This window comes from Streptomyces sp. NPDC087420 (genome assembly GCF_044744165.1).
Taxonomy (GTDB): domain Bacteria; phylum Actinomycetota; class Actinomycetes; order Streptomycetales; family Streptomycetaceae; genus Streptomyces.
Window position 1 is genome coordinate 113,282 of record NZ_JBIUXU010000008.1, and the last position, 113,783, is coordinate 227,064.

Consider the following 113,783-nt stretch of genomic DNA (forward strand, 5'->3'; position numbering starts at 1 on the left):
GGAATCTGTGAATCCGCTTTCGAACGGCCTTTATTGACGCCGTAACGGGCAAACCGGGCACACGTGATCATGGCTGTGATCACATGCTTTTCGTCAAACGCCCGAATTGCCCCTGACTTACCATCCCTTCACACCCTTGGCCAAGCCCGCCTTTTCGGGCAGTCGGCCGGAGTGGTACAGGTCACAGGATGGTCACCGCATTGCGACCGGATGGTTACGGCGCCACCGCGGCGCCCGCCGAAGGGGATCGGTGTCCGGATCGCGACCCGGGCCGCGACCCGGCCGCGGGCGAACTCGCTCGTCGTCCGCTCCTCTTCCTTGGACGCCGACCGACCCGTCCCAGTTGCTCGTGAATGCATGCACGTGTCCACCTCGCTCCCGCCCACCCCCTCGCCCGGGTGACGGCGGATGCCTTATCACCCGAAAGCGGTCCGTCGCCAATTTGCTTGTATATGCCATCGCTTGATAATGCGAACCCCCTCCCACCAGCGACGACCCGTGCGGATGTCACATCTCGTGACCGCCGGGACGCTTCGTGTGTGAAGATCACCGCTCATCCGACTTCATGATCCTTCGTCAGGTGGTGGAGATCACAAAGTCGGTGGCGTACCCCGTGTCGCAGATCACAGACCACCAGGCATAGGATGCGGGGCAGTCGGGCTTGTGAACTGCCTCACATGTACACGATCTTCGGTGATCCGGTGCCGGGAATCCGTGGTGGGGCGGCGACATGAAATCGCCCGGTGCGGTCCAACGGTCAAGGACGACTGGAAGGAGCTGAGGGGCGTTGAATGCCTACGCACCCATCCTCGTGCTCGGCGCGCTCGGTGCTGGGTTTGCGATCTTCTCCGTGGTCATGGCCACGCTTATCGGCCCAAGACGGTACAACCGGGCCAAACTTGAAGCGTACGAGTGTGGCATCGAGCCCACGCCGACGCCGGCCGGAGGCGGCCGCTTTCCCATCAAGTACTACCTGACGGCGATGCTCTTCATCGTCTTCGACATCGAGATCGTCTTCCTTTACCCCTGGGCCGTCACCTTCGACTCCCTGGGGATCTTCGGGCTCGTGGAGATGCTGCTCTTCGTGCTCACCGTCTTCGTCGCCTACGCGTATGTGTGGCGGCGGGGCGGTCTGGAATGGGACTAAAGGGGCTGAGGGGCCACCAATGGGACTCGAAGAGAAGCTGCCTAGCGGTTTCCTGCTGACCACGGTCGAACAGGCCTCGGGGTGGGTGCGGAAGTCCTCCGTATTCCCCGCCACCTTCGGCCTCGCCTGCTGCGCCATCGAGATGATGACGACCGGCGCCGGGCGGTACGACCTGGCACGGTTCGGCATGGAGGTCTTCCGCGGTTCGCCGCGCCAGGCCGACCTGATGATCGTGGCCGGGCGGGTGAGCCAGAAGATGGCGCCCGTCCTGCGGCAGGTCTACGACCAGATGCCGAACCCCAAGTGGGTGATCTCCATGGGGGTGTGCGCCTCGTCGGGCGGCATGTTCAACAACTACGCGATCGTGCAGGGCGTCGACCACATCGTGCCGGTCGACATCTACCTGCCCGGCTGCCCGCCGCGTCCCGAGATGCTGTTGGACGCCATTCTCAAGCTCCACGAGAAGATCCAGAACTCCAAGCTCGGGGTCAACGCCGAGGAGGCGGCCCGCGAGGCGGAGGAAGCGGCCCTCAAGGCGCTCCCGCTGATCGAGATGAAGGGGCTGCTGCGGTGAGCGGCGAGCAGCGTCCCGGCACGTCCGGGCAGAACAACGGGTCCGGAGCGGACGACCAGGACGGAAAGAACGTTCCCTCCGCGCGCGACGACCACGGTGAGGTCATCGGCGTACGGAAGGGCATGTTCGGCGCCAACAACGGCGGGGACACCTCCGGTTACGGCGGTCTGCGCAGGACGGTCAGCCTGCCGGGCTCGACCTCCCGCCCCTACGGCGGCCCCAACGGGGTCTTCGACCAGATCGCCGACGAGCTCGAAGGCGCGCTGGAGGAGCAGGGACTCGTCCCCGGCAACGCCATCGAGAAGACGGTCGTGGACCGCGGCGAGGTCACCTTCCACATCGCACGCGAGCACCTCGTCCAGGTCGCGCGCACCCTGCGCGACGACCCGGCGCTGCGCTTCGAGCTGTGTACGGGGGTGTCGGGCGTCCACTACCTCGGGGACAAGGGCCGTGAGCTGCACGCGGTCTACCACCTGCGCTCGCTCACCCACGGCCGGCTGATCCGCCTGGAGGTCTCGGCGCCCGACGCCGACCCGCACGTGCCGTCCCTGGTCTCGCTCTACCCGACCAACGACTGGCACGAGCGCGAGACGTACGACTTCTTCGGCCTGATCTTCGACGGCCACCCCGCCCTGACCCGGATCATGATGCCGGACGACTGGCAGGGCTTCCCGCAGCGCAAGGACTATCCGCTCGGCGGGATCGCCGTCGAGTACAAGGGCGCCCAGATCCCGGCTCCGGACCAGCGGAGGTCGTACTCCTGATGAGCACTTCACATGCGTCGGCCCGCGAGACCACCGAGGGCACCGTATATACGGTCACCGGTGGGGACTGGGACGAGGTCGTCCAGTCCGCCGCGAAGTCCGACGACGAGCGGATCATCGTCAACATGGGTCCCCAGCACCCGTCCACCCACGGGGTGCTGCGGCTGATCCTGGAGATCGAGGGCGAGACCGTCACCGAGGCCCGCTGCGGCATCGGCTATCTGCACACGGGCATCGAGAAGAACCTCGAATTCCGCAACTGGACGCAGGGCACCACCTTCGTCACGCGCATGGACTACCTGACGTCGTTCTTCAACGAGACGGCGTACTGCCTGGGCGTGGAGAAGCTGCTCGGCATCGAGGACGACATCCCGGACCGGGCCACCGCCATCCGCGTGCTGCTGATGGAGCTCAACCGGCTCTCCTCGCACCTGGTGTGCATCGCCACCGGCGGCATGGAGCTGGGCGCGACGACGATCATGATCTACGGATTCCGTGATCGTGAACTCATTCTCGATGCCTACGAGCTGATCACCGGCCTGCGCATGAACCACGCGTTCATCCGGCCCGGCGGACTCGCCCAGGACCTGCCCCCCGGCGCCGTCGACCAGCTGCGCGAGCTGCTGCGGACCCTGCGGAAGAACCTGCCCGAGTACGACAAGCTCGCCACCGGCAACCCCATCTTCAAGGCCCGGATGGAGGATGTCGGCTATCTCGACCTGACCGGCTGCATGGCGCTGGGCGCCACAGGCCCGATCCTGCGCGCCGCCGGACTCCCGCACGACCTGCGCAGGTCGGATCCGTACTGCGGTTACGAGACGTACGAGTTCGACGTCCCGACCGCCGACACCTGTGACGCGTACGGCCGCTTCCTCATCCGCCTGGAGGAGATGCGGCAGTCGCTGCGCATCGTCGAGCAGTGCCTGGACCGGCTGGCGCCGGGCCCGGTGATGGTCGCCGACAAGAAGATCGCCTGGCCCGCGCAGCTCGCGCTCGGACCCGACGGGCTCGGCAACTCGCTCGACCACATCAAGAACATCATGGGCACGTCCATGGAGGCTCTGATCCATCACTTCAAGCTGGTGACGGAGGGCTTCCGCGTGCCGGCCGGGCAGGCGTACGCCGCCGTGGAGTCGCCCAAGGGCGAACTGGGCGCGCACGTCGTCTCCGACGGGGGCACCCGCCCCTACCGGGTCCACTTCCGCGACCCGTCCTTCACCAATCTCCAGGCCATGGCGGCGATGTGCGAGGGCGGCCAGGTCGCCGACGTCATCGTCGCCGTCGCGTCCATCGACCCCGTGATGGGAGGCGTCGACCGGTGACCGTCCAGCCGACCAATTCCGAGGTCAGCCTGGGGATGCCCCAGCTGCCGGCCCCCGACTTCCCCGCCGACGTGCGCGCGCGGCTGGAGGCGGACGCCAGGGAGATCATCTCCCGTTACCCCGGCGCGCGTTCCGCGCTGCTGCCGCTCCTGCACCTCGTACAGGCGGAGGAGGGGTACGTCTCCCGTACGGGCATGGCCTTCTGCGCGGAGCTGCTCGACCTGACCACCGCCGAGGTCACCGCCGTCGCGACCTTCTACACCATGTACCGGCGCAAGCCGGGCGGTGACTACCAGGTCGGGGTCTGTACGAACACGCTCTGCGCGGTGATGGGCGGCGACGCCATCTTCGACGAGCTGAAGGAACACCTCGGCGTCGGCAACGATGAGACCACCGAGGACGGCAAGGTCACCCTCGAACACATCGAGTGCAACGCGGCCTGCGACTTCGCGCCCGTCGTGATGGTCAACTGGGAGTTCTTCGACAACCAGACCCCGCAGAGCGCCAAGCAGCTCGTCGACGACCTGCGCGCGGGCCTTCCCGTCGAGCCGACCAGGGGCGCGCCGCTCTGCACGTACAAGGACACCGAGCGGATCCTCGCCGGCTTCCCCGACGAGCGCCCCGGCGCCGTCGGGGCCACCGGCGGCGCGGGCCCCGCCTCGCTGATCGGCCTGCGGCTCGCCAAGGGCGAGGCCCCGCAGCGGGTGGTCAGGCCGCGCGACGGCGGGCACTCCCCGGACGCGCACCCGCAGGACGCGCCTCCTAAGGACGCGCACCCGAAGGACGCCCCGCCGCAGCCCGGGTCCCAGCACCTCAGCTCGCACGACGCACCGCAGCGGACCTCGGACTCCGATCCGGACCACCCGGCCGGGCCCACCGCCGAGGAGGGGGAGTGATGACGATGGCACCCGAGATCGACGAGAACGGCACCAGCCCCGAGAAGCTCCTCGCCCCCGTGCTGTCCGCGTTCTGGGACCAGCCGGAATCGTGGACGCTGGAGACGTACGAACGGCACGACGGGTACGAGGGCCTCAAGAAGGCCCTCGCCATGACGCCCGACGACCTCATCGCGTACGTGAAGGACGCGGGTCTGCGCGGCCGCGGCGGCGCCGGCTTCCCCACCGGGATGAAGTGGCAGTTCATCCCCCAGGGCGACGGCAAGCCGCACTACCTCGTCGTCAACGCGGACGAGTCGGAGCCCGGCACCTGCAAGGACATGCCGCTGCTCTTCGCCAACCCGCACTCCCTGATCGAGGGCATGGTGATCGCCTGTTACGCGATCCGCTCCTCGCACGCCTTCATCTACCTGCGCGGCGAGGTCGTCCCCGTCCTGCGCCGGCTGCACGAGGCCGTACGGGAGGCCTACGCGGCCGGCTATCTCGGCAAGAACATCCTGGGCAGCGGGATCGACCTCGACGTCGTCGTGCACGCGGGAGCGGGCGCGTACATCTGCGGGGAGGAGACCGCGCTGCTCGACTCGCTGGAGGGCCGCCGCGGACAGCCCCGGCTGCGTCCTCCCTTCCCCGCCGTGGCGGGTCTCTACGCGAGCCCCACCGTGGTGAACAACGTCGAGTCGATCGCGTCCGTTCCCGCGATCCTGCACCGCGGCAAGGAGTGGTTCCGCTCGATGGGCAGCGAGAAGTCCCCGGGCTTCACGCTCTACTCGCTCAGCGGCCACGTCACCAGCCCCGGCCAGTACGAGGGCCCCATGGGCCTCACCCTGCGGCAGCTGCTCGACATGGGCGGCGGCATCAGGGCGGGCCACCGGCTCAAGTTCTGGACGCCGGGCGGCTCCTCGACCCCGATGTTCACCGAAGAACACCTCGACGTCCCGCTGGACTACGAGGGCGTCGGCGCGGCCGGCTCGATGCTCGGCACGAAGGCGCTCCAGTGCTTCGACGAGACGACCTGTGTCGTACGGGCCGTCACGCGCTGGACCGAGTTCTACGCCCACGAGTCCTGCGGCAAGTGCACCCCCTGCCGCGAAGGCACGTACTGGCTCGTGCAGTTGCTCCGGGACATCGAGGCCGGCAAGGGCGAGATGTCCGACCTCGACAAGCTCAACGACATCGCCGACACGATCAACGGCAAGTCGTTCTGCGCGCTCGGCGACGGCGCCGCCGCCCCGATCTTCTCCTCGCTCAAGTACTTCCGCGACGAGTACGAGCAGCACATCACGGGCAAGGGCTGCCCCTTCGACCCCGCGAAGTCCACCGCGTGGGCAGACCGGAACCCGCACCAGGAGGTGAACGCATGACAGTCACCACGTCGGCCCCCTCCGGAGGCGGCGAGGCGGCGCTCCCGCCGGAAGACCTCGTCTCGCTGACGATCGACGGCATCGAGATCTCCGTCCCCAAGGGGACGCTGGTCATCCGCGCCGCCGAGCTGCTCGGCATCGAGATCCCGCGTTTCTGCGACCATCCGCTGCTCGACCCGGTCGGCGCCTGCCGCCAGTGCATCGTGGAGGTGGAGGGCCAGCGCAAGCCGATGGCCTCCTGCACCATCACCTGCACCGACGGCATGGTCGTCAAGTCGCAGCTCAGCTCGCCCGTCGCCGAGAAGGCGCAGCGCGGCGTGATGGAGCTGCTGCTCATCAACCACCCGCTGGACTGCCCGGTCTGCGACAAGGGCGGCGAGTGTCCGCTCCAGAACCAGGCCATGCAGGTCGGCGAGCCGGACACCCGCTTCGAGGGCAAGAAGCGTACGTACGAGAAGCCCGTCCCGATCTCCACCCAGGTGCTGCTGGACCGCGAGCGGTGTGTGCTCTGCGCGCGCTGCACCCGCTTCTCCGAGCAGATCGCGGGCGACCCGATGATCGAGCTGCTGGAGCGCGGGGCGCTCGAACAGGTCGGCACCGGCGAGGGCGACCCCTTCGTGTCGTACTTCTCCGGCAACACCATCCAGATCTGCCCGGTCGGCGCGCTGACCTCGGCGGCGTACCGCTTCCGGTCGCGCCCGTTCGACCTGGTCTCCTCGCCGAGCGTGTGCGAGCACTGCGCGGGCGGCTGCGCGACCCGTACCGACCACCGGCGCGGCAAGGTCATGCGGCGGATGGCGGCGGACGACCCCGAGGTGAACGAGGAATGGGTCTGCGACAAGGGGCGGTTCGGCTTCCGCTACGCGCAGAAGCCCGACCGGCTCACCACCCCGCTGGTCAGGAACGCGGACGGTGACCTGGAGCCGGCGAGCTGGCCCGAGGCGCTGGAGGCCGCGGCCCTGGGGCTGGCCGCCGCGCGCGGCCGGGCGGGGGTGCTGGCCGGTGGCCGGCTGACCGTCGAGGACGCGTACGCGTACGCCAAGTTCGCCCGGGTCGCGCTCGACACGAACGACGTCGACTTCCGCGCGCGGGTGCACAGCAGCGAGGAGGCCGACTTCCTGGCCGCCCATGTGGCGGGCCGGGGACGGGACCTGGACGGTACGGGGATCACGTACACCACGCTGGAGAAGGCACCGGCCGTCCTGCTCGCGGGCTTCGAGTCCGAGGAGGAGGCGCCCGGCGTCTTCCTGCGGCTGCGCAAGGCCGCGCGCAAGCACGGACAGCGGACGTTCTCGCTGGCCACGCACGCCACACCGGGCCTGGAGAAGGCCGGGGGCACGCTGCTCCCCGCCGCCCCCGGCACGGAGACCGACTGGCTGGACGCCCTCGCGGGCAACACCGCCCTGGACGGGGACGGCGCGAAGGCCGCCGAGGCGCTCCGCGCGCCCGGCGCCGTGATCGTCGTCGGCGAACGGCTCGCCGCCGTGCCCGGCGGCCTCACCGCCGCCGCCCGCGCCTCGGTCGCCACCGGCGCCCAGCTGGTGTGGATCCCGCGGCGGGCCGGCGAGCGCGGCGCGGTGGAGGCGGGCGCGCTGCCGTCGCTGCTGCCCGGCGGACGCCCGGCCACGGACCCGCGGGCCCGTGAGGAGACCGCCGCGGTCTGGGGCGTACGCGAACTGCCGCACGCCTACGGCCGCGACACCGGCCAGATCGTCGAGGCCGCCGCGACCGGCGAGCTGGGCGCGCTGGTCGTCGCGGGGGTCGAGCTCGCGGACCTGCCGGACCCGGCGGGCGCGCGGGCCGCGCTGGACGCGGTCGGCTTCCTGGTCTCGCTGGAGCTGCGGCCGAGCGAGGTCACCGACCGGGCGGACGTTGTCTTCCCGGTGGCGGCCGTCGCCGAGAAGCCCGGCACGTTCCTCAACTGGGAAGGCAGGGCGCGGCTGTTCGAGGCGGCGCTCAAGCCCGAGCAGATGACGCGGCGCCTGGCCCCGTCCGACGCGCGTGTCCTCCACATGCTGGCCGACGCCCTGGACGTACATTTCGCGCTGCCGGACCTCAGGGCCGTACGTGCCGAACTGGACCGGCTCGGCGGCTGGGACGGCTCCCGGGCCACCGCGCCGCGCGAGTCGGCGCGTCCGGTGCCGCGCCCCGGCGACGGCGAGGCGGTCCTCGCGGGCCACCGGCTGCTGCTCGACCAGGGCCTGCTCCAGCAGGGCGACGAGGCGCTGGCCGGCACCCGGCACGCCGCGGTCGCCCGGCTCTCCGCCACGACGGCCGCCGAGACCGGGGTCAAGGACGGCGACGCGCTGGCCGTCACGGGCCCGGCGGGCACGGTCACCCTCCCGCTGCGGGTCACGGTGATGCCCGACCGCGTGGTCTGGGTGCCGCTGAACTCCACGGGCCGCGGCATCCCGGCGGACACCGGCTCCCAGCCGGGAACGCTGGTCCGTATCGCCCCGGCCGGCGCGCCGGTCGCGGACGCAGAAGCGCCGGAGGTGCGCGCATGACCGCCTTCGCCCCACTCGCGGCGGCTCCTCACACCGTCCACACCGTCCTCGCCGCCGAGGACCTGTCGCTGTTCGGCCGCGACCCGTGGTGGCTCGTGGTCGTCAAGGCCGTGTTCTGCTTCGCCTTCCTGATGATCACCGTGCTGTTCTCCATCGTGTGGGAGCGCAAGGTCGTGGCCTGGATGCAGCTGCGGATCGGCCCCAACCGGCACGGTCCCTGGGGCATGCTCCAGTCGCTCGCCGACGGCATCAAGCTGATGCTCAAGGAAGACCTGATCGTCAAGCGCGCGGACAAGGTCGTCTACGTCCTCGCGCCGATCGTCGCCGCGGTCCCGGCGTTCATGGCGATCGCGGTGATCCCGTTCGGCCCGTCGGGCAACGAGGTCTCCATCTTCGGCCAGCGCACCACGATGCAGCTGACCGACCTGCCGATCGCGATGCTCTACGTCCTCGCGATCGCCTCGGTCGGCATCTACGGCATCGTCCTGGCGGGCTGGTCCTCCGGGTCGACGTACCCGCTGCTCGGCGGGCTGCGCTCGGCCGCGCAGATGATCTCGTACGAGATCGCCATGGGCGCCGCGTTCGCCTCCGTCTTCCTCTACTCGGGGTCGATGTCGACCTCGGCGATCGTGGAGGCGCAGGCGGACCGCTGGTACATCGTGCTGCTGCCGGTCTCCTTCATCATCTACATCATCACGATGGTCGGCGAGACCAACCGCGCCCCCTTCGACATGCCGGAGTCCGAGGGCGACCTCGTCGGCGGCTTCAACACCGAGTACTCGTCCATCAAGTTCGCGATGTTCATGCTCGCCGAGTACGTCAACATGGTCACCGTCTCGGCCGTCGCGACCACGCTCTTCCTCGGCGGCTGGCGCGCTCCGTGGCCCATCTCCACCTTCTGGGAGAACGCGAACCACGGCTGGTGGCCGATGCTCTGGTTCATCGTCAAGGTCCAGCTGCTGCTCTTCTTCTTCATCTGGCTGCGCGGCACGCTGCCGCGCGTGCGCTACGACCAGTTGATGAAGCTGGGCTGGAAGGTCCTGATCCCGGTCTCGGTGGTCTGGCTGATGCTGGTCGCGACCGTACGGGCCCTGCGCAACGAGAACTACGACTTCCAGTCGATCGTGCTGTACGTCGGCGGGGCGGTCATCGCGATCCTGCTGCTCTCCTTCGTCGCCGACATCTTCCGCGACAAGAAGGAGCGGGCCGACGCCGAACGGGAGCCGGAGCCACCGGCCTTCGACCCGATGGCGGGCGGATTCCCCGTACCACCGCTGCCGGGGCAGACGCTGCCACCGGTGCCCCGCAGGCGGCCGCGCACGGAGCGCGAGCTCGTTGTCAGTGGTGGGGTCGACACTGTGAGTGACGGTACCGAGAGTGACGGAAAGGAGGCTGACAGTGTCTGACTCTTCGCAGGACTCCACGCGGGGCTCTTCGCACGACTCTTCGCACGACGCTTCGCAGGCGGAGAACCCCCGCGCCCCGAAGAACCCGGTCGCGGGCTTCGGCGTGACCTTCAAGGCCATGTTCAAGAAGCGGCTGACCGAGCAGTACCCGGAGCAGCAGAAGGTGACGGCGCCGCGCTTCCACGGCCGTCACCAGCTGAACCGGCATCCGGACGGCCTGGAGAAGTGCATCGGCTGCGAGCTGTGCGCCTGGGCGTGTCCGGCGGACGCGATCTATGTGGAGGGCGCGGACAACACCGAGGAGGAGCGCTACTCCCCGGGGGAGCGCTACGGCCGCGTCTACCAGATCAACTACGCGCGCTGCATCCTGTGCGGCCTGTGCATCGAGGCCTGCCCGACCCGGGCGCTCACGATGACCAACGAGTTCGAGCTGGCCGACAGCTCGCGCGAGAGCCTCATCTACACGAAGGAGCAGCTCCTCGCGGGCCTGGAGGAGGGCATGGTCGAGTCGCCGCACTCGATCTTCCCGGGCACGGACGAGCAGGACTACTACCGGGGTCTGGTCACCGAGGCCGCGCCCGGCACGGTCCGTCAGGTGGCGCTGACCAAGGGCGAACGGCCGCAGGAGGCCGCGTCCACCTTCGGTGAGGACGAGCCGGCGTCGAAGAAGGTGATCGGGTCGTGAACGCACTCGCAGCCTCCACCACCCTCGCCGCCTCCGCCACGTCGACGGGCGAGGCCGTCCAGTTCTGGATCCTCGGTACGGTCGCGGTGATCGGCGCCTTCGCCACGATCCTCATGAAGAGGGCCGTGCACAGCGCGCTGAGCCTGGCCGCCACGATGATCATCCTGGCCGTCTTCTACCTGGCCAACGGCGCGTACTTCCTGGGCGTCGTCCAGATCATCGTCTACACCGGCGCGATCATGATGCTGTTCCTCTTCGTGGTCATGCTGGTCGGTGTCACCGCGGCGGACTCCCTCAAGGAGACGCTCAAGGGCCAGCGCTGGCTGGCCCTGGTCTGCGGACTCGGCTTCGGCGCCCTGCTCATCGGGGGCATCGGCAACGCGTCGCTGAACTCGTTCGCCGGGCTCGGCCAGGCCAACGCCGGCGGCAACGTCGAGGGACTGGCCGCGCTGATCTTCACCCGGTACGTGTTCGCCTTCGAGATCACCGGCGCGCTGCTGATCACCGCGGCCGTCGGCGCCATGGTCCTCACCCACCGCGAGCGCACCGAACGGGCGCTGACCCAGCGGGAGATGGCCGAGGACCGCGTCCGCAAGGGCATCCAGCTGCCACCGCTGCCCGCGCCGGGCGTCTACGCCCGGCACAACGCGGTGGACATCCCGGGCCTGCTGCCGGACGGCACGATCTCCGAGCTGACCGTCAACAAGACCCTCAAGGACCGCGGCCAGATCCGTGACGTGTCGAGCGAGGCCATCGCGGACCTCAAGGCGCTGGAGCAGCGGTCCACCGACCGGCTCGGCCGCGAGGAGGAGATCAAGCGATGAACCCGGTCCACTACCTCTACCTCGCGTCGCTGCTCTTCACCATCGGTGCCACCGGTGTGCTGATCCGGCGCAACGCGATCGTGGTGTTCATGTGCATCGAGCTGATGCTCAACGCCTGCAATCTCGCGTTTGTCGCCTTCGCCCGGCTGCACGGCAACCTCGACGGGCAGGTCATCGCCTTCTTCGTGATGGTCGTCGCCGCCGCGGAGGTCGTGGTCGGGCTCGCGATCATCGTGTCGCTCTTCCGCTCCCGCCACTCGGCCTCGGTCGACGACGCCAGCCTGATGAAGCTCTGAGGGGTCGCTGAATCGTGGAGAACTTGATTGCGCTGCTCATCGCGGCGCCTCTGCTCGGAGCGGCGGTCCTGCTGTGCGGCGGGCGCCGGCTCGACCGCCTGGGCCACTGGCTCGGTACGGCGCTGGCCGGCGCGGCGTTCGTGATCGGCGTGGTGCTGTTCAGCGACATGCTCGGCAGGAGCGGTGAGGACCGCGCCCTGCACCAGCACCTGTTCAGCTGGATCCCCGTCGAGGGCTTCCAGGCGGACGTCGCCTTCCAGCTCGACCAGCTGTCGATGACGTTCGTCCTGCTGATCACCGGTGTGGGCACGCTGATCCACATCTACTCGATCGGGTACATGGAGCACGACGAGCGGCGCCGCCGCTTCTTCGGCTACCTGAACCTGTTCCTGGCGGCGATGCTGCTGCTGGTCCTCGCCGACAACTACCTGCTGCTGTACATGGGCTGGGAGGGCGTGGGCCTCGCCTCGTACCTGCTGATCGGGTTCTGGCAGCACAAGCCCAGCGCCGCCACCGCCGCGAAGAAGGCCTTCCTGGTCAACCGCGTCGGTGACGTGGGCCTGTCGATCGCGATCATGCTGATGTTCACGACCTTCGGGACCTTCGCCTTCGGCCCGGTGCTGGAGAACGCGACCGACGCCTCCGAGGGCAAGCTGACGGCCATCGGTCTGATGCTGCTGCTCGCCGCGTGCGGCAAGTCGGCCCAGGTGCCGCTCCAGTCCTGGCTCGGTGACGCGATGGAGGGCCCGACCCCGGTCTCGGCCCTGATCCACGCGGCGACGATGGTGACCGCGGGCGTCTACCTGATCACCCGCTCCGGCGCGATCTTCAACGGGGCGCCCGACGCCCAGCTGGCGGTCGTGGTGGTCGGCGCGGTGACGCTCCTCTTCGGTGCGATCGTCGGTTGCGCGAAGGACGACATCAAGAAGGCCCTGGCCGGATCGACGATGTCGCAGATCGGATACATGATCCTGGCGGCGGGCCTCGGCCCGATCGGGTATGTCTTCGCGATCATGCACCTGGTGACACACGGCTTCTTCAAGGCCGGGCTCTTCCTCGGCGCCGGTTCGGTCATGCACGGCATGAACGACGAGGTGGACATGAGGAAGTACGGCGGCCTGCGGAAGTACATGCCGGTCACGTTCGTCACCTTCGGCCTCGGCTATCTGGCGATCATCGGCTTCCCCGGCCTCTCCGGCTTCTGGTCCAAGGACAAGATCATCGAAGCGGCCTTCGCCAAGGGCGGCACGGAGGGCTGGATCCTCGGCGCCGTCACCCTGCTGGGCGCCGCGATCACCGCGTACTACATGACCCGCGTGATGCTGATGACCTTCTTCGGCGAGAAGCGCTGGGAGCCGGACGCCGAAGGCCACGAGCCGCACCCGCACGAGTCGCCCAAGTCGATGACGATCCCGATGATCGTGCTCGCCTTCGGCTCGGTCTTCGCGGGTGGCCTGTTCTCCCTGAACAGCGCGTTCGTGAACTGGCTGGAGCCCGTCACCGGACACGACCACGGCCACTCGCCGGTCAGCGCCGCGACGGTCACCGCCTCCACGGTCGTGGTGCTCCTCATCGGCGTCGGCATCGCCTGGGCGCAGTACGGCAGGCGCCCGGTGCCCAAGCTCGCCCCGCGCGGCTCGCTGCTCACCCGCGCCGCCCGCCGCGACCTCCTCCAGGACGACTTCAACCACGTCGTCCTGGTCCGCGGCGGCGAACACCTCACCCGCTCCCTGGTGTACGTCGACCACACCCTGGTCGACGGCGTGGTCAACGGCACCGCGGCGTCCTTCGGCGGGCTCTCGGGCCGGCTGCGCAAGCTCCAGAACGGTTACGCCCGCTCCTATGCGGTCTCGATGCTCGGAGGTACGGCAGTGCTCATCGCCGCGACCCTGCTGATGAGGGCGGTGTAAACGGACATGTCGTTCCCCTATCTGACGGTGGCGGCGGCGCTGCCGGCGGTCGGCGCGATCGCCACGGCGGCCGTGCCCGCCGCCCGGCGTACCTTCGCCAAATGGCTGGCGCTCCTGTTCTCCCTCGCCACGCTCGCGGTGGCCGCCGTCGTCCTGGCCCTCTTCGAGCCCGGCGGCGACCGCTACCAACTCACCGAGTCGCACGCCTGGATCAAGGAATTCGGGGTCAGGTACGAACTGGGCGTGGATGGCATCGGCGTCGTGCTGATGGCGCTGACCGCCCTGCTGATCCCGTTTGTCATCCTGGCCGGCTGGCACGACGCCGACCCGTTGGAGGACGCGGCGCCGAACCGGCGCTGGCGGCCGACCCAGGGCTTCTTCGCGCTCATCCTGATGGTCGAGGCGATGGTGATCCTCTCCTTCGAGGCCACCGATGTCTTCCTCTTCTACATCCTCTTCGAAGCCATGCTCATCCCGATGTACTTCCTCATCGGCGGCTTCGGGGACCGGGCAGCCCCTGCTCAATTTGCAGCTACCGCGGCGGGCGGCGGTGACGAGGCGGCGGCGACGCAGCGCTCGTACGCGGCCGTGAAGTTCCTGCTGTACAACCTGGTCGGCGGGCTGATCATGCTGGCCGCAGTCATCGGCCTGTTTGTCGTCGCCGGGACGTTCTCGCTCTCCGAGATCGCCGAGGCGCGGGCCAACGGCTCGCTGTCCATGGCGACCAGCACCGAGCGGTGGCTGTTCCTCGGCTTCTTCTTCGCGTTCGCCGTGAAGGCCCCGCTGTGGCCGCTGCACACCTGGCTGCCGAACGCGATGGGTGAGGCCACCGCGCCCGTGGCCGTCCTGATCACGGCCGTGGTCGACAAGGTCGGCACGTTCGCGATGCTGCGCTTCTGCCTCCAGCTCTTCCCGGAGGCCTCCAAGTGGGCCACCCCGGTGATCCTGGTGCTGGCGCTGATCAGCATCGTCTACGGCGCGCTGCTCGCCGTCGGCCAGCGGGACATCAAGCGCCTGATCGCCTACGCGTCGATCTCGCACTTCGGCTTCATCATCATGGGCATCTTCGCGATGACCAGCCAGGGCCAGTCGGGCGCCACGCTCTACATGGTCAACCACGGCATCTCGACGGCCGCGCTGATGCTGGTCGCCGGCTTCCTGATCACCCGGCGCGGCTCGCGGCTCATCGCGGACTACGGCGGAGTGCAGAAGGTCGCACCGGTCCTGGCCGGTACGTTCCTGATCGGCGGCCTGGCCACGCTCTCGCTGCCGGGGCTCTCCCCGTTCGTCAGCGAATTCCTGGTCCTGGTCGGCACGTTCAGCAGATATCCGGTGGTCGGCATCATCGCCACCTCCGGCATCGTGCTCGCCGCGCTCTACGTCCTGGTGCTCTACCAGCGCACGATGACCGGTCCTGTGAAGGCGGCGGTCCAGGGCATGTCGGACCTCCGGGTCCGTGAGCTGGTGGTCGTCACCCCGCTGATCGCGCTGCTCCTCTTCCTGGGTGTCTACCCGAAGCCGCTGACCGACATCGTGAACCCGGCCGTGAAACACACGATGTCGGACGTCAAGAAGACAGATCCCAAGCCCGAGGTGGAGGCCGCTCCGTGAGTGCGACAGTCGTCCACAGCCTGTGGACAACTTCGGCGGCCGGGGGGATCGACAAGATCCCGGCCCCCCATATCGAATACGCGCAGTTGTCGCCCACGCTGATCGTGCTGGGCGCCGCCATCCTGGGGATCCTGGTCGAGGCGTTTGTCCCCCGGGGGAAGCGCTACCACACGCAGGTGTGGCTCTCCGTGGTCGCCCTGGCCGCCGGTTTCGCGGCGGTGATCGCCCTCGCCAACACCGGTTACGGCACGACCAAGGCGCACATCGCGGCCATGGGCGCCATCGCCGTCGACGGCCCGGCGCTGTTCCTCCAGGGGACGATCCTGCTGGCGTCGATCGCCGCCGTGTTCACCTTCGCCGAGCGCAAGCTCGACCCGGAGGCGCACGGCAAGCGCGTCGACTCGTTCGCCGCGCAGGGCGCGTCCGTCCCGGGCAGCGACAGCGAACAGGCCGCCGTCAAGGCCGGGTTCACCACCACCGAGGTGTTCCCGCTGGCCCTGTTCGCGATCGCGGGCATGCTGGTCTTCCCTTCGGCCAACGACCTGCTGACGCTGTTCGTGGCGCTGGAAGTGTTCTCCCTCCCGCTCTACCTCCTCTGCGCGCTGGCCCGCCGCAAGCGGCTGCTGTCGCAGGAGGCCGCGGTGAAGTACTTCCTGCTGGGCTCCTTCTCCTCGGCGTTCCTGCTCTTCGGGATCGCGTTGCTGTACGGGTACGCGGGCTCGGTGTCGTACGCGCGCATCGCGGAGGTGGTCGACGGCACGGTCCAGACCGTGAACCCGGCCCTCGCCGACACGATGGGCAACGACGCGCTGCTGCTCATCGGTGGCGCGATGATCCTGATGGGGCTGCTGTTCAAGGTCGGCGCGGTGCCGTTCCACATGTGGACGCCGGACGTCTACCAGGGCGCGCCCACCCCGGTCACCGGCTTCATGGCGGCGGCGACGAAGGTCGCGGCCTTCGGCGCGCTCCTGCGCCTGCTGTACGTGGTGCTGCCGGGCCTGCGCTGGGACTGGCGTCCCGTGATGTGGGCCATCGCGATCATCACCATGCTGGGCGGGGCGATCGTGGCCATCACCCAGACCGACATCAAGCGCCTCCTGGCGTACTCCTCCATCGCCCACGCCGGCTTCATCCTGGCCGGTGTGATCGCGACCACGCCCGACGGCATCTCGTCCGTCCTCTTCTATCTGCTGGCGTACTCGTTCGTGACGATCGGCGCGTTCGCGGTGGTCACGCTGGTGCGCGACGCGGGCGGCGAGGCGACGCACCTGTCCAAGTGGGCGGGGTTGGGGCGGCGTTCGCCGCTGGTGGCCGCGTTCTTCGCGCTGTTCCTGCTGGCCTTCGCCGGTATCCCGCTGACCTCCGGCTTCTCGGGGAAGTTCGCGGTCTTCAAGGCGGCGGCCGACGGCGGCGCGGGAGCGCTGGTCGTGGTCGGTGTGATCTCGTCGGCGATCGCCGCGTTCTTCTACATCCGGGTCATCGTGCTGATGTTCTTCAGCGAGCCCAAGGCCGACGGGCCGACGGTCGCCGTGCCGTCGCTGCTGACCAAGACGACGATCGGCATCGGCGGAGTGGTCACGGTCGTGCTCGGTGTGGCGCCGCAGTACTTCCTCGATCTGGCCAACCAGGCCGGGATCTTCGTGCGGTAGGGAGCACAGGCCGCCACGTCGCGGACGAAGCCCAAGGGTCCGGCACCTCGCAGAGGTGCCGGACCCTGGCTTATTTTCGCCCTGCCGTTCGATCGACGGGTCCGGCCCGATACGGTGGGGGCGCGTCCGGAACAGCCGTAACAGGGCCATGCCGAAGGGTATTTGAGACCTTGATCAGCATCGAAGCGGTGACGAAGCGCTACGCCGACGGGACGATCGCCGTCGATCGGCTCACCCTGGACATTCCGGACGGTTCGATCACCGTGCTGGTGGGGCCCTCCGGGTGCGGGAAGACCACCACGCTGCGGATGATCAACCGGATGATCGAGCCCACCGAGGGCAGGATCCTGCTCGACGGGGACGACCTCAGGCAGCGGCCGGTCAACGCGCTGCGCCGGTCGATGGGGTACGTCATCCAGAACGCCGGGCTCTTCCAGCACCGTTCGGTGGTCGACAACATCGCGACGGTCCCGCGCATGCTCGGCTGGGACCGCAAGCGGGCCCGCGAGCGGGCGGTGGAGCTGATGGAGCGCGTCGGGCTGGACCCGGCCCTCGCCAAGCGCTATCCGTACCAGCTCTCCGGCGGCCAGCAGCAGCGGGTCGGGGTGGCCAGGGCGCTGGCGGCGGATCCGCCGGTGCTGCTGATGGACGAGCCGTTCTCGGCCGTCGACCCGGTGGTCCGCAAGGGACTCCAGGACGAGCTGCTGCGTATCCAGGCCGAATTGGGCAAGACCATCGTGTTCGTGACCCATGACATCGACGAGGCGATCAAGCTCGGTGACCGGATCGCGGTGATGCGGACGGGCGGCAGGCTCGCCCAGTTCGCGCCGCCCGGGGAGCTGCTGTCGGCGCCCGCGGACGCGTTTGTCGAGGACTTCCTGGGCAACGACCGCGGAGTCCGGCGGCTGTCGTTCTTCACGTGCGAGGCGCTCACCCTGGAACCGGCGCCGGTGGTCGACGCCGGTGGAAAGGTGTCCGTCGAGAAGACCGCCGGGGCGACCCCGCCCGTACCGTACCTGCTGGTCACCGACGCGGCGGGGAAGCCGCTCGGCTGGCGGGACCCGGCGGCCGGGGAGGGCGCCGGCACGGCGCTGATCTCCTGCGGGCGGCCGTTCCACGCCCGACGGGACTCCCTGCGGGCGGCGCTGGACGGGGCGGTGCTGTCCCCGACGGGCTGGGCGGTCGCCGTGGACGACACCGGGCGGGTCGCGGGTGTCGCCTCCCAGGAGATGATCGCCGCGGCGATCCGTACGGCCCACGCGGAACACGAGCTTTCAGGTGCGCCCTCCGCCGAGACCGCCGAGCCCAACGCGCCCGCGGTGGCCGGGACATGAGCGGCGACGGCTTCTTCGACGTCCCCAGCGACCTCCAGCACAGCTACCTCGGCCTGGTGGCCCTGCACCTGGAGGAGGCGCTGATCCCGGTGGCCGGCGGGCTCGTACTGGCCCTGCTGCTCGCCCAACTCTGTGTGCGGTACGGGTGGCTGTACCCGCCGGTGCTCTGGGGCACCACGGTCATCTACGCGATCCCCTCGCTGGCGATCTTCGTGGTCCTGATCGACTACACCGGACAGAGCCGGACCACGGTGATGATCCCGCTGACCCTCTACACCCTGGTGGTGCTCGTCCCCGCCATCGTGGACGGGATCAGATCCGTACCGGAGGAGACCCAGGCCGCCGCCACCGCCATGGGCTTCGGCCCCTGGCGCCGCTATCTGCGCGTCGAACTGCCCATCGCCGTCCCGGCGATCTTCGCCGGTCTGCGGGGCGCCACCGCCGCCAGCATCAGCCTGGTGAGCGTGGGCGCGCTGATCGGCAACCAGGGGGCGCTGGGGAACATGCTCACCGACGCGATGTTCTACCACCGGCCCATGCTGGCGGTGAGTTCCGTCGTCACGACGGCCGTCCTGGCGGTCCTCGCGGACGCGCTCCTCGTCCTCGGCCGCAATCTGCTGACCCCGTGGCTGCCGCGCGGCGGCAAGGCCGAAACCCCGGCCGTCACGCTGCCGGGGCCCCTGCCCGCGCCCCGCCAGAAGCTGGAGAGCAGCCGGTGAACGTCCTCCACTTCATCAACGCGTTCTTCAGCGAGGGCTCCCGCTGGCACGGTTACGACGGCATCCCGCAGCGCGTCTGGGAGCACATCCAGTACTCGCTGGGCGCGCTCGCCATCGCCGCCGGGATCGGGCTCCCGGTCGGACTGGTCACGGGCCACACGGGCCGGGGCGGCAACGTCCTGGGCATGATCGCGAACGCCGCCCGGTCGCTGCCCAGCTTCGGCCTGCTGGTGCTGATGTTCCTCGCGTTCGGCATCGGCCTCACGCCGGTGATGATCCCGCTGGTGGTGCTGGCGATCCCGCCGATCCTGGTGACCACGTACGAGGCCGTGCGGAGCGTGGACCCCTCGCCGGTCGACGCGGCCCGGGGCCTGGGCATGCACGAGGCGAAGATCCTGCTGCGGGTCGAGCTGCCCGTGGCGCTCCCGCTGATCCTCGGCGCCCTGCGCACGGCGGCGATCCAGATCATCTCCACCGCCACGATCGCCGCGTACGTGAGCCTCGGCGGCCTCGGCCGGTATGTCATCGACGGCCTCTACCAGCGCGACTACGAGAAGGTCGTGGGCGGCGCGACGCTGGTCGCCTCCCTCGCCCTGCTCACCCTCGGCGTGTTCTGGCTGGCGACCCGCCTGGTCGTGTCCCCGGGGGTCAGCCGCCGCTGACCCGCCGGTGGCCGTCGCTCATCCCTCGAACCGCAGGTTCTGGATGGGCGACGGCTACCGCCCAGTACATCAACGGGAGAAAACGTCCTCCAGTACCAATGCCAGTGACCTGACGACCGAGGATGGCCTTGAGCGATGGGATTTCCGCACGTCAGATCCTCGAACAGCTCGCAAAGGCGCTGGCATTTGCGTCTAGTACTTCATGTAGAGGTGCCACTTCATGACTCCGTCGGTGCCGGGGAACTGTCGGCAGATTGCCTGCCAAGAGGGGTGCAGGTTCATCCAGTAGACGCCCGCTTCACCGCAAGCCCTCTGGGTAAGGTGGCTGCTGTAGAAATGCTCGACCGCAGCCGCGCCTCGCGTGTCTACGGGACTGGTTGCAACGGAGGCAGCGGTGGAGGCTGCGGGAGCGGCCTGGGCCGGCGCCGCTATGGCACCCGATGCGAGTGCGGTTCCGAGAGCGAGCCCCACGAAGATCTTGCGGATGCGCATGATGCTGCCTTTCGTCGAGGTCAATGAGCGGATACTTCCGACTACCTGTGTCGTCACCTGGCAACGAACCGCCTGGCTTGGGACACGTCGGCAACTATGCTCGGCCGAGCTTGGCGAAACCCTGGGGAAGCCTTGATACGCAGGTCGCAGTCACACGCTCTGATACAGGCACCAACGCGGAGCGACCACACGGGCCTTCGCTACCTGAGCACCAGGCTGGACGTGCTCCTCGCGGACCAGGCCCATTCCTCGCGTGCGATCCGTGAATACCTGCGCAAGCGCGGTGTCCGGACCGTGACTCCAATCCCGGCGGATCGCAGGCATCTTCCTCTGGTCCGCCCGGTGATCCAAACGAAACCGCCTAGGCGGCCGTCGTCCTGGCGAGGGCGACCTTCAGTACGGTCAGCAGGGCGTCCCGTACCGATCCGCGCTCCCGGGCGTCGAAGGCGAACAGCGGGACCCGCGCGTCGACGTCCAGCGCCCACCGCACCTCGTCCAGCGTGTGGGTGACCGCGCCCTCGAAGGTGTTGATCCCGATCGCGAAGGGGATGCCCTTCGCCTCGAAGTAGTCGACGGCGACGTAGCAGTCGTCCAGGCGCCGCGTGTCCACGATCACCAGCGCGCCGAGCGCGCCCTGGACGAGGTCGTCCCACATGAACTTGAAGCGGTCCTGGCCCGGGGTGCCGAAGAGGTAGAGCTTCAGCGTCGGGTCGATGGTGATGCAGCCGAAGTCCATGGCGACCGTGGTGGTCGTCTTGCGCGGGGTGTGCGCGAGGTCGTCCACCCCGGCCGAGACCGACGTGATCGACGCCTCGGTGGTGAGCGGGGTGATCTCGGAGATCGAGCCCACCGTGGTGGTCTTGCCCACGCCGAAGCCGCCCGCGACGACCATCTTCACCGGCAGGGGCGGCTGGACGGCGCCCTGGGCGCCCGTGGCCGTGCCGGGCCGCGTAAGGCCGCGGTCAGGCGGGGGAGTCGGGGATGGCGAGTAGCCCATCGATAACCCTTTGCAGAATCGAGGGGTCCTGGGCGGTCCTGGTGTCCGGCTCGTACACGGCCAGATGTCCTTGGACCCGGAGGTCTTCGGCCAGAACGCGGACCACGTTGAGGTGCAGGCAGAGGTGTGCGGCGATCTCCGCGAGGGACTGCGGCTGACGGCATACGGAGACGATGGCCAGGGGTTCGAGGGTGAGGGTGTCGAGCACCGCGAGTGCCTCCGCGGTCGCCACGACCTGGGTCTCCACGGGCAGCGCGTTGCCGGCGTCGGCCACCCGGCCCGCGGTGAGCAGGAAGGGGCGGATCGCCGGGGCGCGGCCGGACTGTTCCGGTATGGTGCCGGCGCCCGCGCCCTCGTCGGCTCCCGGTCCACCGGCCGCCATGACGGTTCTTCCTCCCTCCTTCCAGGGCTTCTTCGGCTTCTTCCCGTGCTTCCGGGGCGGCTCAGCCGGCCGGGGCGGAAGTGACGCGCTTCTGGAGCTCGACGATCAGCTCGGGGCTGATGACGGCTCCGGCCCGCTCGGTGAAGAGGGTCATCTCGTAGGCGACGTCGGCCAGTTTGGCCTCCTTCGAGGCGACCACGCCGAGGACGGCGCCGCCGCCGAGCGCGGACACCAGCAGCCGGCCGCCCAGGTAGTCCATGATCACCCGGCTCAGGTCGCCCAGGCCGTAGTTGGCGGAGGCGCCGGCGGCGAGGCTCAGCATGCCGGAGATCACCGCGCCCAGGCGTTCGGAGTCGGCGTGGCCGTCCCGCCGGGAGACGGCGATGAGCATGCCGTCGGAGGAGACGGCTATGGCGTCGAGGACACCGGCCGATTCGGCGGCGAAACGTTCGAGGAGCCAGGTGAAATTCGCCGCGGATTCACCGAGCCCCTCGGCCGTCACCGGGTCGGTGGTGAGGTCATCCGTCATTGCCAGGTCCTTCCGGGGTGAGCGATACCTGGGGCCCAGGTGCTGTTCTGTCACGCGCGGAGTCCTGTCGTGCCCGCTCGGTGGCGGCCTCCAGGTCCTCCAGCTCGTCACGGACGTGCGCCGCGTCGGCGGGGTGCCGCGCGGGGGAGACCGCGGCGGTGGTACGGGGCGGCGTGGCGGGCGCCAGGGTCGCGCCGCGCACGCGGCGGCGCAGCGGCCGGGGCTCGTCGTCGTGGTGCTCCCCGACCCCTGGCCCGGCGGTCTCGGCGCCGCGGTCGTGCCGCGCGTCGTCGCCGGGGGGTGTGCCGAGGGTGCCCGGGGCGCCGAGGACGCCCGGCCCGGCGCTCGGTCCGCCGTCCGGCTCACCGTCCGGCGCCGGGCGCGTGACGCGCTGCGGGAGGCCGCTTCCGCTCGGGGTGGCCGCCACCAGCGCCGCGCGCGGGCGCTGTTCGGAGCGGGGCGCCGGGATGGCCGGGTACGGGCCGGCGGGGGACGGCGGCGCCGGTACGGCGTCCGCGGGCAGCAGCAGGGTCGCCGGGATCGTCACGGTGCTGGTGACGCCCTCGCCGGGGGTACGGCTCAGCTCGACCCCGATGCCGAAGCGGCGGGCGATGCGCCCCACCACGAACAGCCCCAGCACGTGCGTGGGCGCGAGGTCGAGCCGCTCTCTGCGCAGCAACCGCGCGTTCTCCTCGGCCAGTTGCTCGGGCGGCATGCCAAGCCCGTGGTCGATGATCTCGATCACCGCGCCGTCCGCCGGAGGCCGTATCCGCACCGCCACGTCGACCTTGGTGTGCGTGGGGGAGAAGAAGACGCCGTTCTGGAGGAGTTCGGCCAGCATCAGGGTCAGGTCGCTGACGGCCGCCGGGACGACCACCACCTCCGCCGAGGGCCGCAGGGAGACCCGTTCGTACCCGCCGATGGTGGACAGCGCCGCCCGCAGCACATCGGTGAGCCCCGTGGGCTGCGGCGCGTCGACGTCCTCCGCGGCCTGCCGCTTCCCGGCGATCACCTGGAGGCTCTCGGCGTTACGGCGCAGCCGCGTCGCGATGTGGTCGATCTGGTAGAGCGGGCGGAGCGTCTCCGGGTCGGTCTGGGCCTGTTCGAGCCCCTCGATGAGGTCGAGCTGGCGCGACGCCAGGTTGCTCACCCGGTGGCCGATGTTGCCGAACATCTGCTCCACGTTGGCGCGTACGGTGATCTGCCGCTCCAGCAGCGCCGACGCGGTCGACTGCACCTGGTTGAACGCCTCCGCGAGCGCGCCGATCTCGTCCCGTACCGGCACCGGTATCTCGCGCAGCCGGGGCGGTCCGGTCTCGGCGGACTCGTCGTCCGCGACCCGGGCCAGCTCCTTGCCGGTGGCGTCGGCGACCTGCCGGGCGGCGGCCGTGAGGATCCGTACGGGCCTGGCCACCGAGCGGCGGACCAGGAAGGAGAAGACCAGCCAGGCCACCAGCGCCAGGGTGGCGGAGACCAACAGGGTGAGCGTGTGCCGCCACGCCTTGTCGGAGGCGGCGTCCGCCTGGGCCGCGATCCCGTGGATCAGCGTGTGGGTGATCGTGAGCCGGTCCTCGGCCTGCCGGGCGTAGACGGGCTCGGCCTCCAGGGCCTTCCCGATGGCGGTCCGCAGCCGCTCCGGGGTCTGCGCCTGGAGCGAACTGGGGTCCACGCGGAGGGCGTTGTACTGCTCCTCGATCGACTTCCGCTGCGAGCTGCGCTCGATGCCGTCCAGGGTGGTGCCCTGCGCCTCGGAGGACAGCGCCTTGAACCGCTCCGCCTTGTCCTCGTACGAGCGGTGGTCACCGACCGCGCGGAGGAACTCGATGAGCGCGTTGGAGTCACCGGTCTGCGCGCCGAACACACTGGTCTCGAAGGCCGCGTGGGCGGCGTCCGCCCCCAGCAGCGTCTCCAGCCTGCCCTCCGGGGATCCGCGCGACGCGGTGGTGGACTCCCCGAGCCCGAGGCCGCTGATCAGCTGATCGACCAGATCGGAGTAGGTGGGATCGATGTTGTCCGCGGGGATGTACCCCCGCTGGATCAGCTGCCGCAGGTCGGTCAGCCCGCCGATCGTCGCGATCGCCTCGTCCTCGGCGGCGGGCAGCAGGGACCCGAACGCCTCGCGCACCGCCCGCGCCTGGACGTCGACCTGCTGCTGCGCCTGGAGGTACGGGATGTTCGACGGCTCGCCCGCCCCGCCCTCGGCCGCCTGGTGGCGTACGGAGAGCAACAGGGCCTGCCGGTGCTCGCGTTGCAGGTCGTCCACGAGCGTGGCGACGCTCTCGCTGTTGCGCACGAGCGCGGCGGTGTCGGCGGCGGCCCTGGCCTGGGTCATCTCGTCGTCCACGACATAGGCGAGCATGCCCGCGACCACCAGGACGGGCACCAGCACCAGGAGGTGCAGTTTCCGGCCGAACGGCCATCGCTCCAGGAGCGCGACGATCCGGCGGCGGCGGCTCCGCGGCGGGGCGGGCGGCTGTCCGGAAGCGGTCCCTTCCTGCGAGGACACCAGGGCTCCTTGACCGATTGCTCCCCGACGGGCGCCCGGGCGCGAGCGCCTGCCGACCGTGAGGCTGAATGGGGTGGTTGTGGTGCGAACGGCCCAGCACTGTGGGGGCATTGGGCCGGAAGCCGGTGGACGGGGCGCCGACAGCGGGGACTTTACCGCGCTCCCGGCTCTTTGCGACGGCTCGCAGCGAAGAAAACGTTTCAATCAATCGGCGAATGACGCGTCATTACTCTCACGATTCCACGCACCTGTTCTCAACACACCTCGTCGTGATCCGATGCCAATCGGTAATCAGGCGGCTCTTGACGATGTGTGAGACGGGTGGCTTGGATCGATGCGTGCGGCGAACGGGCCGCACGACGGGCCCCGTACGCCATGTCGCCACCATCACTGACACACAGGATCGGGAAACGTGACTGATACCGCGAACAGGCCTCGGCGCCGTGCCGTTGTCGCCGCACTCGCCTCCCTCACCGCCGCCGCGTTGCTGGCCGGGTGCGGTTCGTCCGACAGCAACGCCGACCCGCTGGAGCCGGCGGCGGTGCCCGAGGGCAAGGTCGTCGTGGGGTCGAACAACTTCCCCGAGAGCATCCTGCTCGCCTACCTGTACGGCGAGGCGCTCAAGGCCAAGGGCCTCGACGTCACGTACAAGCACAACATCGGCAGCCGCGAGACGACGTACGGCATGCTCAAGAACGGCACCGTGACGGTCATGCCGGAGTACAACGGCGCCCTGCTGGCCTACCTGGACCCCAAGGCCGTCGCGAAGACGGCGGAGGGCACCACCGCCGCCGTCACCGCGCAGCTGCCGTCGCATCTCGCCGTCCTGAAGTCGGCCTCCGCCGAGAACAAGGACGCGGTCGCGGTCAACGCCGAGACGGCGAAGAAGTACGACCTCACCGCCGAGTCGTCGATCGCCGATCTGGCCGCCGTCGCGCCTCAGTTGGTCATCGGCGGTTCACCGGAATTCCAGTCGAGGCAGCAGGGTCTGGTCGGACTCAAGGAGCTGTACGGCCTGAATTTCAAGTCCTTCAAGGGGCTGGACGCCGGTGGTGCGCTGACGATTGCGGCCTTGAAGAAGAACAACATCCAGGCCGCCGACGTCTTCACCACCGACCCGTCCATCGAGAAGGAGAAATTTGTTGTCCTCAAGGACACGAAGAACCTCTTCGCCTTCGAGAACGTGACTCCGCTCATCCGCAAGGCCGATGTGCCGAAGGCCGGACAGGACGTGCTCGACACCCTGTCCGCCAAGCTCGACACCCCCGAGCTGATGGAACTCGACGCGCAGGTGCAGTACGAGCACAAGGACGCGCTCGCGGTCGCCCGCGCCTGGCTCACGTCGAAGAGCCTGCTCTGACGGAGCTCTGAGGGGGCTCTGAGAGGTCGCTTTCAGGCCGCCGGGACGATCCGGCCCCTCACCTCGCCCAGGCCGACCCGGGTCCCGTCGGGCCCGGGGGCCCAGGCGGTGAGGGTCACCTCGTCGCCGTCCTCCAGGAACGTCCGCTTGCCGTCGGGCAGTTCGACGGGCTCGGTGCCGTTCCAGGTCAGTTCGAGGAGGGAGCCGCGCTGCTCGCGCCCGGGGCCGCTGACCGTGCCGGAGCCGTAGACGTCTCCCGTACGGAGAGAGGCGCCGTTCACGGTCAGGTGGGCGAGCTGCTGGGCCGCCGTCCAGTACATGGACGAGAACGGCGGCTCCGAGATCACCTGTCCGTTGAGCGCCACGGAGATCCGCAGGTCGAACCCGCCCGGGTCCTCGTCCTCGGCGTCGTCCAGATAGGGGAGCAGCTCCTCCGTACGGGCCGGCGGCGCCACCCGGGCGGCGTCCAGGGCCTCCAGCGGGGTCACCCAGGCGGAGACCGACGTGGCGAAGGACTTGCCGAGGAACGGGCCGAGGGGGACGTACTCCCAGGCCTGGATGTCCCGCGCCGACCAGTCGTTGAGCAGCGAGAGGCCGAAGACGTGGTCGCGGAAGGACGCGAGGTCCACCGGAGTGCCCTGGACGGACGGGGTGCCGACAACAAAGGCGACCTCCGCCTCGATGTCGAGCTTGACCGAGGGGCCGAAGACGGGCGCCGGGTCACTGGGCGCCTTGCGCTGCCCGGAGGGCCGTACGACGTCCGTGCCCGACACCACGACCGTGCCCGCCCTGCCGTGGTAACCGATCGGCAGGTGCTTCCAGTTGACGGGCAGCGCGAGCCCGTCGGGACGGAAGATCCTGCCGACGTTGGTCGCGTGGTGCTCGCTCGCGTAGAAGTCGACATAGTCGGCGACCTCGTAGGGCAGGTGCAGGGTGACCGTGCCGAGGGGGTGCAGCAGCGGCTCCATCTCCGCGCGGTGCGCGGGCACGGTGACCCAGGCCGTCAGGGCCCGGCGCACATCGCGCCAGGCCGTGCGGCCGGCCGCCATCAGGGGGCCCAGGCCCGGCTGGTCCAGCAGCTTCGCGTACGGAGAGCCCAGGGCGTGCGCCGCCGCTCCCGCGTCGAGCACCGCGTCGCCCAGGCGGACACCGAGGCGGCGCCTGCCGGGCTCCTCGGCGGTCGAGAAGACGCCGTACGGGAGGTTGTGGGGGCCGAAGGGGTCACCTTCGACCGGTTCGAGCGGGCTCTGCTCGGGCATGTGCTGCCTCGCTTTCCGGATCGATGCAGGACACGTTACGTCGGCGCCACCCCGCCGCGGCAGTGGCGAAAGGCCCGCAATGCCCGAAAAGCGGACTGATCGCGACCATACGGGCGGTGCCGGGAAGGCGCCCATGGTGATCGAAAGCCGACCGGATACGCTGACTTGAGTGAGGACAGCGACACATCGACAATCAGCGTGAGCGTCAGCAGACAGGAGTACCCCTCGTGACCGTCGTCGGGCCGTTCGGGCTGAGCGTGCGGGACCCGGCTCTTGAAGCCGATGTCCAAGCCGGATTGTCGGCCGTGGAGGCGGGTCTGCTCGACGCCACCAAGAGCGAGGTCTCCTTCATCACCGAGGCCGCGCAGCACCTGGTGCGCGCCGGCGGCAAGCGGCTGAGGCCGCTGTTCGTGATGCTCGCCGCCCAGTTCGGTGACCCGTACGCGCCCGGCATCGTCCCGGCGGCCGTGGTGGTCGAGCTGACCCACCTGGCGACGCTCTACCACGACGACGTGATGGACGAGGCGGACGTACGCCGGGGTGTGGACAGCGCCAATACCCGCTGGGGCAACTCGGTCGCCGTCCTCACCGGGGACTTCCTCTTCGCCCGCGCCTCGCACACCCTGGCGGACCTGGGCCCCGAGGCCGTCCGCATCCAGGCGGAGGCCTTCGAGCGGCTGGTCACGGGACAGATCCTCGAAACGGCGGGCCCCCGCGACGGACGCGACCCGGTCAGCCACTATCTCGACGTGCTCGCCGGCAAGACCGGCGCCCTGTTCGCCGTCTCGGGCCGCTTCGGCGCGCTGATGTCCGGCGCCGACGAGTCGGTGGTCGACATCCTCACCCAGTACGGCGAACGCCTCGGCGTGGCCTTCCAGCTCGCCGACGACGTCCTCGACATCGCGAGCGACTCGCACGAGTCCGGCAAGACCCCCGGCACCGACCTGCGCGAGGGCATCCCGACCCTGCCGGTGCTGCTGCTGCGCGCCCAGGCGGAGGCCCACGGGAAACAGGCTGACCTGGACCTGGTCGCGATGCTCGACGGCGACCTGTCGGACGACGCCCGGCTGACGGAGGCGCTGCGGCTGCTGCGGGCCCACCCGGCGATGGAGCAGGCCCGGCGCGACACCGTGCGGTACGCGGAGGCGGCGCGCGCCACCCTGGCGCCGCTGCCGGAGTGTTACGCGAAGTCGGCGCTGGTGGAGCTGTGCGACGCGGTCGTGCACCGCGCGGGCTGATCCCCGTACCGCTGCCGGTCCCGAGCCCCTTGACGCCCCGGTCCCCACCCCCGTCCCCTACGGGTCGGGGGTGGCCGCCGTCCGGCTGTCATCCTTCAGCAGTACGACAAGTTGCTCCCCCGGACTGACGCTTACGCACCGCCGATTTGGTGAGATGGAGAAGACCGAGAGCACCGCCGACCCGGAGGTAGGGCACACATGGCACCGAACGACAGCGCGCACATCGCCGAGGAGGACGACCTCGGTACCGGCCGCCGCAGGGCGGCGCGGTACGCGGTCCCGGTCGCGGTGATCGGAGTGGCCGCGGCGACGATCGGCCTCGTGCCGGCCCTGGCCGCCGCGGGCGACCCCAGCCTTCCGAAGATCAGCGCACAGGAACTCATCGAGAGGATCGCCGCCTCCGACACCCAGCGGCTCTCCGGCTCGGTGAGGATCAGCACGGACCTGGGACTGCCCTCGCTGGCCGGCCTCGGGGACCTGGCGGGCGGCGCGCTCGCCCCCAAGGGCGGCGTGGGCGGCGGGAGTTCTGCCTCCACCGCCGACCCGAGCACCAAGCTGATGGAGCTGGGTTCCGGTACGCACACCCTGCGGGTGGCGGCGGACGGGCCCGACAAGCAGCGGGTGTCGATCCTGGAGGACGCGGCCGAGTACAGCCTGATCCACAACGGGGACGACATCTGGGCGTACGACAGCGCCTCGAACGAGGCCTTCCACGCGACCTCCCCGGAGGGCACGGCGAAGGACAAGGGCACGGCGAAGGACAAGGACAAGGGCAAGGCCAAGGAGCTGTCCGGCAAGGACGTTCCCGCGACCCCCCGGGAGTTCGCCGAGCAGGCGCTCGCGGCGGCGGGCGACACCACGTCGGTCACCGTGGACGGCACCGCGCGGGTCGCCGGGCGCGAGGCGTACCGCCTGGTCCTCAAGCCCAAGCAGAGCGGCTCGACGGTCGAGTCCATCAAGATCGCGGTCGATGCGAAGACCGGCACCCCGCTCAAGTTCACGCTCGCCCCGAGCAGTGGCGGCAAGGCCGTCGTCGATGTCGGCTTCACCAAGGTCGACTTCGGCAAGCCGGCCGCCTCCACCTTCGACTTCGCCCCGCCGAAGGGCACGAAGGTCACCCAGGGCGACGAGGCGCGGCGCGGCGACCTGGCCGAGCCGCCGAAGCTCCCGAAGGGCGGCGAGGACGCCGGGAAGTCCGCGCCTCCGACCGTCATCGGGAAGGGCTGGAGCGCGGTGTACGCGTTCACGTCCCCGGAGGGCGCGCCCACCGGGAAGGACACCGCCGGTCTGCCGAAGGAGGCGCAGGGCTTCCTGGACGCGCTCGGCGACAAGGTCACCGGGAAGTTCGGCTCGGGCACGGTCTACAAGACGCGCCTGGTCAACGCCCTGATGACGGACGACGGCAAGGTGTACGTCGGCGCGGTGACCCCGGACACGCTCGTCAAGGCGGCGGACGGCGCCAAGTAGCTCCACCGGCGCCCCGCAGGACCCGGCGCGCCACGCACGACCCGCTCGTACCGCCCCGTCGTACGCTTCGTGCGGCGGGGCGGCACGCTGAGCGGCCCCACGGAACCGGCCGGACCACAGGAGCGGGGTGCGTGATGACGGCGGTCATCGAGACACGCGGTCTCACCAAGCGCTACCGGGGCGGTCAACTCGCCGTCGACGGCCTCGACCTGGCGGTGCCCGCCGGCAGTGTCTTCGGCTTCCTGGGTCCCAACGGCTCCGGCAAGACCACGACCATCCGCATGCTGATGGGCCTGATCGAGCCGACCGCCGGCGCGGCCACCCTCCTCGGGCAGCGGATGCCCCGCGCGGCCCGTACCGTCCTGCCGCAGGTGGGCGCCCTCATCGAAGGCCCGGCGCTGTACGGGTACTTGAGCGGCCGGGACAATCTCGTACGGTACGACTCCGCCGACCCGACGGCCGACCCCCGCACGCGGCGTACGCGCGTCGCCACGGCCCTGGACCGGGTCGGGCTGACGGCGGCCGGGAGCAAGAAGGCCAAGGCGTACTCCCTCGGGATGAAGCAGCGGCTCGGGCTGGCGGCGGCGCTGCTCCAGCCGCGCCGCCTGCTGGTGCTGGACGAGCCGACGAACGGCCTGGACCCGCAGGGCATGCGGGAGATCAGGACGCTGGTACGGGAGCTGGCCGCCGACGGCACGACCGTCTTCCTCTCCTCGCACCTCCTGGACGAGATCGAGCAGGTGTGCACCCACGCGGCCGTGATGGCACAGGGCCGGCTGATCACGCAGGGCTCGGTCGCGGACCTGGCGGCCGGGACGCGGGGGCGGCTGGTGGTGGTCACGCCGGATCCGGCGGAGGCCGCGCGGGTGCTGAAGGAACGGGGTGTGGGCGGGGTGACGGTGACGGAGGACCGGGTGAGCGGTGACCCGCCGCCGGCCGAGGTGGATCCGGCCGATCTGAACGCGGCGCTGGTACGGGCCGGGGTGCGGGTACGGTCGTTCGGCGTCGAACGCGCGTCGCTGGAGGACGCCTTTGTGGCGCTGACGGGGGAGGGCTTCGATGTCGCGGGCTGAGACGGCGGAGCCCACGGAGCCCACGGAGCACACCCCCTCGCTGTGGTGGACCCTGGGAATCTTCCGCTCCGAACTGACCACCACCCTCCGGCGCTGGCGCACCCTCGCCCTGCTGGGCGTGCTGGCCGCCGTCCCCGTCCTCATCGGGATCGCGGTCAAGATCGAGACGAGCGACGACGGCTCGGTCGGCGGGGGCGGCGGAGCCGGGCCCGCCTTCCTCACCCAGGTCACCAACAACGGCCTGTTCCTGGTCTTCGCCGCGCTCGCCGCGACCCTGCCCGTCTTCCTGCCCATGGCGGTCGGGGTCGTGGCGGGTGACGCGATCGCGGGGGAGGCCAACAGCGGCACCCTGCGCTATCTGCTGGTCGCACCGGCCGGCCGTACCAGACTGCTGCTCGCCAAGTACGCCTCCACGCTGGCCTTCTGCCTGCTCGCGACGCTCGTCGTGGCGCTCTCCGCGCTGGCGGTCGGCGCGCTGCTCTTCCCTCTCGGCGAGGTCACCACGATCTCGGGCACCCGCGTCTCCTTCGGGGAGGGCCTGCTGAGGGCCCTGCTGATCGCCCTGCTCGTCGCGGCCTCCCTGACCGGGATCGCGGCGCTCGGCCTGTTCCTCTCCACCCTGACCAACAGCGGCATCGCGGCCATGGCCGCGACGGTCGGGCTGCTCATCACGGTGCAGATCCTGGGCGCCATCCCGCAACTGCACACCATCCAGCCCTACCTCTTCCCCGCCCACTGGCTGTCCTTCGCGGACGTCCTGCGCGAACCGGTCCACTGGGAGGACATCGTCGAGAACCTGGAGCTCCAGGCGCTGTATGTGGCGGTGTTCGGCGCGGCGGCGTGGGCGCGGTTCACCACAAAAGACATCACGGTCTGAGAATAAAAAGGGCAATTTTCGCCAGAAGTTCCCTTAAGTGATCGTAAAGCATTGGTGAAAGCCTATGGCTGAGTCATAGGATCACTCAGCCGTGGGTGGGGGGCCACCACTTCGGGTCGCGTCCGCCCTGCGGACGGCATGCTCAGCGCTGCCTTCGATCCTCCCTTCTCTTCTCCCCCTGTCTTCGAGCGTTCCTCCTGCCGGTGCGACAGGCGCGCCGTGCGGGTTCCCCAGACAGGAGTCATGCGTGTTCTCAGCAGGCAAGGACCGGAAGCACAGACGCAAGGCACGGATCGTCATACCCACCGCGGCGGTCGCCCTCGCGGTGGGTGTCGCCGGAGCCTTCATGCTGGCCCCCGCGCAGGCGACGGAGCCGCAGCCGGGCCTTCCGGACGTCGCGCGCCACAGCGGCCCCACCGTCGCCCAGCTGACGGCCCGTGTGACGGACGCCGTCCAGGCCGACGCGGTGGATGTGGCGGTCTCCTCGAAGACCCCGCTCTCGGCGAAGACTGGCACCGCTGACACCGGCACCGCGAACACCGGCACGGTGACGGGAAAGGTCGACCCGAAGGTCATCGGCGGGGTGAACACGTCGATCACCAGCGCTCCGTGGATGGCGCAGCTCTGGTACTACGACGACAAGGGCACCACCCGTACGTCGGACGACGACAGCTTCTTCTGCGGTGGCACCGTCGTCGCGCCGACCAAGGTGATCACCGCCGCGCACTGCGCCGCGGACACCAACTGGAACAAGTTCGGCGCCGTCATCGTCGGTACGTCCCAGCTGCCGACGACCGGCGCCAACGGCAAGACCGACTTCCACGGCGGCACCGTCGTGGGGGTGTGGCGCCAGTGGGTCAACCCCTCGTACAACAGCGCCAAGATCGACAATGACATCGCCGTCCTGACCCTGGGTGTGCCGGTCAAGGTGACCCCGTTGTCCGTGACGAAGTCGACCGACACCACCTCGTACAAGGCCGGGACCCAGGCCAAGGTGTACGGCTGGGGCCGTACGACCTCGACCACCCAGGACATCTCGGAGACCCTGCGCACCGCGACGCTGCCGGTCAACTCGGACGCGACCTGCACGAGCGCCTATGGCAGGGACTTCATCAAGGGCCACATGGTCTGCGCGGGCAAGCCCGCCAGCGGCTCCGACGCGGGCACGGTCAGCGCGTGCAACGGCGACTCGGGCGGTCCGCTCGTGGTCGCGGGCAGGCTCGTCGGTGTGGTGTCGTGGGGTGTCGAGGACTGCGTCGAGGCCGGCGCGTACAGCGTGTTCACCAAGGCGAGCACGTACGTGGGCCAGCTCAACATGCGCACGGACGACGCCAACCTCAGCGCCGACAACAAGGCCGACCTGTTCGCCCGTACGAGCGGTGGCACCGGCTACGAGTACGACTCCAAGGGCACGACCTTCGCGGCCAGGCAGAACCTGGGCTCCTGGAGCGGGTACAACGTCGCTCTCCAGACGGACCTGAACCGCGACGACGTCGAGGACTTCATCCTCCGCGCGACCGACGGCACCGTCTACTGGTTCCACTACAGCCCCTCCTCCAGCAAGTGGATCAGGAGCAAGCTCTTCACCGGCTGGAAGACGCGCGTCGCGATCATCACACCGGGCGACGTGACCGGGGACGCCAAGCCCGACCTCCTGTCGGTCGACACCGCGGGCGCGCTCTACCTCTACCCGGGCAAGGGCAACGGCACCTTCGGCACCCGCGCCACCCTCGGCAAGAGCGGCTGGACGCAGTACAACTCCGTGGTGGGCCACGGCGACTTCAACAATGACGGCTTCGCCGATCTGATCGTCAAGGCCAAGACCAAGATCGTCTACCTGTACAAGGGCACGGGCTCGGCCACCAAGCCGTTCGCCTCCCGCGTGCAGCTGCGCACCGGCTGGACGTACAACAAGCTCATCACCACCGGTGACGTGACCGGCGACGGCATCGCGGACCTGCTCGCCCGGGACACCGGCGGGGTCCTGTGGCTGTACAAGGGCACGGGCAAGGCGACGTCCGGGATCTGGGCGGACCGCGTCAAGATCGGGACGGGCTGGAGCCAGTACAACCTGTTCGGCTAGCCGGACCGCTCCACGCTTCGCACGACAGGGCCCCGCACACCCGTCCTCGGGTGTGCGGGGCCTGTTGCTGTCTCGTACGGCTCTGTACGACTCCGTACGGCTAGAAGGTCAGCTTCCAGCTGTCGATGTAGCCCGTGTCCGACGCGGCGATGTCCTGGACCTTGAGCTTCCAGACCCCGTTCGCCACCTCCGACGACGCGTTGACGGTGTACGTGGCGATCACGTTGTCCGCCGAGTCGCCGCTGCTGGAGGGCTTCAGGCGGTACGCCGTCCCGTCCGGGGCGACCAGGTCCACGACCAGGTCACCGCGCCAGGTGTGCTTGATGTCCACGCCGACCTTCAGCGTGGTGGGGGCGTTGCCGGTACGGCCCGAGACGGTCAGCGACGAGGTGACGGCCGCGCCGTTGTCGGGGATCGCCACGTCGGCGAGGTTCTCGAAGACCGTGCCCGCCGGGGGTACGGGGGTCTCGCCCGAGAGCCCCCAGACCGCGTAGGCCACCGCGTCGCTGTTGCGGTCGAGCGCCGTGTCGTTGATGTTCGCGGTCGTGTCGCACGACGTGTGGTAGCAGCGGTCGAAGGCCTGGCCCGAGGTGCCGCCCCACTTCGTCGCCTGCGCGGCGGTCTTGATGTAGTCCGCGCCCGCGAAGAGGCCGCCGACCGGGATGCCGATGTTCTTGAACGCGGTGTGGTCGGAGCGGCCGTCACCCTCGGTCTCGATCTCCGTCGGGACACCGAGCCCGGCGTAGTAGTCCTTGAACGTCTGCTCGATCGTCGGGTCGTCGTCGTAGACGAAGTACCCCGGGTTGGGGGACCCGAGCATGTCGAAGTTCAGGTAGCCCTTGATCTTGGTGCGCTCGGCGGCCGGCAGGTTGTTGACGTAGTACTTGGAGCCGACCAGGCCCAGCTCCTCCGCTCCCCACCAGGCGAACCGCAGGTGCTTCACGGGCTGGTACCCGGAGCGGGCGACGGTGAGGGCGGTCTCCAGGGTGGCGGACGAACCCGAGCCGTTGTCGTTCATGCCGGCGCCGGACGTCACCGAGTCGAGGTGCGAGCCGGTCATGATGACCTGGTTCGGGTCCCCGCCGGGCCAGTCGGCGATCAGGTTGTAGCCGGTGGCGCCGCCGGAGGTGAACTGCTGGAGGCTGGTGGTGAATCCGGCCGCGTCCAGCTTGCCCCGCACGTAGTTGACCGACGCGAGGTAACCGGGCCTGCCGTGGGCGCGGTTGCCGCCGTTGGCGGCGGCGATCGACGACAACTGCGTCAAGTGCGCCTTGACGTTGGCGAGCGGTATGTCGGGGGCCGCGAGCGCGGGCGCGGCCGCGGATCTCTGTCCGGCCGCCGCGGTTGTGGGGGCGGCGGTCGCGGCACTCGCGCCGGCGGCCAGCAGCCCGGCCAGGGCGAGCCCGGCGGCGGCGGCCGTGCGGACGGATATGTGGGGCGCTCCGTGAACGGAGAGTTTCATGGGGGGGCTCCGGATTCCGAACGGGGGTGGGACGGAACGTGACTGCGCCCCACGACGACGGTGACGTGGGGCGTTGGAGCTGTACGTGTGCTGAGTGTGGCGGTGCGTGCTGAATGGTGGGGGAGAGGTTGACTCAACGTCAAGAGTGCAAACCGGACACGGCTGTTCGCTGAACGGACGGGGTGGGCGACCGCGGCCGGAGCCCGTCCGGCTTCGCAATGAATTAAGGCAGTCGACGCAAGAAACCAACGAACTGACGTAGCTGGACTGCAATGTTACGAAATGAGTTCGCAGAAACCTTGTGGAGGCGGGGGGTCGGGTCCTAATGTCACCTCACCCTCATGGCGGCCGCTCCCGCCGGGCGTCCGGGCCGTGGAGCGTTCAGCCGTGGAGCCTCCCGAGAGAAACGAGCTTTCGATGTCGTGGAGCATCAGAGGTGCCGGCGCGAGACGGTCCGGCAGACCCCCGCGACGGGCGGCGGTGGTGGTCGCGTCGATGACCGCGGCCGCGGTCGGTCTGAGCGTCCTGGCCGGTGGTACGGCGGTGGCGCGCCCGGGCAGTGGCAGCGGGGCGGCCGGGGTCACCGGTGCGAAGGCTTCCGTTCAGGCCCCCGCCGTGACCCGCGCCGCCCTCGCGCCCTCGCTCGTCGCGGGCCGGGGCGCCGACGTGGACTTCGCCGAGCAGGAGGCGGAGGGCGCGGCCACGAACGGGACCGTGATCGGCCCGGACCGTACCGCCTACACCCTCCCGGCGGAGGCCTCCGGCCGGCAGGCGGTCAGGCTGACACCGGGCAAGTACGTGGAGTTCACGCTGCCGAGCGCGGCCAACGCCATCAACGTGCGCTACAGCATCCCGGACGCGCCGGGCGGCGGCGGCATCACCGCGCCGCTCGACGTCACGGTCAACGGCAAGAACCGCTCGACCCTGACGCTGACTTCGCAGTACGCGTGGCTGTACAACCAGTACCCGTTCTCCAACGACCCCGGCGCGGACCTGCTGCACCCCGACTGGTGGATCACCGAGTGCGCGTGTGTGCCCAGCGCCACCACCCCGGCGCCGGTGATCAGCAAGCCGTTCCGCCCGAACCACTTCTACGACGAGCAGCGGCTGCTGCTCGGGAAGACGTACCGCGCGGGCGACAAGGTACGGCTGACGGTCCCCGCCGGGAGCAGGGCCGCGTGGACCGTGGTCGACCTGCTCGACTCGCAGCTCGTCGGCGCGCCGCACGTGCGGCTCAACGCGGCCAACGTGCTGGCGTTCGGGGCCGATCCCACGGGCCGGCGTGACTCCGCGCCCGCGATCGACCGGGCGATCGCCTTCGCCAAGCGCGCGCACCTCAAGGTGTACGTCCCGCCGGGCACGTACCAGGTGAACCGGCACATCATCGTGGACGACGTGACGATCGAGGGCGCGGGCAGCTGGTACACGATCTTCAAGGGCCGTGAGGTGGCGCTCAGCACCCCGGCCCCCGACGGCTCGGTGCACACCGGCGTCGGCTTCTACGGCAAGGACGCGTCGGCGGGCGGCAGCCGCAACGTCCACCTGTCGGGCTTCGCGATCGAGGGGGACGTCCGCGAGCGCATCGACACCGACCAGGTGAACGGCGTCGGGGGCGCGATGAGCGACTCGACCATCGACGGGCTCTACATCCGCCACACCAAGGTGGGCCTGTGGTTCGACGGCCCGATGACAAACACGCGCGTCACGAACAACGTGATCGTCGACCAGATAGCCGACGGCCTCAACTTCCACACGGGCGTGACGAATTCATCGGTCTCCAACAACTTCGTCCGCAACTCGGGTGACGACGGCCTGGCGATGTGGTCGGAGAAGAAGTCGAACGCGAACAACACCTTCGCCCACAACACCGTGCAGTCGCCGGTCCTCGCCAACGGCATCGCGATCTACGGCGGTACGGACCTCACCGTCTCGGACAACCTCGTCGCCGACCCGGTCAGGGAGGGCAGCGCGATCCACGTCGGCTCCCGCTTCGGCGCGGAGGCGTTCGCCGGGAAGCTGCGGATCACCGACAACACCACGGTCCGCGCGGGCACGTACGAACTGAACTGGAACATCGGCCTGGGCGCCATCTGGTTCTACGCCCTCGACAAGGACATCGACGCGGACATCCAGGTGACCGGGGACCACTACCTCGACAACACCTACAACGCGATCATGCTGGTCAGCGACTTCCCGGTGAAGGACCTGTACTCGATCAAGAACGTCCGCTTCAAGGACATCAGGGTCGACGGCACAGGCACCTCGGTGGTCAGCGCCCGCGTGGCCGGCTCCGCGTCCTTCGACAACGTGGACGCCCGCAACGTCGGCGCGGTCGGCGTCAACAACTGCGGCTCCTTCAACTTCACCCCGGCGGGCTCGGAGTTCGCCCTGACCGACCTGGGCGGCAACGACGGCGGCGGCACCACAGGCCCCTGGCTGGCCCCCTGGGAACTCCCGAACACCATCACCTGCGACGACCGCCCCCCGGTGGTCGCACCCCCGGCCCCTACGGCCTGGTGACGTCTCGTCAGGAGACTTGCTAGGCAAGGAAACCGCGCCCGACGGGCCGCCCGACACCGCTCGGGCGGCCCCGTCGCGGCGTTTACGAGACGCAGAACTCGTTGCCCTCCGGGTCGGCGAGGACCGACCAGGAGCCGCCCGGTTCCTTGACGTGGCGCAGGACCGCGGCCCCCAGGGACTCCAGGCGGTGGATCTCGGCCTGGCGGTCCGCGTCCGGGCCCGGGTGGACGTCGATGTGGAGGCGGTTCTTCAGCGTCTTCGGCTCCGGGACGCGCTGGAAGAGGATGCGGCGGCCGAGGCCCAGGCCGTTGTCCTCCTGGTACGGGTCGTCCGGGTGGCGGACGGCGGCCAGGTCGCGCCAGGCGCTGTGGCCGTGGGACTCCACCGTGTCCGCGTCGGAGATCTGGCCCAGTTCGCGCAGCCGCTCGATCAGGGGGCTGTTGTCCTCCACCAGGTAGCCGAGGGCCTGCGCCCAGAAGTCCGCCTGGGCGTGCGGGTCGGCGGCGTCGATGACTAGTTTCCAGTGCAGCGTCATGGAGTCATCGAACCAGTTTTCGGCGGCCGTTGGTGGTTCCGGCGGGGTGGGCGCCCCGCCGCGTCATCCGCTTCCGCGGTGCGTCAGGAGGTGGGGTCGGCGGCACCTTGAGCGGGTGCGGCCTGAGCGGGTGCAGTCTGAGCGGGTGCGGTCTGAGCAGGTGCCCCGGCCGGTGCGGTCGACGGCGTACGAGCCTCCGCCCCCGCCGGCCGCTCCGCCTCCGCCACCCGTAGCGCCTCCGTCAGCCGCGCCTTCTCCGCCCGCGCCCTGCGCCCCGTCCGCAGCGCCTCCCACGTCAGGATCGTCAGCGCCAGCCAGACCAGCGAGAAGCCGGCCCACCGCTCCGCCGGCATCGCCTCGTGGAAGTACGCCACACCGAGGGCGAACTGGAAGAGCGGCGCCAGGTACTGCAACAGCCCCAGCGTCGACAGCGGCACCCGGATCGCCGCCGCCCCGAAGCAGACCAGCGGCACCGCGGTGACCAGGCCCGTCGAGGCCAGCAGCAGCGCGTTCCCCGCCCCCTCCGCCCCGAAGGTGGCCGTGCCCCGGGCCTGGAGCCACACCAGATATCCCAGCGCGGGCAGGAAGAGGATCACGGTCTCCGCCGCCAGCGACTCCAGGCCGCCCAGGTTGACCTTCTTCTTGACCAGACCGTACGTGGCGAAGGAGAACGCCAGCGTCAACGAGATCCACGGCGGCTGGCCGTACCCGATCGCCAGCACCAGGACGGCCAGCACCCCGATGGCCACCGCCGCCCACTGCGCGGGCCGCAGCCGCTCCTTGAGCAGCAGCACGCCGATCGCGATCGTCACCAGGGGGTTGATGAAGTAGCCGAGCGACGCCTCCACCACGTGGCCGGAGTTGACCGACCAGATGTAGAGGCCCCAGTTGACGCTGATCACGATCGCCGCGACCGCGACGAGCGCCAGCTTCTTCGGCTGCCGTACCAGGTCCTTGACCCAGGCCCAGCGGCGCAGCGCCACCAGCCCGACCGCGACGAACAGCAGGGACCACACCATCCGGTGGGCGAGGATCTCCAGCGCCGCGGACGGCTTGAGCAGCGGCCAGAAGAGCGGGACGAGCCCCCACATCCCATACGCGCCGAACCCGTACAGCAGTCCTGTCCGCTGTTCGCTCTGCGACTTCGTCTCTGACTTCACCTGCGACTTCACCGGCCCGGCCCCTCCCCACCCCACACGCGACATCCCACACGCGACATCCCGAAGAAGGTAGCGCGGGAGGGGCCGGGTGTCATGTCCGTGTCGCCATACGGTCATGACACCCGCACGCGCCCGCGCTGTGTCAGGCCGGGTGCGCCGCCAGCGCCTCCGCCACGCTGTCCGCGAGCGGCGTGGTCGGGCGGCCGATGAGCCCCGCCAGCTCGCCCGTCCGGCCCGCGAGCGCCCCGCGCCCGGTCGCCTCGGCGACGTCGACGAAGATCGAGGCGTACTGCTCCGGCAGTCCCGCGCCGGTGAGGATCTCCCGGTACGTCCCGGCCGGGACGTTCTCGTACGTGATGGTGCGGCCCGTCTGCCGGGACAGCTCGGCGGCGTACTCCGCGAAGGACCAGGCGGTGTCGCCGCTCAGCTCGTACGCCCGGTTCAGGTGCCCGTCACCGGTGAGGACGGCCGCCGCGGCGGCGGCGTAGTCCGCGCGGCTCGCGGAGGCGACCCGGCCGTCGCCCGCGCTCTGGATCACCTTTCCGTGCTCCAGGACGGGCGCGAGGGCCTCGGTGTAGACCTCCGTGTAGAAGCCGTTGCGCAGGAAGGTGTACGGCAGGCCGGAGTCGAGGATCAGCCGCTCGGTCACCTTGTGCTCGGCCGCCAGCTGGAGGTCGGCGTCGGGGCCGCCCAGGATGCCGGTGTACGCGAGCCGCTCCACCCCCGCCGCCCGCGCGGCCTCGATCACGGCGGTGTGCTGCGGGACCCGCTGTCCCACCGCGTTCCCCGAGATCAGCAGGACCCGGTCGCCGGCCCTGAACGCGTCCGCGAGCGTCTCGGGCCGGTCGTAGTCCGCGACGCGCAGCTCCACGCCACGCGCCGCCAACTCCGCCGCCTTCTCCTTGTCGCGCACGACGGCGGCGATGTCGCCGGGCGCCGTGCCGAAGGCCAGCAGGGACTCGATGACAAGGCGGCCGAGGTGGCCGGTGGCTCCCGTGACAACAATGCTCATGGGGGGTCTGCTCGCTTTCGGGTGGTTTTGTGTGCTCCGTCATGCTCTGCACACTCACCCTAGGGGCGGTACTTTCTCAGCGAAAGTACCCACTTTCAAGTAAGGTACTGGCATGACAGTAAGCGGAGTGGACCTGGGTGCCCGGCCGCCCCGGGCGAACGTCAACGAGCCGATGTGCGGCTCCCGGCTGGTGCTGGAGCACGTCACTTCCCGCTGGGGTGTGCTCGTCCTGGCCAACCTGCTGGAGCGCTCGTACCGCTTCAGCGAACTGCGGCGCACGGTCGGCGGTGTCAGCGAGAAGATGCTCGCCCAGACCCTCCAGACCCTGGAGCGGGACGGCTTCGTCCACCGCGACGCCAAGCCCGTGATCCCGCCGCGCGTGGACTACAGCCTCACCGATCTGGGGCGCGAGGCCGCCGAGCAGGTGTGGGGGCTGGCGCGGTGGACGGAACGGCGGCTGGGCGACGTCGAGGCGGCGCGCGAGACGTACGACGGGGCCCGGACCCCCTAGCGCGCCCGGCCCCCCTGGCGAGGGCATACCAAAGGGCCCGGACCTCGTGAGAGATCCGGGCCCCGGGGGAATGCTCAACGAGCGGGCTCAGCCCGCGACCGTCCAGGTGTCGCCCCCGGCCAGCATCGCCGCCAGGTCGCCCTTGCCCTGCCGCTCCACCGCCTGGTCGAGCTGGTCCGACATCAGCGTGTCGTAGACCGGCCGCCGGGCGCTGCGCAGCACCCCGATCGGCGTGTGGTGCAGGGTGTCCGCGTCCGCGAGACGCGAGAGCGCGAACGCGGTCGTGGGGCTCGCCGCGTGCGCGTCGTGGACCAGCACCCGCGACTCGTTCTCGGCGGTGACGGTCACCACCTCCAGGTCTCCGGAGGCCATGTCCCGTACGACCCCCTTGGACCCCAGCCCGTTCTCCAGCGGCGCGCCGAAGCGGATCGGCTGCCCGTGCTCCAGCCGGATCACGGCCTCCTGCGCCTGGTCGCGGTCCTTGAGGACCTCGAAGGCGCCGTCGTTGAAGATGTTGCAGTTCTGGTAGATCTCCACCAGCGCGGTGCCCGGGTGGTCGGCGGCCTGGCGCAGCACCTCCGTGAGGTGCTTGCGGTCGGAGTCGACCGTACGGGCCACGAAGGACGCCTCCGCGCCGAGCGCCAGCGACACCGGGTTGAAGGGCGCGTCGAGCGAGCCCATCGGGGTCGACTTGGTGATCTTCCCGACCTCGGAGGTGGGGGAGTACTGGCCCTTCGTCAGCCCGTAGATCCGGTTGTTGAACAGCAGGATCTTGAGGTTGACGTTCCGCCGCAGCGCGTGGATCAGGTGGTTGCCGCCGATGGACAGCGCGTCGCCGTCCCCGGTGACGACCCACACCGACAGGTCGCGCCGCGAGGTGGCCAGGCCGGTGGCGATGGCCGGGGCGCGGCCGTGGATCGAGTGCATCCCGTACGTGTTCATGTAGTACGGGAAGCGGGAGGAGCAGCCGATGCCGGAGACGAAGACGATGTTCTCCTTGGCCAGGCCCAGTTCGGGCATGAAGCCCTGGACCGCGGCCAGGACCGCGTAGTCACCGCAGCCGGGGCACCAGCGGACCTCCTGGTCCGACTTGAAGTCCTTCATGGACTGCTTGCCCTGGGCCGGGGGGACCAGCGTCAGCAACTCGTTCGCCTGAGCCTGAGCGTGAACCGGAGCGTGCGCCTGAGCCTCAGACATCGATGGCCTCCTTGAGAGCCGTGGCCAGCTGCTCCGCCTTGAACGGCATGCCGTTGACCTGGTTGTACGAGTGGGCGTCGACCAGGTACTTCGCCCGGAGCAGGGTGGCGAGCTGGCCGAGGTTCATCTCGGGCACGACGACCTTGTCGTACCGCGCCAGGATCTCGCCGAGGTTGCGCGGGAACGGGTTGATGTGGCGCAGGTGGGCCTGCGCGATCGCCTCGCCGTCCTTGCGCAGCCGGCGCACGGCGGCCGTGATCGGCCCGTACGTGGACCCCCAGCCCAGCACCAGCGTGCGGGCGCCGTCCGGGTCGTCCACCACCAGGTCGGGCACCTCGATGCCGTCGATCTTCGCCTGGCGCGTACGGACCATGAAGTCGTGGTTGGCGGGGTCGTACGAGATGTTGCCCGTGCCGTCCTGCTTCTCGATGCCGCCGATGCGGTGTTCGAGGCCGGGGGTGCCGGGCACCGCCCAGGGGCGGGCCAGCGTCTTCGGGTCGCGCTTGTACGGCCAGAACACCTCGGTGCCGTCGGCCAGTTCGTGGTTGGGACCGGACGCGAACTCCACCCGCAGGTCGGGCAGTTCGCCGATCTCCGGGATCCGCCACGGCTCGGAGCCGTTGGCGAGGTAGCCGTCGGAGAGCAGGAAGACGGGGGTCCGGTACGTGACGGCGATCCGGGCGGCGTCGATGGCCGCGTCGAAGCAGTCCGCCGGCGTCTGCGGGGCGACGATCGGCACCGGCGCCTCGCCGTTGCGTCCGTACATCGCCTGGAGGAGGTCCGCCTGCTCGGTCTTGGTCGGCAGGCCGGTCGAGGGGCCGCCCCGCTGGATGGCCACCACCAGCAGCGGCAGCTCCAGGGAGACGGCGAGGCCGATGGTCTCCGACTTGAGCGCCACCCCGGGACCCGAGGTGGTCGTCACGGCCAGCGAACCGCCGAAGGCGGCCCCCAGCGCGGCGCCGATGGCGGCGATCTCGTCCTCGGCCTGGAAGGTCCGTACACCGAAGTTCTTGTGCCGGGACAGCTCGTGCAGGATGTCCGAGGCCGGCGTGATGGGGTACGAGCCCAGGTAGAGCGGTAGCTCGGCCTGGTGCGCGGCGGCGATCAGGCCGTAGGACAGGGCCAGGTTCCCGGAGATGTTGCGGTACGTGCCGGTCGGGAACGCGGTCGAGGCCGGGGCGACCTCGTAGCTGACCGCGAAGTCCTCGGTGGTCTCGCCGAAGTTCCAGCCCGCCCGGAACGCGGCCACGTTCGCCTCGGCGATCTGCGGCTTCTTCGCGAACTTCGCCCGCAGGAATCTCTCGGTGCCCTCGGTCGGCCGGTGGTACATCCACGACAGCAGCCCGAGCGCGAACATGTTCTTCGAGCGCTCGGCCTCCTTGCGGGAGAGCCCGAAGTCCTTGAGCGCCTCGATCGTCAGCGTGGTCAGCGGTACCGGGTGGACCTGGTACCCGTCCAGGGACCCGTCCTCCAGCGGCGAGACCGCGTAGCCGACCTTGGCCATCGGGCGCTTGGTGAACTCGTCGGTGTTCACGATCACTTCGGCGCCGCGCGGGACGTCGCCGATGTTCGCCTTGAGGGCGGCCGGGTTCATCGCGACCAGCACGTTCGGGGCGTCGCCCGGCGTCAGGATGTCGTGGTCGGCGAAGTGCAGCTGGAAGGACGAGACACCCGGCAAGGTCCCGGCGGGTGCCCGGATCTCGGCGGGGAAGTTCGGCAGCGTCGACAGGTCGTTCCCGAACGACGCCGTCTCCGACGTGAAGCGGTCACCCGTCAGCTGCATGCCGTCGCCCGAGTCACCCGCGAAGCGGATGATCACCCGGTCCAGACGGCGAACTTCCTTCGTGGCTTCACCCTCGGGCGCGGGGAACGCGGCTCGCTGTTCCCCCGCGGCGCCTTCACTGACGTCGTCGGCCTCATCGGCACGCTCGGCTGGGCTACTGACCTGGCTGGTCACTGAACTGGACCTCCCTCGAGGCGGCGGCTCGCGACCACCGGCTGCCCGGCAGTCCCGGAGACCACCCTACGTCGGTAAGGGTCGCCTACCCTTGACCGATCGTATGGCGGACATTGTTTTAGGACGCTGCGATGTCACCGTATGACCTACTTTGTCCGTACGGTCACGCCTCGCGCGCCGCGTACGGCTCTGGTCCTTTGGGCCTAGGTCGTAGGTAGGCCGTACGTCCCGCGGTCAGTTCCTGAGGTACGTCAGGACGGCCAGGACCCGCCGGTGATCCCCGTCACTCGGGGAGAGCCCGAGCTTCTGGAAGATGTTGCTCACGTGCTTCTCCACCGCGCCGTCGCTGACGACCAGCTGCTTGGCGACCGCGGAGTTCGTCCGCCCCTCGGCCATCAGGCCGAGCACCTCACGCTCCCGGGGAGTCAGCCCGGCCAACACGTCCTGCTTCCGGCTGCGGCCGAGCAGCTGGGCCACCACCTCGGGGTCCAGCGCCGTGCCGCCCCTGGCCACCCGCACCACGGCGTCCACGAACTCCCGGACCTCGGCGACCCGGTCCTTGAGCAGGTATCCGACGCCCCGCGAGCTGCCGGCCAGCAGTTCGGTGGCGTACCGCTCCTCCACGTACTGCGAAAGCACCAGCACCCCGATGCCGGGGTGGTCCTTGCGGAGCCGTACGGCCGCCCGTACGCCCTCGTCGGTGTGGGTCGGCGGCATCCGTACGTCCGCGACCACCACGTCCGGCAGGGCCCCCTGGGCCGCCAGGTCGCCCACGGTCTTGATCAGCGCCTCGCCGTCGCCTACCCCGGCGACCACGTCGTGTCCGCGGTCGGTGAGCAACCGCGTCAGGCCCTCCCTGAGCAGTACCGAGTCCTCGGCGATGACGACCCGCACCCTGTCCTCCACCACGACGATGTTGCTCCCCCTGTTGAATGCCTGTCCCCCCGCGCCCTCCAGCATCCCAGTATCCGAACGGCTCCGCGCGCACCCGGGCGAATCCGCAGACCTTCGACTTCGTGCCTCGACTTGGTGCTTCGTACTTCGCGCTTCGACTTCGTACTTCGACTTCGTACGGTCAGCCGTGCATCCCGTACGGTCAGCCCCGCCAGGGCAGCTCCGCCGTCACCGTCGTCGGCCCGCCGGCCGGGGAGTCCACGACGAGGATCCCGTCCACGGCGTCCAGCCGCTCCGCCAGCCCCGCGAGACCGCTGCCGGCGGAGACGTCCGCGCCGCCCCTGCCGTCGTCCGAGACCTGGAGCATCAGCCGCTCCTCCGACCGCCACACGTCCACCGAGGCCCGCCCCGCCCGGGAGTGCTTGCTGACGTTCTGGAGCAGCTCGGAGACCGTGAAGTACGCGATCCCCTCGATCGCCGCCGCCGGCCTGGCCGGCAGGTCCACCTCCACCCGTACGGGCACGGTGCAGCGCGACGCGACAGCGGAGAGTGCCGCGTCCAGACCGCGGTCCGTCAGCACCGCCGGGTGGATGCCGCGCGCCAGGTCACGCAGCTCCTGGAGGGCGGTCTTCACCTCGCCGTGCGCCTCGTCCACCATCCGCGCCGCCGCCTCGGGGTCCTCCGTCAGCTTCTCCTTCGCCAGTCCCAGGTCCATGGCCAGCGCCACCAGCCGGGCCTGCGCGCCGTCGTGGAGGTCCCGCTCGATACGGCGCAGGTCGGCCGCCGCCGTGTCCACGACGACCCCCCGGTCCGACTCCAGCTCCGTGACCCGGGCGGCCATCCTGGACGGCCCCAGCAGGCCGGCGACCAGCAGCCGGTCCACGCTCGTCAGACCGCGGACCAGCCAGGGGGTGGCCAGCACGAGCACCAGGCCCACCGCGCAGGTGGCGCCGATCTCGAAGGGGGTGTCGAGGTAGAAGTTCCGGCCGTTGATCTCCCCGGTGAAGGTGATGCCGGGCTCGTCCAGGTAGCGGGGGAACACCCACTGCCACAGCGGGTACAGGAACAGCGACCACGCCGTGGCCCAGAACGTCAGCGCCACCGTGAACGCGAACACCGCCCACGGGAAGTGCACCAGCGCGTAGACCAGGTGCCGCCAGGACACCCCGCTCTTGAGGATCGCGCCGACCCACGACATCGGCCCCGCCTTCGTGCCGCGCACGGGCTCCGGGTCCCTGATGTCCATGCCCAGCAGCCCCCGGGCCCGCGCCCGCTCCATGGCGCCGAAGGCGCGGCAGCCGGCCAGTCCGAGCGCCAGCACGGGCACCCCGAGGAAGGTGATGAGCAGGCCCACGCCGGTGAAGAACATCGTCACGGCGTAGGAGAAGAGCACCACGCTGATCGGCAGGCTGAGCATCAGATACCCGAACTCGCGCCAGGTCCGGCCCTCGACCGGCGCGCGCAGCACCTGCGGGACGAAGGGGCGCCGGGCCGGCGATCCGTAGTCGATGGCCATGGTGGGGTTCCGTTCTGCGAGCGAGGCGGGTGCGGGTGCGGTCTGTACTCCCATGCCTCCATGCTCCGGGCCCGCCGTCCCCGCCACCATGAGGCCGGTAGCCCTCTTCACCCTGGGGTTTTCCCTACCCCCGAGCCTCCGGGGGCGCGCTCACGCCGTGCCGCGCCGCCGCCACGGCAGTTCCGCCGTGACCGTCGTCGGGCCGCCCACCGGGGACTCCAGTACGAAGAGGCCGTCGACCGCGCCCAGCCGCTCGGCGAGGCCGGACATGCCCGTACCGCCGTCGAGGCTCGCGCCTCCCCTGCCGTCGTCCGTGACCTGGATCAGCAGCCGGTCCCGCGACCGCCACACGTCCACCGACGCCGTACGCGCCGCGCTGTGCTTGCTGACGTTCTGGAGCAGCTCGGACGCCGTGAAGTACGCGATCCCCTCGATCGCCGCCGCGGGCCGCTCCGTCAGGTCCACGGTCACCTTCACCGGGACCGTGCACCGGGAGGCGATCGACGACAGCGCCGCGTCCAGCCCGCGGTCCGTGAGGATCGCCGGATGGATGCCGCGCGCCAGGTCACGCAGCTCCTGGAGCGCCAGCTTCACCTCGCCGTGCGCCTCGTCCACCATGACCGCCGCCGCGTCCGGGTCCTCCAGCAGCTTCTCCTTGGCCAGGCCCAGTCCCATCGCCAGGGCCACCAGCCGGGCCTGCGCGCCGTCGTGGAGGTCGCGCTCGATACGGCGCAGGTCCGCCGCCGCCGTGTCGACCACCACACCCCGGTCCGACTCCAGCTCGGCGATCCGCCGCTCCAGCTCGTCGGAGGGCGAGAGCAGCCCTCGTACCATCGCGCGGTCCACGTTGGTGAGCCCCCGCGCCACGAACGGCAGGACCGGCCAGAACGCGAACAGGCCCACCAGCGTCACGGAGAACGTCACCACGCTCCACGGCAGCCGGATGAACTCGTACAGCACGGTCCGCCAGGCCACCGGGTCGCTGAGCCCCGTCCACAGCCGGGCGAAGAGCCCGCCGGACTGCCCCGGTCCCTGCCCCTGCCCCCGGCCCCGCCCGCGCCCTCGCGCGACCAGCCGGCTCGGCTCATCGATCCGTACACCCAGCAGCTTCCGCGCCCGCGCCCGCTCGGCCCGGCCCAGCAGCCGGGCCCCCGCCAGCCCGAGGACCAGCCACGGCAGACCGATCACCGTCACCGACAGCCCGGCGCCGGTGGACACGGTGACCACCACATAGACGAAGCCGACCAGCGACGCCGGCAGATTCGCCAGGAGATGCGCGATCTCCTTCCAGGTCTGCCGGTCGAAGGCGAAGCGCGCGGGGGGCGGCCGGTCGTTCTTGCCGTCGGGATCATCGAAGCTCACGGTCATAAGGAACCAGATTGCCGGGCCACGGGCACACGCGCCATGGGGTGGCTGGGTGGGCGCGAAGTAGGGATAACCCCACCTTCGTACGAGACGTTCGTACGAGTTCCGGCACGTTACGGCGGACGCGGCTGCTTACCCTTTCTTTAGCAGGGCCTAGACTCCCGTCCGTACAGATCGTCGAAGAGGCCGCTACGGCTGCTACGGAGTCAGGGAGCGAGGGACGGACGTGTCGGAACCGACCGTTCTCGCGGCGGACTACTTCCGGAGCTATTCGGTGGTCGGGCTGCTCGCGGTTGTCGGCGTGCTGTTCGTCGCCGTGGCCTTCGGGGCGGGCCGGCTGCTGCGGCCCGTGGTGCCGACGCCGGAGAAACTGCTCACGTACGAATGCGGCGTGGACCCCGTGGGCGAGGGCTGGGCCCACACCCAGGTCCGCTACTACGTCTACGCGTTCCTCTACGTGATCTTCGCCGTCGACTCGATCTTCCTGTTCCCGTGGGCGACCGTGTTCGCCGCCCCCGGCTACGGCGCGACGACGCTCGTCGAGATGTTCATCTTCCTCGGCTTCCTGGCCGTAGGACTGCTCTACGCATGGAAGAAGGGCGTCCTCGAATGGACGTGACCCCCCAAGCGCCGCCGGCCCCGGTGCCGGTGGCGGCTCCCCAGCGCCTCGGTGTGCTCTCCCGGCTGGCCCCGGAGCCCATGAAGGTCGTCCTCAACTGGGGCCGCCGCTACAGCCTCTGGGTCTTCAACTTCGGACTCGCCTGCTGCGCCATCGAGTTCATCGCCGCGTCCATGGCGCGCCACGACTTCATCCGGCTCGGCGTGATCCCCTTCGCGCCGGGACCGCGCCAGGCCGACCTGATGGTCGTCTCCGGCACGGTGACCGACAAGATGGCGCCGGCCGTGAAGCGGCTGTACGAGCAGATGCCCGAGCCCAAGTACGTGATCTCCTTCGGCGCCTGCTCCAACTGCGGCGGCCCGTACTGGGACTCCTACTCCGTGACGAAGGGCGTCGACCAGATCATCCCCGTCGACGTCTACGTACCGGGCTGCCCGCCGCGCCCCGAGGCGCTGCTCCAGGGCATCCTCAAGCTCCAGGAGAAGATCTCCCGCGAGTCGCTCGGCGACCGCTACGCCTCGGCGGGCCGCCCCTCGCCGGCCGCGCTCCGCAGCGGTCTGGTGCCTCCGCCGCCGCCCCCGGGGGAGGGCGTGTCGTGAGCGCGTACGACCGGCTGCCGGACGCCGTCGCCGAGATCTTCGGCGAAGAGGCCACGGCCGAGCGGGCGTACGGCCTTCTGACGGTCGACGTGCCCGCCGCCTCCTGGCTCGCCGCGCTCGAAACCGCGCGAACCACCCTGGGCTGCACCTACTTCGACTGGCTGAGCGCCGTCGACGAACCGGGCACCGGCTTCCGCGTCTGCGCCCACATCGCCGCCCTCGGCGCCGGCACGGTCCGCGCGCTCCTCGTCCGTACGACCGTCCCGCACGAGGCACCCGCCCTGCCCACCGCCCTCGGCGTCTACGCGGGTGCGGGCTGGCACGAACGCGAGACCCACGAGATGTTCGGCATCTCCTTCACCGACCACCCGAACCTCGTCCCCCTCCTGCTCCCCGAGACGTTCGAGGGCCACCCGCTGCGCAAGGACTTCGTCCTCGCGGCCCGGGTCGCGAAGGCGTGGCCGGGCGCGAAGGAGCCGGGCGAGTCCGAGCACGGCGGGCCCAAGCGCCGCCAGATGCTGCCGCCGGGCGTGCCCGACCCGAACGAATGGGGCCCGCTGAAGGGCCGGCTCCCCGCCGCCCCGGCCCGCCCGGCGCGGGCCGCCCGCGCGGGAGCCGCCCCGGCCGACCGCCCACCGCGCCGCACCCGCAGCGTCACGGACGGCTCGACCACCCAGGCCCCCACGCCCGCCACACCCCCTACGCCGGACGCCCCTTGGCGCGCGCCGGACGCCGATCGACCCGCGCCGGACGCCGATCGACCCGCGCCGGACGCCGATCGACCCGCGCCGGACACCGAGCGCCCGGCGCCGGACACCGGCCGACCCGCGCCGGAGCCGGAGCGCCCCGCCCCCGACACAGAGCGCCCCGACACCGACCGGCCCGCCCCTGACACCGACGCCGACCGGCCCGGAGGAGACGCGTGAACGACGTGCTCGACGTCGCCCTCCGGCTCATCGTCGTCTTCGCTGTGTTCCTCGTCCTCCCGCTCGTCGTGGGGCAGGCCGAACACAAGGTGATGGCCCACATGCAGGGCCGCCTCGGCCCCATGTACGCGGGCGGCTTCCACGGCTGGGCCCAACTCGTCGCGGACGGCGTGAAGTTCGCCCAGAAGGAAGACATCGTCCCGGCCGCCGCCGACCGCCGTATCTTCCAACTGGCCCCCGCCGTCGCCCTCCTCCCGTACCTCCTCGTCCTGGTCGTCATCCCGGTCGGCCCGAGCGAGGGCGCCGTCGGCCAGGTCGTCGACGCGGGCATCTTCTTCGTGCTCGCCGTGATGGGGATCGGCGTGCTCGGCTCGCTCATGGCGGGCTGGGCGTCCGCCAACAAGTTCTCCCTCCTCGGCGGCCTGCGCACCGCCGCCCAACTGCTCGCGTACGAGCTGCCGATGCTCCTCGCCGCCGCCTCCGTGGCCATGGCGGCCGGCACGGTCTCGCTGCCCGGCATCCTCCACGCCTTCGCGTGGTGGTGGGTGCCGTGGCAGATCGTCGGCGCCCTGGTCTTCTTCGTCGCGGGCCTCGCCGAACTCCAGCGCCCGCCCTTCGACATGCCCGTCGCCGACTCCGAGATCATCTTCGGCGCCTACACCGAGTACACGGGGCTGCGCTTCGCGCTCTTCCTGCTCGCGGAGTACGCGGGCATCGTCGTCCTGTGCGGTCTGACCACCGTCCTGTTCCTCGGCGGCTGGCACGGCCCCCTCGGGGGCGACGGGTTCGGCTGGGTCTGGACCCTGCTCAAGGCCGCCGTGCTCGCCTTCGTCGTCATCTGGCTGCGGGTGAGCTACCCCCGCCTGCGCGAGGACCAGTTGCAGAAGCTCGCCTGGACCGTGCTCATCCCCCTCGCTCTCGCGCAGATCGCGCTCACCGGCATCGTGAAGGTGGCGATCAACTGATGTCCCCGATCCCCGGCTCCGGCCTGGCCAAGGGGCTGGCCGTCACCCTGCGGACGATGACGAGGAAGACCGTCACCGCCCAGTACCCGGACGTCCAGCCCGAACTGCCGCCCCGCTCCCGGGGGGTGATCGGCCTGTTCGAGGAGAACTGCACGGTCTGCATGCTCTGCGCCCGTGAGTGCCCCGACTGGTGCATCTACATCGACTCCCACAAGGAGACCGTCCCGGCCGCCGCCCCCGGGGGCCGGGAGCGCAGCCGCAACGTCCTCGACCGGTTCGCCATCGACTTCTCGCTCTGCATGTACTGCGGTATCTGCATCGAGGTCTGTCCTTTCGACGCGCTGTTCTGGTCACCGGAGTTCGAGTACGCGGAGACGGACATCCGCGACCTCACCCACGAGCGGGACAAGCTCCGCGACTGGATGTGGACGGTGCCGGCGCCGCCCGCCCTCGACCCCGGTGCCGAGGAGCCCAAGGAACTCACCGCGGCCCACAAGACGGCCGGCAAACTCGCGGCAGCGGCAGCGGCAGCGGCAGCGGCAGCGGCAGCGGCAGCGGCAGCGGCACCGGCCGCCCCGGCGGCGGACGAGCCGGGGCAGCCCGGTCAGCCCGGTCAGGAGGCCGGCGAGTGACCCTCGCAGCAACCGCCGCCGCCACGGCCGGCCACGGCTTCCTGTCCCCGAGCGGCGTCGAGATCGCGTTTGTCCTGGTCGGCCTGGTCACCTTCGGCGCGGCCCTCGTCACCGTCACGACCCGACAGCTGGTGCACGCCGCCCTCTGGCTCGTCGTGACGCTCGGCGGCCTCGCCGTCGAATACCTGCTGCTGACGGCGGAGTTCATCGCCTGGGTGCAGGTCCTCATCTATGTCGGTTCCGTCGTGGTCCTCCTTCTCTTCGGACTGATGCTGACCAAGGCGCCCGTCGGCCATTCACCGGACGCCGATTCGGAGAACCGCAAGGTCGCCCTGGCGGTCGCCGTCGCGGCGGCCGCCGCGCTGGTCTGGGTCGTCGTCGACGCGTTCCGTACGACCTGGGTCGACCTGGACGGACCGGCGCAGGGATCCACGAAGGTGTCGGGACAGTTCCTCTTCCGGCACTGGGTGCTGCCCTTCGAAGCCCTGTCCGTCCTGCTGCTGGCGGCCCTGGTCGGCGCGATCGTCCTCTCCCGCAAGAAGAGCGACACCCCGACCGGCCCCGGCAGCACCGGCACGGCCACCGGCCCCGGCCCCGGCCCTGGCAAGGAGAAGCGCTGATGCACCTCGCCTATCCCGCCGTCCTCGCGGCCCTCCTGTTCTGCACCGGGATCTACGGCGTCCTCGCCCGCCGCAACGCGATCCTCGTCCTGATGTCCGTCGAGCTGATGCTCAACGCCGTCAACCTCAACCTGGTCGCCTTCGACGTCTGGCTCAGGGACACCCTGCACTCCGGCCAGGCCCTGACCCTGTTCGTCATCGCCGTCGCCGCCGCCGAGATCGGCATCGGCCTGGCGATCGTCCTGATGGTGTACCGCAACCGCGGCACCTCGGACGTCGACCGGCTCCGCGACACCGCCGAGGCCCCCGACGGCACCAAGACTGAGGCCACCGCGTGACCACCACCACCCTCGCCGTTCTCGTCCCCCTCCTGCCGTTCCTCGGCGCCGCAGCCGGACTGCTGCTGGGCCGCACCGCCCCGGGATTCGTCCGCCCCCTGGCCGTCCTGCCCACCCTGACGGCCACCGCGCTCGCGATCACGGTCGCCGTACGCCAGGGCGGCGGCGCGGGTAACGGCACGGCGCCGCTGGACGCGGCGACCCGGCTCACCCCCACGGGCTCGGTCCCCATCGACCTCGCCCTGCACATCGACGGCTTCGCCGCGCTGGTCGCCGTGCTCGTCTGCACCGTCGCCACCTGCGTGCAGATCTACTCGACGGCCTATCTGCGCGACGACGCCCGCTACCCGTCGTACGCCGCCCTCGTCTCCCTCTTCACCTCCGCGATGCTGCTCGTCGTCTACTCCGGCGACCTGATGGTGCTCCTGGTCGGCTGGGAGATCATGGGCATCTGCTCGTACTTCCTCGTCGGCCACTACTGGGAGACCCCCGAGGCGCGCGCCGCCTCCCTCAAGGCCTTCCTGATCACCAAGCTCGGCGATGTCCCCTTCCTGATCGGCCTGTTCGCCCTCGCCGCCGACACCGGCACGTTCCGGATCACCGGCATCCTGAACACGGTCTCGGAGGGCGGCCTCGACCACCCCACCCTGATCGCCCTGCTGTTGCTCGCGGGCGTCGCGGGCAAGTCCGCGCAGTTCCCCCTCCACACGTGGCTCCCCGACGCGATGGCGGGCCCCACCCCCGTCTCCGCGCTGATCCACGCCGCGACGATGGTCGCCGCCGGCATCTACTTCGTGGCCCGCCTCCTTCCCGTGTTCACCGCCTCGAAGGCGGCCCTGGTCGTCCTCGCCGTGATGGCCGCTGTCACCATGGTCGGCTCGGCCCTCGCCGCCCTCGCCCAGGACGACATCAAACGGGTCCTCGCCTACTCGACCATCGGCCAACTCGGCTACATGTCGGGCGCCCTGGCCCTCGGCGACCGCAGCGCGGCCGTCTTCCACCTGATCTCCCACGGCGCGTTCAAGGCCCTCCTCTTCCTCGGCGCCGGCGTGATCATCCACGCCGCCGGCACCAACTCGCTCGCCGCCATGTCCCGCATGGGCGGCCTCGCCAAGCGCATCCCCGACGCCTTCTGGACGATGACGGTCGCCCTGCTCGCGCTCGCCGCGATCCCTCCCTTCGCCGGCTTCTTCTCCAAGGAGTCCGTCCTCGTCGTCGCCGAGCACACCGCCCTCGGCACCGCCCACACCGCGCCCGGCGCCGCCGGCTGGGTCGTGCTCGTCGCCGGCCTGGTCACCGCGCTCCTCACCGCCGCCTACGCCACCCGCCTGTGGCTGCTCGCCTTCCGCGGCCGCGGCACCGAGGCACCCGACCACGGCAAGCAGCCCGTCGCCATGAACGCCGTCCTGTGGGTGCTCGCCATCCCCTCCCTCGCACTCGGTCTGACCGTCGGCTACATCGCCGACTGGTTCGACGGCGACAGCCTGGCGCCGAACCTCACCACGTCCGTCCTGGGCACGGGCGTCGCGCTCGTCGGCGGCGTGACCCTCTACGGCGCCTGGCGCCACACCTCGGCCCTGGCCGCCCGCACCCCCCTCGGCGCCGTCGCCGCGCACCCGGACGCGGAGCCGGCCCAATCGGAGATCGAAGCCATCGAGACGCACCTCGCCGCCTACGGGGACCTCGCCGCGGCCCACGACCCGGCCGACCCGGGCCGTCTGCTGCTGGGCCGGCTCCACCCCCACGCGGCGGCCGGATTCCACCTGGACGCGCTCTACGACCGCCTGTTCGTCCGCCCCGTCCTCGCTGCCGCCCAGCTCGTCCGCTTCCTCGACCGCGAGGTCGTCGACACGTACGTACGCGGCGCGGGCACCGGCACCCGCTGGCTCGGCGCCGCCGTCCGCCGCGCCCAGACGGGCAACGTGCAGACCTACCTCAGCGCCCTGCTGGCCGGCTCCGTCGTCCTGGCGATCGCCGCCGTACTCGTCGCCGCCGGAGCGTGAGCCGTGATCGATATCAGTGAATCCGTGATGCAGGCCCTTCTGGCGTTGATCGTCGCCGGACCGCTCATCGGCGCCGCCGCCGTCTTCCTCCCCGCACCGCCCGGACTCAAGGGCCGAAGCCCCGACCAGGCCGTACTCCGCCACGGCGTCACCGTCACCGGCGCGATCCTCGCCGCCGCGATCGTCCTGGCCCTCGGCTTCGACCGCGACCACGCGTCGAGGATGCAGGCCACCACGGACATCAGCTGGATCGCGGCGCTGGACGTCCGGATCCACCTCGGCATCGACGGCATTTCGCTCCCCCTTCTGGTCCTGACCGCGCTGCTGACCTTCCTCTGCGCGCTCTACAGCTACTTCAAGATGCCCACGGGCCCCTCGCCCAAGGCGTTCGTCGCCCTGCTCCTCCTCCTCGAATCCGGCACCCTCGCCACCTTCGCCGTCCTCGACCTGCTGCTCTTCTTCCTGGCCTTCGAGACGGTGCTGATCCCGATGTACTTCCTGATCGCCCGCTGGGGCGGTTCGGAAGGCGTCCCGGGCGGCCGGCAGGCGGCGGCCTGGAAATTCATCCTCTACACCCTGCTCGGTTCCGTGGTCATGCTGCTCGGCCTGCTTCTCATCGGGCTGAGGGCGGGCACATTCGACATGGTGGCACTCGCCACTGACAACGGCCGTGGGCTCAGCACATCCACGCAGGTCATCGCCGTTCTGGCGATCGGCGTCGGCCTCGCGGTGAAGACCCCGATGTGGCCGCTGCACAGCTGGCTGCCCGACGCCCACACCGCCGCCCCGACCGTCGGGTCCGTCCTGCTCGCCGGGGTCCTGCTCAAGATGGGTACGTACGGGTTCGTCCGGATCGTCCTGCCCATCGCCCCCGACGGGATGCGGACCTTCGCGCCCTACCTCGCCGCGCTCGCCGTCGTCGGCATCATCTACGGGTCCCTCGCCTGCCTCGCCCTCGCCCGGCAGGGCGCGGGCGGCGACCTCAAGCGGCTGATCGCGTACTCCTCCGTCGGCCACATGGGCTTCGTGCTGCTCGGCATCGCCACGATGACCCCCACCGGCGTGAACGGCGCGCTCTTCGCCAACATCGCCCACGGCCTCATCACCGGCCTGCTGTTCTTCCTGGTCGGCGCCCTCAAGGACCGGTACGGCACCGCCGACCTGGACACCCTCGCCGGCGCCACGGGCGCCGCGCTCTACGGCCGCGCGCCTCGCCTCGGCGGCCTGCTCGCCTTCGCGGCCGTCGCCTCCCTCGGCCTGCCGGGCCTCGCCGGGTTCTGGGGCGAGATGCTCACGATGTTCGGGGCCTTCGACCCCGCCGACGGCCTGAGCCGGCCCGCCTTCCTCACCTTCATGGCGGTCGCGGGCCTCGGCACGCTCCTCACCGCCGCGTATCTTCTGATCGTCGTACGCAGGGTGTGCATGGGCGTGCAGGCCCCGCGCGATCAGGGCGCGGCAGGCGCTCCGGACACCCCGAAGGCCCCGGACATCACGGACACCCCGGCCGCCCCGGACACCGGCGCCCGGGGAACCCCGGCCGCACCGGGCTTCGCCGACGTACGGACGTACGAACTCGTCGCCTGGACCCCGCTCGTCGCCCTCACCGTCCTCGCCGGCCTCTGGCCCGCGGTCCTCCTCGGCCTCACCGACCCGGCCGTGCAGAAGCTCCTCGCAGGAGGCACGTCGTGACCGTGGCCGCCGACAGCGCCGCCAGCCTCGTCCAGTCCGTCGACTGGCTCGCGATCGCGCCCCCCACCCTCACCGCCGTGGTCGCCCTCGTCATCCTCGTGGCCGACCTCTTCGTCCCCGAGCGTCACAAACAGCTCCTCGGCGGCCTCGCGATCGCCGGCCTCGCCGCCGCGATGGCCCTTCTGCTGCCGCTGTGGAACGACGACCGGTCGACGTTCTGCCTCCCCGGCGGGACCGGCGCGTGCAGCTACACCGCCGACCACTTCACGCTGGTCATCCAACTGCTGGTGCTCGGCGGGGCGCTGCTCACCGCCCTGCTCTCCCTGACCGAGACCGGGAAGCTCCCGGCGGGGGAGTTCTGGTTCCTGCTGCTCGCCTCGGCGGCCGGCGCCGCCCTGCTGCCCGCCTCGCGCGACCTCGCGACCCTTGTCGTCGCCCTCGAAGTCGCCTCGCTGCCCGCCTTCGCCCTGGTCGGGCTCAAGCGCGGCGACCGGCTCTCCTCCGAGGCCGCGCTGAAGTTCTTCCTCTCGTCGGTCACCGCGACGGCCGTGATGCTGCTGGGCGTCAGCTTCGTGTACGCCACGACCGGCACCCTGCACCTCACGGAGGTCGCCGGCCGGCTGGACGACGTACCCGGACAGCTGGCCACCCTCGCCCGGGCCGGTGTCGCCCTCACTCTCGTCGGCTTCGCCTTCAAGACCGCCGCCGCCCCGTTCCACTTCTGGGTCCCCGACACCTACGTGGGCGCCCCGCTGCCCATCGCCGCCTACCTGTCCGTCGTCGGCAAGGCCGTCGGCTTCACCGGCCTGATCCTGGTCACGGTCGTCGCGTTCCCGTCGTACGCGGATGTGTGGGGCCCGGTCCTCGCCTTCCTCGCCGCGCTGACGATGACCGTCGGCAACGTCGCCGCCCTCCGGCAGTCCGCCACGCGTGCGTGGAGCGCCGTACGTCTCCTCGCCTGGTCCTCGGTGGCCCAGGCCGGCTACCTGCTGGTGCCGATCGCGTCCTCCGCGTACGCCGACGGGGACCGGATCGGCTCCACCGTCGCGTACGCCCTCATGTACGCCGTCGTGAACCTCGGCGCCTTCGCCGTCGTCGCCCTGGTGGCCCGTACGGAACCGGAGAACCGGATCGCCGACTACCGGGGCCTGTACGCGCGCCGCCCGGCCGCCGCCGTCGCCCTGGCGTTCTTCCTGCTCTGCCTGGCAGGACTGCCGCCCGGCATCATCGGCCTGTTCGCCAAGGTCACGGTCTTCTCCGCGGCCGTCGACGCGGGTCTCGGCTGGCTGGCCGTCTTCATGGCCGTGAACGTCGTGATCGCCCTCTACTACTACCTTCAGTGGACGGCGCTCCTCTTCCGCGCCCCGGAGGGCGAAGAGGCACCGTCCGGGGCGACCGTGCGGCCGGCCGGGAACGGGGACCTGGCCACGCGCGCCACCCCCGTCCCCCTCACCGTGGCGATCGCCCTGACCGCCGCCATCGGCGTCGCCCTGTCGGGAGCCCCCCAGCTCGTCCTGCGCTTCGCCGACGTGAACCTGTTCTGAGCCCGTACGACGGCCCCTGACGCCCCCGGCCGCCCGCCGGTGCCCCCTCAGGGCTCCTGGCGGCTCCCTGGGGCCTCGCGGGCCCGTCCCCGCCGGGGCGGCCGCCACCCGGACGGCGTACGCGCCGGGCCGGGACGGCAGGGAACCCGAACCCTCCGCCTGGCGTTGACCAGTACGGAAGCGTCCACTGAAGAGTGGAGCTGCACTCCGTAGAGGGTTCCCCTGCCGCACGATCTGGAGGGCGTACCGTGCACCGCCGGCACAACGGGTTGAGAACTGCCGTACTCCTCGGGGGCCTCTCCGCGCTCATCATCGTCATCGGCAGCTTCTTCGGCCGTACGGGGTTGATCGTCGCGCTGGTCGTGGCCGTCGGGACCAACGCGTACGCGTACTGGAACAGCGACAAGCTGGCCCTGCGCGCGATGCGGGCCCGGCCCGTCAGCGAATTCGAGGCGCCCCAGCTCTACCGCATCGTCCGCGAGCTCTCCACCGCCTCGCGCCAGCCCATGCCGCGGCTGTACATCTCACCGACCCAGGCCCCCAACGCCTTCGCCACCGGCCGCAATCCCCGCAACGCGGCCGTGTGCTGCACGGAAGGGATCCTCCAGATCCTCGACGAGCGCGAGCTGCGCGGAGTCCTGGGCCACGAGCTGAGCCATGTCTACAACCGCGACATCCTGATCTCGTCGGTCGCCGGCGCGCTCGCCTCGGTCGTCATGTTCCTGGTGAATTTCGCCTGGCTCATCCCGGTCGGCCGCTCGGACGACGACGACGGCCCCGGCATCGTCGGCTTCCTGCTGGTCCTGGTGCTGGGGCCGCTCGCCGCCTCCGTGATCCAGCTGGCGGTCAGCCGCTCCCGCGAGTACGAGGCGGACGCCTCGGGCGCCCAGATCACCGGCGACCCGCTGGCCCTCGCCAGCGCGCTGCGTAAGCTGGATGCGGGGACGAAACAGTTGCCTCTGCCGTCCGAGCCGCGGATCGAGACCGCGAGCCACATGATGATCGCGAACCCCTTCCGCCCTGGCCAGGGGGTGTCCAAGCTGTTCTCCACGCATCCGCCGATGGCGGAACGTATCGCCCGACTAGAGCGAATGGCAGGTCGACGATCATGAGAACCCTCCTGAATGTGGTCTGGCTCGTGTTGTGCGGCTTCTGGATGTTCCTGGCCTATGTCGTGGCGGGGCTGGTGCTCTGCATCACGATCATCGGGATCCCCTTCGGCCTCGCGGCCTTCCGCATCGGCCTCTACGCCCTGTGGCCGTTCGGCTACACGGCGATCGACCGCCCCGACGCGGGCGCGCCCTCTTTCGTCGGCAATATCCTGTGGCTGGTCCTGGCCGGCTGGTGGCTGGCTCTCGGGCACATCTTCACGGGCATCGCGCTGTGCGTCACGATCATCGGCATCCCGCTGGGCCTCGCCAACTTCAAGCTGATCCCGATCTCGCTGATGCCGCTGGGCAAGGAGGTCGTACCGACCGACCAGCCGTTCGTGGTGCGCTGAGGCAGGGTCGCGCGCACGGGGGCCACGGACCGACCTGCGGAGAGAAACCGCAGGTCGGAGCGGTTCCAGGCCGATTGTCAGTGCCATGGTCCACCATGAGCACATGACCGAAACCGAGCAGTCGCCGGAGACCGCGGCCCCGGCCGAGCCCGTCCTGTTCCCCGCCCTCGCCGCGTGGCAGCGTGCCTGGGTCGACGGCACGTCCTGGTCGGAGGACGAGGAGAGCGACGTGGAGGCCCGGCCCTGGCCGGACTTCCGCACCTACATACCCGCGGCCTGACTTCCCCGCCCCGGCCAGGACCGCCGCGCGGCGTAGACGCCCGCCCCCAGTGCCAGCACCCCCGCACCGGAGATCACCGAGGCGAGCGGCAGGGCCCACGCCAGCGCCACACAGCCCACCAGTCCACCCGCCGCCAGGACCCGGCCGGTGCCGGCCGCCCGGCCCGCGCCCAGCGTCCAGGCCGACGCGTTGGCGATCGCGTAGTAGGCCAGTACGCCGAACGACGAGAAGCCGATCGCCCCGCGCACGTCCGTGGTGGCCGCCACGACCGCGACCACGGCGCCCACCGCCAGCTCCGCCCGGTGCGGCACATGGAAACGCGTATGGACGGCGGAGAGTCCGCCCGGCAGATGCCCGTCCCGCGCCATCGCCAGTGTCGTCCGGGACACCCCCAGGATCAGCGCCAGCAGTGAGCCGAGCGCCGCCACCGCCGCCCCGGCCCGCACCACCGGTACGAGCCACGACGCGCCCGCGGCCCGTACGGCATCGGTGAGCGGCGCCGGCGATCGCGCCAACTCACCCGCCCCCAGCACGGAAAGGACCGCCACGGCCACCGCCGCGTACACCACCAGCGCGATACCGAGCGCGAGGGGCACGGCACGCGGGATCGTACGGACCGGATCACGCACCTCCTCGCCCAGCGTGGCGATTCGCGCGTACCCCGCGAAGGCGAAGAACAGCAGGCCCGCCGCCTGGAGCACCCCGCCGGCGGACGCGTCGGCGACCGGTGCAGGCCGCCGCGCCCCGGCCGCGTCCGAGCCGAGGCACACCACCACGACCACGGAGAGGACCACGAGCACGACGACCACCACGACCCGTGTCAGCCACGCGGACTTCTGAACGCCCCGGTAGTTCACGGCAGTCAGCGCCACGACCGCCGCCACGGCCACGGCGTGTTCCCGCCCCGGCCACAGGTACGCGCCGACCGTCAGGGCCATGGCCGCGCACGACGCCGTCTTCCCCACGACAAACGCCCAGCCCGCCAGGTACCCCCAGAACGGGCCGAGCCGTTCCCGTCCATAGATGTATGTCCCACCGGATGCGGGGTAGAGGACGGCCAGCCGGGCCGACGACAGGGCGTTGCAGTACGCGACCACCGCCGCCAGCCCCAGCCCCAGCAGCAGACCCGACCCCGCGGCCTTCGCCGCGGGCCCCAGAGCGACGAAGATCCCCGCCCCGACCATCGCCCCCAGTCCGACCACCACCGCGTCGAACACGCCCAGTGTGCGCCGCAACTCCTGTGTCATACGGCGCAGGCTACGGATCTCCGCAACCGCGCCGGGTCCCCGGGGCGTCTTCCGGGACAACACTGCACGAAAGGCAGGTTCAGGACATGGGCATCCTCGGCTGGATCGTTCTCGGGCTCCTCGCCGGAGCCGTTGCCAAGATCCTGCTCCCCGGGCGGGACCCGGGCGGGCTGATCGGGACGACGCTCATCGGCATCGCGGGGGCCTTCGTCGGCGGCTGGATATCGGCGCGCTGGCTCGACCACCCCATCAACAAGGACTTCTACGACGGACCCACCTGGCTCGCGGCCATCGGCGGGGCGTTTGTCCTGCTGGTCATCTACCGGCTCCTCTTCGGCAACTCCCGCTCCACGACCCGCTGACCGGGGCTCGTCGACCGGGACTTGTTCCACCGAGGCTCATCGACCGGGGCTTGTCCGACCGGGGCTCACCGGCCCAGCCCGGTCTCCCGCAGGGTGACGTTCAACCGCCCGCCGGCCATCCCCGTGGCCGGATCGCCCGTCCCCGGGCGGACCTTGGGCACCCCGTGGTACGCCCGGCGCGACGCCCCTCCGAAGACGAAGAGGTCGCCGGAGGACAGCTCCACGTCCCGGTAGGGCCGCCCCCGGTTCTCCGTGTTGCCGAGCCGGAAGACGCACCTGTCGCCGATGCTCCACGACACGACCGGAGCCAGGGACTTCTCATCCTTGTCCTGGTGCATGCCCATCGTCGCGTCACCGTCGTAGAAGTTGATCAGCGCGGTGTCGGGCGTGTACGCGGCGGCGACCGCCGGATCGCCGTACGCCTCCGCCACCGCCTCCCTGCCCCACTCCACCAGCCAGGTCGGAAACGCCGCCACCCGGGCGCCGTTCACGTCCCCGGCCGTGCGCGTGTAGCGGTAGGGCTGCCAGTGCCAGCCGAGACAGACGGTCCTTACGGACATCACGCCCCCGTTCGGCAGCACCGTGTGCCGGAGCGGCACCGGACCCCTGGCCCACTCCCGGCAGGCCCGTACCAGCTCACGCTGCCGCTCCCCGGACAGCCACGCCGGCACGTGCACCGCCCCGGGCGCGACCACCTCCCGCGGCCTCGGGAACAGCTCGCCGCTCACGAGACCGGGAGGCCCGGTACGCCGGGGCGGCCCGGCACGCGGAGGAAGGGGGCGGAGGCGAGAGCGGATCGTCCGCCCCGCCCCCGTACCGCCGTCACCGGTAGTTCACGAACTGGAGGGCGAAGTCGAAGTCACGCCCCTTGAGCAGGGAGATCACGGTCTGGAGGTCGTCCCGGCTCTTCGAGCTGACCCGCAGCTCTTCGCCCTGGACCTGCGCCTTGATGCCCTTGGGACCCTCGTCACGGATGATCTTCGCGACCTTTTTGGCGTTGTCCTGGGAGATGCCTTCCTCGATCGTGGCGAAGATCTTGTACTCCTTGCCGGAGAGCTGCGGCTCACCCGCGTCCAGCGACTTCAGCGAGATCCCGCGCTTGATCAGCTTGGACTGGAAGACGTCGAGGATCGCCTTGACCCGCTCCTCCGAGTTCGCCTGCATCAGGATCTTCTCGCCGGACCATTCGATCGACGCTCCGACGTTCTTGAAGTCGTAGCGCTGCGCGATTTCCTTCGAGGTCTGGTTGAGGGCGTTGTCGACCTCCTGCCGCTCGACCTTCGAGACGATGTCGAAACTGGAGTCGGCCATGTTCTGTGGCTCCTTCGATCGGGTGCGATGAGGGTACGGACCGGGTGCGCGTCCGCCGCGAACCGGGCGCCGGTCAGGCGTCCGACGCACGACCGGCAGCGCCCGACCGCTGCCGTAAAGCCTAGTCACCCGCACCCGCCCCCAGCGCTGATCAATCCTGTGGCGGAGCACCCCCGGGCATCGGGTATCGTTTACGTCGTCGCCAAGGGACACCAGCAACAACGGTCCTCCCGAGGCGACAGCACCATCCCATGGCGGTGTGCCCGAGTGGCCAATGGGAGCGGACTGTAAATCCGCCGGCTTAGCCTTCCCAGGTTCGAATCCTGGCGCCGCCACACTGAACGGCCCCTGTTCCGCGGAGACGCGGGGCGGGGGCCGTTGTCGTGCGCGGCCGATCGGCGGCGGATCGGCCGCCGATCGGGCATGACGCACGTGAAATCTCATCGTCATCGTTTCGGGCTACGATCCGCTCACACATGATCGGGAATGGTCGGGCGGCCTTGGTTCTCCAGGCCTTCGGCGGGCTTCGCCTGCGCGGTTCGCCGCCGCCTCGGCGGGTGCGCTCTGATGACGAAGGAGCTTCGCGATAGCACTACGGATATGGCTCAGCAGCGCAGGGGTGGCCACGACCCAGGTGATGCGAATGCTGCGCGACAACCCGGACGCCGTTGACGTCCGTATCTACGGGACCAATGTCGACCGGGACGCCCCCGCGCTCTCGGCCTGCGACGTGGGCGAGGTCGAGCCCCGCCATGTCAGCGACGACAACTACGCCGACTTCGCCCTCGACTTCTGCCGGCGGCACGGGATAGACGTCCTCATCCCTCCCCGGCGCCTGGCCGCGCTCGCCGGGCTGACCGACGTCTTCGCCCGGAGCGGTACGAACCTGATGTGTTCACCGCCCGCCGCGATCGACGCGCTGACCAGCAAGAGCCGTGCGTACGAGGAGGCCGGGGCCGCCGGCATCCCCGTACCGCCCTGGCGGGTCGCCTCCGACGCCGCGAGCTTCCGGGAAGCGGTGGAGGAACTCTCGGCCACCGGGGAGAGAGTCTGCGTCAAACCCGCCGGTGAGTACTCGGCGTTCGGGTTCCGCATCCTGGACGACCGGCCCCTGCGCCTCAAGGACCTGCTGGCCGCGCCCGCACCGCTGGCCTCCGTGGACGCGGTGGCCCACGCCTTGCGGCGGGCCGCGGACGAGGGGGAGACCGTTCCCGAACTCCTCGTCATGCCCTTCCTCGACGGGCCCGAAGTGAGTGTCGACTGCCTGTCCGCCCCCGGCGGCACCATGCTCGCCGGCGTCGCGAGGTCCAAGCAGGGCCGCTACCGGTACCTGCTCGACGACCCCGCCCCGACCGCGATCGCACGCCGCCTCGTCGGCCACTTCAAGCTCGCGTACCTCTCCAACGTTCAACTGCGCCAGCGGAACGGGGAACCGGTGCTGCTGGAGGCCAACCCCAGGGCGTCGGCGGGAATCTTCCAGACGGCGTTCACCGGGGTGAACCTGCCCTGGTCAGCCGTACGACTCCTGCTCCACGGCGACGCGGGCCCGCTCCCGGCCCCACGGCTGGGCGGCCGGCTCGCGATCACCGAAACCGCCACGGAAGTCCAGAGCGCCCCCTCCCACGGCCTTCCCGCGAACGGCCTTCCCGCGCACGTACTTCCCCCGCACGGCCACCCTGCGCCCGGACTCCCCACGCACGGCGTCCCCGCGCACGGCGTCCCCGCGCCGCGCATCAGCCCGGAAACGGAAGCCGAGCTGCTGCTCGGCGAAGCGACGGCGACGGCAACAGCCGCAGTCGCAGTCGCAGTCGCGACTACGGTCACGGCAACAGCCGCAGTGGCGGCAGGCTGAGCGCGGGCCCCCCGGGCATACGGGACGGCCCCTGAACGGCGGAGAACGCCGTTCAGGGGCCGTCCCGTACGTGGGCTGTGGGTCGTACGGGACGGCCGCTACCCCTTCGCGGCGGCCACCGCCGCGACCGCGTCCTTCACCGGGGTCGTACCCCCGATCAGTTGCAGCGTCAGGCCCGCCGTCCCCGGCGTCTCCAGCAGCTCCGCCAGGACCGCCGCCACGTCGTCGCGCTGGACCGGCCCGCGGCCCGTCCGGTCCGCCAGGTTGACCAGACCCGTCCCGCCCTCGTTCTTCAGCGCGCCCGGGCGCACGATCGTCCAGTCGAGACCGGTCCTGGACTGTACGTACTCGTCGGCCTCGCCCTTGGCCCGCAGGTAGACGTCGAAGACCTCGTCGCCCTCGTGGCGGGCGTCCGCGCCGATCGACGAGACGACGATGTAGCGCCGCACACCGGCCCGTTCGGCCGCGTCCGCGAAGAGGATCGCGCCGCCCTTGTCGACCGTCTCCTTGCGCTGCCGGTTGCCGTCCCCGCCGCCTCCCGCCGCGAAGACGACCGCGTCGGCGCCCTTGAGTACCGCGGCGACCTCCTCGACCGTGGTCGACTCCATGTCCAGGATCACGGGTTCGGCGCCCGCCGCCCGCAGATCCTCGGCCTGCTCCGGTTTGCGGATGATGCCCGCAACGTCGTGTGATCGCCCGGCGAGCAGCCGCTCCAGCCGTAGCGCGATCTGACCATGTCCTCCGGCGATGACAATTCGCATGCTCCCGACCGTACGTCGGCCGCGCCCGTCCCGCCCACGGACAGGGCCGGTCGGATCACCGGCCGGCGGGGACACGCAGGGCGACCGGCACGCCGTCCGGGCTCACGGACGCGCGTCCGGGCCCCCCTGGCGCGGCAGTTCGAGCGCGACGGCCGCCTCGGAGTCGCAGTACTCCCGTACCGCACTCGTACGGGCCACCACCCGCCCCCGGTGAACGACGATCCTGCTGTACGCGAGGGACAGCACGCCCGCGATCCCGTCGCCCCGTACCGCCAGCAGCTCCGCCGGGAACCCGGCCTCCACCCGCACCTCGGGCAGCCCCATCGCCGCCCGCGCCACCGTGCTCACGCTGTCGTACGCGTCCTCCGCCGCCAGCCCGCCCCGGGAGGCCAGCAGGTACGCCGCCTCCAGCGGATCCCCGCGCCCGACCGGATTGGCCACGTCCCGCAGGGCGCCGCTGCCGGCCGCCACCCGCACCCCGGCGGCCCGCAGCAGCCGGACGGGCGCGACACCCCGTGGATCCGCACCGCCGGCCCCGATGCCTCCGTACGGCGTACCGCCGGTCCCGATGCTTCCGTACGGTGTCCCGCCCCATCCTGCGTTCTCGTACGGTGTCCCGCTCGACCCGGCGTTCCCGTACGGCGTCCCGCCCGGCCCCACGCTCCCGTACGGCGTCCCCGCCCGCCGCGTGCCCCCGCACTCCACCCACCCCTGCCCCACGCCCCCGCACGCCCCCTGTGGCAGGCAGACGACCGTCACCCCGGCCGCCGCCAGCTGGTCGGCCGCCCGGCCCGCCACCTCCGCCGGCAGCAGGCTCAGCCCCGCGCACGGCCCGAGCGTCACTCCGGGCCGCAGCCCGCCCGCCATCGCCGCGAGCCGGGCCAGCCGGGCCGGATCGGCGCCGTCCGTGTGCAGGTCCACCGGGCAGCCGTGCTCGGCGGCGACCTCCAGCACCGCCTCCACGTACCCCGCCGGGTCCGGATCGAGGTCGGGGCAGCCGCCCACCACCCCCGCGCCCATCTTCACCGCGTCCCGCAGCATCGCCAGGCCGTCGGCGCCCGCCACGCCCGTGAGCAGCCGCGGTACGGCGACGGCGGTCACCTCGACCAGCCCCCGCAGCGAACGCCGCGCCTGGAGCAGCGCCTCCAGACGCCCCAGACCCTGCGCGTCCCCGATGCGTACATGCGAACGGAGAGCCGTCGCGCCGTGCCCGAGCTGGAGGAGAGCGGCCTCGGTGGCCCGCCGCCGCACGTCCTCGGGGGCGTACGAAGGTGAACACGACGGGGAGACGGCAGCCGGGGAGTCCACCGCGCCCACCCTGTCCCCGGTGTCCACGACCTCCGCCGTCAGCGCCGTGTCGCTGTGGGCGTGCGGCTCGGCCGGGGCGGGCAGCAGCAGGTGGCCGGACAGGTCCACCCGCGCGCCGTGGGCGGTGAGGCTGCCCGCCGTACCCACGGCCTCGATCAGGCCGCCGCCCAGCCGCACGTCGACGATCCGGCCGTCGGAGAGCCGCGCACCGCAGAGGAGGAGCCCGGCGCTGGCGGCCCCGGCCCGGTCGGACGGCTGCGACGGGGGCTGCGGCTGCGGGTGGCTGTCGGGCATCGCACTCCTGGAGGGATCACCACGGGCGGAGGGAGACGAAAGGGGGTCCAGATCTGTGATTGATGTCTCCGCCGGGGTCCGGTCACCCGATGCCGCCGACCCGTACGAAGACCAGGTGGAGGACCGGGCGGAGGACCAGGCGGAGGACCAAGATCCGCAGAGTGGACCGAGCCTAGGTGCGCCCCGGCCAGGCTTCGCGGAGGAGCGAAATAGTCGTACCGGCGAGGCCACCAGTGGCCTACGGGGCACAGGGGACCAGGGGCTCGGAAGGGGCCGCGAAACGGATTTGGGCGATCGGCGAGGGACCGTGTAATGTCTTCATCGCTCGCCCCAATAGCTCAGTCGGTAGAGCGTCTCCATGGTAAGGAGAAGGTCTACGGTTCGATTCCGTATTGGGGCTCAGGTGTTCGGTGATCCTCGCCCTCGGGCGAGGGGATCCGACATCGAAGCGGTGTAGCTCAGACGGTAGAGCAAGCGGCTCATAATCGCTGTGTCACCGGTTCAAGTCCGGTCACCGCTACACAAAGTAGCCGATTGTGGGGTCGGTCCTTCGATCGGCTACTCTTTTCTGCGTTCATCTTTTCATCCGTAAACCGTCCGTCCAAGGAGCACTCACGTGGCTGCCACCGACGTCCGCCCGAAGATCACGCTGGCCTGCGTGGAGTGCAAGGAGCGGAACTACATCACCAAGAAGAACCGGCGTAACAACCCGGACCGACTTGAGATGAAGAAGCATTGCCCGCGCTGCAACTCGCACACCGCGCACCGCGAAACGCGCTGAAACAGGCTCGTATGCGAGGCCGTCCCCTCTGGGGGCGGCCTCGTGTCGTTTGTAGTGGTCACATTCATCAGGAGGGAGCGAGTCCATGGCGCTCGATCAGTCCTTCGTGGGGCGGAGCTATCCGCCCACCGAGCCTTACGAGGTCGGCCGCGAGAAGATCCGTGAGTTCGCCGAGGCGGTGGGGGACACCAATCCGGCGTACACCGATCCCGAGGCGGCCAAGGAACTCGGGCACACCGACGTGATCGCCCCGCCGACCTTTGTGTTCGCCATCACCTTCAAGGCGGCCGGGGACGTCATCGCCGATCCTCAGCTGGGGCTGGACTACAGCCGCGTGGTGCACGGGGACCAGAAGTTCGCGTACTCCCGGCCCGTCCGCGCGGGGGACCGGCTGACCGTCACGTCGACCATCGAGGCGATCAAGTCCCTCGCGGGCAACGACATCATCGACGTCCGCGGCGAGGTGCACGACGAGGCCGGCGAACACGTCGTGACCGCGTGGACCAAGCTGGTGGCGCGCGCCGCCGAAGGGGCGTGAGGCGGATGGCCGCGAAGATCGGTTACGACGAGGTCGAGGTCGGTACGGAGCTGCCGGCCGGGAGCTTCCCCCTCACGCGGGCGACGCTGGTGCGGTACGCGGGCGCCTCCGGGGACTTCAACCCGATCCACTGGAACGAGAAGTTCGCCAAGGAGGTCGGGCTGCCGGACGTCATCGCGCACGGCATGTTCACGATGGCCGAGGCGGTCCGTGTGGTGACCGACTGGGTGGGCGACCCGGGAGCCGTCGTCGAGTACGGCGTGCGCTTCACGAAGCCCGTGGTGGTGCCCAACGACGACAAGGGCGCGCTGGTCGAGGTGAGCGCCAAGATCGGCGCCAAGCTGGACGACAACCGGGTCCGGGTCGACCTGACGGCCATGAGCGCCGGTCAGAAGGTGCTGGGGATGTCCCGCGCCGTTGTGCGCCTGGCCTGAAGGCCCGCACGAGCGTCACGGAAGGGGGCGCCCGCTGGTGCGGGCGCCCCCTCCGGTCTGTCCGGCCCTGGGGTTGACAAGGTTAGTTATCCATCAATAACTTAGTCGCATGGTCAGGATGAGCGCAGAGGAACGGCGGGAGAGCGTGATCCGCGCCGCGGTCACCGAGTTCTCCCGCAGCGGCTACCACGGCACCTCCACCGAGACGATCGCCCGCCGCGTCGGCGTCTCGCAGCCGTACCTCTTCCGGCTCTTCCCGAACAAGCAGGCCATCTTCCTCGCGGCGGCGGAGCGCTGCCTGGCCGACACCACCCGGCTCTTCGGGCAGGCGTCCGAGGGGCTGAGCGGCGAGGCCGCCCTGCACGCCATGGGGGCCGCGTACGTGGAACTCATCGCCGGGGACCCGGAAATGCTGCTCATGCAGATGCAGATGTACGTGACGGTCGCGGCCGCCGAGGCCGCGGGCGACCACTCCTTCGGTGAGCCGCTCCGGGCCGGCTGGACGAGGCTGTACGACTCGATCCACGGGACGCTCGGCGGCGACGAGGCCGGCACCAAGGACTTCCTGGCGCACGGCATGCTCATCAACACGCTCGTCTCGCTGGGCTTCCCTTCGGACCACCGGCTCTGGGTGGGCGTCAAGGACGACCCTCCGGCCTTTTCCGGGGAGTGAGCCGCCCGGCAGGGGATCAGGGGGTCTTCCCTTGTCCATAAAAGTTAGTGATCAATAACTAATCAACCAACGATCAATCAGCGAACGCCCAATCAGCAGGGGGAAAGAAATGACCCAGCCAGCAGCCAACCCGCCCCAAGCACTCGGCCCCCGGGCCGTCTGGGCCCTCATCATCACCGGCGTCGCCGGCTTCATGGCGGCCCTCGACAACCTCGTCGTCACCACCGCCCTCCCGTCCATCCGCGCGGACCTCGGCGGCGCGTTGGAGGACCTGGAGTGGACGGTGAACGCGTACACGCTCACCTTCGCCGTCCTCCTGATGTTCGGCGCGGCCCTCGGTGACCGCTTCGGCCGCAGGAAGCTCTTCCTCATAGGCCTCACGATCTTCACCGGCGCCTCCGCCGCCGCGGCCCTCGCCCCCGGCATCGACGCGCTGATCGCGGCCCGTGCCGTCCAGGGCGTCGGCGCGGCGATCATGATGCCGCTCACCCTCACCCTGCTCACCGCCGCCGTCCCGGCGGAACGGCGCGGCGCGGCCCTCGGCATCTTCGGCGCCCTCACCGGCCTCGCCGTCGCCAGCGGTCCCCTCATCGGCGGCACCCTCACCGAGCACCTCTCCTGGCAGTGGATCTTCTGGCTGAACGTCCCGATCGGCCTCGCCCTGCTGCCGCTCGCCCGGCTGCGCCTCCAGGAGTCCCACGCCCCCGGCGCCCGCCTCGACATCCCCGGCACGCTCCTCATCAGCGGCGGACTCTTCGGCCTCGTCTACGCCCTGGTCAACGCCAACGCCGACGGCTGGACCAGCTCCACCGTCCTCATCGGCCTGTTCGCGGGCTCCGCGCTGCTGGTGGCCTTCGTCCTCCACGGCATCCGCCGGCCGGACGCGATGCTTCCGATGCGACTGTTCAAGGACCGTGCCTTCTCGGGCATCAACGCCGCGAGCCTTCTGATGTTCCTCGGCATGTTCGGCTCGATCTTCCTGCTCAGCCAGTTCCTCCAGAGCGTCGTCGGCTACTCGCCCACCGAGGCCGGCCTGCGCATGCTCCCGTGGACCGGTATGCCGCTGCTGGTCGCGCCGTTCGCCGGAATTCTTTCCGACCGCATCGGCGGCCGGCCCGTCGTCGTCGCGGGACTCGCCCTCCAGGCCGTGGGCCTGGGCTGGTTCGCGACGGTCATCGCCCCTGACGTGTCGTACGGGGCCCAGCTGCCCGGTCTCATCCTCAGCGGCATCGGCATGGGCCTGTACTTCGCGCCCGCCGCCAGCCTGGTCATGTCCAGCGTCCGCCCGGCGGAACAGGGCATCGCCTCCGGCGCCAACAACGCCCTGCGCGAGGTGGGCGGAGCGCTCGGCATCGCGATACTCGGCGCGGTCTTCGCCGCACAGGGTGGGTACGAGAGCCCGCAGAGCTTCGCCGACGGTACGGTGCCCGCCCTGTGGATGGGCGCGGGTGTGGTGGCCCTGGGAGCCCTGTGCGCGTTCCTCATCCCGTCCCGCCACGCGCAGCGGGCCGGCGGCCCGCAGGACACGAAGGGCGAGCGCGAGCCGGCGACGGTCTGAACAAGTCCGGACAACACCCCGGCGTACGGTCCGTCGGCAGCCGCTCACCGGCCGCCGACGGACCGTACTCGTGTCCCGCCATGCAATCCCGCCATGCAATCCCGCCCGTACTCTTGTCCCGTGCAGGAACTCCACGACGCGCCCCTCGCCCCCCTGACCACCTTCCGCCTCGGCGGCCCCGCAGGCCGCCTCCTCACGGCCACCACCGACGCCGAGGTCATCGACGCCGTACGAGCGGCGGACGAGGAAGGCACCCCCCTCCTGATCATCGGCGGCGGCAGCAACCTGGTCATCGGCGACAAGGGCTTCGACGGCACCGCCCTGCGCATCGCGACCACCGGCTTCCACCTCGACGGCACCACCCTCGAACTGGCCGCCGGCGAGGTCTGGACCGACGCCGTCGCCCGTACCGTCGAAGCCGGCCTCGCCGGGATCGAATGCCTCGCCGGGATCCCCGGATCGGCCGGCGCCACCCCGATCCAGAACGTCGGCGCGTACGGCCAGGAGGTCTCCAATACCCTCACGGAGGTCGTCGCCTACGACCGCGCCGCCCGCGAGACCGTCACCCTCACCAAGGAAGACTGCGCCTTCTCGTACCGCCACAGCCGCTTCAAGGAGGACCCGGCGCGCTACGTCGTCCTCCGCGTCCGCTTCGCCCTGGAGGACGCGGGCGGCCTCTCCGCCCCGCTCAAGTACGCCGAGACGGCCCGCGCCCTCGGCGTCGAGGCGGGCGAGCGCGTGCCCGCCGCCCTCGCGCGCGACACCGTCCTCAAGCTCCGGGCCGGCAAGGGCATGGTGCTGGACCCCGAGGACCACGACACCTGGTCGGCGGGGTCCTTCTTCACCAACCCGATCCTCACCGAGCAGGCGTACGGGGACTTCCTCAGCCTCGCCAGGGCCCGCCTCGGCGACGACGTGACCCCGCCCGCCTTCCCGGCGGGGGAGGGCCTCAGGAAGACCTCGGCGGCCTGGCTGATCGACAAGGCCGGGTTCACCAAGGGGTACGGCACGGGCCCGGCCCGTATCTCCACCAAGCACACCCTCGCCCTCACCAACCGCGGCGGGGCGACCACCGAGGACCTGCTCGCCCTCGCGCGCGAGGTGGTGGCCGGGGTACGGGACGCCTTCGGCGTCACGCTCGTCAACGAACCGGTGACGGTGGGCGTCAGCCTGTAGCGCCCCGCCGAGGCCGCGTCAGCTCGCCAGCCAGCTGTCGATCCCCGCCAGCAGCTTGTCCTGCGTCGGCGCGTCCGCCGCCGACCCCCGTACCGACTGCCGGGCCAGCTCGGCCAGTTCGGTGTCGTCAAAGCCGTTGTGTTCGCGCGCCAGTTCGTACTGCGCCGCCAGCCGTGACCCGAACAGCAGCGGATCGTCCGCGCCCAGCGCCATCGGCACCCCCGCGTCGAACAGGGTCCGCAGCGGTACGTCCTCCGGCTTCTCGTACACGCCCAGCGCCACGTTCGAGGCCGGGCACACCTCGCAGGTCACCCCGCGGTCCGCGAGCCTGCGCAGCAGCCTGGGGTCCTCCGCGGCCCGTACGCCGTGCCCGATCCTGGCCGCCCGCAGGTCGTCCAGGCAGTCCCGTACGGACGCCGGGCCCGTCAGCTCGCCGCCGTGCGGCGCGGCCAGCAGGCCGCCTTCCCTGGCGATCGCGAACGCCCGGTCGAAGTCTCTGGCCAGCCCGCGCCGCTCGTCGTTGGACAGCCCGAAGCCGACCACGCCCCGGTCCGCGTACCGCACCGCGAGCCGCGCCAGCGTCCTGGCCTCCAGGGGGTGTTTCATACGGTTCGCCGCCACCAGCACCCGCATGCCGAGCCCGGTGTCCCGGGAGGCGGTGTCCACGGCGTCCAGGATGATCTCCATGGCCGGGATCAGCCCGCCGAGCAGGGGGGCGTACGAGGTGGGGTCGACCTGGATCTCCAGCCAGCCGGAGCCGTCCCGCACGTCCTCCTCGGCCGCCTCGCGGACCAGCCGCTGGATGTCCTCGGCGGTACGGAGGCAGGAGCGGGCGATGTCGTACAGGCGCTGGAAGCGGAACCAGCCGCGCTCGTCGGTGGCCCGCAGCTTCGGCGGTTCACCGCCGGTCAGCGCGTCGGGGAGGTGGACGCCGTACTTGTCGGCGAGTTCGAGCAGGGTCGTGGGCCGCATCGACCCGGTGAAGTGCAGGTGCAGATGGGCCTTGGGCAGCAGCGTCAGGTCGCGCGGTCGGGTGGTGCTCTCCATTCGAAGATCCTGCTGCATGTAGGCACCCCCGGACAGCCCTTTTCCCCCTACGAGTTCTTGCCCGAATGTCTGCGCGAATCAAACGGGCGCGGCAGGTGGACGGAAAAGGACGGAAAAACGGCCCCCGGCCGGGGCCGGGGGCCGATCTCCACGCTCACGGACCGCGCGGGCTGTGACACAAAACTCAGTCCCGGCAGCCGCCAGGCTCAGTCCCTGGCCTCCGCCAGCAGCTTCTGGATCCGGGCCACGCCCTCCGCCAGGTCCTGGTCGCCGAGCGCGTACGACAGCCGCAGGTAGCCCGGCGTACCGAACGCCTCACCCGGTACGACCGCGACCTCGGCCTCGTCGAGGATCAGCGCGGCCAGCTCGACGGAGGACGCCGGGCGGACGCCGCGGATCTCCTTGCCCAGCAGGCCCTTCACCGACGGGTACACGTAGAACGCGCCCTCGGGCTCCGGGCAGACGACACCCTCGATCTCGTTCAGCAGCCGCACGATCGTCCGGCGCCGCCGGTCGAAGGCGTCCCGCATCTCGGCGACCGCCGTGAGGTCGCCGGTGAGGGCGGCGATCGCGGCGACCTGCGCGACGTTCGACACGTTGGACGTGGCGTGCGACTGGAGGTTCGTCGCCGCCTTCACGACGTCCTTGGGGCCCACGAGCCACCCCACCCGCCAGCCGGTCATCGCGTAGGTCTTGGCGACCCCGTTGACGACGAGGCACTTGTCCCGCAGCTCCGGCACGACGGCCGGGAGCGAGGTGAACGTGGTGTCTCCGTAGACGAGGTGCTCGTAGATCTCGTCGGTCAGCACCCACAGCCCGTGCTCCAGGGCCCAGCGGCCGACGGCCTCGGTGTCCTCGCGGCTGTAGACGGCACCGGTCGGGTTGGACGGCGAGACGAAGAGCACCACCTTCGTACGCTCCGTACGGGCCGCCTCCAACTGCTCGACGGTGACGCGGTAGCCCGTCGTCTCGTCGGCGACGACGTCCACCGGGACCCCGCCGGCGAGGCGGATCGACTCGGGGTACGTCGTCCAGTACGGCGCCGGGACGACGACCTCGTCGCCCGGGTCCAGGATGGCCGCGAAGGCCTCGTAGATCGCCTGCTTGCCGCCGTTGGTGACCAGGATCTGGGCGGGGTCCACCTCGTAATCGGAGTCGCGGAGCGTCTTCGCGGCGATGGCGGCCTTGAGCTCGGGAAGCCCCCCGGCCGGCGTGTAGCGGTGGTACTTGGGGTTGCGGCACGCCTCCACCGCGGCCTCGACGATGTAGTCGGGCGTCGGGAAGTCGGGCTCGCCGGCACCGAAGCCGATCACCGGGCGGCCGGCGGCCTTGAGGGCCTTGGCCTTGGCATCGACGGCGAGGGTCGCGGACTCGGAGATCGCGCCGATACGCGCGGAGACCCGGCGCTCGGTCGGCATCGTCGGGGGGATAGCTGCGCTCATGCCTCCCATGGTCCCAGACACGAAACCTCGTGGGCACACAGGTTTCGTAAGCTGGACATATAAGGAGTTGAGCAGCGGACATGCGGTGGACGCCGCGGGCCGGCGAAGGAAGCCGGGCTTAGCTGTTCGACGTCGGGCCCCCGACCACGTACACTCACTGGTCGTTGGCCCTCATCAGCCACGTCCGGACGGCGCACTCAACGCGTCCGGCCGGATGCGGTAGGTTGGGGCAAGCGCAAAGGGTCGTAGCTCAATTGGTAGAGCACTGGTCTCCAAAACCAGCGGTTGGGGGTTCAAGTCCCTCCGGCCCTGCTACACGCACACTGTCTTCAATAATGGCGTGCGTTTCAGGTAAGTACATTCGATCTATGCATCGCCGTGCGGCTCCTCCGGGCGCGGCACGGCCACGACCCGGAATCAGGTGAGTGAGCGTGACGGACGCCGTGGGCTCCATCGACAAGCCTGATGCCGACGATGAAGAGTCCGCAGAGTCGAAGAAGCCCCGTAAGGGCGGTAAGCGCGGCAAGAAGGGCCCTCTGGGCCGTCTCGCGCTCTTCTACCGCCAGATCGTCGCCGAGCTGCGCAAGGTCGTCTGGCCGACTCGCAACCAGCTGACGACGTACACCACAGTGGTGATTGTCTTCGTTGTCATCATGATCGGTCTGGTGACCGTGATTGACTACGGCTTCAACCAAGCAATCAAGTACGTCTTCGGCTGATCCCGCGAGGGCGCCCGACGCGGCGCCCCTTTCGCGTGTTTCACCCATTGAGCCAGGAAGAAGCAGCCACAGTGTCTGACCCGAACCTGAACGACGCCCGGGAGTCGGTGGAGTCCGTGGAGGACGAGACCGGCATCGTCGAGGCGGCGGACGCTGTCGAGCCAGACCAGGCCGAAGCCGCTGACGAGGCGGCCGGTGAGCCGGCCGAAGAGGCCGCGCTGCGGGTCGAGGACGAAGAAGCCGAAGAGGCGGCCGAGGCCGCAGCCGAGAGCGACGACGTCGAGACCGAGGACGCTGAGGACTCCGAAGACGAGGCTTCCGAGGACGCCGAGGCTTCCGAGGACTCCGACGACGCGTCCGAGGACGCCGAGACCGACGACGAGGACGCGCCCACCGAGGCCGTCGCCGCCGTCGACCCCGTCGAGGCCCTCCGCGAGGAACTGCGCGGCCTGCCCGGCGAGTGGTACGTGATCCACACCTACGCGGGCTACGAGAAGCGTGTGAAGGCGAACCTGGAACAGCGCGCCGTCTCGCTGAACGTCGAGGAGTTCATCTACCAGGCCGAGGTCCCCGAGGAAGAGATCGTCCAGATCAAGAACGGCGAGCGGAAGAACGTTCGCCAGAACAAGCTCCCGGGTTACGTCCTGGTGCGCATGGATCTGACGAACGAGTCCTGGGGCGTCGTACGGAACACTCCTGGCGTGACCGGCTTCGTGGGCAACGCCTACGACCCGTACCCCCTGACGCTGGACGAGATCGTGAAGATGCTCGCGCCGGAGGCCGAGGAGAAGGCGGCCCGTGAGGCAGCCGAGGCCGAGGGCAAGCCGGCGCCGTCCCGCAAGGTCGAGGTCCAGGTGCTGGACTTCGAGGTCGGCGACTCCGTCACCGTCACGGACGGCCCCTTCGCGACCCTCCAGGCCACGATCAACGAGATCAACGCCGACTCGAAGAAGGTCAAGGGTCTGGTCGAGATCTTCGGCCGCGAGACCCCCGTCGAGTTGAGCTTCGACCAGATCCAGAAGAACTGAGCCCACCCGCTCACCGAGCACACCCGCTCGCTTCTGGAACAGCCGCTTCCGACAGGTCAGACAGGCTCCGACAGCTGTCTGACCTGTCGGTTTTGGCCGCGCAGCTATACCCGTTATCGTTGTGCGGTATGCCTCCGTCCGGATGACTGGACGGATGGCCGAGAACTCTCACTAGGACCCGGAGAGAGCAATGCCTCCCAAGAAGAAGAAGATCACGGGGCTCATCAAGCTCCAGATCAACGCCGGCGCGGCCAACCCGGCTCCGCCGGTCGGCCCCGCGCTGGGCCAGCACGGCGTCAACATCATGGAGTTCTGCAAGGCCTACAACGTCGCGACCGAGTCGCAGCGTGGCATGGTCGTGCCGGTGGAGATCACGGTCTACGACGACCGTTCCTTCACCTTCATCACCAAGACTCCGCCGGCCGCCAAGCTGATCCTCAAGGCCGCGGGCGTGGACAAGGGCTCCGGCGAGCCGCACGTCAAGAAGGTCGCGAAGCTGACGCGCGACCAGGTGCGCGACATCGCCACGACGAAGATGCCCGACCTGAACGCCAACGACCTCGACGCCGCCGAGAAGATCATCGCCGGTACCGCCCGTTCCATGGGCATCACGGTCGAGCGCTGACCCAGCCGGGCAGCCCCAGTGGCAGGACCATGCGCGGTCCGGACCACGAACTCCACATCTGAAGAAACACAGGAGCAGAAGTGAAGCGCAGCAAGGCTCTCCGCAGCGCGGACGCCAAGATCGACCGGGAGCGCAACTACGCCCCGCTCGAGGCCGTCCGCCTTGCCAAGGACACCACCGCCACCAAGTTCGACGGCACCGTCGAGGTGGCCATGCGGCTGGGCGTAGACCCCCGCAAGGCCGACCAGATGGTCCGTGGCACCGTGAACCTCCCGCACGGCACCGGCAAGACCGCCCGGGTCCTGGTCTTCGCGACCGGTGACCGTGCAGAGCAGGCGCGCGCCGCGGGCGCCGACATCGTCGGCTCCGACGAACTCATCGACGAGGTCGCGAAGGGCCGTCTGGACTTCGACGCCGTTGTCGCGACGCCGGACCTCATGGGCAAGGTCGGCCGCCTCGGCCGCGTCCTCGGCCCGCGTGGTCTGATGCCGAACCCGAAGACCGGAACGGTCACCCCCGATGTCACGAAGGCCGTGAACGACATCAAGGGCGGCAAGATCGAGTTCCGCGTCGACAAGCACTCGAACCTGCACTTCATCATCGGCAAGACGTCGTTCGACGAGACGAAGCTGGTCGAGAACTACGCCGCGGCGCTGGACGAGATCCTTCGTCTGAAGCCGTCCGCCGCGAAGGGCCGCTACATCAAGAAGGCGACCCTCGCGACGACGATGGGCCCCGGCATCCCGCTGGACGCCAACCGCACCCGCAACCTCCTCGTCGAGGAGGACCCGGCGTCCGTCTGACCTCGACGGCGCACGGGTCGCGCGGAGCACGCGCGTACGTGATCGAAGGCCGGTCCCCACATCTCTCCGGAGGCGTGGGGGCCGGCTTTTTTCACGCGCCTCTGTCAGTGGCGGCGGATACGGTTCGGTCGTACGGAAGTTGGCAGAGATCCGGTGTTCGCCCGTGGGGGGCCCATGAAGATGACGTACCGCAAAGCCGCCGGTATGGCGCTGGCAGGAGCACTGCTGTGCGGCTCTGCGGCCTGTACGGCCGACGGCGGCGAGCCGGCGGGCAGGGCCGGCTCAAAGCCGTTGAAGGTGACACCGGTGGCCGCGATCGAGCGGGCTGTCACCAACAGCGAGAAGGTGACCTCCCTGGGTTACGTGATGGACGGCGAGATCCCCGGCCAGGGGGCCCTCAGGGTCGTCGCCGCGCTGACCGTCGAGCCGCCGGCCCTGGAGACGAAGATGACGATCGACATCGACGGCAAGCCGTCGGAGTTCGACATGCGGATCCTCCCGGACGGGATGTACATGAAGGGGGGCGGGAAAGCCGCCGCTGACCTGGACGGAAGGAGCTGGGTCAAGTTCCCCCTGGGTGCCGCCGCCAAGGGCGAGGACAATCCGCTCGGAGCGCTGTCCGGCCAGGCGGACCGCAATCCCGCCGAGGAGTCGGCCTCGCTCACCGCGGCGAAGGACCTCAAGGAAGTCGGGCCGGAGACCGTGGACGGGGCCGCCACGAAGCACTACACCGGCACGGTGACCCTGGACGCCATGCGGGCGAGCCTTACCGGCAGGGACGCGGCGGCCAAGGCACGGCAGGGGAAATCCCTCGACGAGTACGAGGACATGGGCATCGAGCGTATGACGATGGACCTGTGGATCGACCCGAAGGCCGACCGCACCAAGCAGTTCCGGATGCGGGGGGCCGGCAAGCAGGGCCCGCTCGACCTCACGGTCACGTTCACCCACTACAACAAGCCGCTGACGATCACGGCCCCGCCGGCCGCGCGGACGATGGATTTCGCCGACGTGCTCGCGGGGAAGGCCGGCGCGAGCGGCTGAGGGGGTCCTCCGCGCCCGGGCGGGGGCCGGGCCGTCAGGAGCGGGGGCGATTTGCCTGCCGTGCTCCCGCTCGCGTAGTCTTCCGAAGAAGCCAAAGACCGCTGGTCGTTGTCGTGTACTCATACGAGTGTGCGGCGGCCGAAGGATCCGCTAGCTGCGGACGACCTGCGCAGGTGACTGTGGACAGTTCCCGGATTCCATTCGGTTGAGCTACGCCCTGGCGCCTGCGCCGGGGCGTTTCGTTTTGCGAAGCCCCTTCTGAGCGGTCCTCATCACCCGGAAGGAGGCCGACGCTCATGGCAAGGCCCGACAAGGCTGCCGCGGTGGCCGAGCTGACGGACAAGTTCCGCAGCTCGAACGCCGCCGTGCTGACCGAGTACCGGGGTCTCACCGTGGCGCAGCTCAAGGAGCTGCGTCGTTCCCTCGGTGAGAACGCCCAGTACTCCGTGGTGAAGAACACGCTGACCAAGATCGCGGCCAACGAGGCCGGGATCAACACGCTGGACGACCTGTTCGCAGGTCCGACGGCGGTTGCCTTCGTCACCGGTGACCCGGTGGAGTCGGCGAAGGGTCTTCGTGACTTCGCCAAGGACAACCCGAATCTCATCATCAAGGGCGGTGTCCTTGACGGTAAGGCGCTGTCCGCCGATGAGTTCAAGAAGCTTGCGGACCTCGAGTCCCGCGAGGTTCTGCTCGCCAAGCTGGCGGGTGCCATGAAGGCCAAGCAGTCGCAGGCTGCCGCGCTCTTCCAGGCGCTTCCGTCGAAGTTCGTCCGCACCGCGGAAGCGCTTCGTGCCCAGAAGGAAGAGCAGGACGGTGCCGGTACGCCGGCCCCCGTCGAGGCCGACTCCGAGTAATCAGGCTCGGTCGGTCACAGCGGGCCGGTTCGCCCGCGGAACTTGTACACACGGCACCAGCCGAATTAGTGGAAGGACGCCATCATGGCGAAGCTGTCGCAGGAAGAGCTGCTTGAGCAGTTCGAGAACCTGACCCTCTTGGAGCTCTCCGGGTTCGTCAAGGCCTTCGAAGAGAAGTTCGACGTCACGGCCGCCGCGCCGGTCGCCGCCGCTGCCGCCGGTGGCGTCGCCGCCGCCGCGCCGGTGGAAGAGGAGCAGGACGAGTTCGACGTCATCCTCACGGGTGCCGGCGAGAAGAAGATCCAGGTCATCAAGGTCGTGCGTGAGCTGACCTCGCTCGGCCTCAAGGAAGCCAAGGACCTCGTGGACGGCGCCCCGAAGCCCGTCCTGGAGAAGGTTTCCAAGGAGCAGGCCGACAAGGCCGCCGAGTCCCTCAAGGCCGCCGGCGCGGGCGTCGAGGTCAAGTAACTCCTCGCGAGTCCTCCACCGGGCGCCTGCGGGCGTACGGGAGCGGTCTCGGCGCCGCGAGGCGCAGCGTTGACGCGTAGGGCGATCACCCATCCGGGTGGTCGCCCTTCCGCGTTCACGGGGGGATGCTGTGCCGTTCGGCTTCCGGCGAGTATCGTGATCATCGCCGTGCCCTCCGTACGACGGTGACGATCCGCAGGGAGCGGGGGGCCTTGACGAACCGCACGCAGCGCGCAATTCTCAGGACGCGTCGTCACAATCGATCCGGATCCGAGGCATGGATCGACGGCGAAGAGGGCAGTATCGATGTGCGCCTACGGCGCGAAGCTTGCCGCAGTAGAGACAAGGTGTTGAGAACAACGAGGGTCTCCAAAAACCCGCTCTGGACATCAGTGTGCCAAGTGGCTACACTGACCCTTTGCGCTGCCTGTTAGCTGCTCCCTGCCCGTCACCAGGGGCACCCCCTCGCACGGACATCGTGATCGACGGCCCGGAACTGGGCTTTCTGTCCTGATGTCCCGCTTGGGACCGGTACGCGCGTAGTGAGTCCGAGCCCTCGGAAGGACCCCCTCTTGGCCGCCTCGCGCAACGCCTCGACCACGAATATGAACAACGGCGCCAGCACCGCCCCGCTGCGCATCTCCTTTGCAAAGATCAAGGAGCCTCTCGAGGTTCCGAACCTCCTCGCGCTGCAGACCGAGAGCTTTGACTGGCTCCTCGGTAACGCCGCCTGGAAGGCTCGTGTCGAGACGGCTCTCGAGAACGGACAGGACGTCCCCAGGAAGTCAGGTCTGGAGGAGATCTTCGAGGAGATCTCTCCGATCGAGGACTTCTCCGGGTCGATGTCGCTGACCTTCCGCGACCACCGCTTCGAGCCGCCCAAGAACTCGATCGACGAGTGCAAGGAGCGCGACTTCACGTACGCGGCCCCGCTCTTCGTCACGGCCGAGTTCACCAACAACGAGACCGGCGAGATCAAGTCCCAGACGGTCTTCATGGGCGATTTCCCGCTCATGACCAACAAGGGCACCTTCGTCATCAACGGCACCGAGCGTGTCGTGGTGTCCCAGCTGGTGCGCTCGCCGGGTGTCTACTTCGACTCCAACATCGACAAGACGTCCGACAAGGACATCTTCTCTTCCAAGATCATCCCGTCCCGGGGTGCCTGGCTGGAGATGGAGATCGACAAGCGCGACATGGTCGGTGTCCGCATCGACCGCAAGCGCAAGCAGTCCGTGACCGTCCTGCTCAAGGCTCTCGGTTGGACGACCGAGCAGATCCTGGAGGAGTTCGGCGAGTACGAGTCGATGCGCGCCACCCTGGAGAAGGACCACACCCAGGGCCAGGACGACGCGCTGCTCGACATCTACCGCAAGCTGCGCCCGGGCGAGCCCCCCACACGTGAGGCCGCCCAGACGCTGCTGGAGAACCTCTACTTCAACCCGAAGCGCTACGACCTCGCGAAGGTCGGCCGCTACAAGGTGAACAAGAAGCTCGGCGCGGAAGAGCCGCTGGACGCGGGCGTCCTCACGACCGACGACATCATCGCCACCATCAAGTACCTGGTGAAGCTCCACGCGGGCGAGACCGAGACGGTCGGCGAGAGCGGCACCACGATCGTCGTCGAGACCGACGACATCGACCACTTCGGCAACCGCCGTCTGCGCAACGTCGGCGAGCTCATCCAGAACCAGGTCCGTACGGGTCTGGCGAGGATGGAGCGCGTCGTGCGCGAGCGCATGACGACCCAGGACGTCGAGGCGATCACGCCGCAGACCCTGATCAACATCCGGCCGGTCGTCGCCTCCATCAAGGAGTTCTTCGGCACCAGCCAGCTGTCCCAGTTCATGGACCAGAACAACCCGCTGTCGGGTCTGACCCACAAGCGCCGCCTGTCGGCGCTGGGCCCCGGTGGTCTGTCCCGTGAGCGGGCCGGCTTCGAGGTCCGTGACGTGCACCCGTCGCACTACGGGCGTATGTGTCCGATCGAGACCCCGGAAGGCCCGAACATCGGCCTGATCGGCTCGCTCGCCTCGTACGGCCGGGTCAACGCGTTCGGGTTCGTCGAGACCCCGTACCGCAAGGTCGTCGACGGTGTTGTCACCGACGACGTCGACTACCTGACCGCCGACGAAGAGGACCGCTTCGTCATCGCCCAGGCCAACGCGACGCTGTCCGAGGAGATGCGGTTCACCGAGCCGCGCGTCCTCGTCCGCCGTCGTGGCGGCGAGGTCGACTACATCCCCGGCGACGACGTCGACTACATGGACGTCTCGCCGCGCCAGATGGTGTCGGTCGCGACCGCGATGATCCCGTTCCTGGAGCACGACGACGCCAACCGTGCCCTCATGGGCGCGAACATGATGCGCCAGGCCGTGCCCCTGATCACGTCGGAGGCGCCGCTCGTCGGCACCGGCATGGAGTACCGCTGCGCGGTGGACGCCGGTGACGTCGTCAAGGCGGAGAAGGAGGGTGTGGTCCAGGAGGTATCCGCGGACTACATCACCGTCGCCAACGACGACGGCACGTACACCACGTACCGCATCGCCAAGTTCTCCCGCTCCAACCAGGGCACCTCGGTCAACCAGAAGGTTGTCGTCAACGAGGGCGACCGGGTCGTCGCGGAGCAGGTCCTGGCCGACGGGCCCGCCACCCAGATGGGTGAGATGGCGCTCGGCAAGAACCTCCTCGTGGCGTTCATGCCGTGGGAGGGCCACAACTACGAAGACGCGATCATCCTCAGCCAGCGGCTGGTCCAGGACGACGTCCTCTCCTCGATCCACATCGAGGAGCACGAGGTCGACGCCCGGGACACCAAGCTGGGCCCCGAGGAGATCACCCGGGACATCCCGAACGTCTCCGAAGAGGTCCTCGCGGACCTCGACGAGCGCGGCATCATCCGTATCGGTGCCGAGGTCGTCGCCGGGGACATCCTGGTCGGCAAGGTCACGCCCAAGGGCGAGACCGAGCTCACCCCGGAAGAGCGTCTGCTCCGCGCGATCTTCGGTGAGAAGGCGCGTGAGGTGCGCGACACCTCGCTGAAGGTGCCGCACGGCGAGGTCGGCAAGATCATCGGCGTGCGTGTCTTCGACCGCGAGGAGGGCGACGAACTGCCGCCCGGCGTGAACCAGCTGGTTCGGGTGTACGTCGCGCAGAAGCGCAAGATCACCGATGGTGACAAGCTCGCAGGACGGCACGGCAACAAGGGCGTCATCTCCAAGATCCTGCCGATCGAGGACATGCCGTTCCTGGAGGACGGCACCCCGGTCGACATCATCCTCAACCCGCTGGGTGTCCCGTCCCGGATGAACCCGGGACAGGTCCTCGAGATCCACCTCGGCTGGCTCGCCAGTCAGGGATGGAAGGTCGAGGGCAGCGAGGAGTGGATGGAGCGGCTCAAGGTCATCGGCGCCGACGACGTCGCCGCCGGCACCAACGTCGCCACACCGGTCTTCGACGGTGCCCGCGAGGACGAGATCTCCGGTCTCTTCGAGGCCACGATCCCGAACCGCGACGGCAACCGGATGGTGCAGCCGTCCGGCAAGGCGAACATGTTCGACGGCCGCTCCGGCGAGCCGTTCCCGGAGCCGATCTCGGTCGGCTACATGTACATCCTCAAGCTCCACCACCTGGTCGACGACAAGCTGCACGCCCGGTCGACCGGTCCGTACTCGATGATCACCCAGCAGCCGCTGGGTGGTAAGGCCCAGTTCGGTGGTCAGCGCTTCGGTGAGATGGAGGTGTGGGCGCTGGAGGCTTACGGCGCCGCTTACGCCCTCCAGGAGCTGCTGACGATCAAGTCCGACGACGTGACCGGCCGCGTGAAGGTCTACGAGGCCATCGTCAAGGGCGAGAACATCCCCGAGCCCGGCATCCCCGAGTCCTTCAAGGTGCTCATCAAGGAGATGCAGTCGCTCTGCCTCAACGTGGAGGTGCTGTCCTCGGACGGCATGTCCATCGAGATGCGCGACACGGACGAGGACGTCTTCCGCGCGGCGGAGGAGCTCGGTATCGACCTGTCCCGGCGAGAGCCGAGCAGCGTCGAAGAGGTCTGACGGGTTGTCCGGCCGCCCCCGTCTCGGGGCGGCCGGCTCCTCCCGGACCCGTACAGACCATGATTTGAGACTCGACCCCGAAAGAGGGATTGACGACAAGTGCTCGACGTCAACTTCTTCGACGAGCTGCGGATTGGCCTCGCCACCGCGGACGACATCCGGACCTGGTCCCACGGCGAAGTGAAGAAGCCGGAGACCATCAACTACCGCACGCTCAAGCCCGAGAAGGACGGACTCTTCTGCGAGAAGATCTTCGGTCCTACCCGGGACTGGGAGTGCTACTGCGGCAAGTACAAGCGTGTCCGCTTCAAGGGCATCATCTGTGAGCGTTGTGGCGTAGAGGTCACGCGCGCCAAGGTGCGCCGTGAGCGGATGGGCCACATCGAGCTTGCCGCTCCCGTCACCCACATCTGGTACTTCAAGGGTGTCCCGTCCCGTCTGGGATACCTGCTGGACCTCGCGCCGAAGGACCTCGAGAAGGTCATCTACTTCGCCGCGTACATGATCACGTTCGTGGACGAGGAGCGCCGTACGCGCGATCTGCCGTCGCTGGAGGCCCACGTCTCCGTAGAGCGCCAGCAGACCGAGAACCGGCGTGACTCCGACCTCGAGGCCCGCGCCAAGAAGCTCGAGACCGACCTGGCCGAGCTGGAGGCCGAGGGCGCCAAGGCCGACGTGCGCCGCAAGGTGCGCGAAGGTGCCGAGCGGGAGATGAAGCAGCTGCGCGACCGTGCGCAGCGCGAGATCGACCGTCTCGACGAGGTGTGGAACCGCTTCAAGAACCTCAAGGTCCAGGACCTGGAGGGCGACGAGCTGCTCTACCGCGAGCTGCGTGACCGCTTCGGTACGTACTTCGACGGATCGATGGGTGCCGCGGCGCTTCAGAAGCGCCTGGAGTCCTTCGACCTGGAGGAGGAGGCCGAGCGCCTCCGCGAGATCATCCGTACCGGCAAGGGCCAGAAGAAGACCCGCGCGCTCAAGCGCCTCAAGGTCGTCTCGGCGTTCCTCCAGACCAGCAACAGCCCCAAGGGCATGGTGCTGGACTGCGTGCCGGTGATCCCGCCGGACCTGCGGCCGATGGTGCAGCTGGACGGTGGCCGCTTCGCGACCTCCGACCTGAACGACCTGTACCGCCGTGTGATCAACCGGAACAACCGCCTCAAGCGTCTCCTCGACCTCGGTGCCCCCGAGATCATCGTGAACAACGAGAAGCGGATGCTCCAGGAGGCCGTCGACGCGCTGTTCGACAACGGCCGCCGCGGTCGCCCGGTCACCGGTCCCGGCAACCGCCCGCTGAAGTCCCTGAGCGACATGCTCAAGGGCAAGCAGGGCCGTTTCCGTCAGAACCTGCTCGGCAAGCGAGTCGACTACTCGGCCCGTTCCGTGATCGTCGTCGGCCCGCAGCTCAAGCTGCACCAGTGCGGGCTGCCGAAGGCCATGGCGCTGGAGCTCTTCAAGCCGTTCGTGATGAAGCGCCTGGTGGACCTGAACCACGCGCAGAACATCAAGTCGGCGAAGCGCATGGTTGAGCGCGGCCGTACGGTCGTGTACGACGTGCTCGAAGAGGTCATCGCCGAGCACCCGGTGCTGCTGAACCGCGCACCGACCCTGCACCGCCTGGGCATCCAGGCCTTCGAGCCGCAGCTGGTCGAGGGCAAGGCCATCCAGATCCACCCGCTCGTCTGCACCGCGTTCAACGCGGACTTCGACGGTGACCAGATGGCCGTGCACCTGCCGCTCTCCGCGGAGGCGCAGGCCGAGGCCCGCATCCTGATGCTGTCCTCGAACAACATCCTCAAGCCGGCCGACGGCCGTCCCGTCACCATGCCCACCCAGGACATGGTGCTCGGCCTCTTCTTCCTCACCACGGACGAGGAGGAGCGCAAGGTCATCGGCGCGGACCGGTCCTTCGGTTCGACCGCCGAGGCGACCATGGCGTTCGACAACCGTGAGCTGTCGCTCCAGGCGAAGGTCGACATCCGCTTCCCGGTGGGCACCATCCCGCCGCGCGGCTGGACCCCGCCGGTGGGCGAGGACGGCCAGGCGGACGCCGAGTGGCAGCAGGGCGACCCGTTCCGGCTGCGTACGACCCTGGGCCGCGCGCTCTTCAACGAGCTGCTGCCCGAGGACTACCCGTTCGTCGACTACTCGGTGGGCAAGAAGCAGCTCTCCGAGATCGTCAACGACCTGGCCGAGCGCTACCCCAAGGTCATCGTGGCGGCGACGCTCGACAACCTGAAGGCGGCCGGCTTCTTCTGGGCGACCCGCTCCGGTGTGACCGTGGCGATCTCCGACATCGTCGTACCCGACGCGAAGAAGGCGATCGTCCAGGGTTACGAGGCGCAGGACGAGAAGGTCCAGAAGCAGTACGAGCGCGGTCTGATCACCAAGGAAGAGCGCACGCAGGAGCTCATCGCGATCTGGACCAAGGCGACCAACGAGGTCGCCGAGGCGATGAACGCGAACTTCCCGAAGACCAACCCCGTCTCGATGATGGTCAACTCGGGTGCCCGCGGAAACATGATGCAGATGCGTCAGATCGCCGGTATGCGTGGTCTGGTGTCCAACGCCAAGAACGAGACGATCCCTCGTCCCATCAAGGCGTCCTTCCGTGAAGGTCTGTCGGTGCTGGAGTACTTCATCTCCACGCACGGTGCCCGTAAGGGTCTCGCCGACACCGCCCTGCGTACCGCCGACTCGGGTTACCTCACCCGTCGTCTGGTGGACGTCTCGCAGGACGTGATCATCCGCGAGGAGGACTGCGGCACCGACCGTGGCCTGAAGCTGAAGATCGCCAAGAAGGGCGAGGACGGCAAGCTCCACAAGACGGAAGACGTCGAGACGTCCGTGTACGCGCGGATGCTCGCCGAGGACGTCGTCATCGACGGCAAGGTCATCGCGCCGGCCAACGTCGACCTCGGTGACGTGCTGATCGACGCCCTGATCGCCAACGGCGTCGAGGAGGTCAAGACCCGCTCGGTCCTGACCTGTGAGTCCGCGGTCGGCACCTGTGCCTTCTGCTACGGCCGCTCGCTGGCCACCGGCAAGCTGGTCGACATCGGTGAGGCGGTCGGCATCATCGCCGCCCAGTCCATCGGTGAGCCCGGCACGCAGCTCACGATGCGTACCTTCCACACCGGTGGTGTGGCCGGTGACGACATCACCCAGGGTCTGCCCCGAGTCGTCGAGCTCTTCGAAGCCCGTACGCCGAAGGGTGTCGCCCCGATCTCCGAGGCCGCGGGCACCGTCCGCATCGAGGAGACCGAGAAGACGAAGAAGCTCGTCGTCACCCCGGACGACGGCAGCGAGGAGACGCCCTTCCCGATCTCCAAGCGTGCCCGTCTGCTCGTGGGCGAGGGCGACCGCGTCGAGGTGGGCCAGAAGCTCACCGTGGGTGCCACCAACCCGCACGACGTGCTGCGCATCCTCGGACAGCGCGCGGTCCAGGTCCACCTGGTCGGCGAGGTCCAGCGGGTGTACAACTCGCAGGGTGTGTCGATCCACGACAAGCACATCGAGATCATCATCCGGCAGATGCTCCGCCGTGTGACGATCATCGAGTCCGGCGACGCGGAACTGCTGCCGGGCGAGCTCGTCGAGCGCTCGAAGTTCGAGACCGAGAACCGTCGTGTGGTCACGGAAGGCGGCCACCCGGCCTCCGGCCGTCCGCAGCTGATGGGTATCACCAAGGCCTCGCTGGCCACGGAGTCGTGGCTGTCGGCGGCGTCCTTCCAGGAGACGACCAGGGTCCTGACCGACGCGGCGATCAACGCCAAGTCGGACTCCCTGATCGGCCTCAAGGAGAACGTCATCATCGGTAAGCTCATCCCGGCCGGTACGGGCCTGTCCCGCTACCGCAACATCCGGGTCGAGCCGACCGAAGAGGCCAAGGCCGCGATGTACTCGGCCGTCGGCTACGACGACATCGACTACTCCCCGTTCGGCACCGGCTCCGGCCAGGCCGTCCCGCTGGAGGACTACGACTACGGTCCGTACAACCAGTAAGCGGTGAGACGAGGGGCGGCCATCCTGTTTCGACGGGGTGGCCGCCCTTCGGCGTTCTACGGGCGCTTGGCGCCGTACTGCTCAAGGGCGTGCAGGCGGGCGCGGTGGTCGGGTTGTGAGGCCAGGAGCCGGGCGAGTACCGCCGCGAGCCCTGGGCTCTTCTTGCCGTTGTCGGCCGTGCGGTGCAGAAGCGCTGTCAGCTCGGGCGCCAGCCCGAGATCGCCGGCGTACCGGTCCGCCCGGAGTTCCGCGCCGCGGGCCGCCGCCGCCATCAGGAAGGGGGCGGCGAGGACCGGCAGGAGCAGGCCGTACGAGAGGATCACAGCGACCGTCGCGCCGACGAGCAGGGCCGGGACCACCAGCGCCGCTGTCCGCGGGGACCGCCGACGGGCCTGCAGGACGGCCCTGCGGAGGAGGCGCCAGGCGTGCAGGCCGGGCAGCGAGTACCAGTGGGTGATCAGTCGCGCCCAGGCATGTGCGCCCGCCCGGTGACCCAGCTCGCGGGCGAGCACCGCGGCGAGCTCTCCGTCGGGCAGGTGCTCCACGGCATGACTGGTGACCCGGACGAGCCGGCCGCCGGCCGCCTTCGCGACGACAGCGTCGCTCTCCTCGACGCAGAGGGTGTGGGCCGACGCGTCTACGCCTGCCCGCGCTGTCACCTCACGCCACAGGGGTCGCAGCCGGGCCAGCTCCCCTGTCGTGGGGCGGTGCAGCCCGTACAGCAGACGGAGGAGTGGACCGCCGACCGGGCGACAGAGGGCGAGGACACCACTCAGAAGCCACGCTGCGGCCCATCCGTAGACCGGCACGACCGTCACCAGTGCCAGGACGAAGGACGCCACGACGATCACCAGCAGACTGAGCAGCGCGTTCGGTATGTGCAGAGCGAGGTGACGCAGAGTGGTCGCGTCGGGCCACCTTCGCTGGGCTCTGATGTGTACGCGGCCTTCCGAGCGCCTGAGGCCGGCGGCGTGAGCCGGGTCTGACGACTGCCACATGAGTGTTTCCTTTCCGTGCGGGGCCGACGGCTCATCCGATGAGCAGGGCAACGGGCAGCAGCAAGGTCGCTGCCGCGAACGAGAGCAGTCCTCTTCGGATCCATACGTGTTTGCGGTAGGCGATACGGCTGGTCGCGGCGAGTGCGCCGAGCAGCGCCGGTGCCGGATCGTGTCCGGGGCGTGGCAGGGCCTCGGCCAGGGTGCCGAGATCACAGGCACGCCGGATGTCCGCGAAGTGGGTGAGCGGCATGCCCGGCTGCCAGCCGGGGGTGCCGTAACGGGGGAGTACGGCGAGGAGCAGCGCGTAGAGGGAACCGGTGAGTGAGGCGGCGCCCATCCAGCACAACACCTGCGCGGTCGTGGTGAGCTGCCAGAGTGACCAGCCGCGTCCGGCGAGGAGCCCGCTGTAACTGCTCGTGGTGAGCCCGACCGCGGTCATCAGCACGGCGGCTTTGCTGTCCGCCCGGCCGATCTCCGTGCGCAGATTGTCGAGCAGCAGTTGCGCGGCACGTTCGTCGGCCGCGCCGGCTCCGCCGGGCGGCGGAGTTGGGGCAGTCATCGCCGTCCCTCGGTATCGGTGTTCGTGCCCGACGGGGGAAGGAGCGACTTTGCCGCCGTGTCCGTGGACGGAGGCGGGGACGAAGGCGGGGATGACTGGCCCAGGACCCTGGTCATGGTCTCGACCACGTAGTCCTTCGGCTTCTCCAGTTGGTAGCCCTCCAGCGCGGCCTGGTCGAGAACCTTGTCCACCAGTTCCAGCTGTGTGGTCAGCAGGGCTTTCTGATCGTCGCGGATGTTCTCGAGGACCACTTTGGTGTCCTCGGGATGGGCGGCGAGGTGGAGCACCAGGGGGGCGATCCCGCCGCTCGACAGATGGTCCTGGTAGAACGCGATTTTCTCGGCCAGGATCTTCCTGGCGTACTCCTCCTCTTCAAGGGTGCGGCGCGACTTCTCCATCAGGACCCCGTGCTCGGGGGCCGATGCGATGGCCTCGTGCCGCGCCTTGCGGAGGCGCTCGCTGTGGGTCCGCTCACCCACGTCTGTAAGCAGCCGCACGGTGCATCCCACACGTAGCCCCTCCGCCTCGGCGAGAGGGGGTGCTGAGTCGAAGGCGTGCTGGACGTCCTTCTCCGCGTCCGGGACGGCGTCGATCCGGTGCCTGCGACAGGCCTCGCGGAGAACCCTCCCCAGACGCGGTTCGAGCAGGGCCGGCACATCACGGACACCGCTGATGATCGCTTGCTCAGGGTCGGTGACCTGCCAAGTCAGGTCTGCGGTCGTCTCGAAGTGGAAGGCGTCGACGGCGCTGGGGAGCGAGAGCGCCAGACGGATCGAGTGCAGACCCATGTCCACTTCGTACAGGGCGATGTACCGCTTTCGGGTGATGTCGCCTCGTGTGGGCCGCTGCGGCGGTACGAAGGCGTCGTATTTGCCCTTCGCGGTGACGAACACCAGGGCGTGGTCGATCCGCGCGTCCGGCCGCCGGAGCGCGTACTGGAAGCGTGCGAGCTGCCGCACGGTCAGCACGGGGTCCTTCAATCTGTCCGTACGGTCCGGCGCGTGGTGCGTGTCGGGGGACTGCGCCACGTCTGTCATCGGCCTCTCCTCGGGGCTCACTGGGGCACCACCGCGAGCAGGCGGTCGGCGACGGGCAGGCGGGACACTCCGTCCGGCACCGACAGAGTGCGCAGGAGATGTCCTAGCCGTTGGCGCTCAGCCGGTTCCTGGGCGAGGTCTCCGAACAGCCGGGACAGGGCCTCTTCGGCTTCGGGAAAACGTTGCGCGCCCCTGACCCAGTCACGCAGGATCTGTACGGCTCGGCCCGTCTGTACGGGGTCGTTGAGCACCGCCCGCCACAGCGCGGACAGCTGTCGTGCCTCGGCGGGCGCCCGGTTTACGGCGTCGCCGTACCACTCCAGAACCAGGAACCGGTCGTCCAGCTCGCTGTCAGCCTGCTCGCAGGCGGCCAGGAAGGCGGCGCGGGCGAGGGCGCGTACCGTGCGGTCAGCTCGCTCGTCCTCGACCAGCTTGGCCAGGTCGGCGAGGACGGGCCCCCGGGCGGAGAGCAACAGCAGCTCGATAGCCTCGACCAGTTCCTGCGCCCCCTGGTCCTCCTCGTGCTCGTCCAGGTCTGGCTTCCGCTGGTGCGCGCGGGCAGCCGTGAGCACGGCTTCGAGTGCTTCGTCGGGCAGTACGGGGCCGAGCAGGCCGTACGCACGGATCGCTGTCCACCTGCGGCCTTCCTCGTCTCCGGTGCACCAGGCGCGCAGGATCCGCGGAACGGCCTCCGTATTCATGAGGTGGGCCAGGGTGAGGGTGTTGGCGGCGGCGAGCCGCGCGGTGTGACTGCGGCCGTCGGCCCATGGCTCGACGAGATGGGCCAGGCCCGACGAGAGGTCGGAGCGGGTGAGGAGGGCCGCTGCGGCCGATGCGCGGGTCCGTACCAAGGGACGGCCGTCGACGGCGAGTTGGCTCAGCCAGGAGACCAGCGCCGGGCGTGTCGACGGATACCGCATCCAGACGGTGTCGAGCAGTTGGAGGGCGTATCGGGGCTCCTGGAAGGCGGCTTTGTACTGAGGCACCCGACCCCAGACCGTGTTCTCGGATTCTTCGTAACCTCGTGCTCTGGCTGCACTCAGCCGTACGCCCCGTGGTGCGCCGAAGAGGGGAATGTCCTCCCGCTCGCGCGGATTCTTGATCTTTTGAAGCAGGAGGAACAGATCGTCGGCGAGTTCGCCGGCGAGAGCGTACGGCGCCTTGTCGAACACGGCCAGGGAGATCAGGAACGCCCTGTCGTGCAGCGTCAGGTCGTCGTCGGTGAGCCAGGATTCGATCCGGGTCTGTACGGACTGCTCGCCGAAGGCGTCGAGGCTGTCCTCCGTGGCGGTACCTGCCGCGATCGGGATGAGCCGGAGGCCGAAGGAGGCAGCCTCCTTCGGCGTAGGGCTTCCGCCCAGGAAGGTGCGGACGGCTGTCAGATTCCGTACCCGGTCCCAGCCCTCCACACCTTGGGCGCGGCTGACATACGACTCCAGCACCCCTTCCGGAGTGGGAGGTTCCCAGAGAAAGGACTTCAGGCCACGGGGAGCCGAGGATTCGGCCAACGTGATCACCAGGTGGCTGCCCCGGTCGACGAGCCGCTCGCGCAGGGCGTGCAGGTCCACCTGTCGCAGGGGGCTGTTCCTGCTGACGACGACATCGGGCAGCAGGTAACCGGCGGAGCCGTCGAGTTGGCCGCGTACGGTGACGGGCGAGATGTCGGACGGGAGCGTCCGGATCTGATGGAACCCGAGCCGGTGGAGAAGCATCAGGCCGGCGGTCCTCCGACCGGTGTCCCGGCTGCCGGTGAGAACGAGGACTCGCTCCTCGCGCAATCGGGCCAGCGCCTCGCCGAAGCGCGGGCTCTCGGTGAAGACGAGGGACAGTTCGGCAAGATCGTCCGCGGGGATTTCGCCGGACAGCGAGGGTGGCTCCGCCGGGGCGTAGGCCCCGAACTGGTAGATGAGGTTGCCGTGCACCTCACCGCCTGCCATGCCGTACTGATTGCCACCGACCAGTCCGCCCGTCAGGCCGCCCGGACTGTGCTCGATGAGGTCCTGCCGGGCGAGCCACGCGGGTGGGCGCGGTTCCTCTGCGTTCTCGTCGCCTTCCTTTTTCTCGTCCTTGGCCGACTTGTCGTCCTCGGTCGGCTTCTGGTCCTCGGGTGTCTTCTCAGCCGTGTTCTCGCTCATCCTCGATCAGCTCCGGACCGGGGACCAAAGGTGAAGCTGGCGTCACCCTCGACCGTGCCGCCGGCCATTCCGTACTGATCCCCCGCGATATGGACGGCCGACGGGGGGACAGGGCGGTCGGACCGGTTCGGGGCCGGCTTGGCGCCCTCCCGCTCCTTCTCCTTGCGCTTGTCCTTCGTCCCGCGCTGTCCCGGCGGAACCGGCCCGTGCAGCCAGGCGGACAGAGGCCCGTTCTTGCTGTCCGGAGTGATGGAGTGGAAGTCCTCTGGGCGGATGCCGAGGTGGCCATGTCTGACGACTCCCTGGTAGATGGAGTCCGAGACGCAGAGGGCGAAGTCATCGGTACGGTCGCCCAGCGCGGCCCGGAGTTCGTCGGCGTCGAGCAGTCGGCACGCGTGGTTCAGGTCGGAGCCGACCCAGCCGCCGAGGGGGTCGACCGCGACGTACCCGCCCGCGAGGACGACGCGCAATCGGATCTGGGCGCTGCTGGACGCCAGCCGGTTGGTGTTGCGGAGCTGGTCAGGCAACTCCGTGAGCACCGCGCGCAGCAGGGTGCTCACCGGGACGTCGGGAGCGATGAGTTCCATCACGGAATCGCCGCGGTCCGCACGTGACCGCTGGGCCTCGTCGACGTGCGCGGCGTCCAGGGTGCGGTCTGCGACGTCGTACAGCATCCGCCGCAGGATTCCCTGCTCGACGTCGTCGCGGTCGCTGTAGCGCTCGATGTCGAGCAGCAGGATGGTGCGGCTCAGGGGGGTGTTCACTGACGTGTGCCTCTCGGTCGGTCTGCCGTATGACGTGCCGTACAGAGGCAGACTGGCCGGGGCGGGCCCTCACCGGTGAGGGCGGATGACGCTGACGAAGTGTGACCGTGTGCACAGAAGGAGCCCGGCCGGCGGCGTCAGGAGCCCCCACCGACGCGGCGCAGTACGTCGGGCCGCAGGATGATCAGCGTGCGGCGTCCCGTCACGACTGTCTTCCGCTCCCGCAACTCCTTGAGAAGGCGCTGGACCATTTCCCGTGAGGCACCGATGGAGCCGGCGAGTTCGATCTTGCTGAGGGGTACGGCCAGTTCGATACCCTCCGGAACAGGCCGCCCGTGGGTCCTGGCGAGTTCCAGCAGCAGCGCCGCGAGGCGTTCCCGCACGGTGAGCGACGCGAACTCCAGACGCCGCCGGTCGGCGGCCCGGGTGCGGTCGCTGGCCAGGCCGAAGAGTTGGATCATCGCCTCGGGGAATTCGGACAGGTACGACCGGAAGCCGTCGTAGTTGACGACGGATGCCAGTACGGGTTCCAGGGCGGTGACGGTGGCTGATCGCGGACGCCCGGTGAGTGCGGCTGATTCACCGATGATGTCTCCGGGCCCCCGCAGCGCGAGCAGGCCCACATAGCCGTTGGGCGCGGTGGCGGTCACCTTGGTCCAGCCCGTCAGGACGAGCAGGATGTGGGTGGACGGCTCGTACTCCCGTAAGAGTTCCGCCCGTGCGGCGAACCGCATCTCACGACCGAGAGTGAGAAGTACGTCACGTTCCCTGCTCTCGAGCCGGGCCAGGAACGGCACCCGGTCGTCAAGGCCGTCGTCGCCCGGCGTCGGCACTCGTACCATGACCGTCCCCCGATCTTCGTCCGTGGCCCGCAGAGACAAGCTACTGAAGAGCGATGTCGTGCGGGCGGGAACAAGAAGAGGGCGTGACGGGGGAGGGTTCCGCACGGAGAAACTCCCGCCTGCCGGGGGCTCTGCGCATTTGTTTTGACCGGAGTCAATGCGGTAGGTACGCTCCTACCTTGTGCCTGGGGTGTGCCTGGGCTCCTGTGCGTGTCATCAACCGCATGACGAGCTCGCGTACTGGCCACCGCAATCTGTGCTTTTTCGCCTCGGCGGGAGTTCGCAGCATTCGACACACCCGACCGCGTGGGTCGGCGACGTTCCAGGTTAGTTTTACGAACGGCACACAGAAACCGGAGAAGTAGTGCCTACGATCCAGCAGCTGGTCCGGAAGGGCCGGCAAGACAAGGTCGAGAAGAACAACACACCCGCGCTCGACGGCTCCCCCCAGCGTCGCGGCGTGTGCACGCGTGTGTTCACGACCACCCCGAAGAAGCCGAACTCGGCCCTGCGGAAGGTCGCACGTGTGCGCCTGACCTCGGGCATCGAGGTCACGGCCTACATTCCGGGTGAGGGACACAACCTGCAGGAGCACTCGATCGTGCTCGTGCGTGGTGGCCGTGTGAAGGACCTGCCGGGTGTTCGTTACAAGATCATTCGCGGTTCCCTCGACACCCAGGGTGTCAAGAACCGCAAGCAGGCCCGCAGCCGCTACGGCGCCAAGAAGGAGAAGTAAACAATGCCTCGTAAGGGCCCTGCCCCGAAGCGCCCGGTCATCATCGACCCGGTCTACGGTTCTCCTCTTGTCACCTCGCTGATCAACAAGATCCTGCTCAACGGCAAGCGTTCCACCGCCGAGCGGATCGTGTACGGCGCGATGGAAGGCCTCCGTGACAAGACCGGTAACGACCCGGTCATCACGCTGAAGCGCGCGCTTGAGAACGTCAAGCCCACGCTCGAGGTCAAGTCCCGCCGTGTCGGTGGCGCCACCTACCAGGTGCCGATCGAGGTCAAGCCCGGTCGCGCCGCCACCCTCGCACTTCGCTGGGTCGTGGGTTACTCCCGCGCCCGTCGCGAGAAGACCATGACCGAACGCCTCATGAACGAACTGCTCGACGCCTCGAACGGCCTCGGCGCAGCCGTCAAGAAGCGTGAGGACACGCACAAGATGGCCGAATCCAACAAGGCCTTCGCGCACTACCGCTGGTAGTCGCTACCCACCTCGAGACCGAGAGAAGACTGAGCCACAATGGCCACCACTTCGCTTGACCTGGCCAAGGTCCGCAACATCGGGATCATGGCCCACATCGACGCGGGGAAGACGACCACCACCGAGCGCATCCTTTTTTACACCGGTGTGAGCTACAAGATCGGTGAAGTCCACGACGGCGCTGCCACGATGGACTGGATGGAGCAGGAGCAGGAACGCGGCATCACGATCACGTCCGCCGCGACCACCTGTCACTGGCCGCTCGAGGACGTCGACCACACCATCAACATCATCGACACCCCGGGACACGTGGACTTCACCGTCGAGGTGGAGCGTTCGCTCCGCGTCCTCGACGGCGCCGTCACCGTCTTCGACGGTGTCGCCGGTGTGGAGCCGCAGTCCGAGACGGTATGGCGTCAGGCCGACCGTTACGGCGTTCCGCGTATCTGCTTCATCAACAAGCTCGACCGGACCGGCGCCGAGTTCCACCGCTGCGTCGACATGATCGTCGACCGCCTCGGTGCGGTGCCCCTGGTCATGCAGCTGCCGATCGGTGCCGAGGGTGACTTCAAGGGCGTCGTCGACCTCGTGACGATGAAGGCCCTCGTGTGGTCCGAAGAGGCCACCAAGGGCGAGATGTACGACACCGTCGACATCCCGGCCACGCACACCGAGGCGGCCGACGAGTGGCGCGGCAAGCTCATCGAAGCCGTCGCTGAGCACGACGACGAGGTCATGGAGCTGTACCTGGAGGGCCAGGAGCCTTCCGAGGAGCTGCTCTACGCCGCGATCCGTCGTATCACCCTGGCTTCCAAGGGCGCTGCGGACTCGATCACCGTCACCCCCGTCTTCTGCGGTACGGCGTTCAAGAACAAGGGCGTCCAGCCCCTGCTCGACGCGGTCGTGCGCTACCTGCCCTCTCCCCTCGACGTCGACGCCATCGAAGGCCACGACGTCAAGGACCCGGAGAAGATCATCAAGCGCCGCCCGTCGGACGACGAGCCGTTCGCCGGTCTCGCGTTCAAGATCGCGAGCGACCCGCACCTGGGCAAGCTCACCTTCGTCCGGATTTATTCGGGCCGCCTGGAGGCCGGCACCGCGGTGCTGAACTCCGTGAAGGGCAAGAAGGAGCGCATCGGCAAGATCTACCGTATGCACGCGAACAAGCGTGAGGAGATCGAGTCGGTGGGCGCCGGCGACATCGTCGCCGTCATGGGCCTCAAGCAGACCACCACCGGTGAGACGCTGAGCGACGACAAGCACCCGGTGATCCTGGAGTCCATGGACTTCCCGGCGCCGGTGATCCAGGTCGCGATCGAGCCCAAGTCCAAGGGTGACCAGGAGCGTCTGGGTGTCGCCATCCAGCGCCTCGCGGAGGAGGACCCCTCCTTCCAGGTCCACTCGGACGAGGAGACCGGCCAGACCATCATCGGTGGTATGGGCGAGCTTCACCTCGAGGTGCTCGTCGACCGCATGAAGCGCGAGTTCCGCGTGGAGGCGAACGTCGGTAAGCCGCAGGTCGCTTACCGTGAGACGATCCGTAAGACCGTCGATCGTGTGGACTACACCCACAAGAAGCAGACCGGTGGTACGGGTCAGTTCGCCAAGGTGCAGATCTCGATCGAGCCCCTCGTCGATTCCGACGTGCCGTACGAGTTCGTCAACAAGGTCACCGGTGGCCGCATCCCCCGTGAGTACATCCCCTCGGTGGACGCGGGTGCCCAGGAGGCCATGCAGTTCGGCATCCTGGCCGGTTACGAGATGGTGGGCGTCCGCGTCACCCTTCTCGACGGTGGTTACCACGAGGTCGACTCCTCGGAGCTCGCCTTCAAGATCGCCGGTTCGCAGGCGTTCAAGGAGGGTGCTCGCAAGGCGTCCCCCGTACTCCTGGAGCCGATGATGGCCGTCGAGGTCACCACGCCCGAGGACTACATGGGCGATGTGATCGGCGACCTGAACTCCCGCCGCGGCCAGATCCAGGCCATGGAGGAGCGCAGCGGCGCCCGCGTCGTGAAGGGCCTCGTGCCCCTCTCGGAGATGTTCGGCTACGTCGGAGACCTCCGCAGCAAGACCTCGGGTCGCGCAAGCTACTCGATGCAGTTCGACTCCTACGCCGAGGTTCCCAGGAACGTCGCCGAGGAGATCATCGCGAAGGCCAAGGGCGAGTAACTCTCCCGAGTTCACGCTTTAGCCTTGTCTCCGGCAAGCCCTGGAGCACTCCGGCCGTCACCACACGGCTTGGGTGCTCCGGGCCCCGGCATCCCAGCAAAGATCACCTGGCGCCGATGAGTAAGGCGTACAGAACCACTCCAGGAGGACCCCAGTGGCGAAGGCGAAGTTCGAGCGGACCAAGCCGCACGTCAACATCGGCACCATCGGTCACATCGACCACGGTAAGACGACCCTCACGGCCGCCATTACCAAGGTGCTGCACGACGCGTTTCCGGACCTGAACGAGGCCTCGGCCTTCGACCAGATCGACAAGGCTCCCGAGGAGCGCCAGCGCGGTATCACGATTTCGATCGCGCACGTCGAGTACCAGACGGCGTCGCGTCACTACGCGCACGTCGACTGCCCCGGTCACGCCGACTACATCAAGAACATGATCACGGGTGCGGCGCAGATGGACGGCGCCATCCTCGTGGTCGCGGCCACCGACGGCCCGATGCCGCAGACCAAGGAGCACGTGCTCCTGGCCCGCCAGGTCGGCGTGCCGTACATCGTTGTCGCGCTGAACAAGGCCGACATGGTGGACGACGAAGAGATCATGGAGCTCGTCGAGCTCGAGGTCCGTGAGCTCCTCTCCGAGTACGACTTCCCGGGCGACGACCTCCCGGTCGTGCGCGTCTCGGCGCTCAAGGCTCTTGAGGGCGACAAGGAGTGGGGCCAGTCGGTCCTGAACCTGATGGCCGCCGTCGACGAGTCGATCCCGCAGCCCGAGCGTGACGTCGAGAAGCCGTTCCTGATGCCGATCGAGGACGTCTTCACGATCACCGGTCGTGGCACGGTCGTCACCGGTCGTATCGAGCGTGGTGTCCTCAAGGTCAACGAGACCGTCGACATCGTCGGTATCAAGACCGAGAAGACCACCACCACGGTCACCGGCATCGAGATGTTCCGCAAGCTGCTCGACGAGGGCCAGGCGGGCGAGAACGTCGGTCTGCTCCTCCGTGGCATCAAGCGCGAGGACGTCGAGCGCGGCCAGGTCATCATCAAGCCCGGTTCGGTCACGCCGCACACCGAGTTCGTGGCCCAGGCCTACATCCTGTCGAAGGACGAGGGTGGTCGTCACACCCCCTTCTTCAACAACTACCGCCCGCAGTTCTACTTCCGTACGACGGACGTGACGGGTGTGGTGACCCTTCCCGAGGGCACCGAGATGATCATGCCGGGTGACAACACCCTCATGACCGTCAACCTGATCCAGCCCGTCGCGATGGAAGAGGGCCTGAAGTTCGCCATCCGCGAGGGTGGCCGGACCGTGGGCGCCGGCCAGGTCACCAAGATCAACGTCTAGTCTTCACGACTGGTCGTACGATCTGACCTGGCTGCCCTCCACAGGGCAGACAGAGCAGTGGGCAGGGGCCCCGCACCGAGCGATCGGTGCGGGGCCCCTGTGCTGTGTCCGGGGTACGGTACGGCCGGTCAGGCGGCCGGGTACGGCACGGTCGGCCAGGGGGCCGGGTGCGGTAGGGCCGGTCAGGGGGGCCGGGTACGGCAGGCCGGTCAGCCGGCGGGGATCGTGTCGAGGAGCCGGCCCCACTCCGGGTACGTGGCGACCTTCTTGAGGTGCATCGCCGCGACCTTCTCGCTCACGTCGGGGTCCGGGTCGTCCGACAGCCGGACCGCCGAGAGCTTCGCGAGGTGGGGGATGATCACGGAATCGCCCGCGAGGTGCACCGGGTCGTACATGTACCGCTCCAGCGCCGCGAGGTCCTCGACCCCGGCGCAGTAGGTGTGCGTGAAGCCCTCGTCCGGCAGGCCCAGATCCTGGCCGACGGCCGAGAACGCCACCGATTCGACCGTGGACGTACGGCGCATGGCGGCCAGGACCTCGGCCTTCGCCTCGTCCGTCGTGCCGTCCTTGAAGCTGAAGCGCAGGATGTTGACGATCACGGAAGATGCCTCCGGGTGTGCGCGACGTAGACTGTGTGTAATTGAACTTGCTGGTTCAATTTAGTGATCTGACCAGTCCATGCGCAAGAGGTGGCGGGTAGGGTGCGCGGGTGACCGGAACAGCGTCCCCGGCGGGGCGGGCCGCCCCGCGCGGGCGTATCGACAAGCGGCAGGCGATCCTCGACGCGGCCTTCACCGTCTTCGCCCGCAGGGGGTACGCGGAGGCCTGCGTCCAGGAGATCGCCGAGGTGGCCGGCGTCGCCAAGCCGACGGTCTACAACCACCTCAGCGACAAGGAGAACCTGTTCCGGCACGCGATGTCGGCGGCCGCCGACGCCGTGATGGCGGAGAACCTCGCGGTGGCCGAGCGGCTGCGCGACCCCGGCGACGACCTGGGCGCGGCCCTGGAGGACGTGGCGTACGGGCTGGTCCAGGTGTGCTGCGGGGAGCGGTCGCGGGCGCTGCGGTGGCTGACGTACGCGCAGGTCGCGCGCTTCCCGGACCTCATCGGGGTGGTCCAGGGGCGGACGTCGGTCCGGCTGGCGGAGGCGCTGGCGGACCGGCTGGCCCGGCTTTCCCTGGCGGGCCGGCTGCGCCCGTGCGACCCGGCGCTGGCGGCGGAACAGTTCCTGGCGCTGCTCACCGGCCCGATGGAGGCCCGCTCCCGGCTGGGCACGCACGAGATCCCGGCCGAGGAGGCGCGGGGGGTGGCGAGGGCGGCGGTGGACACGTTCCTGCGGGCGTACGGGGCGGGCGCGGCGCCGTAGGCCTGCGGGGTGTCCACTGGCGCCGCACGGGTGACCGCTGCCGGCGACGGCTCTGCGCGGGCATCCCGTACGACGTCGGGATCTTTGGTCGTGATCATGGGAGGCTGGGCGCGGACACGACGAGAGTGTGGGGCCGTGGGTGGTTCCGGTGGGGAGGGAGCGGCGGTGTCTACCGACGAGGGGCGTCCGGCGGTTGGTTCGGGTGTGGGTGTGGGGCGTACGGGGGTGGCCGGACCCGGTGGCCACCCGGTCTCCGAGGCGCTTCATCTCATCCGGCGGAGGCTTGCCCTGCTGCCCGACGGGCGCGGGAACAACTACTGGCTGCCCATCCGTACCGACCGCCCCCGCCGCGCCTACATCGCCGCCAACTCCCCACTCATCCGCGCCGCCGCCGAGCACGCCGGGCTGCCGGCCGAGATGGTGGCGGGCATCGCGTGGCAGGAGGTCCAGGGCGCGCCTCGCGCGCTGGACGATGTCGCGTACGCCGTCCGCCGCGTCCTGCGGGCCCTCGCGCCCGGCCCCCTCGCGCGGCGTGTCCGCGATGCCGACAAGACCTCCATGGGACCCCTCGCCGTCCAGGTCCGCCGGGCCGCCGAGGTGCTGGGGTACGACCCCGGCGCCCTCGGCGGCCGGCAGCGGCGCGTGGTCGTGCGGGCCGTCAGGGAGCCGCGGCAGAACGTCTTCATCGCCGCGGCCTACCTGGCCACCCTCAGGACGGAGTGCGACTTCGCCGCCGTACCACCCGAGCGCCTGACCCCGGACCAGCTCCAGGAACTCGCCACCCGCTACAACGGCGGCCCGTACTACCGGGTCCCGGCCGCGCAGCGGTACGGCCGCGCGTTCGCACGGGATTTGAGTGCTGCGGTTGAGGCTCTTGGCTGAGGGGTTTCCCTGGGCTGTGGGGGTTGATGTTGAGGTGGGCCGAGGTGGGATGGTCGGGTGCGGGTTCGGGCCGAGGGGTAGTCGGGTGTGGCCGGTCTTGTGTTGGTCGGCGTGGGGCCGCCCCTTGCTGTTGAGTGTCGCGGGTCCGGTCCGGGCGTCAAGGGCGCTCCTGCGGAGCGTCGGCTTCGCCGATTGCGCTTCGCTTCACCCTTGACCCCCGGCCCGGCCCCGCAAGGGAAGGCTGGGGGGGCGGCCCGGGGGAAGGTCCCCCGGTAATGCCCGGGGGAGGTTGGGGTTTCGTCGCGGGCCGCGTCTCTCGGCGGGGTATTGCGCACCACTTGAATGGGGCAGTGGCGGGTCGTCTCGGCGGCTGCCCACCGTCCGTCGGCCGGTGCGCAAGCACCGTGTCTGGGCTGGGTGGGCGGTGGGGCAGATGGTGACGGGGGAGGCGGCCCGTCGGGCCTGTTTCGGCGGGTTGTGTGCTCTGGGAGCCCGTTAACGAAACACAGGACACAAAGCCGGGGAGGAGAGGCCCGCAGGAGCCCTCAAAGTCTGGGCAAATGGGGCATATTGCCTGTTGGGGGTGGGGTGGTGGGCAGTCCCGGCGGCCGGCTGCCACCCGCCGGCCCGCACGCAAGCGCCACACCCGGGCCGGGTGAGTGGTGGGGCGGATGCCGCCTGTCAGGGCGGCCATCGGGCCCGTTTCGGTGGGATGTGCACCCCGAGGGCCCGTTAATGAAACACAGGACACAAGACCAGACGGAAGAAGCCCCCAACGGGCCTCAAGACCTAGACAAATGGGGCGTATTGGCCGCCGGGGTGGATGTGGCCCCGCCTGGCCCCGCAGCTGACCACGGATCTCAGACACGGTGCCTGTACGCCGGCAAACGGACGGCCATCCAGCCGCCGAACCGAGACCAACTGCCCCATTCAAGTGGGGCGCAACACCCCGCCGAAAGCCGAGGTCCGCGACGAAACCCCAACAACAAACAAGCCCCCCGGGGGACCTTCCCCCGGGCCGCCCCCCTCGGCCTTCCTTAGCGGGGACGGGGCGGGGGTCAAGGGTGAAGCGAAGCGTAATCGGCGAAGCCGACGCGACGCAGGAGCGCCCTTGACGCCCGGCCCGGCCCCGCGACAATCAACAACCAGGGCGGCCCCACGTCACGAAGAAAAGACCGGCCGCCCCCGACTACCTCTTGGTCGGAACCCGCGCTCAACCACCCCACCCCCCTACCCCCCCACCCCGTCCAGTACGGCACGTACTCGGACAGAGCCTTTGCCGCCCCCGGCTTCACCGGGGACGGTAAACCGGACCTCGCGATCGTCAACCGAGGACACACCGCTCCCGCCTGGAAGCTGCCCTGGTTCGCGGGGCGGTTCTGGCGTCGGTACCAGCAGCTTGTCCGGGCCGGGTTGGAGCGTGCCGAGCAGCTGCAACGCGAGCAGCCGCTGATCGCCGATCACGCCCGGCTGCGCGAGCGGACGCGTATCGCCCAGGACATGCATGACGTACTCGGCCACGACCTCAGCCTGATCGCCCTGTCGGCCGGTGCCCTCAAACTCGCGCCGGGACTTGAGGAGCACCACCGGAAGGCCGCGGGTGACCTCAGGGCCAGAGCCGCTGCCGCTGTGGAGCGTCTCGGCGAGGTGATCGGCGTCCTGCGTGAGGAGACCGGCAACACGCCGGCGCATGCCGGCGGCTCCAGCCTCACGGGCCTGACCTCCGAGGCGTCCGCCGCCGGGCTCGCGGTGAAGTTGCGCGTCGACGGCCGCGCGGACGAACTGCCGGCGATGATCGAACGGGCCGTTCACTGGGTTGTGCAGGAAGCGCTGACCAACATTGCCAAGCACGCGCCCGGCGCGACAGCGACCGTCCACGTGACGCACACGGCGAAGGAAACATGTGTGGTGGTGGGGGGAACGGCCCGCCCTCGTCCGCTGCCGCCGGCCCGCCGCCCCGGCCCCGGAGCGGGGGGCGTGGCCTCATCGGTCTCGAAGAACGTGTCCGGTTGGCCAGCGGTTCCTTCGACCACGGTCCGTGCGACGGAGGCTACGCAGTCGTCGCACGGATCCCGCACACGCCCCCGCCCCCACCGCTCGCGGCCTCCCGCGGTGGTGAGTTGCCGCAGGAACATCGCCATGCCCGGAGCCGCGTCGGCCGGGCCCTGGTCGCCGCGGTCATGGTGCCCCTGGTGACCGGAGCGTTGCTGAGCGGAGCGCTCATGGGCCGGGAGACGCTGTCGGCGTCGCGGTCGGTCCTGGACCCGGGCGACTACGCGCGCCTGCGCGTGGGGCAAGATCGTTCCGAAGTGGAGCGTTTCCTGCCGGCCGGCAGACGGACTACCGACCTCCGACCGCCGAGCCGACAGAAGACGGCACAACGTGCGAGTACTACGCGATGACGGCCGACCGGTTCGACGACCGGTCCGGGGACGCCTACCGGCTCTGCTTCCGGGAGGACACCCTGGTGTCCTGGACACGCTCACCCCGTGAGTGCTCCATGATCCGCGTGCTGATCGCCGACGACGAGCCGATGATCCGCGCGGGGGTACGCGCCGTTCTTGCCACGGATCCGGACATCGACGTTGTCGCCGAGGCCGTCGACGGACACGACGCCGTGGAACTGGTCCTGCGCCACCGCCCCGCCGTCGCCGTACTCGACATCCGCATGCCGGGGCTCAACGGCATCGACGCGGCGGCGGAGATCCGCAGGGCGGTGCCGACCACAGGAATCGTCATGCTGACGGCCTTCGGTGAGGACGACTACATCCTTCAGGCACTCGGCGGCGGTGCGGCAGGCTTCCTGATCAAGTCGGGCGAGCCCGAGGAACTGATCACCGGAGTACGTGCGGTGGCCGAAGGCGCCGCCTACCTGTCACCGAAAGTCGCGGCCCGGGTCGTCGCGCATCTCACCGCGACGGGCGCGGGCACCCTGGCCGGCCGGCGCTCCGCCGCCCGCGACCGGGTCGCCGCCCTCACCACGCGGGAACGGGAGGTGCTGGCCTTCCCCGGGAGCGGCCTGTCCAACGGACGGATCGCCCGGCCGCTGCACGTGGTGGAGGGAACGGTCAAAGCCCACGTGAGTTCCATCCTGGCGAGACTGGGCGTGGACAACCGGGCCGCTGCCGCCGTCGTGGCCCACGAGGCTGGGGTCGTACCTCCGCAACCTCCCCAGCCGTGACACCGCCCACTGGCCAAGTGGCATGAACGCCAGCAGCACGGCCACCACTACGGTGCCGCCGAGCGTCGCGCCGGCGAGCACGTCGTGCGGGTAGTGGACCCCCGCCAGCACGCGCGACAGCGCGGCGGCGCCGGCCAGCGGCAGCGTGAGCGCGGCGATGCGGGGCCACAGCCCGGCCAGGCCGACCGCCAACCCGGCGGCCAGGGTGGCGTGGTTGCTGGGGAACGACCAGTCCCCGGCTTCGGGGCACTCGGCGGCAAGGTCGGTCGCTGTACGTAACGCCCGGCAGGGCCGTTCCTCGTCCACGACCAACTTCACTGCTTCGCTCACCGCATAGGCCGCGACGGTACCGGCGCCGGTCAGTACGGACCCGGCGATCCCCCGCGTGTCATGGACGGACCGCTGTCCACCACCGTCCCGGTCAGCGCCCCGGCCTTGCCCAGCCCGCCGGGAGCCAGCCACACCACCACCCCTGCTCCCACGATCGTCAGGGTTGAAAGTCCAGCTCCGACCAGACTGTTTTGCAGAGCGGGGGGCCCGTGATCGCTCCCCAGCGGGTGGACAGGGCGTTCACCAGGAGCAGACCCCGGCCCCATTCGTCATCCAGGGCCGCGTTGCGGGGGGTGGTGGGGAGGCGTTCCGGGCGGGTGTCCGTTACCTCGATACGGAGCGTGGTCGGGGCCGGGAGTGTCAGGACGATGCGGAAGTCCCTGCCCGGCGCGCGGCCGTGTGTCGCGGCGTTCGATGCCAGTTCCGCGATGACCTGGGCGGCGGCCTCGTGAGGGAGGCCCCAGGAACGGATCTGCTCTGTGGCCAGCAGGCGTGCCAGCCGGGCGCCCCTGCGGGTCGAGGAGAGCTGGACGCTGAACTGATGGGTCAGGTTGCTGTTTTTGAGGTTCACGTCACACAGCGTGGTCGGGTGTGCGTAGCCTGAACAGTGACGATGGCGGTACGGACGGTGATTGTCCCGTAGTTGTACGGATCTGTCCTCGTCGTCCTGCGTGACCTGGTGGAGGTGCGGATCCTTGTACGCGAACGACGGGACGGACGAGCCCGACTGGGAGCCTGACCTGGAGGACGACTCCAGCGCGGTGATCGAGGCGGTGGGTCGCCAGATCAAGCTGTGGCGTACGGGCGTGGGGATGAGCCGCGCGGAGTTCGGTGCGGCGATCGGGTACGGCGAGGCGCAGGTCTACAAGGTCGAGTCGGGGCAGCGGATCCCCAAGCCGGAGTTCCTGGACCGGGCCGATGAGGTGCTGCGCGCCGAGGGCAAGGTCGCCGCGATGAAGGACGACGTTGCGCAAGCGCGGTACCCGAAGAAGGTTCGGGATCTGGCGCGGTTGGAGCGCGACACCGTCGAGCTGGGCGTGTACGCCAACCACAACATCTTCGGGCTGCTCCAGACCGAGGACTACGCGCGCGCTCTGTTCCGCATGCGGCGGCCGGTGTTCTCCGACGAGGTCGTCGAGCGGAATGTCGCCGCTCGATTGGCACGGCAAGCGATCCTCGACCCGGCGTCGACCGTTCCGGTCTTCACCTTCGTACAGGAAGAGGTCACGCTGCGGCGGCCTTTGGGTGGCAGACTTGTCCAGCGGGGACAGCTCGAACGGCTTTTGGAGATCGGGCAGTTGAGGAACGTAGAGATCCAGGTCATGCCAACGGACCTGGATGATCACGCCGGCATGGGCGGCGAGATTCAATTGCTCAAGCCCCGCAGCGGCGAGACCCTCGGCTACCTCGAAGCCCAGCGCTACCGGCGGCTGATCTCCGATCCGGCCGAGGTGCGGTTCCTGGAGATGCAGTATGGGATTATCCGGTCGCAGGCGCTTACCCCACGCCAGTCGCTGACCTTCATCGAGAAACTGCTGGGAGAGACATGACTCGCAAGCCTTCCGCAGGCGGGGCCCCGCTGGAGTGGACGAAGAGCAGCTACAGCACCAACGACGGCCCCGAGTGCGTCGAAGTCGCATGGGTCAAAAGCAGCTACAGCAGCAACGAAGGCGCAGCATGCGTCGAGGTCGCCGCCACCCCCGCCACCGTCCTCGTACGCGACTCCAAGAACCCGGCCGGCCCCCGCCTCGGCCTCGCCCCCGGGGCCTGGGCCGACTTCCTCGCGTACGCCGCGCGCTGAGCGCCACGCTAGGCGCGGCCCGGTCAAGGATTCGGGCGTCAGCCCGTGGGGTACCCTTTCCGGCCGCGATTGGCCAGGGTCACAGGCCCTGTGGCACACTGTTCAGGTTGCTCGGTTGAGCGTCAATGCTGCGCGCCTCCCGCCGGGAGGACCGGAAGCGAGTCCCACAGTACTCGTCGTGCCAACTGCCTTTCGGGGCAGCGCTGGTGCGGACGTACGGGAATCTTCCGGGAAGTGTCAGTGGGACGCCGGCCAGGCGCCCGGTAGGTGTTGTGCCTCCGGCTCGCGGTCCTGGGCCCGCGCCCCCTTGGTTGGGATCTCCCTTTCGGGAGATTTTCGTAGAGGGGATGCGACACACCCGACCGCGTGGGTCGGAGCAGAACGCGAACCTCACCGGGTCCAGAGCGTGACGAGAGACAGGACTACTAGCAGCCATGGCGGGACAGAAGATCCGCATCCGGCTCAAGGCCTACGACCACGAGGTCATCGATTCCTCGGCGAAGAAGATCGTCGAGACGGTGACGCGTACTGGTGCGTCGGTCGCGGGCCCGGTGCCGCTGCCCACAGAGAAGAACGTGTACTGCGTCATCAAGTCGCCGCACAAGTACAAGGATTCTCGCGAGCACTTCGAGATGCGCACGCACAAGCGCCTGATCGACATTCTCGACCCGACGCCCAAGACCGTTGACTCGTTGATGCGCCTGGACCTTCCGGCCGGCGTTGACATCGAGATCAAGCTCTGAGAGGCGCGGAAGAATGGCAAAGCAGATCAAGGGTGTCCTGGGCGAGAAGCTCGGCATGACCCAGGTCTGGGACGAGAACAACCGTGTCGTCCCGGTAACCGTGGTCAAGGCCGGACCCTGCGTCGTTACCCAGGTCCGTACGAATGACTCCGACGGCTACGAGTCGGTCCAGATCGCCTTCGGCGAGATCGACCCGCGCAAGGTGAACAAGCCCCTCAAGGGCCACTTCGCCAAGGCCGACGTGACCCCGCGCCGCCACCTGGTGGAGCTCCGCACCTCCGACGCCGGCGAGTACACGCTCGGCCAGGAGGTCACCGCCTCTGTGTTCGAGTCCGGCGTCAAGGTAGACGTCACGGGCAAGAGCAAGGGCAAGGGCTTCGCCGGTGTCATGAAGCGTCACAACTTCAAGGGCCTCGGCGCCGGTCACGGCGTCCAGCGCAAGCACCGCTCGCCCGGATCCATCGGTGGCTGCGCCACCCCCGGCCGTGTGTTCAAGGGCATGAAGATGGCCGGTCGTATGGGCAACGAGCGGGTCACCACACAGAACCTGACCGTCTATGCCGTTGACGCGGAGAAGGGCCTGCTCCTGATCAAGGGCGCGGTCCCTGGTCCGAACGGCGGCCTCGTCCTGGTCCGTACCGCGGCCAAGGGGGCCTGAGGTAACGATGAGCACTGTTGACATCCTTTCGCCGGCAGGTGACAAGGCCGGGACCGTCGAACTCCCCTCGGAGATCTTCGACGCCAAGGTCAGCATTCCGCTGATCCACCAGGTCGTTGTCGCCCAGCTGGCCGCTGCCCGTCAGGGCACGAGCAAGACCAAGACACGCGGCGAGGTCCGTGGTGGTGGGCGCAAGCCGTACCGCCAGAAGGGCACCGGCCGCGCCCGTCAGGGTTCGACCCGCGCTCCGCAGTTCGTCGGCGGTGGCGTCGTTCACGGCCCGCAGCCGCGTGACTACTCGCAGCGGACGCCCAAGAAGATGAAGGCCGCCGCCCTGCGCGGTGCCCTCACCGACCGGGCGCGCCACTCGCGTATCCACGTCGTCTCCGGCCTGGTCGAGGACGCGATCTCCACCAAGGCCGCGAAGACCCTGCTGGGCAAGATCAGCGAGCGCAAGAACCTGCTCCTGGTCGTCGAGCGTGGCGACGAGGCCGCATGGCTGTCCGTTCGCAACCTGCCCCAGGTACACATCCTGGCGCCGGGCCAGCTGAACACGTACGACGTGATCGTCTCCGACGACGTGGTCTTCACCAAGGCCGCCTTCGAGTCCTTCGTGTCTGGCCCTTCCAAGGCCGATGACAACGAGACCGAGGGGGCCGAAGCCTGATGGCCGAGATCACCAGCAAGACGTTCCACGACCACCGCGACATTCTTGTGAAGCCCGTGGTGTCGGAGAAGAGCTACGCGCTCCTCGACGAGAACAAGTACACGTTCATCGTGGCGCCCACCGCCAACAAGACCCAGATCAAGCAGGCCGTGGAAGCGGTCTTCTCGGTCAAGGTCGCCGGGGTCAACACGATCAACCGGCAGGGCAAGCGCAAGCGCACCCGCACCGGTTTCGGCAAGCGCGCGAACACGAAGCGCGCCATCGTGACCCTCGCTGAGGGCGACCGTATCGACATCTTCGGCGGCCCGGCCTCCTGACGGAGGTCCGAGTCGTCCGGAATCGGACGAGGACTGAGAAATGGGTATCCGCAAGTACAAGCCGACGACCCCGGGCCGTCGTGGCTCCAGCGTCGCCGACTTTGTCGAGATCACGCGGTCCACGCCGGAGAAGTCGCTGGTCCGCCCGCTGCACAGCAAGGGCGGCCGTAACAACGCCGGTCGTGTGACCGTTCGCCACCAGGGTGGTGGCCACAAGCGCGCCTACCGCGTGATCGACTTCCGTCGTCACGACAAGGACGGCGTGCCTGCCAAGGTCGCGCACATCGAGTACGACCCCAACCGCACCGCGCGCATCGCGCTGCTGCACTACGCGGACGGCGAGAAGCGCTACATCATCGCGCCGGCCAAGCTCAACCAGGGTGACCGGGTCGAGAACGGCCCCGGGGCCGACATCAAGCCCGGCAACAACCTGCCGCTGCGTCACATCCCGGTCGGTACGACGATCCACGCGATCGAGCTCCGGCCCGGTGGCGGCGCGAAGATCTCCCGCTCCGCGGGTGCTTCGGTGCAGCTGCTGGCGAAGGAGGGCACGATGGCCACCCTTCGTATGCCGTCCGGTGAAGTCCGCATGGTCGACGTCCGCTGCCGCGCCACGATCGGTGAGGTCGGCAACGCCGAGCAGTCGAACATCAACTGGGGCAAGGCCGGCCGTATGCGCTGGAAGGGCGTCCGCCCGACCGTCCGCGGTGTCGCGATGAACCCGGTCGACCACCCGCACGGTGGTGGTGAGGGCAAGACCTCCGGTGGACGTCACCCGGTCAGCCCGTGGGGTCAGAAGGAGGGTCGTACTCGCTCGCCGAAGAAGGCAAGCAGCAAGTACATCGTCCGCCGCCGCAAGTCGAACAAGAAGCGCTAGGAGCGGGTTTAGATGCCGCGCAGTCTCAAGAAGGGGCCCTTCGTCGACGACCACCTGATCAAGAAGGTGGACGTCCAGAACGAAGCAGGCACCAAGAACGTCATCAAGACCTGGTCCCGGCGCTCAATGATCATCCCGGCCATGCTGGGCCACACGATCGCGGTGCACAACGGCAAGATCCACGTCCCGGTGTTCGTCACCGAGTCGATGGTCGGCCACAAGCTCGGCGAGTTCTCGCCGACTCGCACCTTCCGCGGCCACGTCAAGGACGACCGGAAGTCGAAGCGCCGCTGACGCGGGGTGTAACCGACTATGACGACTTACACCGAAGGGACAACCATGGAAGCCAGGGCCCAGGCGCGGTACATCCGCGTCACGCCCATGAAGGCCCGCCGAGTGGTGGACCTCATCCGTGGCATGGATGCCACGGAGGCTCAGGCGGTCCTGCGTTTCGCCGCGCAGGCCGCGAGCGTGCCGGTCGGCAAGGTGCTTGACAGCGCCATTGCCAACGCCGCGCACAACTACGACCACCCGGACGCCTCTTCGCTGGTCATCAGCGAGGCGTATGTGGATGAGGGTCCGACCCTGAAGCGGTTCCGGCCGCGTGCCCAGGGCCGTGCCTACCGGATCCGCAAGCGGACCAGCCACATCACCGTGGTCGTCAGCAGCAAGGAAGGAACCCGGTAATGGGCCAGAAGGTTAACCCGCATGGGTTCCGGCTCGGCATCACCACGGACTTCAAGTCCCGGTGGTACGCCGACAAGCTGTACAAGGACTACGTCAAGGAAGACGTCGCCATTCGTCGCATGATGACGAAGGGCATGGAGCGGGCCGGCATCTCGAAGGTCGAGATCGAGCGCACCCGCGACCGCGTCCGCGTCGACATCCACACCGCGCGTCCGGGCATCGTCATCGGTCGCCGCGGCGCCGAGGCCGACCGTATCCGCGGCGAGCTGGAGAAGCTGACCGGCAAGCAGGTCCAGCTGAACATCCTCGAGGTCAAGAACCCCGAGGTGGACGCTCAGCTGGTGGCCCAGGCCGTCGCCGAGCAGCTGTCCTCGCGTGTCTCCTTCCGTCGCGCCATGCGTAAGAGCATGCAGTCGACGATGAAGGCCGGCGCCAAGGGCATCAAGATCCAGTGCGGTGGCCGTCTCGGCGGCGCCGAGATGTCCCGCTCGGAGTTCTACCGCGAGGGCCGTGTGCCCCTGCACACCCTCCGCGCGAACGTGGACTACGGCTTCTTCGAGGCCAAGACGACCTTCGGCCGCATCGGCGTGAAGGTCTGGATCTACAAGGGCGACGTCAAGAACATCGCCGAGGTGCGCGCCGAGAACGCCGCGGCGCGCGCGGGCAACCGTCCGGCGCGTGGTGGCGGCAACGACCGTCCCGCGGGTCGCGGCGGCGCCGGCGGCGGCGGTGGCCGTGGTGGCGAGCGCGGCGGCCGCGGTGGCCGCAAGCCGCAGCAGGCTCCCGGCGCGGAGGCCCCCAAGGCTGACGCGACCGCTGCTCCGGCCGCGGAGGCGACGCCCACTTCTACCGGCGGAACGGAGGCCTGACCGAAATGCTGATCCCCCGTAGGGTCAAGCACCGCAAGCAGCACCACCCGAAGCGCAGCGGTATGTCCAAGGGTGGCACGCAGGTTGCGTTCGGCGAGTACGGCATCCAGGCGCTGACCCCGGCATACGTGACGAACCGTCAGATCGAGGCCGCTCGTATCGCGATGACCCGCCACATCAAGCGTGGCGGCAAGGTCTGGATCAACATCTACCCGGACCGTCCGCTCACCAAGAAGCCCGCCGAGACCCGCATGGGTTCCGGTAAGGGTTCCCCCGAGTGGTGGATCGCGAACGTCAAGCCCGGTCGGGTGATGTTCGAGCTGTCCTACCCGAACGAGAAGATTGCGCGTGAGGCGCTTACCCGCGCAGCTCACAAGCTTCCGATGAAGTGCCGGATCGTTCGGCGCGAGGCAGGTGAGTCGTGATGGCGGCCGTTACCAAGGCGTCCGAGCTGCGCGAACTGGGCGACGAGGAGCTTGTCAACAAGCTTCGCGAAGCCAAGGAAGAGCTGTTCAATCTCCGCTTCCAGGCGGCGACGGGCCAGCTCGAGAACCACGGTCGGCTCAAGGCCGTCCGTAAGGACATCGCGCGGATCTACACCCTGATGCGTGAGCGCGAGCTGGGCATCGAGACGGTGGAGAGCGCCTGATGACTGAGAACAACGTGACCGAGAACACCCCGAGCGCCGAGCGCGGATTCCGCAAGACCCGTGAGGGTCTGGTCGTCAGCGACAAGATGGACAAGACCGTCGTCGTCGCTGTCGAGGACCGCGTGAAGCACGCTCTGTACGGCAAGGTCATCCGCCGTACGAACAAGCTCAAGGCGCACGACGAGCAGAACGCCGCCGGCATCGGCGACCGCGTCCTCCTGATGGAGACCCGGCCGCTGTCCGCCACGAAGCGGTGGCGCATCATCGAGATCCTTGAGAAGGCCAAGTAACCCAGGCCGAGTAATCCCTTCGAGGGCATACCCCCGAAGTAGTTCCGCCAGGCTCCGGGGGGCTGGAGCGTTCAGCCCCCCGGGGAACCGGCAGACGATCAGGAGATACACGTGATCCAGCAGGAGTCGCGACTTCGTGTCGCCGACAACACAGGTGCCAAGGAAGTCCTTTGCATCCGTGTTCTCGGTGGCTCGGGCCGCCGCTACGCGGGCATCGGCGACGTCATCGTCGCCACCGTCAAGGACGCGATCCCCGGTGCGAACGTGAAGAAGGGTGACGTCGTCAAGGCTGTCATCGTTCGCACCGTCAAGGAGCGCCGCCGCCAGGACGGCTCGTACATCCGCTTCGACGAGAACGCCGCCGTCATCCTGAAGAACGACGGCGACCCTCGTGGCACCCGTATCTTCGGCCCGGTGGGCCGTGAGCTGCGCGAGAAGAAGTTCATGAAGATCATCTCGCTCGCGCCGGAGGTGCTGTAAGCATGAAGATCAAGAAGGGCGACCTGGTTCAGGTCATCACCGGTAAGGACAAGGGCAAGCAGGGGAAGGTCATTCTGGCCATCCCCACGCAGAACCGTGTTCTCGTCGAGGGTGTCAACCGGGTCAAGAAGCACACCAAGGCCGGTCAGACGGCTCGCGGTTCGCAGACCGGCGGCATCGTGACCACCGAAGCCCCCGTCCATGTCAGCAACGTTCAGCTGGTCGTGGAGAAGGACGGCAAGAAGGTCGTCACCCGCGTCGGCTACCGCTTTGACGACGAGGGCAAGAAGATCCGCGTTGCCAAGCGGACCGGTGAGGACATCTGATGACGACCACCACTGCACCCCGTCTGAAGCTGCGCTACCGCGAGGAGATCACGGGCAAGCTGCGTGAGGAGTTCTCGTACGAGAACGTCATGCAGATCCCCGGTCTCGTCAAGATCGTGGTCAACATGGGTGTGGGCGACGCCGCCCGCGACTCCAAGCTGATCGAGGGCGCCATCCGCGACCTCACCACGATCACGGGCCAGAAGCCGGCCGTCACCAAGGCCCGGAAGTCCATCGCGCAGTTCAAGCTGCGCGAGGGCCAGCCGATCGGCTGCCACGTCACCCTCCGCGGTGACCGCATGTGGGAGTTCCTGGACCGTACGCTGTCGCTCGCGCTGCCGCGTATCCGTGACTTCCGCGGTCTGTCGCCGAAGCAGTTCGACGGCCGTGGCAACTACACCTTCGGTCTCACGGAGCAGGTCATGTTCCACGAGA

Annotated in this window: 109 protein-coding genes, 4 tRNA genes and 1 pseudogene (1 of these 114 cut by a window edge); 83 read left to right on the forward strand and 31 right to left on the reverse strand. The window is 69.5% G+C overall.

The features are described from left to right. Positions 1-787 precede the first annotated feature (787 nt). The 17 genes from ACIO1C_RS17925 (at position 788) to ACIO1C_RS18005 (ending at position 19,667) form a co-directional block, all read left to right on the forward strand. A complete protein-coding gene (locus tag ACIO1C_RS17925; protein WP_161310778.1) occupies positions 788-1,147 on the forward strand; it encodes an NADH-quinone oxidoreductase subunit A in 360 nt (119 codons plus the stop codon). A gap of 19 nt (positions 1,148-1,166) precedes the next feature. Beyond that, positions 1,167-1,721 carry an NADH-quinone oxidoreductase subunit B family protein gene (locus ACIO1C_RS17930; RefSeq protein ID WP_161310777.1) on the forward strand — a complete coding sequence of 185 codons (555 nt, stop codon included), beginning with the start codon at positions 1,167-1,169 and terminating at the stop codon, positions 1,719-1,721. Continuing rightward, a complete protein-coding gene (locus tag ACIO1C_RS17935; protein ID WP_401864411.1) occupies positions 1,718-2,485 on the forward strand; it encodes an NADH-quinone oxidoreductase subunit C in 768 nt (255 codons plus the stop codon). The genes ACIO1C_RS17930 and ACIO1C_RS17935 overlap by 4 nt, the downstream gene beginning before the upstream one ends. Then, positions 2,485-3,807, forward strand: coding sequence for an NADH-quinone oxidoreductase subunit D (locus ACIO1C_RS17940; RefSeq protein WP_401864413.1), 1,323 nt, complete (start codon positions 2,485-2,487; stop codon positions 3,805-3,807). The genes ACIO1C_RS17935 and ACIO1C_RS17940 overlap by 1 nt, the downstream gene beginning before the upstream one ends. A 35-nt stretch (positions 3,808-3,842) precedes the next feature. Continuing rightward, the gene (nuoE, locus tag ACIO1C_RS17945) at positions 3,843-4,703 is read left to right on the forward strand and encodes an NADH-quinone oxidoreductase subunit NuoE (protein ID WP_401865068.1); all 861 of its coding nucleotides are present in this window, start codon (positions 3,843-3,845) and stop codon (positions 4,701-4,703) included. Next, complete coding sequence (nuoF, locus tag ACIO1C_RS17950; protein WP_401864415.1) at positions 4,703-6,064, forward strand: NADH-quinone oxidoreductase subunit NuoF; 1,362 nt, start codon at positions 4,703-4,705, stop codon at positions 6,062-6,064. The genes nuoE and nuoF overlap by 1 nt, the downstream gene beginning before the upstream one ends. Beyond that, complete coding sequence (locus ACIO1C_RS17955; RefSeq protein ID WP_401864418.1) at positions 6,061-8,571, forward strand: NADH-quinone oxidoreductase subunit G; 2,511 nt, start codon at positions 6,061-6,063, stop codon at positions 8,569-8,571. The genes nuoF and ACIO1C_RS17955 overlap by 4 nt, the downstream gene beginning before the upstream one ends. After that, a complete protein-coding gene (gene nuoH / locus ACIO1C_RS17960; protein WP_401864420.1) occupies positions 8,568-9,977 on the forward strand; it encodes an NADH-quinone oxidoreductase subunit NuoH in 1,410 nt (469 codons plus the stop codon). Before ACIO1C_RS17955 ends, nuoH begins: the two co-directional genes overlap by 4 nt. Continuing rightward, the gene (nuoI, locus tag ACIO1C_RS17965) at positions 9,970-10,662 is read left to right on the forward strand and encodes an NADH-quinone oxidoreductase subunit NuoI (RefSeq protein ID WP_401864422.1); all 693 of its coding nucleotides are present in this window, start codon (positions 9,970-9,972) and stop codon (positions 10,660-10,662) included. Before nuoH ends, nuoI begins: the two co-directional genes overlap by 8 nt. Further along, positions 10,659-11,486 carry an NADH-quinone oxidoreductase subunit J gene (locus tag ACIO1C_RS17970; RefSeq protein WP_401864425.1) on the forward strand — a complete coding sequence of 276 codons (828 nt, stop codon included), beginning with the start codon at positions 10,659-10,661 and terminating at the stop codon, positions 11,484-11,486. Before nuoI ends, ACIO1C_RS17970 begins: the two co-directional genes overlap by 4 nt. Further along, positions 11,483-11,782 carry an NADH-quinone oxidoreductase subunit NuoK gene (gene nuoK / locus ACIO1C_RS17975; RefSeq protein ID WP_161306881.1) on the forward strand — a complete coding sequence of 100 codons (300 nt, stop codon included), beginning with the start codon at positions 11,483-11,485 and terminating at the stop codon, positions 11,780-11,782. Before ACIO1C_RS17970 ends, nuoK (ACIO1C_RS17975) begins: the two co-directional genes overlap by 4 nt. Before the next feature lie 14 nt (positions 11,783-11,796). Continuing rightward, positions 11,797-13,692, forward strand: coding sequence for an NADH-quinone oxidoreductase subunit L (gene nuoL, locus ACIO1C_RS17980; RefSeq protein WP_401864427.1), 1,896 nt, complete (start codon positions 11,797-11,799; stop codon positions 13,690-13,692). A gap of 6 nt (positions 13,693-13,698) precedes the next feature. Next, positions 13,699-15,303 (forward strand): NADH-quinone oxidoreductase subunit M, encoded by a 1,605-nt coding sequence (locus tag ACIO1C_RS17985; protein WP_401864429.1) that lies wholly within the window; start codon positions 13,699-13,701, stop codon positions 15,301-15,303. Then, positions 15,300-16,952, forward strand: a complete 1,653-nt coding sequence (gene nuoN / locus ACIO1C_RS17990) for an NADH-quinone oxidoreductase subunit NuoN (RefSeq protein WP_327235035.1) — start codon at positions 15,300-15,302, stop codon at positions 16,950-16,952. Before ACIO1C_RS17985 ends, nuoN begins: the two co-directional genes overlap by 4 nt. Before the next feature lie 170 nt (positions 16,953-17,122). After that, on the forward strand, positions 17,123-18,286 hold the full coding sequence (locus ACIO1C_RS17995; RefSeq protein ID WP_401864431.1) for an ABC transporter ATP-binding protein: 1,164 nt from the start codon (positions 17,123-17,125) through the stop codon (positions 18,284-18,286). Further along, positions 18,283-19,005 carry an ABC transporter permease gene (locus tag ACIO1C_RS18000; RefSeq protein WP_401864433.1) on the forward strand — a complete coding sequence of 241 codons (723 nt, stop codon included), beginning with the start codon at positions 18,283-18,285 and terminating at the stop codon, positions 19,003-19,005. Before ACIO1C_RS17995 ends, ACIO1C_RS18000 begins: the two co-directional genes overlap by 4 nt. Continuing rightward, on the forward strand, positions 19,002-19,667 hold the full coding sequence (locus tag ACIO1C_RS18005; protein WP_401864435.1) for an ABC transporter permease: 666 nt from the start codon (positions 19,002-19,004) through the stop codon (positions 19,665-19,667). Before ACIO1C_RS18000 ends, ACIO1C_RS18005 begins: the two co-directional genes overlap by 4 nt. Positions 19,668-20,520: 853 nt before the next feature. Here ACIO1C_RS18005 and ACIO1C_RS18010 read toward each other — a convergent pair. The 4 genes from ACIO1C_RS18010 to ACIO1C_RS18025 form a co-directional block, all read right to left on the reverse strand. Further along, entirely contained in the window at positions 20,521-21,156 is a 636-nt protein-coding gene (locus ACIO1C_RS18010; protein ID WP_401864438.1) for a GTP-binding protein, read from the reverse strand. Then, positions 21,122-21,538, reverse strand: a complete 417-nt coding sequence (locus ACIO1C_RS18015) for a DUF742 domain-containing protein (RefSeq protein ID WP_401864441.1) — start codon at positions 21,536-21,538, stop codon at positions 21,122-21,124. Before ACIO1C_RS18015 ends, ACIO1C_RS18010 begins: the two co-directional genes overlap by 35 nt. 61 nt (positions 21,539-21,599) lie before the next feature. After that, positions 21,600-22,067 carry a roadblock/LC7 domain-containing protein gene (locus ACIO1C_RS18020; RefSeq protein WP_401864444.1) on the reverse strand — a complete coding sequence of 156 codons (468 nt, stop codon included), beginning with the start codon at positions 22,065-22,067 and terminating at the stop codon, positions 21,600-21,602. Beyond that, complete coding sequence (locus ACIO1C_RS18025; RefSeq protein ID WP_401864446.1) at positions 22,057-24,573, reverse strand: ATP-binding protein; 2,517 nt, start codon at positions 24,571-24,573, stop codon at positions 22,057-22,059. Before ACIO1C_RS18025 ends, ACIO1C_RS18020 begins: the two co-directional genes overlap by 11 nt. Positions 24,574-24,985: 412 nt before the next feature. Here ACIO1C_RS18025 and ACIO1C_RS18030 point away from each other — a divergent pair, with 412 nt between their 5' ends. Next, positions 24,986-25,933 (forward strand): ABC transporter substrate-binding protein, encoded by a 948-nt coding sequence (locus ACIO1C_RS18030; protein WP_401864448.1) that lies wholly within the window; start codon positions 24,986-24,988, stop codon positions 25,931-25,933. Positions 25,934-25,965: 32 nt separating this feature from the next. Here the strand turns inward: ACIO1C_RS18030 and fahA are convergent, their stop codons facing one another. Further along, positions 25,966-27,192, reverse strand: coding sequence for a fumarylacetoacetase (fahA, locus tag ACIO1C_RS18035; RefSeq protein WP_401864450.1), 1,227 nt, complete (start codon positions 27,190-27,192; stop codon positions 25,966-25,968). A gap of 227 nt (positions 27,193-27,419) precedes the next feature. Here fahA and ACIO1C_RS18040 point away from each other — a divergent pair, with 227 nt between their 5' ends. The 5 genes from ACIO1C_RS18040 (at position 27,420) to ACIO1C_RS18060 (ending at position 33,930) form a co-directional block, all read left to right on the forward strand. Next, positions 27,420-28,430, forward strand: coding sequence for a polyprenyl synthetase family protein (locus ACIO1C_RS18040; RefSeq protein ID WP_401864453.1), 1,011 nt, complete (start codon positions 27,420-27,422; stop codon positions 28,428-28,430). Positions 28,431-28,628: 198 nt separating this feature from the next. Continuing rightward, positions 28,629-29,897, forward strand: a complete 1,269-nt coding sequence (locus ACIO1C_RS18045; protein ID WP_401864454.1) for an outer membrane lipoprotein carrier protein LolA — start codon at positions 28,629-28,631, stop codon at positions 29,895-29,897. A gap of 134 nt (positions 29,898-30,031) precedes the next feature. Beyond that, positions 30,032-30,970, forward strand: a complete 939-nt coding sequence (locus ACIO1C_RS18050; protein ID WP_401864457.1) for an ATP-binding cassette domain-containing protein — start codon at positions 30,032-30,034, stop codon at positions 30,968-30,970. Then, a complete protein-coding gene (locus tag ACIO1C_RS18055) occupies positions 30,957-31,847 on the forward strand; it encodes an ABC transporter permease (RefSeq protein WP_401864460.1) in 891 nt (296 codons plus the stop codon). The genes ACIO1C_RS18050 and ACIO1C_RS18055 overlap by 14 nt, the downstream gene beginning before the upstream one ends. Positions 31,848-32,094: 247 nt before the next feature. Beyond that, a complete protein-coding gene (locus ACIO1C_RS18060) occupies positions 32,095-33,930 on the forward strand; it encodes a trypsin-like serine protease (RefSeq protein WP_401864463.1) in 1,836 nt (611 codons plus the stop codon). 100 nt (positions 33,931-34,030) lie between these two features. Here the strand turns inward: ACIO1C_RS18060 and ACIO1C_RS18065 are convergent, their stop codons facing one another. Then, positions 34,031-35,392 (reverse strand): M28 family metallopeptidase, encoded by a 1,362-nt coding sequence (locus ACIO1C_RS18065; protein ID WP_401864466.1) that lies wholly within the window; start codon positions 35,390-35,392, stop codon positions 34,031-34,033. A gap of 495 nt (positions 35,393-35,887) precedes the next feature. Between ACIO1C_RS18065 and ACIO1C_RS18070 the strand changes: the two genes are divergently transcribed. Continuing rightward, positions 35,888-37,912, forward strand: a complete 2,025-nt coding sequence (locus ACIO1C_RS18070) for a glycosyl hydrolase family 28-related protein (protein WP_401864468.1) — start codon at positions 35,888-35,890, stop codon at positions 37,910-37,912. Positions 37,913-37,994: 82 nt separating this feature from the next. On the opposite strand, the gene ACIO1C_RS18075 is transcribed toward ACIO1C_RS18070, so the two are convergent. The 3 genes from ACIO1C_RS18075 to ACIO1C_RS18085 form a co-directional block, all read right to left on the reverse strand. Then, positions 37,995-38,447, reverse strand: a complete 453-nt coding sequence (locus tag ACIO1C_RS18075; protein ID WP_401864471.1) for a VOC family protein — start codon at positions 38,445-38,447, stop codon at positions 37,995-37,997. A gap of 83 nt (positions 38,448-38,530) precedes the next feature. Next, on the reverse strand, positions 38,531-39,538 hold the full coding sequence (gene rarD, locus ACIO1C_RS18080) for an EamA family transporter RarD (RefSeq protein ID WP_401865071.1): 1,008 nt from the start codon (positions 39,536-39,538) through the stop codon (positions 38,531-38,533). 211 nt (positions 39,539-39,749) lie between these two features. Continuing rightward, on the reverse strand, positions 39,750-40,619 hold the full coding sequence (locus tag ACIO1C_RS18085) for an SDR family oxidoreductase (RefSeq protein ID WP_401864473.1): 870 nt from the start codon (positions 40,617-40,619) through the stop codon (positions 39,750-39,752). A gap of 112 nt (positions 40,620-40,731) precedes the next feature. Between ACIO1C_RS18085 and ACIO1C_RS18090 the strand changes: the two genes are divergently transcribed. Then, positions 40,732-41,130, forward strand: coding sequence for a winged helix-turn-helix transcriptional regulator (locus ACIO1C_RS18090; protein WP_401864476.1), 399 nt, complete (start codon positions 40,732-40,734; stop codon positions 41,128-41,130). An 87-nt stretch (positions 41,131-41,217) separates the two neighbouring features. Here the strand turns inward: ACIO1C_RS18090 and ACIO1C_RS18095 are convergent, their stop codons facing one another. The 5 genes from ACIO1C_RS18095 to ACIO1C_RS18115 form a co-directional block, all read right to left on the reverse strand. Beyond that, positions 41,218-42,327, reverse strand: coding sequence for a 2-oxoacid:ferredoxin oxidoreductase subunit beta (locus ACIO1C_RS18095; RefSeq protein WP_401864479.1), 1,110 nt, complete (start codon positions 42,325-42,327; stop codon positions 41,218-41,220). After that, positions 42,320-44,284, reverse strand: a complete 1,965-nt coding sequence (locus ACIO1C_RS18100) for a 2-oxoacid:acceptor oxidoreductase subunit alpha (RefSeq protein ID WP_401864481.1) — start codon at positions 44,282-44,284, stop codon at positions 42,320-42,322. Before ACIO1C_RS18100 ends, ACIO1C_RS18095 begins: the two co-directional genes overlap by 8 nt. 234 nt (positions 44,285-44,518) lie before the next feature. Continuing rightward, positions 44,519-45,178, reverse strand: coding sequence for a LuxR C-terminal-related transcriptional regulator (locus ACIO1C_RS18105; RefSeq protein ID WP_401865074.1), 660 nt, complete (start codon positions 45,176-45,178; stop codon positions 44,519-44,521). 202 nt (positions 45,179-45,380) lie between these two features. Continuing rightward, on the reverse strand, positions 45,381-46,694 hold the full coding sequence (locus ACIO1C_RS18110; protein ID WP_401865076.1) for a sensor histidine kinase: 1,314 nt from the start codon (positions 46,692-46,694) through the stop codon (positions 45,381-45,383). 150 nt (positions 46,695-46,844) lie between these two features. Further along, positions 46,845-48,062 carry a sensor histidine kinase gene (locus tag ACIO1C_RS18115; RefSeq protein WP_401864483.1) on the reverse strand — a complete coding sequence of 406 codons (1,218 nt, stop codon included), beginning with the start codon at positions 48,060-48,062 and terminating at the stop codon, positions 46,845-46,847. A gap of 223 nt (positions 48,063-48,285) precedes the next feature. Here ACIO1C_RS18115 and ACIO1C_RS18120 point away from each other — a divergent pair, with 223 nt between their 5' ends. From ACIO1C_RS18120 to ACIO1C_RS18180, 13 genes are all read left to right on the forward strand, one after another. Next, complete coding sequence (locus ACIO1C_RS18120) at positions 48,286-48,678, forward strand: NADH-quinone oxidoreductase subunit A (protein ID WP_161308872.1); 393 nt, start codon at positions 48,286-48,288, stop codon at positions 48,676-48,678. Beyond that, positions 48,669-49,277: an NADH-quinone oxidoreductase subunit B gene (locus ACIO1C_RS18125; RefSeq protein WP_161308871.1), complete on the forward strand. Its 609-nt coding sequence runs from the start codon at positions 48,669-48,671 to the stop codon at positions 49,275-49,277. The genes ACIO1C_RS18120 and ACIO1C_RS18125 overlap by 10 nt, the downstream gene beginning before the upstream one ends. Beyond that, a complete protein-coding gene (locus ACIO1C_RS18130; RefSeq protein ID WP_401864487.1) occupies positions 49,274-50,203 on the forward strand; it encodes an NADH-quinone oxidoreductase subunit C in 930 nt (309 codons plus the stop codon). Before ACIO1C_RS18125 ends, ACIO1C_RS18130 begins: the two co-directional genes overlap by 4 nt. Further along, positions 50,200-51,168, forward strand: a complete 969-nt coding sequence (locus tag ACIO1C_RS18135; protein ID WP_401864489.1) for an NADH-quinone oxidoreductase subunit H — start codon at positions 50,200-50,202, stop codon at positions 51,166-51,168. Before ACIO1C_RS18130 ends, ACIO1C_RS18135 begins: the two co-directional genes overlap by 4 nt. Beyond that, entirely contained in the window at positions 51,168-51,800 is a 633-nt protein-coding gene (locus ACIO1C_RS18140; protein ID WP_401864492.1) for a NuoI/complex I 23 kDa subunit family protein, read from the forward strand. Before ACIO1C_RS18135 ends, ACIO1C_RS18140 begins: the two co-directional genes overlap by 1 nt. Continuing rightward, positions 51,797-52,420, forward strand: coding sequence for an NADH-quinone oxidoreductase subunit J (locus ACIO1C_RS18145; RefSeq protein WP_401864495.1), 624 nt, complete (start codon positions 51,797-51,799; stop codon positions 52,418-52,420). The genes ACIO1C_RS18140 and ACIO1C_RS18145 overlap by 4 nt, the downstream gene beginning before the upstream one ends. Continuing rightward, on the forward strand, positions 52,420-52,758 hold the full coding sequence (nuoK, locus tag ACIO1C_RS18150) for an NADH-quinone oxidoreductase subunit NuoK (protein WP_167028703.1): 339 nt from the start codon (positions 52,420-52,422) through the stop codon (positions 52,756-52,758). Before ACIO1C_RS18145 ends, nuoK (ACIO1C_RS18150) begins: the two co-directional genes overlap by 1 nt. After that, positions 52,755-54,761, forward strand: a complete 2,007-nt coding sequence (locus ACIO1C_RS18155) for an NADH-quinone oxidoreductase subunit L (protein ID WP_401864498.1) — start codon at positions 52,755-52,757, stop codon at positions 54,759-54,761. The genes nuoK (ACIO1C_RS18150) and ACIO1C_RS18155 overlap by 4 nt, the downstream gene beginning before the upstream one ends. 27 nt (positions 54,762-54,788) lie before the next feature. Continuing rightward, the gene (locus tag ACIO1C_RS18160; RefSeq protein WP_401865079.1) at positions 54,789-56,450 is read left to right on the forward strand and encodes an NADH-quinone oxidoreductase subunit M; all 1,662 of its coding nucleotides are present in this window, start codon (positions 54,789-54,791) and stop codon (positions 56,448-56,450) included. Beyond that, positions 56,447-57,994 carry an NADH-quinone oxidoreductase subunit N gene (locus ACIO1C_RS18165; RefSeq protein WP_401864501.1) on the forward strand — a complete coding sequence of 516 codons (1,548 nt, stop codon included), beginning with the start codon at positions 56,447-56,449 and terminating at the stop codon, positions 57,992-57,994. Before ACIO1C_RS18160 ends, ACIO1C_RS18165 begins: the two co-directional genes overlap by 4 nt. 248 nt (positions 57,995-58,242) lie before the next feature. Then, positions 58,243-59,106: a zinc metalloprotease HtpX gene (gene htpX / locus ACIO1C_RS18170; RefSeq protein WP_161310831.1), complete on the forward strand. Its 864-nt coding sequence runs from the start codon at positions 58,243-58,245 to the stop codon at positions 59,104-59,106. Further along, a complete protein-coding gene (locus ACIO1C_RS18175) occupies positions 59,103-59,495 on the forward strand; it encodes a YccF domain-containing protein (protein ID WP_401864504.1) in 393 nt (130 codons plus the stop codon). The genes htpX and ACIO1C_RS18175 overlap by 4 nt, the downstream gene beginning before the upstream one ends. Before the next feature lie 103 nt (positions 59,496-59,598). Beyond that, positions 59,599-59,775, forward strand: coding sequence for a hypothetical protein (locus ACIO1C_RS18180; RefSeq protein ID WP_401864507.1), 177 nt, complete (start codon positions 59,599-59,601; stop codon positions 59,773-59,775). Here ACIO1C_RS18180 and ACIO1C_RS18185 read toward each other — a convergent pair. Then, positions 59,757-61,022, reverse strand: a complete 1,266-nt coding sequence (locus tag ACIO1C_RS18185; protein ID WP_401864509.1) for an APC family permease — start codon at positions 61,020-61,022, stop codon at positions 59,757-59,759. The genes ACIO1C_RS18180 and ACIO1C_RS18185 overlap by 19 nt on opposite strands. 86 nt (positions 61,023-61,108) lie before the next feature. Here ACIO1C_RS18185 and ACIO1C_RS18190 point away from each other — a divergent pair, with 86 nt between their 5' ends. Beyond that, positions 61,109-61,384 (forward strand): GlsB/YeaQ/YmgE family stress response membrane protein, encoded by a 276-nt coding sequence (locus tag ACIO1C_RS18190; RefSeq protein ID WP_401864512.1) that lies wholly within the window; start codon positions 61,109-61,111, stop codon positions 61,382-61,384. A 65-nt stretch (positions 61,385-61,449) separates the two neighbouring features. Here ACIO1C_RS18190 and ACIO1C_RS18195 read toward each other — a convergent pair whose 3' ends face one another. Together ACIO1C_RS18195 and ACIO1C_RS18200 are read right to left on the reverse strand one after the other, a co-directional pair. Further along, positions 61,450-62,112 carry an alpha-ketoglutarate-dependent dioxygenase AlkB family protein gene (locus ACIO1C_RS18195; protein ID WP_401864515.1) on the reverse strand — a complete coding sequence of 221 codons (663 nt, stop codon included), beginning with the start codon at positions 62,110-62,112 and terminating at the stop codon, positions 61,450-61,452. A gap of 94 nt (positions 62,113-62,206) precedes the next feature. After that, positions 62,207-62,695: a YajQ family cyclic di-GMP-binding protein gene (locus tag ACIO1C_RS18200; protein ID WP_401864518.1), complete on the reverse strand. Its 489-nt coding sequence runs from the start codon at positions 62,693-62,695 to the stop codon at positions 62,207-62,209. A 253-nt stretch (positions 62,696-62,948) separates the two neighbouring features. On the opposite strand from ACIO1C_RS18200, the gene ACIO1C_RS18205 reads away from it, so the two are divergent. Next, positions 62,949-63,030 (forward strand) — tRNA-Tyr (locus ACIO1C_RS18205). A 284-nt stretch (positions 63,031-63,314) separates the two neighbouring features. Beyond that, complete coding sequence (locus ACIO1C_RS18210) at positions 63,315-64,547, forward strand: ATP-grasp domain-containing protein (RefSeq protein ID WP_401864521.1); 1,233 nt, start codon at positions 63,315-63,317, stop codon at positions 64,545-64,547. Positions 64,548-64,645: 98 nt separating this feature from the next. Here ACIO1C_RS18210 and ACIO1C_RS18215 read toward each other — a convergent pair whose 3' ends face one another. Both ACIO1C_RS18215 and ACIO1C_RS18220 read right to left on the reverse strand, forming a co-directional pair. Continuing rightward, positions 64,646-65,308 carry an SDR family oxidoreductase gene (locus ACIO1C_RS18215; protein WP_401864524.1) on the reverse strand — a complete coding sequence of 221 codons (663 nt, stop codon included), beginning with the start codon at positions 65,306-65,308 and terminating at the stop codon, positions 64,646-64,648. A gap of 102 nt (positions 65,309-65,410) precedes the next feature. Further along, entirely contained in the window at positions 65,411-66,910 is a 1,500-nt protein-coding gene (locus tag ACIO1C_RS18220) for a hydrolase (RefSeq protein ID WP_401864526.1), read from the reverse strand. A 327-nt stretch (positions 66,911-67,237) separates the two neighbouring features. Here ACIO1C_RS18220 and ACIO1C_RS18225 point away from each other — a divergent pair. The 8 genes from ACIO1C_RS18225 to ACIO1C_RS18260 all read left to right on the forward strand — a co-directional run bounded on the left by ACIO1C_RS18225 (position 67,238) and on the right by ACIO1C_RS18260 (position 72,070). Then, positions 67,238-67,310 (forward strand) — tRNA-Thr (locus ACIO1C_RS18225). A gap of 47 nt (positions 67,311-67,357) precedes the next feature. Then, a tRNA-Met gene (locus ACIO1C_RS18230) sits at positions 67,358-67,430 on the forward strand. Between the two features lie 96 nt (positions 67,431-67,526). Continuing rightward, positions 67,527-67,691 carry a 50S ribosomal protein L33 gene (gene rpmG / locus ACIO1C_RS18235; RefSeq protein WP_003956487.1) on the forward strand — a complete coding sequence of 55 codons (165 nt, stop codon included), beginning with the start codon at positions 67,527-67,529 and terminating at the stop codon, positions 67,689-67,691. Positions 67,692-67,776: 85 nt separating this feature from the next. After that, positions 67,777-68,229 carry a MaoC family dehydratase N-terminal domain-containing protein gene (locus ACIO1C_RS18240; RefSeq protein ID WP_401864529.1) on the forward strand — a complete coding sequence of 151 codons (453 nt, stop codon included), beginning with the start codon at positions 67,777-67,779 and terminating at the stop codon, positions 68,227-68,229. 5 nt (positions 68,230-68,234) lie between these two features. Continuing rightward, positions 68,235-68,663 (forward strand): MaoC family dehydratase, encoded by a 429-nt coding sequence (locus ACIO1C_RS18245; RefSeq protein WP_401864532.1) that lies wholly within the window; start codon positions 68,235-68,237, stop codon positions 68,661-68,663. A 109-nt stretch (positions 68,664-68,772) separates the two neighbouring features. After that, positions 68,773-69,336: a TetR/AcrR family transcriptional regulator gene (locus tag ACIO1C_RS18250; RefSeq protein WP_401864535.1), complete on the forward strand. Its 564-nt coding sequence runs from the start codon at positions 68,773-68,775 to the stop codon at positions 69,334-69,336. Positions 69,337-69,445: 109 nt separating this feature from the next. Continuing rightward, positions 69,446-70,894, forward strand: coding sequence for an MFS transporter (locus ACIO1C_RS18255; protein ID WP_401864537.1), 1,449 nt, complete (start codon positions 69,446-69,448; stop codon positions 70,892-70,894). Positions 70,895-71,014: 120 nt separating this feature from the next. Further along, positions 71,015-72,070 carry a UDP-N-acetylmuramate dehydrogenase gene (locus tag ACIO1C_RS18260; RefSeq protein WP_401864539.1) on the forward strand — a complete coding sequence of 352 codons (1,056 nt, stop codon included), beginning with the start codon at positions 71,015-71,017 and terminating at the stop codon, positions 72,068-72,070. Positions 72,071-72,088: 18 nt separating this feature from the next. Here ACIO1C_RS18260 and ACIO1C_RS18265 read toward each other — a convergent pair whose 3' ends face one another. Together ACIO1C_RS18265 and ACIO1C_RS18270 are read right to left on the reverse strand one after the other, a co-directional pair. Beyond that, entirely contained in the window at positions 72,089-73,135 is a 1,047-nt protein-coding gene (locus ACIO1C_RS18265; protein WP_161309621.1) for an adenosine deaminase, read from the reverse strand. 188 nt (positions 73,136-73,323) lie between these two features. Beyond that, positions 73,324-74,559 carry a pyridoxal phosphate-dependent aminotransferase gene (locus ACIO1C_RS18270; protein WP_401864542.1) on the reverse strand — a complete coding sequence of 412 codons (1,236 nt, stop codon included), beginning with the start codon at positions 74,557-74,559 and terminating at the stop codon, positions 73,324-73,326. A gap of 239 nt (positions 74,560-74,798) precedes the next feature. Here ACIO1C_RS18270 and ACIO1C_RS18275 point away from each other — a divergent pair. From ACIO1C_RS18275 to ACIO1C_RS18320, 10 genes are all read left to right on the forward strand, one after another. Then, positions 74,799-74,871, forward strand: a tRNA-Trp gene (locus tag ACIO1C_RS18275). Between the two features lie 119 nt (positions 74,872-74,990). Continuing rightward, on the forward strand, positions 74,991-75,278 hold the full coding sequence (gene secE, locus ACIO1C_RS18280; RefSeq protein WP_161309619.1) for a preprotein translocase subunit SecE: 288 nt from the start codon (positions 74,991-74,993) through the stop codon (positions 75,276-75,278). A gap of 71 nt (positions 75,279-75,349) precedes the next feature. Beyond that, positions 75,350-76,306 (forward strand): transcription termination/antitermination protein NusG, encoded by a 957-nt coding sequence (gene nusG / locus ACIO1C_RS18285; RefSeq protein ID WP_401864543.1) that lies wholly within the window; start codon positions 75,350-75,352, stop codon positions 76,304-76,306. 190 nt (positions 76,307-76,496) lie between these two features. Next, complete coding sequence (gene rplK, locus ACIO1C_RS18290) at positions 76,497-76,931, forward strand: 50S ribosomal protein L11 (protein ID WP_401864545.1); 435 nt, start codon at positions 76,497-76,499, stop codon at positions 76,929-76,931. Between the two features lie 80 nt (positions 76,932-77,011). Next, a complete protein-coding gene (gene rplA / locus ACIO1C_RS18295; RefSeq protein WP_401864547.1) occupies positions 77,012-77,734 on the forward strand; it encodes a 50S ribosomal protein L1 in 723 nt (240 codons plus the stop codon). 174 nt (positions 77,735-77,908) lie between these two features. Further along, complete coding sequence (locus ACIO1C_RS18300) at positions 77,909-78,778, forward strand: DUF1396 domain-containing protein (protein WP_401864548.1); 870 nt, start codon at positions 77,909-77,911, stop codon at positions 78,776-78,778. A 296-nt stretch (positions 78,779-79,074) separates the two neighbouring features. After that, positions 79,075-79,635 carry a 50S ribosomal protein L10 gene (rplJ, locus tag ACIO1C_RS18305; RefSeq protein ID WP_401864550.1) on the forward strand — a complete coding sequence of 187 codons (561 nt, stop codon included), beginning with the start codon at positions 79,075-79,077 and terminating at the stop codon, positions 79,633-79,635. Between the two features lie 84 nt (positions 79,636-79,719). After that, entirely contained in the window at positions 79,720-80,103 is a 384-nt protein-coding gene (rplL, locus tag ACIO1C_RS18310; protein WP_401864553.1) for a 50S ribosomal protein L7/L12, read from the forward strand. Between the two features lie 572 nt (positions 80,104-80,675). Further along, on the forward strand, positions 80,676-84,158 hold the full coding sequence (gene rpoB, locus ACIO1C_RS18315; RefSeq protein ID WP_401864556.1) for a DNA-directed RNA polymerase subunit beta: 3,483 nt from the start codon (positions 80,676-80,678) through the stop codon (positions 84,156-84,158). 99 nt (positions 84,159-84,257) lie between these two features. Continuing rightward, positions 84,258-88,163 carry a DNA-directed RNA polymerase subunit beta' gene (locus ACIO1C_RS18320; RefSeq protein ID WP_401864559.1) on the forward strand — a complete coding sequence of 1,302 codons (3,906 nt, stop codon included), beginning with the start codon at positions 84,258-84,260 and terminating at the stop codon, positions 88,161-88,163. A 56-nt stretch (positions 88,164-88,219) separates the two neighbouring features. On the opposite strand, the gene ACIO1C_RS18325 is transcribed toward ACIO1C_RS18320, so the two are convergent. From ACIO1C_RS18325 to ACIO1C_RS18350, 6 genes are all read right to left on the reverse strand, one after another. Continuing rightward, positions 88,220-89,161: a M48 family metalloprotease gene (locus ACIO1C_RS18325; protein ID WP_401864562.1), complete on the reverse strand. Its 942-nt coding sequence runs from the start codon at positions 89,159-89,161 to the stop codon at positions 88,220-88,222. Positions 89,162-89,192: 31 nt separating this feature from the next. Continuing rightward, positions 89,193-89,720: a Pycsar system effector family protein gene (locus ACIO1C_RS18330; protein ID WP_401864564.1), complete on the reverse strand. Its 528-nt coding sequence runs from the start codon at positions 89,718-89,720 to the stop codon at positions 89,193-89,195. Then, a complete protein-coding gene (locus tag ACIO1C_RS18335) occupies positions 89,717-90,757 on the reverse strand; it encodes a hypothetical protein (RefSeq protein WP_401864567.1) in 1,041 nt (346 codons plus the stop codon). Before ACIO1C_RS18335 ends, ACIO1C_RS18330 begins: the two co-directional genes overlap by 4 nt. Before the next feature lie 17 nt (positions 90,758-90,774). Then, positions 90,775-92,892, reverse strand: a complete 2,118-nt coding sequence (locus tag ACIO1C_RS18340) for a hypothetical protein (protein WP_401864569.1) — start codon at positions 92,890-92,892, stop codon at positions 90,775-90,777. After that, positions 92,889-93,656, reverse strand: a complete 768-nt coding sequence (locus tag ACIO1C_RS18345) for a hypothetical protein (RefSeq protein ID WP_401864571.1) — start codon at positions 93,654-93,656, stop codon at positions 92,889-92,891. Before ACIO1C_RS18345 ends, ACIO1C_RS18340 begins: the two co-directional genes overlap by 4 nt. Positions 93,657-93,793: 137 nt before the next feature. Next, entirely contained in the window at positions 93,794-94,498 is a 705-nt protein-coding gene (locus ACIO1C_RS18350; protein ID WP_401864574.1) for a Crp/Fnr family transcriptional regulator, read from the reverse strand. A 364-nt stretch (positions 94,499-94,862) separates the two neighbouring features. On the opposite strand from ACIO1C_RS18350, the gene rpsL reads away from it, so the two are divergent. The 4 genes from rpsL (at position 94,863) to tuf (ending at position 99,225) form a co-directional block, all read left to right on the forward strand. Then, the gene (gene rpsL, locus ACIO1C_RS18355) at positions 94,863-95,234 is read left to right on the forward strand and encodes a 30S ribosomal protein S12 (protein WP_161308205.1); all 372 of its coding nucleotides are present in this window, start codon (positions 94,863-94,865) and stop codon (positions 95,232-95,234) included. 3 nt (positions 95,235-95,237) lie between these two features. Further along, positions 95,238-95,708 (forward strand): 30S ribosomal protein S7, encoded by a 471-nt coding sequence (rpsG, locus tag ACIO1C_RS18360; RefSeq protein WP_161308204.1) that lies wholly within the window; start codon positions 95,238-95,240, stop codon positions 95,706-95,708. Between the two features lie 39 nt (positions 95,709-95,747). Then, complete coding sequence (gene fusA, locus ACIO1C_RS18365) at positions 95,748-97,877, forward strand: elongation factor G (RefSeq protein ID WP_401864577.1); 2,130 nt, start codon at positions 95,748-95,750, stop codon at positions 97,875-97,877. Positions 97,878-98,031: 154 nt separating this feature from the next. Then, positions 98,032-99,225, forward strand: coding sequence for an elongation factor Tu (gene tuf, locus ACIO1C_RS18370; protein ID WP_401864580.1), 1,194 nt, complete (start codon positions 98,032-98,034; stop codon positions 99,223-99,225). A gap of 209 nt (positions 99,226-99,434) precedes the next feature. Here the strand turns inward: tuf and ACIO1C_RS18375 are convergent, their stop codons facing one another. After that, positions 99,435-99,824 (reverse strand): Dabb family protein, encoded by a 390-nt coding sequence (locus ACIO1C_RS18375; RefSeq protein WP_401864582.1) that lies wholly within the window; start codon positions 99,822-99,824, stop codon positions 99,435-99,437. Between the two features lie 110 nt (positions 99,825-99,934). Here ACIO1C_RS18375 and ACIO1C_RS18380 point away from each other — a divergent pair, with 110 nt between their 5' ends. From ACIO1C_RS18380 to ACIO1C_RS18395, 4 genes are all read left to right on the forward strand, one after another. Further along, positions 99,935-100,591 carry a TetR/AcrR family transcriptional regulator gene (locus ACIO1C_RS18380; RefSeq protein ID WP_401864584.1) on the forward strand — a complete coding sequence of 219 codons (657 nt, stop codon included), beginning with the start codon at positions 99,935-99,937 and terminating at the stop codon, positions 100,589-100,591. A 165-nt stretch (positions 100,592-100,756) separates the two neighbouring features. Further along, the gene (locus ACIO1C_RS18385) at positions 100,757-101,473 is read left to right on the forward strand and encodes a hypothetical protein (RefSeq protein ID WP_401864587.1); all 717 of its coding nucleotides are present in this window, start codon (positions 100,757-100,759) and stop codon (positions 101,471-101,473) included. Between the two features lie 1,413 nt (positions 101,474-102,886). Then, positions 102,887-103,669 carry a sensor histidine kinase gene (locus ACIO1C_RS18390; protein ID WP_401864590.1) on the forward strand — a complete coding sequence of 261 codons (783 nt, stop codon included), beginning with the start codon at positions 102,887-102,889 and terminating at the stop codon, positions 103,667-103,669. A 304-nt stretch (positions 103,670-103,973) separates the two neighbouring features. Beyond that, the gene (locus ACIO1C_RS18395; RefSeq protein WP_401865081.1) at positions 103,974-104,654 is read left to right on the forward strand and encodes a response regulator; all 681 of its coding nucleotides are present in this window, start codon (positions 103,974-103,976) and stop codon (positions 104,652-104,654) included. Between the two features lie 87 nt (positions 104,655-104,741). On the opposite strand, the pseudogene ACIO1C_RS18400 reads toward ACIO1C_RS18395, so the two are convergent. The 3 genes and pseudogenes from ACIO1C_RS18400 to ACIO1C_RS18410 all read right to left on the reverse strand — a co-directional run. Then, positions 104,742-104,984, reverse strand: a pseudogene (locus tag ACIO1C_RS18400) (phosphatase PAP2 family protein); the annotation flags it as partial. Between the two features lie 29 nt (positions 104,985-105,013). After that, positions 105,014-105,136 (reverse strand): hypothetical protein, encoded by a 123-nt coding sequence (locus ACIO1C_RS18405; RefSeq protein WP_401864592.1) that lies wholly within the window; start codon positions 105,134-105,136, stop codon positions 105,014-105,016. 5 nt (positions 105,137-105,141) lie between these two features. Then, a complete protein-coding gene (locus tag ACIO1C_RS18410) occupies positions 105,142-105,555 on the reverse strand; it encodes an ATP-binding protein (protein WP_401864594.1) in 414 nt (137 codons plus the stop codon). A gap of 124 nt (positions 105,556-105,679) precedes the next feature. Here ACIO1C_RS18410 and ACIO1C_RS18415 point away from each other — a divergent pair, with 124 nt between their 5' ends. The 16 genes from ACIO1C_RS18415 to rplE form a co-directional block, all read left to right on the forward strand. Next, positions 105,680-106,534 carry a helix-turn-helix domain-containing protein gene (locus ACIO1C_RS18415; RefSeq protein ID WP_401864597.1) on the forward strand — a complete coding sequence of 285 codons (855 nt, stop codon included), beginning with the start codon at positions 105,680-105,682 and terminating at the stop codon, positions 106,532-106,534. Continuing rightward, the gene (locus ACIO1C_RS18420) at positions 106,531-106,785 is read left to right on the forward strand and encodes a DUF397 domain-containing protein (RefSeq protein WP_401864599.1); all 255 of its coding nucleotides are present in this window, start codon (positions 106,531-106,533) and stop codon (positions 106,783-106,785) included. The genes ACIO1C_RS18415 and ACIO1C_RS18420 overlap by 4 nt, the downstream gene beginning before the upstream one ends. Positions 106,786-107,219: 434 nt before the next feature. Beyond that, positions 107,220-107,528 carry a 30S ribosomal protein S10 gene (rpsJ, locus tag ACIO1C_RS18425; protein ID WP_003948644.1) on the forward strand — a complete coding sequence of 103 codons (309 nt, stop codon included), beginning with the start codon at positions 107,220-107,222 and terminating at the stop codon, positions 107,526-107,528. Positions 107,529-107,541: 13 nt separating this feature from the next. After that, positions 107,542-108,186, forward strand: a complete 645-nt coding sequence (gene rplC, locus ACIO1C_RS18430; protein WP_401864601.1) for a 50S ribosomal protein L3 — start codon at positions 107,542-107,544, stop codon at positions 108,184-108,186. 7 nt (positions 108,187-108,193) lie between these two features. Beyond that, positions 108,194-108,853: a 50S ribosomal protein L4 gene (gene rplD, locus ACIO1C_RS18435; protein ID WP_401864604.1), complete on the forward strand. Its 660-nt coding sequence runs from the start codon at positions 108,194-108,196 to the stop codon at positions 108,851-108,853. Further along, the gene (rplW, locus tag ACIO1C_RS18440) at positions 108,853-109,170 is read left to right on the forward strand and encodes a 50S ribosomal protein L23 (protein ID WP_161308664.1); all 318 of its coding nucleotides are present in this window, start codon (positions 108,853-108,855) and stop codon (positions 109,168-109,170) included. Before rplD ends, rplW begins: the two co-directional genes overlap by 1 nt. Positions 109,171-109,210: 40 nt before the next feature. Next, a complete protein-coding gene (gene rplB / locus ACIO1C_RS18445; RefSeq protein ID WP_161308665.1) occupies positions 109,211-110,047 on the forward strand; it encodes a 50S ribosomal protein L2 in 837 nt (278 codons plus the stop codon). Positions 110,048-110,059: 12 nt separating this feature from the next. Beyond that, positions 110,060-110,341, forward strand: coding sequence for a 30S ribosomal protein S19 (gene rpsS, locus ACIO1C_RS18450; RefSeq protein WP_127356386.1), 282 nt, complete (start codon positions 110,060-110,062; stop codon positions 110,339-110,341). 45 nt (positions 110,342-110,386) lie between these two features. Next, a complete protein-coding gene (rplV, locus tag ACIO1C_RS18455; protein ID WP_161308667.1) occupies positions 110,387-110,734 on the forward strand; it encodes a 50S ribosomal protein L22 in 348 nt (115 codons plus the stop codon). Continuing rightward, positions 110,734-111,603 (forward strand): 30S ribosomal protein S3, encoded by an 870-nt coding sequence (gene rpsC, locus ACIO1C_RS18460; RefSeq protein ID WP_401864608.1) that lies wholly within the window; start codon positions 110,734-110,736, stop codon positions 111,601-111,603. The genes rplV and rpsC overlap by 1 nt, the downstream gene beginning before the upstream one ends. A 5-nt stretch (positions 111,604-111,608) precedes the next feature. Then, positions 111,609-112,028, forward strand: a complete 420-nt coding sequence (gene rplP, locus ACIO1C_RS18465; RefSeq protein WP_014047785.1) for a 50S ribosomal protein L16 — start codon at positions 111,609-111,611, stop codon at positions 112,026-112,028. Next, on the forward strand, positions 112,028-112,252 hold the full coding sequence (gene rpmC, locus ACIO1C_RS18470; protein ID WP_161311158.1) for a 50S ribosomal protein L29: 225 nt from the start codon (positions 112,028-112,030) through the stop codon (positions 112,250-112,252). The genes rplP and rpmC overlap by 1 nt, the downstream gene beginning before the upstream one ends. Next, positions 112,252-112,542, forward strand: a complete 291-nt coding sequence (gene rpsQ / locus ACIO1C_RS18475; protein WP_401864611.1) for a 30S ribosomal protein S17 — start codon at positions 112,252-112,254, stop codon at positions 112,540-112,542. The genes rpmC and rpsQ overlap by 1 nt, the downstream gene beginning before the upstream one ends. Before the next feature lie 111 nt (positions 112,543-112,653). Then, complete coding sequence (gene rplN, locus ACIO1C_RS18480) at positions 112,654-113,022, forward strand: 50S ribosomal protein L14 (RefSeq protein ID WP_327234979.1); 369 nt, start codon at positions 112,654-112,656, stop codon at positions 113,020-113,022. 2 nt (positions 113,023-113,024) lie between these two features. Then, positions 113,025-113,348 (forward strand): 50S ribosomal protein L24, encoded by a 324-nt coding sequence (gene rplX, locus ACIO1C_RS18485; RefSeq protein WP_161311154.1) that lies wholly within the window; start codon positions 113,025-113,027, stop codon positions 113,346-113,348. After that, a protein-coding gene (gene rplE / locus ACIO1C_RS18490; protein WP_161311153.1) for a 50S ribosomal protein L5 crosses the window boundary here: on the forward strand, positions 113,348-113,783 show its 5' portion. Its footprint extends 122 nt past the window's final position; the window shows 436 of its 558 coding nt (coding positions 1-436); its start codon is at positions 113,348-113,350; its stop codon lies off the right edge, out of view. The genes rplX and rplE overlap by 1 nt, the downstream gene beginning before the upstream one ends.

Coding starts and splice junctions, on each gene's coding strand:
- ACIO1C_RS17930 (WP_161310777.1), top strand. CDS start 1,167: ATGGGACTCGAAGAGAAGCTGCCTAGCGGTTTCCTGCTGACCACGGTC.
- ACIO1C_RS17940 (WP_401864413.1), top strand. CDS start 2,485: ATGAGCACTTCACATGCGTCGGCCCGCGAGACCACCGAGGGCACCGTA.
- nuoE (WP_401865068.1), top strand. CDS start 3,843: ATGCCCCAGCTGCCGGCCCCCGACTTCCCCGCCGACGTGCGCGCGCGG.
- nuoF (WP_401864415.1), top strand. CDS start 4,703: ATGACGATGGCACCCGAGATCGACGAGAACGGCACCAGCCCCGAGAAG.
- ACIO1C_RS17955 (WP_401864418.1), top strand. CDS start 6,061: ATGACAGTCACCACGTCGGCCCCCTCCGGAGGCGGCGAGGCGGCGCTC.
- nuoH (WP_401864420.1), top strand. CDS start 8,568: ATGACCGCCTTCGCCCCACTCGCGGCGGCTCCTCACACCGTCCACACC.
- nuoK (WP_161306881.1), top strand. CDS start 11,483: ATGAACCCGGTCCACTACCTCTACCTCGCGTCGCTGCTCTTCACCATC.
- ACIO1C_RS17985 (WP_401864429.1), top strand. CDS start 13,699: ATGTCGTTCCCCTATCTGACGGTGGCGGCGGCGCTGCCGGCGGTCGGC.
- ACIO1C_RS18000 (WP_401864433.1), top strand. CDS start 18,283: ATGAGCGGCGACGGCTTCTTCGACGTCCCCAGCGACCTCCAGCACAGC.
- ACIO1C_RS18010 (WP_401864438.1), bottom strand. CDS start 21,156: ATGGGCTACTCGCCATCCCCGACTCCCCCGCCTGACCGCGGCCTTACG.
- ACIO1C_RS18015 (WP_401864441.1), bottom strand. CDS start 21,538: ATGGCGGCCGGTGGACCGGGAGCCGACGAGGGCGCGGGCGCCGGCACC.
- ACIO1C_RS18020 (WP_401864444.1), bottom strand. CDS start 22,067: ATGACGGATGACCTCACCACCGACCCGGTGACGGCCGAGGGGCTCGGT.
- fahA (WP_401864450.1), bottom strand. CDS start 27,192: ATGCCCGAGCAGAGCCCGCTCGAACCGGTCGAAGGTGACCCCTTCGGC.
- ACIO1C_RS18045 (WP_401864454.1), top strand. CDS start 28,629: ATGGCACCGAACGACAGCGCGCACATCGCCGAGGAGGACGACCTCGGT.
- ACIO1C_RS18050 (WP_401864457.1), top strand. CDS start 30,032: ATGACGGCGGTCATCGAGACACGCGGTCTCACCAAGCGCTACCGGGGC.
- ACIO1C_RS18055 (WP_401864460.1), top strand. CDS start 30,957: ATGTCGCGGGCTGAGACGGCGGAGCCCACGGAGCCCACGGAGCACACC.
- ACIO1C_RS18065 (WP_401864466.1), bottom strand. CDS start 35,392: ATGAAACTCTCCGTTCACGGAGCGCCCCACATATCCGTCCGCACGGCC.
- ACIO1C_RS18070 (WP_401864468.1), top strand. CDS start 35,888: ATGACCGCGGCCGCGGTCGGTCTGAGCGTCCTGGCCGGTGGTACGGCG.
- ACIO1C_RS18075 (WP_401864471.1), bottom strand. CDS start 38,447: ATGACGCTGCACTGGAAACTAGTCATCGACGCCGCCGACCCGCACGCC.
- rarD (WP_401865071.1), bottom strand. CDS start 39,538: ATGTGGGGGCTCGTCCCGCTCTTCTGGCCGCTGCTCAAGCCGTCCGCG.
- ACIO1C_RS18085 (WP_401864473.1), bottom strand. CDS start 40,619: ATGAGCATTGTTGTCACGGGAGCCACCGGCCACCTCGGCCGCCTTGTC.
- ACIO1C_RS18090 (WP_401864476.1), top strand. CDS start 40,732: ATGACAGTAAGCGGAGTGGACCTGGGTGCCCGGCCGCCCCGGGCGAAC.
- ACIO1C_RS18095 (WP_401864479.1), bottom strand. CDS start 42,327: ATGTCTGAGGCTCAGGCGCACGCTCCGGTTCACGCTCAGGCTCAGGCG.
- ACIO1C_RS18110 (WP_401865076.1), bottom strand. CDS start 46,694: ATGGCCATCGACTACGGATCGCCGGCCCGGCGCCCCTTCGTCCCGCAG.
- ACIO1C_RS18115 (WP_401864483.1), bottom strand. CDS start 48,062: ATGACCGTGAGCTTCGATGATCCCGACGGCAAGAACGACCGGCCGCCC.
- ACIO1C_RS18125 (WP_161308871.1), top strand. CDS start 48,669: ATGGACGTGACCCCCCAAGCGCCGCCGGCCCCGGTGCCGGTGGCGGCT.
- ACIO1C_RS18140 (WP_401864492.1), top strand. CDS start 51,168: ATGTCCCCGATCCCCGGCTCCGGCCTGGCCAAGGGGCTGGCCGTCACC.
- nuoK (WP_167028703.1), top strand. CDS start 52,420: ATGCACCTCGCCTATCCCGCCGTCCTCGCGGCCCTCCTGTTCTGCACC.
- ACIO1C_RS18160 (WP_401865079.1), top strand. CDS start 54,789: ATGCAGGCCCTTCTGGCGTTGATCGTCGCCGGACCGCTCATCGGCGCC.
- ACIO1C_RS18175 (WP_401864504.1), top strand. CDS start 59,103: ATGAGAACCCTCCTGAATGTGGTCTGGCTCGTGTTGTGCGGCTTCTGG.
- ACIO1C_RS18180 (WP_401864507.1), top strand. CDS start 59,599: ATGACCGAAACCGAGCAGTCGCCGGAGACCGCGGCCCCGGCCGAGCCC.
- ACIO1C_RS18185 (WP_401864509.1), bottom strand. CDS start 61,022: ATGACACAGGAGTTGCGGCGCACACTGGGCGTGTTCGACGCGGTGGTG.
- ACIO1C_RS18190 (WP_401864512.1), top strand. CDS start 61,109: ATGGGCATCCTCGGCTGGATCGTTCTCGGGCTCCTCGCCGGAGCCGTT.
- ACIO1C_RS18200 (WP_401864518.1), bottom strand. CDS start 62,695: ATGGCCGACTCCAGTTTCGACATCGTCTCGAAGGTCGAGCGGCAGGAG.
- ACIO1C_RS18215 (WP_401864524.1), bottom strand. CDS start 65,308: ATGCGAATTGTCATCGCCGGAGGACATGGTCAGATCGCGCTACGGCTG.
- ACIO1C_RS18220 (WP_401864526.1), bottom strand. CDS start 66,910: ATGCCCGACAGCCACCCGCAGCCGCAGCCCCCGTCGCAGCCGTCCGAC.
- ACIO1C_RS18240 (WP_401864529.1), top strand. CDS start 67,777: ATGGCGCTCGATCAGTCCTTCGTGGGGCGGAGCTATCCGCCCACCGAG.
- ACIO1C_RS18245 (WP_401864532.1), top strand. CDS start 68,235: ATGGCCGCGAAGATCGGTTACGACGAGGTCGAGGTCGGTACGGAGCTG.
- ACIO1C_RS18250 (WP_401864535.1), top strand. CDS start 68,773: ATGGTCAGGATGAGCGCAGAGGAACGGCGGGAGAGCGTGATCCGCGCC.
- ACIO1C_RS18255 (WP_401864537.1), top strand. CDS start 69,446: ATGACCCAGCCAGCAGCCAACCCGCCCCAAGCACTCGGCCCCCGGGCC.
- ACIO1C_RS18265 (WP_161309621.1), bottom strand. CDS start 73,135: ATGCAGCAGGATCTTCGAATGGAGAGCACCACCCGACCGCGCGACCTG.
- ACIO1C_RS18270 (WP_401864542.1), bottom strand. CDS start 74,559: ATGAGCGCAGCTATCCCCCCGACGATGCCGACCGAGCGCCGGGTCTCC.
- rplK (WP_401864545.1), top strand. CDS start 76,497: ATGCCTCCCAAGAAGAAGAAGATCACGGGGCTCATCAAGCTCCAGATC.
- ACIO1C_RS18300 (WP_401864548.1), top strand. CDS start 77,909: ATGAAGATGACGTACCGCAAAGCCGCCGGTATGGCGCTGGCAGGAGCA.
- rplJ (WP_401864550.1), top strand. CDS start 79,075: ATGGCAAGGCCCGACAAGGCTGCCGCGGTGGCCGAGCTGACGGACAAG.
- rplL (WP_401864553.1), top strand. CDS start 79,720: ATGGCGAAGCTGTCGCAGGAAGAGCTGCTTGAGCAGTTCGAGAACCTG.
- ACIO1C_RS18325 (WP_401864562.1), bottom strand. CDS start 89,161: ATGTGGCAGTCGTCAGACCCGGCTCACGCCGCCGGCCTCAGGCGCTCG.
- ACIO1C_RS18330 (WP_401864564.1), bottom strand. CDS start 89,720: ATGACTGCCCCAACTCCGCCGCCCGGCGGAGCCGGCGCGGCCGACGAA.
- ACIO1C_RS18335 (WP_401864567.1), bottom strand. CDS start 90,757: ATGACAGACGTGGCGCAGTCCCCCGACACGCACCACGCGCCGGACCGT.
- ACIO1C_RS18340 (WP_401864569.1), bottom strand. CDS start 92,892: ATGAGCGAGAACACGGCTGAGAAGACACCCGAGGACCAGAAGCCGACC.
- ACIO1C_RS18350 (WP_401864574.1), bottom strand. CDS start 94,498: ATGGTACGAGTGCCGACGCCGGGCGACGACGGCCTTGACGACCGGGTG.
- rpsG (WP_161308204.1), top strand. CDS start 95,238: ATGCCTCGTAAGGGCCCTGCCCCGAAGCGCCCGGTCATCATCGACCCG.
- fusA (WP_401864577.1), top strand. CDS start 95,748: ATGGCCACCACTTCGCTTGACCTGGCCAAGGTCCGCAACATCGGGATC.
- ACIO1C_RS18395 (WP_401865081.1), top strand. CDS start 103,974: ATGATCCGCGTGCTGATCGCCGACGACGAGCCGATGATCCGCGCGGGG.
- ACIO1C_RS18420 (WP_401864599.1), top strand. CDS start 106,531: ATGACTCGCAAGCCTTCCGCAGGCGGGGCCCCGCTGGAGTGGACGAAG.
- rpsJ (WP_003948644.1), top strand. CDS start 107,220: ATGGCGGGACAGAAGATCCGCATCCGGCTCAAGGCCTACGACCACGAG.
- rplC (WP_401864601.1), top strand. CDS start 107,542: ATGGCAAAGCAGATCAAGGGTGTCCTGGGCGAGAAGCTCGGCATGACC.
- rplD (WP_401864604.1), top strand. CDS start 108,194: ATGAGCACTGTTGACATCCTTTCGCCGGCAGGTGACAAGGCCGGGACC.
- rplW (WP_161308664.1), top strand. CDS start 108,853: ATGGCCGAGATCACCAGCAAGACGTTCCACGACCACCGCGACATTCTT.
- rplB (WP_161308665.1), top strand. CDS start 109,211: ATGGGTATCCGCAAGTACAAGCCGACGACCCCGGGCCGTCGTGGCTCC.
- rpsS (WP_127356386.1), top strand. CDS start 110,060: ATGCCGCGCAGTCTCAAGAAGGGGCCCTTCGTCGACGACCACCTGATC.
- rplV (WP_161308667.1), top strand. CDS start 110,387: ATGGAAGCCAGGGCCCAGGCGCGGTACATCCGCGTCACGCCCATGAAG.
- rpsC (WP_401864608.1), top strand. CDS start 110,734: ATGGGCCAGAAGGTTAACCCGCATGGGTTCCGGCTCGGCATCACCACG.
- rplP (WP_014047785.1), top strand. CDS start 111,609: ATGCTGATCCCCCGTAGGGTCAAGCACCGCAAGCAGCACCACCCGAAG.
- rpmC (WP_161311158.1), top strand. CDS start 112,028: ATGGCGGCCGTTACCAAGGCGTCCGAGCTGCGCGAACTGGGCGACGAG.
- rpsQ (WP_401864611.1), top strand. CDS start 112,252: ATGACTGAGAACAACGTGACCGAGAACACCCCGAGCGCCGAGCGCGGA.
- rplX (WP_161311154.1), top strand. CDS start 113,025: ATGAAGATCAAGAAGGGCGACCTGGTTCAGGTCATCACCGGTAAGGAC.